105 protein-coding genes (1 of these 105 only partly in view) are annotated in these 114,261 nt (G+C 74.3%); 92 read left to right on the forward strand and 13 right to left on the reverse strand.

What is annotated here, in order from left to right; genetic code table 11:
• Positions 1 to 620 precede the first annotated feature (620 nt).
• Together ACGF5C_RS15150 and ACGF5C_RS15155 are read left to right on the forward strand one after the other, a co-directional pair.
• A complete protein-coding gene (locus ACGF5C_RS15150) occupies positions 621 to 2,189 on the forward strand; it encodes an MFS transporter (protein ID WP_393301705.1) in 1,569 nt (522 codons plus the stop codon).
• 11 nt (positions 2,190 to 2,200) lie between these two features.
• Positions 2,201 to 2,809 (forward strand): TetR/AcrR family transcriptional regulator, encoded by a 609-nt coding sequence (locus tag ACGF5C_RS15155; protein WP_393301708.1) that lies wholly within the window; start codon positions 2,201 to 2,203, stop codon positions 2,807 to 2,809.
• 73 nt (positions 2,810 to 2,882) lie between these two features.
• Here the strand turns inward: ACGF5C_RS15155 and ACGF5C_RS15160 are convergent, their stop codons facing one another.
• A complete protein-coding gene (locus ACGF5C_RS15160) occupies positions 2,883 to 4,802 on the reverse strand; it encodes a helix-turn-helix domain-containing protein (protein WP_393301711.1) in 1,920 nt (639 codons plus the stop codon).
• Between the two features lie 14 nt (positions 4,803 to 4,816).
• On the reverse strand, positions 4,817 to 5,599 hold the full coding sequence (locus tag ACGF5C_RS15165) for a 3-hydroxybutyrate dehydrogenase (protein ID WP_393301714.1): 783 nt from the start codon (positions 5,597 to 5,599) through the stop codon (positions 4,817 to 4,819).
• Positions 5,600 to 5,792: 193 nt separating this feature from the next.
• On the opposite strand from ACGF5C_RS15165, the gene ruvC reads away from it, so the two are divergent.
• The 8 genes from ruvC (at position 5,793) to ACGF5C_RS15205 (ending at position 15,198) form a co-directional block, all read left to right on the forward strand.
• Entirely contained in the window at positions 5,793 to 6,320 is a 528-nt protein-coding gene (gene ruvC, locus ACGF5C_RS15170; RefSeq protein ID WP_350686934.1) for a crossover junction endodeoxyribonuclease RuvC, read from the forward strand.
• Entirely contained in the window at positions 6,317 to 6,919 is a 603-nt protein-coding gene (ruvA, locus tag ACGF5C_RS15175) for a Holliday junction branch migration protein RuvA (RefSeq protein ID WP_350709043.1), read from the forward strand. Before ruvC ends, ruvA begins: the two co-directional genes overlap by 4 nt.
• Positions 6,916 to 7,986, forward strand: coding sequence for a Holliday junction branch migration DNA helicase RuvB (gene ruvB, locus ACGF5C_RS15180; RefSeq protein ID WP_393301717.1), 1,071 nt, complete (start codon positions 6,916 to 6,918; stop codon positions 7,984 to 7,986). The genes ruvA and ruvB overlap by 4 nt, the downstream gene beginning before the upstream one ends.
• A gap of 139 nt (positions 7,987 to 8,125) precedes the next feature.
• Complete coding sequence (gene yajC, locus ACGF5C_RS15185; protein ID WP_357704261.1) at positions 8,126 to 8,467, forward strand: preprotein translocase subunit YajC; 342 nt, start codon at positions 8,126 to 8,128, stop codon at positions 8,465 to 8,467.
• A gap of 259 nt (positions 8,468 to 8,726) precedes the next feature.
• A complete protein-coding gene (gene secD, locus ACGF5C_RS15190) occupies positions 8,727 to 10,652 on the forward strand; it encodes a protein translocase subunit SecD (RefSeq protein ID WP_393301720.1) in 1,926 nt (641 codons plus the stop codon).
• A 1-nt stretch (position 10,653) separates the two neighbouring features.
• Positions 10,654 to 11,841 carry a protein translocase subunit SecF gene (secF, locus tag ACGF5C_RS15195; protein ID WP_393301723.1) on the forward strand — a complete coding sequence of 396 codons (1,188 nt, stop codon included), beginning with the start codon at positions 10,654 to 10,656 and terminating at the stop codon, positions 11,839 to 11,841.
• 101 nt (positions 11,842 to 11,942) lie between these two features.
• Positions 11,943 to 12,509 carry an adenine phosphoribosyltransferase gene (locus ACGF5C_RS15200; protein WP_357704267.1) on the forward strand — a complete coding sequence of 189 codons (567 nt, stop codon included), beginning with the start codon at positions 11,943 to 11,945 and terminating at the stop codon, positions 12,507 to 12,509.
• A 169-nt stretch (positions 12,510 to 12,678) separates the two neighbouring features.
• A complete protein-coding gene (locus tag ACGF5C_RS15205; protein WP_393301726.1) occupies positions 12,679 to 15,198 on the forward strand; it encodes a RelA/SpoT family protein in 2,520 nt (839 codons plus the stop codon).
• A gap of 252 nt (positions 15,199 to 15,450) precedes the next feature.
• Here ACGF5C_RS15205 and ACGF5C_RS15210 read toward each other — a convergent pair whose 3' ends face one another.
• Positions 15,451 to 16,290, reverse strand: a complete 840-nt coding sequence (locus ACGF5C_RS15210) for a peptidylprolyl isomerase (protein ID WP_393301729.1) — start codon at positions 16,288 to 16,290, stop codon at positions 15,451 to 15,453.
• 64 nt (positions 16,291 to 16,354) lie between these two features.
• Positions 16,355 to 17,245: a peptidylprolyl isomerase gene (locus ACGF5C_RS15215; protein ID WP_393301732.1), complete on the reverse strand. Its 891-nt coding sequence runs from the start codon at positions 17,243 to 17,245 to the stop codon at positions 16,355 to 16,357.
• A gap of 257 nt (positions 17,246 to 17,502) precedes the next feature.
• On the opposite strand from ACGF5C_RS15215, the gene ACGF5C_RS15220 reads away from it, so the two are divergent.
• The 3 genes from ACGF5C_RS15220 to ACGF5C_RS15230 all read left to right on the forward strand — a co-directional run bounded on the left by ACGF5C_RS15220 (position 17,503) and on the right by ACGF5C_RS15230 (position 20,643).
• Positions 17,503 to 18,222, forward strand: coding sequence for an MBL fold metallo-hydrolase (locus ACGF5C_RS15220; protein ID WP_393301735.1), 720 nt, complete (start codon positions 17,503 to 17,505; stop codon positions 18,220 to 18,222).
• Positions 18,223 to 18,312: 90 nt separating this feature from the next.
• Entirely contained in the window at positions 18,313 to 19,641 is a 1,329-nt protein-coding gene (gene hisS, locus ACGF5C_RS15225) for a histidine--tRNA ligase (protein ID WP_393301738.1), read from the forward strand.
• A gap of 69 nt (positions 19,642 to 19,710) precedes the next feature.
• Entirely contained in the window at positions 19,711 to 20,643 is a 933-nt protein-coding gene (locus tag ACGF5C_RS15230) for an acyl-ACP desaturase (protein ID WP_393301741.1), read from the forward strand.
• 201 nt (positions 20,644 to 20,844) lie between these two features.
• Here ACGF5C_RS15230 and ACGF5C_RS15235 read toward each other — a convergent pair whose 3' ends face one another.
• Positions 20,845 to 21,360 (reverse strand): PaaI family thioesterase, encoded by a 516-nt coding sequence (locus tag ACGF5C_RS15235; RefSeq protein WP_393301744.1) that lies wholly within the window; start codon positions 21,358 to 21,360, stop codon positions 20,845 to 20,847.
• Between the two features lie 56 nt (positions 21,361 to 21,416).
• Here ACGF5C_RS15235 and ACGF5C_RS15240 point away from each other — a divergent pair, with 56 nt between their 5' ends.
• A complete protein-coding gene (locus tag ACGF5C_RS15240; protein WP_393301747.1) occupies positions 21,417 to 21,893 on the forward strand; it encodes a winged helix-turn-helix transcriptional regulator in 477 nt (158 codons plus the stop codon).
• A 52-nt stretch (positions 21,894 to 21,945) separates the two neighbouring features.
• On the opposite strand, the gene ACGF5C_RS15245 is transcribed toward ACGF5C_RS15240, so the two are convergent.
• Positions 21,946 to 22,776 carry an SGNH/GDSL hydrolase family protein gene (locus ACGF5C_RS15245; protein WP_393301750.1) on the reverse strand — a complete coding sequence of 277 codons (831 nt, stop codon included), beginning with the start codon at positions 22,774 to 22,776 and terminating at the stop codon, positions 21,946 to 21,948.
• 255 nt (positions 22,777 to 23,031) lie between these two features.
• On the opposite strand from ACGF5C_RS15245, the gene ACGF5C_RS15250 reads away from it, so the two are divergent.
• Positions 23,032 to 24,081, forward strand: coding sequence for a S1 family peptidase (locus ACGF5C_RS15250; protein WP_393301753.1), 1,050 nt, complete (start codon positions 23,032 to 23,034; stop codon positions 24,079 to 24,081).
• Between the two features lie 301 nt (positions 24,082 to 24,382).
• On the opposite strand, the gene ACGF5C_RS15255 is transcribed toward ACGF5C_RS15250, so the two are convergent.
• Positions 24,383 to 25,057 (reverse strand): hypothetical protein, encoded by a 675-nt coding sequence (locus ACGF5C_RS15255; RefSeq protein WP_393301756.1) that lies wholly within the window; start codon positions 25,055 to 25,057, stop codon positions 24,383 to 24,385.
• 167 nt (positions 25,058 to 25,224) lie between these two features.
• Between ACGF5C_RS15255 and ACGF5C_RS15260 the strand changes: the two genes are divergently transcribed.
• The 5 genes from ACGF5C_RS15260 to ACGF5C_RS15280 all read left to right on the forward strand — a co-directional run bounded on the left by ACGF5C_RS15260 (position 25,225) and on the right by ACGF5C_RS15280 (position 30,924).
• Entirely contained in the window at positions 25,225 to 25,995 is a 771-nt protein-coding gene (locus tag ACGF5C_RS15260; protein ID WP_393301759.1) for a hypothetical protein, read from the forward strand.
• Between the two features lie 122 nt (positions 25,996 to 26,117).
• Positions 26,118 to 27,923: an aspartate--tRNA ligase gene (gene aspS / locus ACGF5C_RS15265; protein ID WP_393301762.1), complete on the forward strand. Its 1,806-nt coding sequence runs from the start codon at positions 26,118 to 26,120 to the stop codon at positions 27,921 to 27,923.
• Between the two features lie 81 nt (positions 27,924 to 28,004).
• Complete coding sequence (locus ACGF5C_RS15270) at positions 28,005 to 28,820, forward strand: SDR family oxidoreductase (RefSeq protein ID WP_393301765.1); 816 nt, start codon at positions 28,005 to 28,007, stop codon at positions 28,818 to 28,820.
• Between the two features lie 86 nt (positions 28,821 to 28,906).
• A complete protein-coding gene (locus tag ACGF5C_RS15275; RefSeq protein WP_393301768.1) occupies positions 28,907 to 29,497 on the forward strand; it encodes an ArsR/SmtB family transcription factor in 591 nt (196 codons plus the stop codon).
• Positions 29,494 to 30,924 (forward strand): MFS transporter, encoded by a 1,431-nt coding sequence (locus ACGF5C_RS15280; RefSeq protein WP_393301771.1) that lies wholly within the window; start codon positions 29,494 to 29,496, stop codon positions 30,922 to 30,924. Before ACGF5C_RS15275 ends, ACGF5C_RS15280 begins: the two co-directional genes overlap by 4 nt.
• A gap of 47 nt (positions 30,925 to 30,971) precedes the next feature.
• On the opposite strand, the gene ACGF5C_RS15285 is transcribed toward ACGF5C_RS15280, so the two are convergent.
• Positions 30,972 to 31,712 (reverse strand): GNAT family N-acetyltransferase, encoded by a 741-nt coding sequence (locus ACGF5C_RS15285; protein ID WP_393301774.1) that lies wholly within the window; start codon positions 31,710 to 31,712, stop codon positions 30,972 to 30,974.
• 147 nt (positions 31,713 to 31,859) lie between these two features.
• Here ACGF5C_RS15285 and ACGF5C_RS15290 point away from each other — a divergent pair, with 147 nt between their 5' ends.
• The 22 genes from ACGF5C_RS15290 to ACGF5C_RS15395 all read left to right on the forward strand — a co-directional run bounded on the left by ACGF5C_RS15290 (position 31,860) and on the right by ACGF5C_RS15395 (position 58,499).
• Entirely contained in the window at positions 31,860 to 32,072 is a 213-nt protein-coding gene (locus ACGF5C_RS15290; RefSeq protein WP_350708997.1) for a hypothetical protein, read from the forward strand.
• 74 nt (positions 32,073 to 32,146) lie between these two features.
• Positions 32,147 to 33,661, forward strand: coding sequence for a replication-associated recombination protein A (locus ACGF5C_RS15295; RefSeq protein ID WP_393301777.1), 1,515 nt, complete (start codon positions 32,147 to 32,149; stop codon positions 33,659 to 33,661).
• 2,591 nt (positions 33,662 to 36,252) lie between these two features.
• Positions 36,253 to 36,876: a hypothetical protein gene (locus ACGF5C_RS15300; RefSeq protein ID WP_393302210.1), complete on the forward strand. Its 624-nt coding sequence runs from the start codon at positions 36,253 to 36,255 to the stop codon at positions 36,874 to 36,876.
• 151 nt (positions 36,877 to 37,027) lie between these two features.
• The gene (locus ACGF5C_RS15305) at positions 37,028 to 37,489 is read left to right on the forward strand and encodes a DUF948 domain-containing protein (protein WP_393301780.1); all 462 of its coding nucleotides are present in this window, start codon (positions 37,028 to 37,030) and stop codon (positions 37,487 to 37,489) included.
• A 24-nt stretch (positions 37,490 to 37,513) separates the two neighbouring features.
• Positions 37,514 to 37,819, forward strand: coding sequence for a hypothetical protein (locus ACGF5C_RS15310; RefSeq protein WP_357457616.1), 306 nt, complete (start codon positions 37,514 to 37,516; stop codon positions 37,817 to 37,819).
• Complete coding sequence (alaS, locus tag ACGF5C_RS15315; protein WP_393301783.1) at positions 37,816 to 40,494, forward strand: alanine--tRNA ligase; 2,679 nt, start codon at positions 37,816 to 37,818, stop codon at positions 40,492 to 40,494. Before ACGF5C_RS15310 ends, alaS begins: the two co-directional genes overlap by 4 nt.
• Before the next feature lie 73 nt (positions 40,495 to 40,567).
• A complete protein-coding gene (gene ruvX, locus ACGF5C_RS15320; protein WP_350708988.1) occupies positions 40,568 to 41,029 on the forward strand; it encodes a Holliday junction resolvase RuvX in 462 nt (153 codons plus the stop codon).
• Entirely contained in the window at positions 41,026 to 42,225 is a 1,200-nt protein-coding gene (mltG, locus tag ACGF5C_RS15325; protein WP_393301786.1) for an endolytic transglycosylase MltG, read from the forward strand. The genes ruvX and mltG overlap by 4 nt, the downstream gene beginning before the upstream one ends.
• Positions 42,225 to 43,049, forward strand: coding sequence for a shikimate dehydrogenase (locus tag ACGF5C_RS15330; RefSeq protein WP_393301789.1), 825 nt, complete (start codon positions 42,225 to 42,227; stop codon positions 43,047 to 43,049). Before mltG ends, ACGF5C_RS15330 begins: the two co-directional genes overlap by 1 nt.
• A gap of 153 nt (positions 43,050 to 43,202) precedes the next feature.
• Positions 43,203 to 44,903, forward strand: a complete 1,701-nt coding sequence (locus ACGF5C_RS15335; RefSeq protein ID WP_393301792.1) for a glycosyl hydrolase — start codon at positions 43,203 to 43,205, stop codon at positions 44,901 to 44,903.
• 212 nt (positions 44,904 to 45,115) lie between these two features.
• Positions 45,116 to 47,047 (forward strand): hypothetical protein, encoded by a 1,932-nt coding sequence (locus ACGF5C_RS15340; RefSeq protein ID WP_393302213.1) that lies wholly within the window; start codon positions 45,116 to 45,118, stop codon positions 47,045 to 47,047.
• Positions 47,048 to 47,138: 91 nt separating this feature from the next.
• The gene (locus ACGF5C_RS15345) at positions 47,139 to 47,690 is read left to right on the forward strand and encodes an acyltransferase (RefSeq protein WP_393301795.1); all 552 of its coding nucleotides are present in this window, start codon (positions 47,139 to 47,141) and stop codon (positions 47,688 to 47,690) included.
• Positions 47,683 to 49,293 (forward strand): lipopolysaccharide biosynthesis protein, encoded by a 1,611-nt coding sequence (locus ACGF5C_RS15350; protein ID WP_393301798.1) that lies wholly within the window; start codon positions 47,683 to 47,685, stop codon positions 49,291 to 49,293. The genes ACGF5C_RS15345 and ACGF5C_RS15350 overlap by 8 nt, the downstream gene beginning before the upstream one ends.
• Before the next feature lie 3 nt (positions 49,294 to 49,296).
• Positions 49,297 to 50,649 carry an O-antigen ligase family protein gene (locus ACGF5C_RS15355; protein ID WP_393301801.1) on the forward strand — a complete coding sequence of 451 codons (1,353 nt, stop codon included), beginning with the start codon at positions 49,297 to 49,299 and terminating at the stop codon, positions 50,647 to 50,649.
• On the forward strand, positions 50,646 to 52,244 hold the full coding sequence (locus ACGF5C_RS15360) for a lipopolysaccharide biosynthesis protein (protein ID WP_393301804.1): 1,599 nt from the start codon (positions 50,646 to 50,648) through the stop codon (positions 52,242 to 52,244). The genes ACGF5C_RS15355 and ACGF5C_RS15360 overlap by 4 nt, the downstream gene beginning before the upstream one ends.
• An 8-nt stretch (positions 52,245 to 52,252) precedes the next feature.
• Complete coding sequence (locus tag ACGF5C_RS15365) at positions 52,253 to 53,155, forward strand: sulfotransferase domain-containing protein (RefSeq protein WP_393302216.1); 903 nt, start codon at positions 52,253 to 52,255, stop codon at positions 53,153 to 53,155.
• Positions 53,152 to 54,426 carry a hypothetical protein gene (locus ACGF5C_RS15370; RefSeq protein WP_393301807.1) on the forward strand — a complete coding sequence of 425 codons (1,275 nt, stop codon included), beginning with the start codon at positions 53,152 to 53,154 and terminating at the stop codon, positions 54,424 to 54,426. Before ACGF5C_RS15365 ends, ACGF5C_RS15370 begins: the two co-directional genes overlap by 4 nt.
• Positions 54,427 to 54,498: 72 nt before the next feature.
• Positions 54,499 to 54,981 (forward strand): UDP-N-acetylglucosamine--LPS N-acetylglucosamine transferase, encoded by a 483-nt coding sequence (locus ACGF5C_RS15375; RefSeq protein ID WP_393301810.1) that lies wholly within the window; start codon positions 54,499 to 54,501, stop codon positions 54,979 to 54,981.
• Between the two features lie 74 nt (positions 54,982 to 55,055).
• On the forward strand, positions 55,056 to 55,670 hold the full coding sequence (locus ACGF5C_RS15380) for a glycosyltransferase (protein WP_393302220.1): 615 nt from the start codon (positions 55,056 to 55,058) through the stop codon (positions 55,668 to 55,670).
• On the forward strand, positions 55,667 to 56,587 hold the full coding sequence (locus tag ACGF5C_RS15385) for a glycosyltransferase family 2 protein (protein ID WP_393301813.1): 921 nt from the start codon (positions 55,667 to 55,669) through the stop codon (positions 56,585 to 56,587). The genes ACGF5C_RS15380 and ACGF5C_RS15385 overlap by 4 nt, the downstream gene beginning before the upstream one ends.
• A gap of 183 nt (positions 56,588 to 56,770) precedes the next feature.
• Entirely contained in the window at positions 56,771 to 57,949 is a 1,179-nt protein-coding gene (aroC, locus tag ACGF5C_RS15390; protein WP_393301816.1) for a chorismate synthase, read from the forward strand.
• 46 nt (positions 57,950 to 57,995) lie between these two features.
• Positions 57,996 to 58,499: a shikimate kinase gene (locus ACGF5C_RS15395; protein ID WP_393301820.1), complete on the forward strand. Its 504-nt coding sequence runs from the start codon at positions 57,996 to 57,998 to the stop codon at positions 58,497 to 58,499.
• A gap of 125 nt (positions 58,500 to 58,624) precedes the next feature.
• Here the strand turns inward: ACGF5C_RS15395 and ACGF5C_RS15400 are convergent, their stop codons facing one another.
• Complete coding sequence (locus tag ACGF5C_RS15400) at positions 58,625 to 59,353, reverse strand: alpha/beta fold hydrolase (protein WP_393301823.1); 729 nt, start codon at positions 59,351 to 59,353, stop codon at positions 58,625 to 58,627.
• 81 nt (positions 59,354 to 59,434) lie between these two features.
• Here ACGF5C_RS15400 and ACGF5C_RS15405 point away from each other — a divergent pair, with 81 nt between their 5' ends.
• From ACGF5C_RS15405 to nusB, 5 genes are all read left to right on the forward strand, one after another.
• On the forward strand, positions 59,435 to 60,400 hold the full coding sequence (locus tag ACGF5C_RS15405; RefSeq protein WP_393301826.1) for a helix-turn-helix transcriptional regulator: 966 nt from the start codon (positions 59,435 to 59,437) through the stop codon (positions 60,398 to 60,400).
• 111 nt (positions 60,401 to 60,511) lie between these two features.
• Positions 60,512 to 61,588 (forward strand): 3-dehydroquinate synthase, encoded by a 1,077-nt coding sequence (aroB, locus tag ACGF5C_RS15410; protein ID WP_393301829.1) that lies wholly within the window; start codon positions 60,512 to 60,514, stop codon positions 61,586 to 61,588.
• Positions 61,585 to 62,016, forward strand: a complete 432-nt coding sequence (aroQ, locus tag ACGF5C_RS15415; RefSeq protein ID WP_393301832.1) for a type II 3-dehydroquinate dehydratase — start codon at positions 61,585 to 61,587, stop codon at positions 62,014 to 62,016. The genes aroB and aroQ overlap by 4 nt, the downstream gene beginning before the upstream one ends.
• A gap of 517 nt (positions 62,017 to 62,533) precedes the next feature.
• Positions 62,534 to 63,091, forward strand: coding sequence for an elongation factor P (efp, locus tag ACGF5C_RS15420; RefSeq protein WP_013285503.1), 558 nt, complete (start codon positions 62,534 to 62,536; stop codon positions 63,089 to 63,091).
• Between the two features lie 23 nt (positions 63,092 to 63,114).
• Positions 63,115 to 63,525: a transcription antitermination factor NusB gene (gene nusB / locus ACGF5C_RS15425; RefSeq protein ID WP_176737511.1), complete on the forward strand. Its 411-nt coding sequence runs from the start codon at positions 63,115 to 63,117 to the stop codon at positions 63,523 to 63,525.
• Between the two features lie 111 nt (positions 63,526 to 63,636).
• On the opposite strand, the gene ACGF5C_RS15430 is transcribed toward nusB, so the two are convergent.
• Positions 63,637 to 64,125 carry a transcriptional regulator gene (locus tag ACGF5C_RS15430; RefSeq protein ID WP_091436620.1) on the reverse strand — a complete coding sequence of 163 codons (489 nt, stop codon included), beginning with the start codon at positions 64,123 to 64,125 and terminating at the stop codon, positions 63,637 to 63,639.
• A 285-nt stretch (positions 64,126 to 64,410) separates the two neighbouring features.
• On the opposite strand from ACGF5C_RS15430, the gene pyrR reads away from it, so the two are divergent.
• The 18 genes from pyrR (at position 64,411) to ACGF5C_RS15520 (ending at position 85,963) form a co-directional block, all read left to right on the forward strand.
• Positions 64,411 to 64,995, forward strand: a complete 585-nt coding sequence (gene pyrR / locus ACGF5C_RS15435; RefSeq protein WP_393301836.1) for a bifunctional pyr operon transcriptional regulator/uracil phosphoribosyltransferase PyrR — start codon at positions 64,411 to 64,413, stop codon at positions 64,993 to 64,995.
• On the forward strand, positions 64,992 to 65,918 hold the full coding sequence (locus tag ACGF5C_RS15440; RefSeq protein WP_091095578.1) for an aspartate carbamoyltransferase catalytic subunit: 927 nt from the start codon (positions 64,992 to 64,994) through the stop codon (positions 65,916 to 65,918). Before pyrR ends, ACGF5C_RS15440 begins: the two co-directional genes overlap by 4 nt.
• Entirely contained in the window at positions 65,915 to 67,192 is a 1,278-nt protein-coding gene (locus ACGF5C_RS15445) for a dihydroorotase (RefSeq protein WP_363705921.1), read from the forward strand. Before ACGF5C_RS15440 ends, ACGF5C_RS15445 begins: the two co-directional genes overlap by 4 nt.
• On the forward strand, positions 67,189 to 68,355 hold the full coding sequence (gene carA / locus ACGF5C_RS15450) for a glutamine-hydrolyzing carbamoyl-phosphate synthase small subunit (protein WP_357701402.1): 1,167 nt from the start codon (positions 67,189 to 67,191) through the stop codon (positions 68,353 to 68,355). The genes ACGF5C_RS15445 and carA overlap by 4 nt, the downstream gene beginning before the upstream one ends.
• Positions 68,348 to 71,782: a carbamoyl-phosphate synthase large subunit gene (gene carB, locus ACGF5C_RS15455; RefSeq protein WP_393301841.1), complete on the forward strand. Its 3,435-nt coding sequence runs from the start codon at positions 68,348 to 68,350 to the stop codon at positions 71,780 to 71,782. Before carA ends, carB begins: the two co-directional genes overlap by 8 nt.
• Positions 71,783 to 71,876: 94 nt before the next feature.
• Positions 71,877 to 72,908 carry a quinone-dependent dihydroorotate dehydrogenase gene (locus ACGF5C_RS15460; protein WP_393301844.1) on the forward strand — a complete coding sequence of 344 codons (1,032 nt, stop codon included), beginning with the start codon at positions 71,877 to 71,879 and terminating at the stop codon, positions 72,906 to 72,908.
• Positions 72,909 to 73,029: 121 nt separating this feature from the next.
• On the forward strand, positions 73,030 to 74,304 hold the full coding sequence (locus ACGF5C_RS15465) for an adenosylmethionine--8-amino-7-oxononanoate transaminase (protein ID WP_393301847.1): 1,275 nt from the start codon (positions 73,030 to 73,032) through the stop codon (positions 74,302 to 74,304).
• A 104-nt stretch (positions 74,305 to 74,408) separates the two neighbouring features.
• A complete protein-coding gene (gene pyrF, locus ACGF5C_RS15470) occupies positions 74,409 to 75,245 on the forward strand; it encodes an orotidine-5'-phosphate decarboxylase (RefSeq protein WP_393301850.1) in 837 nt (278 codons plus the stop codon).
• 178 nt (positions 75,246 to 75,423) lie between these two features.
• Positions 75,424 to 75,741 (forward strand): integration host factor, actinobacterial type, encoded by a 318-nt coding sequence (gene mihF / locus ACGF5C_RS15475; protein ID WP_393301853.1) that lies wholly within the window; start codon positions 75,424 to 75,426, stop codon positions 75,739 to 75,741.
• Between the two features lie 25 nt (positions 75,742 to 75,766).
• Positions 75,767 to 76,300: a guanylate kinase gene (locus tag ACGF5C_RS15480; protein ID WP_393301856.1), complete on the forward strand. Its 534-nt coding sequence runs from the start codon at positions 75,767 to 75,769 to the stop codon at positions 76,298 to 76,300.
• A gap of 46 nt (positions 76,301 to 76,346) precedes the next feature.
• On the forward strand, positions 76,347 to 76,610 hold the full coding sequence (gene rpoZ / locus ACGF5C_RS15485) for a DNA-directed RNA polymerase subunit omega (RefSeq protein ID WP_007075826.1): 264 nt from the start codon (positions 76,347 to 76,349) through the stop codon (positions 76,608 to 76,610).
• Positions 76,611 to 76,624: 14 nt separating this feature from the next.
• Entirely contained in the window at positions 76,625 to 77,833 is a 1,209-nt protein-coding gene (coaBC, locus tag ACGF5C_RS15490; RefSeq protein ID WP_393301859.1) for a bifunctional phosphopantothenoylcysteine decarboxylase/phosphopantothenate--cysteine ligase CoaBC, read from the forward strand.
• A gap of 90 nt (positions 77,834 to 77,923) precedes the next feature.
• Positions 77,924 to 79,117: a methionine adenosyltransferase gene (gene metK / locus ACGF5C_RS15495; protein WP_350708937.1), complete on the forward strand. Its 1,194-nt coding sequence runs from the start codon at positions 77,924 to 77,926 to the stop codon at positions 79,115 to 79,117.
• 65 nt (positions 79,118 to 79,182) lie between these two features.
• Positions 79,183 to 81,324, forward strand: coding sequence for a primosomal protein N' (locus ACGF5C_RS15500; protein WP_393302223.1), 2,142 nt, complete (start codon positions 79,183 to 79,185; stop codon positions 81,322 to 81,324).
• 424 nt (positions 81,325 to 81,748) lie between these two features.
• Positions 81,749 to 82,732, forward strand: coding sequence for an AAA family ATPase (locus tag ACGF5C_RS15505; RefSeq protein WP_393301863.1), 984 nt, complete (start codon positions 81,749 to 81,751; stop codon positions 82,730 to 82,732).
• Positions 82,733 to 82,927: 195 nt separating this feature from the next.
• A complete protein-coding gene (gene def, locus ACGF5C_RS15510) occupies positions 82,928 to 83,488 on the forward strand; it encodes a peptide deformylase (protein WP_393301866.1) in 561 nt (186 codons plus the stop codon).
• A gap of 7 nt (positions 83,489 to 83,495) precedes the next feature.
• On the forward strand, positions 83,496 to 84,422 hold the full coding sequence (gene fmt, locus ACGF5C_RS15515) for a methionyl-tRNA formyltransferase (RefSeq protein ID WP_393301869.1): 927 nt from the start codon (positions 83,496 to 83,498) through the stop codon (positions 84,420 to 84,422).
• On the forward strand, positions 84,419 to 85,963 hold the full coding sequence (locus ACGF5C_RS15520; RefSeq protein WP_393301872.1) for an RsmB/NOP family class I SAM-dependent RNA methyltransferase: 1,545 nt from the start codon (positions 84,419 to 84,421) through the stop codon (positions 85,961 to 85,963). Before fmt ends, ACGF5C_RS15520 begins: the two co-directional genes overlap by 4 nt.
• 75 nt (positions 85,964 to 86,038) lie before the next feature.
• Here ACGF5C_RS15520 and ACGF5C_RS15525 read toward each other — a convergent pair whose 3' ends face one another.
• Positions 86,039 to 86,929, reverse strand: coding sequence for a septum formation family protein (locus ACGF5C_RS15525; RefSeq protein WP_393301875.1), 891 nt, complete (start codon positions 86,927 to 86,929; stop codon positions 86,039 to 86,041).
• A gap of 316 nt (positions 86,930 to 87,245) precedes the next feature.
• Between ACGF5C_RS15525 and rpe the strand changes: the two genes are divergently transcribed.
• The 25 genes from rpe to argH all read left to right on the forward strand — a co-directional run bounded on the left by rpe (position 87,246) and on the right by argH (position 111,609).
• Positions 87,246 to 87,926: a ribulose-phosphate 3-epimerase gene (gene rpe, locus ACGF5C_RS15530; protein ID WP_350708927.1), complete on the forward strand. Its 681-nt coding sequence runs from the start codon at positions 87,246 to 87,248 to the stop codon at positions 87,924 to 87,926.
• A gap of 1 nt (position 87,927) precedes the next feature.
• Positions 87,928 to 88,884: a response regulator gene (locus ACGF5C_RS15535; protein ID WP_393301878.1), complete on the forward strand. Its 957-nt coding sequence runs from the start codon at positions 87,928 to 87,930 to the stop codon at positions 88,882 to 88,884.
• A 412-nt stretch (positions 88,885 to 89,296) separates the two neighbouring features.
• Positions 89,297 to 90,358 carry a bifunctional diaminohydroxyphosphoribosylaminopyrimidine deaminase/5-amino-6-(5-phosphoribosylamino)uracil reductase RibD gene (ribD, locus tag ACGF5C_RS15540; protein WP_393301881.1) on the forward strand — a complete coding sequence of 354 codons (1,062 nt, stop codon included), beginning with the start codon at positions 89,297 to 89,299 and terminating at the stop codon, positions 90,356 to 90,358.
• Position 90,359: 1 nt separating this feature from the next.
• Positions 90,360 to 91,058 carry a riboflavin synthase gene (locus tag ACGF5C_RS15545; protein WP_393301883.1) on the forward strand — a complete coding sequence of 233 codons (699 nt, stop codon included), beginning with the start codon at positions 90,360 to 90,362 and terminating at the stop codon, positions 91,056 to 91,058.
• Complete coding sequence (gene pnuC, locus ACGF5C_RS15550; protein WP_357700607.1) at positions 91,058 to 91,753, forward strand: nicotinamide riboside transporter PnuC; 696 nt, start codon at positions 91,058 to 91,060, stop codon at positions 91,751 to 91,753. The genes ACGF5C_RS15545 and pnuC overlap by 1 nt, the downstream gene beginning before the upstream one ends.
• Positions 91,750 to 93,015, forward strand: coding sequence for a bifunctional 3,4-dihydroxy-2-butanone-4-phosphate synthase/GTP cyclohydrolase II (locus ACGF5C_RS15555; RefSeq protein ID WP_393263752.1), 1,266 nt, complete (start codon positions 91,750 to 91,752; stop codon positions 93,013 to 93,015). The genes pnuC and ACGF5C_RS15555 overlap by 4 nt, the downstream gene beginning before the upstream one ends.
• Positions 93,016 to 93,017: 2 nt before the next feature.
• Complete coding sequence (gene ribH / locus ACGF5C_RS15560) at positions 93,018 to 93,515, forward strand: 6,7-dimethyl-8-ribityllumazine synthase (protein WP_393301887.1); 498 nt, start codon at positions 93,018 to 93,020, stop codon at positions 93,513 to 93,515.
• A 138-nt stretch (positions 93,516 to 93,653) separates the two neighbouring features.
• Positions 93,654 to 93,917: a phosphoribosyl-ATP diphosphatase gene (locus ACGF5C_RS15565; RefSeq protein ID WP_088947482.1), complete on the forward strand. Its 264-nt coding sequence runs from the start codon at positions 93,654 to 93,656 to the stop codon at positions 93,915 to 93,917.
• 45 nt (positions 93,918 to 93,962) lie between these two features.
• A complete protein-coding gene (gene hisG, locus ACGF5C_RS15570) occupies positions 93,963 to 94,808 on the forward strand; it encodes an ATP phosphoribosyltransferase (protein ID WP_393301890.1) in 846 nt (281 codons plus the stop codon).
• On the forward strand, positions 94,805 to 95,836 hold the full coding sequence (locus ACGF5C_RS15575; RefSeq protein ID WP_393301893.1) for a DMT family transporter: 1,032 nt from the start codon (positions 94,805 to 94,807) through the stop codon (positions 95,834 to 95,836). Before hisG ends, ACGF5C_RS15575 begins: the two co-directional genes overlap by 4 nt.
• Positions 95,833 to 96,306 carry a PH domain-containing protein gene (locus ACGF5C_RS15580; protein ID WP_393301896.1) on the forward strand — a complete coding sequence of 158 codons (474 nt, stop codon included), beginning with the start codon at positions 95,833 to 95,835 and terminating at the stop codon, positions 96,304 to 96,306. The genes ACGF5C_RS15575 and ACGF5C_RS15580 overlap by 4 nt, the downstream gene beginning before the upstream one ends.
• A 439-nt stretch (positions 96,307 to 96,745) precedes the next feature.
• On the forward strand, positions 96,746 to 97,372 hold the full coding sequence (gene infC, locus ACGF5C_RS15585; RefSeq protein ID WP_357457708.1) for a translation initiation factor IF-3: 627 nt from the start codon (positions 96,746 to 96,748) through the stop codon (positions 97,370 to 97,372).
• Between the two features lie 19 nt (positions 97,373 to 97,391).
• Positions 97,392 to 97,586, forward strand: a complete 195-nt coding sequence (rpmI, locus tag ACGF5C_RS15590) for a 50S ribosomal protein L35 (protein ID WP_007458415.1) — start codon at positions 97,392 to 97,394, stop codon at positions 97,584 to 97,586.
• Between the two features lie 31 nt (positions 97,587 to 97,617).
• A complete protein-coding gene (gene rplT / locus ACGF5C_RS15595; protein WP_184184750.1) occupies positions 97,618 to 98,010 on the forward strand; it encodes a 50S ribosomal protein L20 in 393 nt (130 codons plus the stop codon).
• A 32-nt stretch (positions 98,011 to 98,042) separates the two neighbouring features.
• Positions 98,043 to 98,882, forward strand: a complete 840-nt coding sequence (locus ACGF5C_RS15600) for a TrmH family RNA methyltransferase (RefSeq protein ID WP_393301899.1) — start codon at positions 98,043 to 98,045, stop codon at positions 98,880 to 98,882.
• 219 nt (positions 98,883 to 99,101) lie between these two features.
• Positions 99,102 to 100,202 (forward strand): phenylalanine--tRNA ligase subunit alpha, encoded by a 1,101-nt coding sequence (gene pheS, locus ACGF5C_RS15605; RefSeq protein WP_393301902.1) that lies wholly within the window; start codon positions 99,102 to 99,104, stop codon positions 100,200 to 100,202.
• Between the two features lie 39 nt (positions 100,203 to 100,241).
• Positions 100,242 to 102,821, forward strand: coding sequence for a phenylalanine--tRNA ligase subunit beta (gene pheT / locus ACGF5C_RS15610; protein WP_393301905.1), 2,580 nt, complete (start codon positions 100,242 to 100,244; stop codon positions 102,819 to 102,821).
• Positions 102,822 to 103,003: 182 nt separating this feature from the next.
• Positions 103,004 to 104,005 (forward strand): N-acetyl-gamma-glutamyl-phosphate reductase, encoded by a 1,002-nt coding sequence (argC, locus tag ACGF5C_RS15615; protein ID WP_393301908.1) that lies wholly within the window; start codon positions 103,004 to 103,006, stop codon positions 104,003 to 104,005.
• A complete protein-coding gene (gene argJ / locus ACGF5C_RS15620) occupies positions 104,002 to 105,174 on the forward strand; it encodes a bifunctional glutamate N-acetyltransferase/amino-acid acetyltransferase ArgJ (protein ID WP_393301911.1) in 1,173 nt (390 codons plus the stop codon). The genes argC and argJ overlap by 4 nt, the downstream gene beginning before the upstream one ends.
• Positions 105,171 to 106,175: an acetylglutamate kinase gene (gene argB / locus ACGF5C_RS15625; RefSeq protein ID WP_393301914.1), complete on the forward strand. Its 1,005-nt coding sequence runs from the start codon at positions 105,171 to 105,173 to the stop codon at positions 106,173 to 106,175. Before argJ ends, argB begins: the two co-directional genes overlap by 4 nt.
• Positions 106,172 to 107,443 carry an acetylornithine transaminase gene (locus ACGF5C_RS15630; RefSeq protein ID WP_393301917.1) on the forward strand — a complete coding sequence of 424 codons (1,272 nt, stop codon included), beginning with the start codon at positions 106,172 to 106,174 and terminating at the stop codon, positions 107,441 to 107,443. Before argB ends, ACGF5C_RS15630 begins: the two co-directional genes overlap by 4 nt.
• Positions 107,440 to 108,417 carry an ornithine carbamoyltransferase gene (gene argF / locus ACGF5C_RS15635; RefSeq protein ID WP_393301920.1) on the forward strand — a complete coding sequence of 326 codons (978 nt, stop codon included), beginning with the start codon at positions 107,440 to 107,442 and terminating at the stop codon, positions 108,415 to 108,417. Before ACGF5C_RS15630 ends, argF begins: the two co-directional genes overlap by 4 nt.
• Positions 108,414 to 108,929, forward strand: coding sequence for an arginine repressor (locus ACGF5C_RS15640; RefSeq protein ID WP_357700636.1), 516 nt, complete (start codon positions 108,414 to 108,416; stop codon positions 108,927 to 108,929). Before argF ends, ACGF5C_RS15640 begins: the two co-directional genes overlap by 4 nt.
• Positions 108,926 to 110,128, forward strand: coding sequence for an argininosuccinate synthase (locus tag ACGF5C_RS15645; RefSeq protein WP_393301924.1), 1,203 nt, complete (start codon positions 108,926 to 108,928; stop codon positions 110,126 to 110,128). Before ACGF5C_RS15640 ends, ACGF5C_RS15645 begins: the two co-directional genes overlap by 4 nt.
• Before the next feature lie 17 nt (positions 110,129 to 110,145).
• Positions 110,146 to 111,609 (forward strand): argininosuccinate lyase, encoded by a 1,464-nt coding sequence (argH, locus tag ACGF5C_RS15650; RefSeq protein ID WP_393302226.1) that lies wholly within the window; start codon positions 110,146 to 110,148, stop codon positions 111,607 to 111,609.
• 40 nt (positions 111,610 to 111,649) lie between these two features.
• On the opposite strand, the gene ACGF5C_RS15655 is transcribed toward argH, so the two are convergent.
• Together ACGF5C_RS15655 and ACGF5C_RS15660 are read right to left on the reverse strand one after the other, a co-directional pair.
• On the reverse strand, positions 111,650 to 112,006 hold the full coding sequence (locus ACGF5C_RS15655) for an MmcQ/YjbR family DNA-binding protein (protein ID WP_393301927.1): 357 nt from the start codon (positions 112,004 to 112,006) through the stop codon (positions 111,650 to 111,652).
• 50 nt (positions 112,007 to 112,056) lie between these two features.
• Positions 112,057 to 112,473: a DNA-binding protein gene (locus ACGF5C_RS15660; protein WP_393263732.1), complete on the reverse strand. Its 417-nt coding sequence runs from the start codon at positions 112,471 to 112,473 to the stop codon at positions 112,057 to 112,059.
• A gap of 109 nt (positions 112,474 to 112,582) precedes the next feature.
• Here ACGF5C_RS15660 and ACGF5C_RS15665 point away from each other — a divergent pair, with 109 nt between their 5' ends.
• The gene (locus ACGF5C_RS15665) at positions 112,583 to 113,212 is read left to right on the forward strand and encodes a DNA-3-methyladenine glycosylase (protein WP_393302229.1); all 630 of its coding nucleotides are present in this window, start codon (positions 112,583 to 112,585) and stop codon (positions 113,210 to 113,212) included.
• A 141-nt stretch (positions 113,213 to 113,353) separates the two neighbouring features.
• Positions 113,354 to 114,261 carry the 5' portion of an LLM class flavin-dependent oxidoreductase gene (locus tag ACGF5C_RS15670; protein WP_393301930.1) on the forward strand. The gene runs 193 nt beyond the window's last position, so the window shows 908 of its 1,101 coding nt (coding positions 1-908); it begins with the start codon at positions 113,354 to 113,356; its stop codon lies beyond the right edge, outside the window.

Here is a 114,261-nt window from a genome sequence, read left to right on the forward strand (position 1 = left end):
CACCCCCCGGATCATCCGTACGACAGGGGCAGTAAGTCATACCGGGCCGGGCGACCGAGCAGTCCCCGGCTGGGGACGATCAAAAAGGTAACGGGGGGGGGTCAGCGGCGTGCGTGCACCGTCCGGCGCTCAGAGAATTCAGGGGAGGATCCGGCGTCACGGGCCGGGAAGAATCAGACCGGCCAGGTTCGAGGGGCGGGGGACGCCCTCACGTCGGCCGGACCATGTGTAACGACCGGCGGCCCGCCATCATTCCGGGCCCAGCCGCACCGACCCGGTGGGGCGGCGCTCGGCCGTACGCAGGGTGTAACCATCCCCGGCCGGCCCCGATTCCGCCGCCAGGATGCCCCAGGTCACACCCACGGAGCCGCATCCACGGGTGCACTGCCCGCCCCGTGTCGAGTTGCCCACATACCGGACACGCCCCGTCGCCAGCGATGCCGCAAACGCCGCGAATCCGACACAGAGGCACGGACGCCGTTGGCGGCCGCACACCAGAAGCCCAGTGACCGCCGCCACATCAGATACGAACCGGTTCCGTATCGAAACTCCAACCCCTACGCTGACGTCAAATACGAGTCTGACCCGTATCGAAAGCGGGGCCGGGGGGAGAACCAGAGATGCAACCGCACGAGAACACCGGACATCCGAGGAGGTGGGCGATCCTCGGGGTGCTGGTGATCAGCCTGCTCGTGGTCGTCCTGGACAACACGATCCTCAACGTCGCGCTGCGTACGCTCGCCGACCCGGTGCATGGCCTCGGCGCGAGCCAGGGCGAGCTGGAGTGGTCGATCAACTCCTACACCCTGGTTTTCGCCGGCCTGCTGTTCACCTTCGGCGTGCTCGGCGACCGCGCCGGGCGCAAGCGTTTCCTGCTGGTCGGCCTGGTGCTCTTCGGGCTGGCGTCGCTGCTGTCGGCGTACGCGCAGAGCCCGGCGCAACTCGTCGCGGCCCGCGCGCTGATGGGCGTGGGCGGCGCGGCCATCATGCCGGTCACGCTCTCGATCATCTCCAACGTCTTCGACCCCCGGGAGCGGGGCCGGGCGATCGGCGTCTGGGCCGGCGCGGTCGGCCTGGCGGTGGCGATCGGCCCGATCCTCGGCGGCGCGCTGCTGGAGCACTACTGGTGGGGCTCCGTCTTCCTGATCAACGTGCCGGTGGTCGCGCTCGGGGTGGTGCTGGTGGCGATCCTGGTGCCCGAGTCGCGGGACCCGAACCCGGGACGCGTCGACGTCGTCGGCGTGCTGCTGTCGGTGGTCGGCCTGGTCGCCCTGACGTACGGCATCATCGACGGCGGCGAGCACGGCTTCGACCGCCCGGTGGTCTGGGCCGCGACCCTCGGCGGCCTGGCGGTGCTGGCCTGGTTCGTCGCGTACGAGCGGCGCAGCGACCACCCGTCGCTGGACGTGCGGCTGTTCCGGGTGCCCCGCTTCGCCGCCCCGGTGGCGATCGTCGGGCTGATCTTCTTCGCCGCGATGGGCGTGATGTTCTTCAGCTCGTTCTACCTGCAACTGGTGCGCGGCTACAGCCCGCTGGAGACCGGCCTGCTCTTCCTGCCCTTCGCGGTGGCCCAGCTCGTCTTCGCCCCGCGCAGCGCGGCGATGGTCCGCCGGTACGGCGGCAAGGCGGTCGCCGTGGTCGGGCTGGCGCTGACCGTGGTGGCGCTCGGCGCGTTCGCCTTCGTCGGCGAGAGCACCCCGATCTGGGTGGTGCTCGTCTTCTTCTTCCTCCAGGGCGCCGGGATGGCCAACATCATGCCCCCGGCCACGGAGTCGATCATGTCGGCGCTGCCCCGGGAGAAGGCCGGGGTCGGCTCGGCGGTCAGCAACACCGTCCGGCAGGTGGCCGGCGCGCTCGGCGTGGCGGTGCTCGGGTCGGTGCTCTCCGCGGTCTACCGTGCCGACGTCGACTCCGCGCTGCGGGACCTGCCCGCCGGGGCGCGCGAGGCGGCCGGCGAGTCGATCTCCGGCGCGTACGCCGCGGCGGGTCAGCTCGGGCCGGCGGCGCCGCAGCTGATCGCGGTGGCCGACGACGCCTTCGTGGCCGCGATGCACTGGGCGGCGGGCCTCGCCGCGGCGGTCGCCGCCGTCGGCATCCTCGTGGTGCTGCGCTGGATGCCCGGCCGCGCCGCGGCCCCGGTGGCAGCGCCGGTGCCGGCGGGTGAACCCGAGTTGGCCGGGACCGCCTAGGTTCGGGGACAATGTCCGACATGACTTCCGCCGCCGATGCTCCGCGGTCGCCCGGGCGACCGCGGAGCGTCCGCGCGGACGAGGCGATCCTCGAGGCCACCCTCGACCTGCTCGCCCAGGGCAGCACGATCGAGGCCATCTCGATCGAGTCGATCGCCGCCCGGGCCGGCGTGGGCAAGGCCACCATCTACCGCCGCTGGCCCGGCAAGGACGCGTTGCTGACCGACGCGCTGCGCCGGCTCAAGGGCAGCCCTCCGGCGCCGCCCGGCCGGTCGGTCCGCGACGACCTGGTGGTGCTGGTCGGCGCGGTCGGGCACAACATCGACCCGCGGGCGGCGCGGATCATGCCCTGCCTGGTGCCGCGGGTGAACCGCAGCCCGGACGAGTACCAGCTCTACCAGAGCATCATCGAGCCGCGCCGGGCGCTGATGCGGGAGGTGCTGCGCCGGGGGATCCGCACCGGCGAGCTGCGTGCCGACATCGACGTCGAGGTCACCATGGCGATGCTGACCGGCCCGATGCTGATCCAGCGGGTGCTGCGCTGGCACCCCGACCTCGACGAGGCGTCCCTGCCGGAGAAGATCGTCGACGGCGTCCTGGACGGCATCCGCGCCCGCTGACCCCGGCCACCGCCCCGGTCCCGCCCGCCGGTACGGCCACCCGGGCCCGCGCGCGGCACGGCCGGCGGGACCGTCAGCCGGCCGGCGTACGCAGGCGGTGCAGGCGCAGGGCGAGCTGGACCTCCAGCGCCCGCTCCGGCTTCTGCCAGTCCGCGCCGAGTAGCTGCCCGACCCGCTCCAGCCGCTGGGTCACCGTGTTGACGTGCACGTGGAGCAGCTCGGCGGCCCGGGCCAGGCTGCCGCCCACCCCGAAGTACGCCTCCAGCGTCTTCACCAGCGCGGTGCCCCGGCGGGCGTCGTAGTCGACCACCGGCCCGACGGTGGCCTTCAGGAACCGCTCCACGTCCTTGTCGCCGCCGTCACCGACCGCGCCCAGCAGCAGCCCGACGAAACCCAGCTCGGCGGTGCTCGCGCCCTGCCCCGACCGGCCCAGCGCGCCCAGCGCGGTGAGGCAGCGGTCCGCCTCGGCGAACGTGGTGGCCAGCGACGCCGGCCCCGTCGACGGGCCGCTCGCCCCGGCGGTCACCGGCCGGCCGGTCACCCGGGACAGGTCCCGGGCCACCGCCCGGGCGCTGCCGCCCGCGTCCCGGCCCGGCAGCATCAGCACCACCCGCCCGTCGCGGGCCGCCGCCAGCCCACCCCGCGTCGAGGCGTACGTGGTGGCCCACGACAGCACCCGCTGCCGGGCCGAGCCCGTCGCGGCGATCGCGTCGTCGCCGACCGCCACCAGCACGTGCGGCGCGTCCAGGTCCACCCCGAGCCGGCGGGCCCGGCTGCGCAGCGCGTCGGTGTCCCGCAGCGGCCGGGCGATCAGGTCGTCGAGCAGCTCGCCCCGGACCCGCCCCTCCGCCTCGGCGACGGTGCGCCGGAACAGCAGCAGCAGCGCGGTCACCAGCGACGCCCGCTCCAGGATCCGCTGGTCGGCGTCGACCAGTTCGTCGTCGGGGCGCAGCACCAGCGCGCCCATGTTCTCCGCGCCGGCCACCACCGCGGCGTACCAGAGCGGCTCCCGGCGCACGCTGCGGCCCTCCGTACGCGACGCGGCCACCGCCTCCACCATGTCCGCCCGGTCCGGCTCGTCGATCTCGCCGACCCGGGCCAGCAGCCGGCCCTCCGCGTCCAGCGCCAGCAGCGCCCCGCCGAGCACGTCGGTGACCGCCGCGGCCACGTCCTCCACGCCGCCGCCGCGCAACACCAGCGCGGTCATCCGGTCGTGCGCCGCCGCGGCCCGCTCCACCGAGCTGCTGTGGGCCCGGATGGTGGTGTTCGCCGCCGACAGCTCCTCCAGCGCCGCCCTGGTCTCGGCGAGCAGCCGCGCGGTGTCGATCGCCACCGCCGCGTGCGCGGCGAGAGACACCAGCAGCGCCACCTCCTCCCGGACGAACGGCCGGGCCGACCGGTTGGCCGCGTAGAGCACGCCGATCGAGGTCGAGCCGAGCCGCAGCGGCACGCCCAGGATGGCCACCAGCCCCTCCTCGCCCACCCCGGCGTCGATCTCGCCGGTGTGGTGGAAGCGGTCGTCCTCCGGGTAGTTCGCGGTGACGTACGGGGCGCCGGACTGGGCCACCAGGCCGCCGAGACCGGCGCCCATCGGCAGCCGCAGCCGCTGGAAGCGGGCGGAGACCGAGCCGTCGGTGACCCGCATGTAGGTGTCGCCGCGCTCGTCGTCGTTGAGCGTCATGTAGGCGACGTCCGCGCCGAGCAGGTTGCGCGCCCGGTGCACGATCGCGCGCAGCACGTCGTCGAGGTCGCGCAGCCCGGCCAGGTCGCTGACCGTGTCGTACAGGCCGGAGAGCTCGACCTCCCGGCGGCGGCGGCGTTCCAGCAGCGCGCGGACCCGCAGCGCCACCGTCTTGGCCTGCTCCAGCTCGGCGAGCCGGTCGGGCGGCAGCCCGGCGGCGCGCGCGGCGACGAGCGGCCCCTCGAACTCCACCGCGGCGGCCTCGCGGGCGAGCAGTTCCAGGAACTCCACCGGTGACGACATGACCGACATTGTGCGGCTTGCCACTAGTTCGCCGTCCAGCCCCCGTCGAGCGCGATGGACGCGCCCGTGATGAACGCCGCCGGCGGGGAGCAGAGGTATGCCACCAGCTCCGACACCTCCTCCGGCTCGATCAGCCGCTTGATCGCCGCCCGGGCCAGCATGATCTTCTCGACCACCTCCGCCTCCGGGATGCCGTGGCTGGCCGCCTGGTCGGCGATCTGGCTCTCCACCAGTGCGGTCCGCACGTACGCCGGATTGATGCAGTTGGCGGTCACGCCGTGCGCGGCGCCCTCCAGCGCCACCACCTTCGACAGCCCCTCCAGGGCGTGCTTCGCCGAGACGTACGCCGACTTGTACGGCGAGGCGCGCAGCCCGTGCACCGAGGAGATGTTGACGATCCGCCCCCAGCCCTTGGCGTACATGTGCGGCAACGCCCGGCGGATGATCAGGAACGGCGCCTCCACCATCACCCGGTGCAGGTAGGCGAAGCGCTCCGCGGAGAACTCCTGCACCGGCGCCACGTGCTGGAGGCCCGCGTTGTTCACCACGATGTCCACGTCCGCGTCGAGCCGGTCCACCGCCTCGGCGTCCGTGAGGTCCACGCCCTCGGCCCGGCCGCCGGCCTCCGCCGCCACCGCCTTGGCCGCCTCGATGTTGCGGTCCACCACCAGGACCTTGGCGCCGGCGGCCCCGAGCCGCAGGGCACAGGCGCGGCCGATGCCGCTGCCGCCCCCGGTCACCAGGGCGGTACGACCAGCGAGGTCGACGTGTACGACGTGGGGCACCGCCACGGGTTCTGCCGTCATGGCGCATGAAGTTACGAGCTGTGTGTCCGGGCGCACATGGGGCGGCGGCACATACTCGACGGCCGGAGTGTGTGGTCCACACGGCACGTCGGCGGCGTGTCGGCGTGCCCGGCGTGTCCCCGACACCGGGCCGTCGTCCGGCTCGGTAGGGTGTCGAACACACGTACTGCTGGCGGTTGGGGGAGGAGGCGGCGTGCGGGTGCTCGGCGTCGACCCGGGGCTGACCCGGTGCGGGGTCGGCGTGGTCGAGGGCGTGCCGGGGCGGCCCTGCACGTTGGTCGCCTACTACGTCGTCTACACCGACCCCGGCGACGAGCTGCCGCTGCGTCTGCTGCACCTGGACCGCTCGCTCACCGACCTGGTCGCCGAGCACCGGCCGGACAGCGTCGCCGTCGAGCGGGTGTTCAGCCAGCACAACGTCCGCACGGTGATGGGCACCGCCCAGGCCAGCGGGATCGCCGTGCTCGCCGGCGCCCGCGCCGGGCTGCCCGTGCAGACCTACACGCCCAGCGAGGTGAAGGCGGCCGTGACCGGTTCCGGTCAGGCCGACAAGGCCCAGATGACGGCCATGGTCACCCGGCTGCTGCGGCTGCCCGAGCCGCCGAAGCCGGCGGACGCCGCCGACGCCCTCGCCCTGGCCATCTGTCACGTGTGGCGCGGCGGGACGCGCTCCAAGCTGGCCGCCGCGGCCGACCGGGTACGACGAGGAGGAGCCAGATGATCGCCAGCGTGCGCGGGGTGGTGACCGCGACCGGTCCGGACCACGCGGTCGTGGAGGTCGGCGGGGTGGGCCTGGCGGTGCAGTGCGCCCCCGGCACCCTCGCCGAGCTGCGGGTCGGCCAGCCCGCCCGGCTGGCCACCAGCCTGGTCGTCCGGGAGGATTCGCTCACCCTCTACGGCTTCGCCGACGACGACGCCAAGCAGCTCTTCGAGCTGCTGCAGACCGCCAGCGGGGTCGGCCCCCGGCTGGCCCAGGCCGTGCTCGCCGTGCACACCCCCGACGCGGTACGCAAGGCGATCGCCAACGCCGACACCGCCGCGCTGACCCGGGTGCCCGGCATCGGCAAGAAGGGCGCCGAGCGCCTGGTCCTGGAGCTGCGCGACCGGGTCGGCCCGGTCCCGGTCGGCGCCGACGGAGCGGCCGGGGTGACCGGCGGGGCGTGGCCCGAGCAGGTGCGGCAGGCGCTGGTCGGGCTTGGCTGGACGGCCGGGCAGGCCGACCAGGCGGTCGCCGCGGTGGCGGAGACCGTCGACGGTGACGTGCCGCCCGTGCCGGTGCTGCTCAAGCAGGCCATCCGACTGCTGGGCCGCACCCGGTGACCGGTCCCGACGGCAACCTGGTCTCCGCCTACGTCAACGACGCGGAACGGGACGCGGAGGCCAGCGTCCGGCCGAAGCGGCTGGAGGAGTTCATCGCCCAGCACCGCGTACGCGACCAGCTCGACCTGCTGCTCCAGGGCGCGATGCGGCGCGGCTCCCCGCCCGACCACATCCTCCTCTCGGGCCCGCCTGGCCTCGGGAAGACGACGTTGGCCAACATCGTCGCCGCCGAGCTGGGTTCGGGCATCCGGGTGACCAGCGGCCCGGTGATCGAGCGTTCGGGCGACCTGGCGGCCATCCTGACCAGTCTCGCCGAGGGCGACGTGCTCTTCATCGACGAGATCCACCGGATCGCCAAGCCGGCCGAGGAGCTGCTCTACAGCGCGATGGAGGACTTCCGGGTCGACGTGGTGGTCGGCAAGGGGCCGGGCGCGACCGCCATCCCGCTGGATGTCGAGCCGTTCACCCTGGTCGGCGCGACCACCCGCTCGGGCCTGCTGACCGGGCCGATGCGGGACCGCTTCGGCTTCGTCGCGCATCTCGACTTCTACTCCCCGGCCGACCTGGAGGTGCTGCTGCGCCGTTCGGCCCGGATCCTCGGCGTGCCGATCACCGACGACGGCGCCGCGGAGGTCGCCGGCCGCTCCCGGGGCACCCCCCGGATCGCGAACCGCCTGCTGCGCCGGGTCCGCGACTTCGCCGAGGTCCGCGCCGACGGCGTGGTCACCCTGGAGACCGCCCGGGCGGCTCTAAAGGTGTACGACGTTGACGCGCTCGGCCTGGACCGGCTGGACCGGGCGGTGCTGACCGCGCTGGTCGACTCGTTCCGGGGCGGCCCCGTGGGCCTGTCCACCCTGGCCGTGGCGGTGGGGGAGCAGCCGGACACGGTCGAGGAGGTGTGCGAGCCGTTCCTGGTGCGCGCCGGCCTGCTGGCCCGTACGCCGCGCGGCCGGGTCGCCACCGAGGCCGCCTGGCGGCACCTGGGGCGTACGCCACCGAATGGTACATTTGGTGCGGATGCCCCTCGCGCGCCCGATCTGTTCTCCCTGGACGTCGATCAGCCGTGATGCGAACGTGATCTGTGCCGCATTCGGCGTTCCCAGGTGCAGGGATTAGACTCGCGCCGGTCTGTACAGGACGTGAGAATCCGCCTCCGCTCCGGCACACCCGTGCCGGGTCGGCGGCCAATGGGAAGGTCTTTTCACCGTGCTTTACGCAGCAGAGGGCGGCGGGGGTGCCGGCAGCCTGACGCCGATCCTCATGATCGCTCTGCTCTTCGGCGTCATGTACTTCATGATGATCCGCCCCCAGCAGAAGCGCCGCCGCGAGGCGGCGGACATGCAGTCCGCCCTCGCCCCCGGCGACGAGGTGGTCACGATCGGCGGGCTCTACGGCACGGTCACCGGGGTGGACGACGACACCGTCCTGCTGGAGGTCGCGCCCGGTGTGCAGACCCGGTACGCCCGCCCGGCGATCGCCCGCGTGGTCAGCCAGGCGGAGCGTCCCGCCGAGCCGGCCGCCGAGGACGCGGACGCCGTCAAGGAGTGAGGCGTCGCTCCCGCCCCGGGGCGGCGGTCGCCGGCTCGCGGTGACCGCCGTGCCGGAAGGGGCAGCGGAGACGACGTGAAAACTGGATAGTTGGGCCCGACGGCGGGAGCCGACACGTCCACGCTCCGCTCGGCGCCCCCGCGCCGCGACGTCGGGGCCCGCGTGCCGGCCCCGACGCCGGCCCGTCAGGACCGCCGGCCGCACCGGCGCCGACACCCGCCGCACCAGCGGCGCGACCGTACAGGGAGACAGGACAGCCGTGGCACCACCTCAGGGACAGATGCGCCCCGGACGGCAACTGGCCGTGCTCGGGTTCATCTTCGTCGTCCTCTATCTTTTGGTGTTCTTCGCGGGCGGCGCCAGCGGCAGCCTGAAGGACCGGCTGGAGCCCAAGCTCGGCCTGGACCTCGTCGGCGGCACCCGGCTGACGCTGGAGGCGACCAACACCGTCGACGGCCGGGCCCCGACGGCGGAGAACCTCGAGGAGGCCCGCCAGATCATCGAGAGCCGCGTCAACGCCTTCGGCGTCGCCGAGGCCGAGGTGGTCACCGAGGGCAACCGCAACATCGTGATCTCCCTGCCCGGTGAGAACCGCGACATCACCGAGGTCGGCAGCGCCGCCGAGCTGCGCTTCCGCAAGCTGCTCAAGGCCGCCGACGGCAGCGGCGCGGCCGCCGCCCCGGCGCCGCCCGCCACCCCGGCGCCGTCCGGCAGCGCGACCCCGGCCCCGTCGGGCAGCGCGAAGCCCTCGGGCAGCGCCTCCCCGTCCGGCACCGCCGGGCCGAAGGTGACCCCGTCGGCGAGCGGCGGCCAGGGTGGCATGGCGCCAGCGCCGAGCGCCAGCCCGTCGGCGTCGGCCCCGGCCTCGCCGAGTGCCGCGGCGCCCTCGCCCAGTGCGAGCGGCGAGCCGGTGCCGCAGAGCGTCGAGGAGCAGCGCAAGGCCGTCGAGCAGAAGGTCGGCGCCGCCGCCTGGGCCGCCGCGAGCGGCCTCCAGGCACCGGCCGACCTGACCGCCGACCCGTCGCTGGCGGAGAAGCTCAAGCCGTTCGCGGCCCTCGACCCGCGCGAGGTCGCGGTGCTGCCGGCGCAGATGCAGTTCAACGTGCCGCAGATCAGCTGCGCCCAGCTCGACAAGCGGCCGCCGGCGTCGATCTCCGCCCCCGACCAGCAGGTGGTCGCCTGCGAGGACGGTGCCGCGAAGTACCTGCTCGACCAGGCGAAGGTGCTGGGCACCGACGTCGACGACGCCAACGCGGTGCTCGACCAGACCAGCCAGTGGGTGGTCAGCCTGGACTTCTCCGGCCCGGGCCAGGACAAGTGGACCAACCTGACCCGCGAGGCCTTCAACAACGAGGGCCAGGCCTGCGACACCACCGCGCTCGGCCAGGACGGCAAGTGCCGTGTCGCCGTCGTGCTGGACAACGAGATCGTCTCCTCGCCCGAGATCCAGGGCGTGCTGACCGGCAACTCGCAGATCACCGGCAACTTCACCCAGAAGGACGCCAGCACCCTCGCCGGCCAGCTCCGCTACGGCGCGCTGCCGGTGACCTTCGAGGAGCAGGAGCAGCAGAACGTCACCGCCACCCTGGGCGCCAGCCACCTGCGGGCCGGCCTCCTCGCGGCGGGCATCGGCATGGCGCTGGTCATCATCTACTCGTTCTTCTACTACCGCCTGCTCGGCTCGGTGATCTTCCTGAGCCTGATCCTCTCGGCGCTGCTGGTCTTCGGCGCGCTGGTGGTGCTCGGCCGGCAGATCGGCTTCACCCTCACCCTCGCCGGCATCGCCGGCATGATCGTCTCGCTCGGTGTGGCGGCGGACTCGTTCGTCATCTACTTCGAGCGGCTCAAGGACGAGATCCGGGAGGGGCGCAGCCCACGCAGCGCCGTGCCGCGCGCCTGGATCCGGGCCCGCCGGACGATCATCTCGGCCAACGCGATCACGCTGATGTCGGCGGTGGTGCTCTACGTCGTCTCGGTCGGCGCGGTGAAGGGCTTCGCCTTCGCCCTCGGCCTGGCGACCGTGCTGGACCTGGTCGTGGTCTTCCTCTTCCGGCACCCGATCATGACGATGTTCGCCCGCACCCGGGCGTTCCTGTCCCCGCGGGTCAGTGGTCTCGGGCGGGCGCTTCCGGCCCGGACGGCCGACGAGGCCAAGCCCCGCAACCCGCGCGTGAAGGAGGCCTGAGATGGCAAAGAGTGGTCTCGCGAGCCGCCTCTACCGCGGCGAGGCCGGCCTCGACATCATCGGCCGGCGCAAGCTCTGGTTCGCCGTCGCCGGCACGCTGATCCTGCTGGCGCTGCTCAGCTTCGGGCTGCGCGGATTCCACCTCGGCATCGAGTTCGCCGGCGGCAACTCGTTCCAGATCCCGGCCAGCGTCGGGACGATGGAGCAGACCGAGGAGAAGGTCGGGGAGGCCCTCGCCGCGGCCGGTGACGGCGCCAAGGTGGTCACCACGCAGAAGGTCGGCGGCACCGGCGGCGACTTCTACGAGGTGCGCACCACGCAGCTCGACGCCGAGCAGGCCAACGCCGTCAAGGTCGAGATCGCCGAGGAGTTCGGCATCGACCCCACCACCATCAGCGGCAACCAGGTCAGCGAGGCGTGGGGCAGCCAGGTCACGTCCCGGGCGGTGCTCGGTCTGGTCATCTTCATCGCGCTGGTGATGGTGTACCTGATCCTGCGGTTCGAGTGGCGGATGGCGGTCGCCGCCGTCTCCTCGCTGATCATGAACCTGATCCTCACCGCCGGCGTCTACTCGCTCGTCGGCTTCGAGGTCACCCCGTCGACGGTCATCGGCTTCCTCACGATCCTGGGCTTCGCGCTCTACGACGTGGTGGTGGTCTTCGACAAGGTGCAGGAGAACACCCGCGGCATCACCGCGAACAACAACCAGACGTACGGCGAGGCGGCCAACCTGGCGATCAACCAGAGCCTCATGCGGTCGCTGAACACCTCGGTGGTGGCGCTGCTGCCGGTCGGTGGTCTGCTCTTCATCGGTGCCGGCCTGCTCGGCGCGGGCACCCTGAAGGACCTCGGCCTGGTGCTCTTCGTCGGTATGGCGGTGGCGTTCCTGACCTCGATCCTGCTGGCCACGCCGCTGCTGGTGCTGCTCAAGAACTACGAGCCGCGGATCCAGGCGCACAACAAGCGGGTGCTGGCCCGCCGGGGCGCCCTGCCGCGCGGCGAGGTCACCCCGAAGGGTGCACCCGGCTCCGTGGAGGCCGCGGATGAGCCGGTCGACCCGGAGTCGGCGGCGCTGGCCGGCGCCGCGCCGAAGGTGGGCGCGCGGCCGGCCGGGAAGCGGTCGACGGGCGCGCGCGGCAACCGACCGGCCGGCGGCGGCAACCGGCCGGGCGGCGCCAAGCGGCGCTGACCTGGGCCGGCGACACCCGGTAGGAATCGAACCGACGGCGTCCTTCATGCTGTGCGAGCAGCAGGGAGGACGCCGTCGTCGTGAAAGGGGAGCGGACTGCCGTGACGGAGACCCACAGCACCGGGGTACGGGGAGACAGCGGCCCGGAGGCCGCGAAGCTGGTGGCCAGCCGGGTGCTCGACGTGCCCGACTTCCCCAAGCCCGGTGTCATGTTCAAGGACCTGATGCCGCTGTTCGCCGACGGTGAGGCGTTCCGCCAGGTGGTCGACGCGATCGTCGCGTACCACGGGCGGGACTCGTTCGACGCCGTCGTCGGCATGGAGGCGCGCGGGTTCGTGGTCGCGGCGGCCGTCGCGTACGCGACCGGGGTCGGCGTGGTGCCGGTGCGCAAGGCCGGGAAGCTGCCCCGCCCGGCGTACTCGGCCTCCTACGACCTGGAGTACGGCCAGGCCACCCTGGAGGTGCACCAGGACGCTTTCACGGCCGGGCACCGGGTGCTGGTGGTCGACGACGTGCTGGCCACCGGCGGCACCGCCGAGGCGACGCTGGACCTGGTGGAGCGGGCCGGGGGCACCGTGGCCGGCTTCACCGTGCTGCTGGAACTCGGCTTCCTCGGCGCGCGGGAGCGGTTGTCGCCGCGCCCGGTGCATGCCCTGCTGACCGTTTGAGCGCCCCGCCCGTCGGGCGGACCCGGTGCGGTCCGTCCGGCGGAGCGGCGGGGCACCGTGCGTGCGGGTAGCATTGCCCTTTGCTGACCGGGCGGGGCCGTCCGGGCGGCGCGAGACCAGGCCGACCGGCGCACGGTCGGTGTATTCCCGGCGAGCGGTGAGGAGGCCGGTGTCCCACGATGTCGCCCCTCCGGTGGAGGGCACGGTGCACCCGACAGGCGACGCGGACGGCTCGGTGACCGCACGGAACGGTGACGCGCCGACCCGGGGCGCGGGCTCCGGCAACGGCTCCGGCGTGACCGGTCCGGCCGAGACCGCGCGGTCCGGCGCGACGGCCGGCCCGGCCGGTGGCGCGGGCGCGGCGACCGAGGGGGTCGTGCTCCCGTTCCCCGCCGACGGTGATCCCCTGCCCAGCGCCGGCTTCGCGCTGTCCACCGCGCCCACCGGCCGCCGCGTCCGGGCCAGGCTGGCGCGGTTCAACGCGCCGTGGCAGTCCTCGCAGGTCAGCGAGGTGCTCGAGCCGCTGATCTCGACCCATCGGGACGCCCACCCCAAAGCCGACGCGCGGCTGCTCCAGCGTGCCTTCGACACCGCGGCCCGCTGGCACTCGGGGCAGTACCGCAAGTCCGGCGACCCCTACATCACCCACCCGCTCGCGGTGGCCACCATCCTGGCCAACCTCGGGATGGACACCACCACCCTGGTCGCCGCGCTGCTGCACGACACCATCGAGGACACGGAATACACGCTCGACCAGATGCGCGCCGACTTCGGCGGCGAGGTCGCGCTGCTCGTCGACGGGGTCACCAAGCTCGACAAGGTCAAGCTGGGCGACGCGGCCAAGGCCGAGACGATCCGCAAGATGGTCGTCGCGATGGCCAAGGACCCGCGGGTGCTGGTGATCAAGCTGGCCGACCGGCTGCACAACATGCGTACCCTCACCTTCCTGCCCCGTCCGAAGCAGGAGCAGAAGGCGAAGGAGACGCTGGAGATCCTGGCCCCGCTGGCTCACCGGCTGGGTATGAACACCATCAAGTGGGAGCTGGAGGACCTCGCCTTCGGGACGCTCTTCCCGAAGCGCTACGAGGAGATCAACCGGCTGATCGGGGAGCACCAGCCGCAGCGCGAGGCGCTGCTGCGCCAGGTGACCCAGAAGGTGCAGACCGACCTGAAGGCCGCCAAGATCAAGGCGGAGACCACCGGGCGGCCGAAGCACCTCTACTCGATCTACCAGAAGATGATCGTGCGGGGTCGCGACTTCAACGACATCTACGACCTGGTCGGGGTGCGGATCCTGGTCGACACGGTGCGGGACTGCTACGCGGCGCTGGGCGTGATCCACGCCAACTGGCAGCCGGTGCCGGGCCGGTTCAAGGACTACATCGCGATGCCCAAGTTCAACATGTACCAGTCGTTGCACACGACGGTCATCGGGCCCACCGGCAAGCCGGTGGAGATGCAGATCCGCACGTACGCGATGCACCGCACCGCCGAGTTCGGCATCGCCGCGCACTGGAAGTACAAGGAGCACAAGGGCACCCAGATCGTCGGCCCGCCGGCGCACATCGACGAGATGACCTGGCTGCGCCAGCTGCTGGACTGGCAGCGGGAGGCGGCGGACCCGAGCGAGTTCCTCGACGCGCTGCGCTTCGACCTGTCCAGCCAGGAGGTGTACGTCTTCACCCCGAAGGGTGACGTCATCCCGCTGCCGACCGGGTCGACGCCGGTGGACTTCGCGTACGCGGTGCACACCGAGGTCGGGCACAAGTGCATCGGGGCGCGGGTCAACGGCAAGCTGGTGCCGTTGGAGTCGACGCTGTCCAACGGCGACGTGATCGAGATCTTCACGTCGAAGTCCGACACGGCCGGGCCGACGCAGGACTGGCTGGGCTTCGTCAAGAGCCCGCGCGCCCGCACCAAGATCCGCCAGTACTTCAACAAGGAGCGGCGCGAGGAGGCGATCGAGGCCGGCAAGGACGCGATCGTCAAGGCGATGCGCAAGCAGGGCATGCCCCTGCAGCGGATGCTCACCTCCGACGCGCTGATGGCGATCGCCCGGGACCTGCACCTGGCCGACGTGGCCTCGCTCTACGCCGCCGTGGGCGACAGCCAGGTCTCCGCCCAGTCGGTGGTGCAGAAGCTGATGGCCGCGTACGGCGGCGAGGAGGGCGCGGCGGAGGACATCGCCGAGACCGCCGTCGCCACCCGGCCGCCGCGCAGCCGGCAGAGCAGCGCGGACCCGGGCGTCGTGGTCCGCGGGGTCAGCGACGTGTGGATCAAGCTGGCGCGCTGCTGCACCCCCGTCCCGCCGGACTCGGTCTTCGGCTTCGTGACCCGCTCCGGCGGGGTGAGCGTGCACCGCGACGACTGCGCCAACGCCGAGGACCTGCGGGCGCAGAGCGAGCGGGTGGTCGAGGTGAGCTGGAAGCTCACGTCCGCGTCGACGTTCCTGGTCGCCATCCAGGTCGAGGCGCTGGACCGGCACAAGTTGCTCGCAGACGTCACCCGGGTGCTCTCCGACGAGCGGGTCAACATCCTGTCCGCGACGGTCACCACGACGCGCGACCGGGTGGCGGTGAGCCGGTTCAGCTTCGAGATGGCCGACCCGAAGCACCTGGGCCACCTGCTGGCCGCGGTCCGCAAGGTCGACGGCGTCTTCGACGCCTACCGCGTAACCTCCGGCGCCTGACCCACCCACCCCACTCCCCTGCCCCGCTACACACCGCGCGCCCCTCGCTGCGGCGATCTTGCCCTTTCGGCCCTCGATAGGTGCAGGTCGCCCCTTTTGCCGGGGCGTAAAGTGCAAGATCGCTGGGGCTGGGGCTGGGGCTGGGGCTGGGGCTGGGGCTGGGGCTGGGGCTGGGGCGGGAGCGGGGGATGGGGCGGGATAGCGAAGCGCCCGCCGGCGGGGCCGGCGGGCGCTCGTCGTACGGGTGGGCGGTCAGCCCTGGGGGGCGCTCATGGTGAGCTTCTTGATGGTGATCTCCTTCTTCGGGTGACCACCGCCGGCCTGCTGCGCGAACGCCTTGTCGTCGCCCGCCGCCGCGACCTGCTTGACGATGTCCATGCCACCGGTGATGGTGCCCAGGACGGTGTAGTTCGGGTCCAGCGGCGAGTCGCCGTAGACGATGAAGAACTGGCTGCCCGTGCTGCCCGGCTGGCCGGAGTTGGCCATCGCGATCACGCCCTCCGGGTACGGCGGGCGCTTGTCGGTGGGCAGGTTCTCCTCGGCGAGCCGGTAGCTCGGGCCGCCGGTGCCGTCGGTCTCCCGCCAGCCCTTGCCGGTCGCGCTCGGGTCGCCGCACTGGAGCACCTTGATGCCCTCGGTCACCAGGCGGTGGCACTTGCTGTTGTCGAAGAAGTTCTTCTCCGCCAGGTGGGTGAAGCTGCCCGCGGTGCAGGGCACCGCCGCCCGGTCGACCTTGGCGGTGATCGGACCGAGGTTGGTGTCGATCGTCATCGTCTGGGTGCCGGTGTTCGACTGCTGCGCGGCCGGCAGCCCGACGTCCTTGATCTGCTTGGTCCGCTGGTCGGCGGGCAGCTCGGTCCACGCGCACTGAACGTTGCCGGCCGCCGGCCCGGCGGTGTCGGTCTTGTCGTCGTCGCCGCCGAGCGTGGTGGCGAGCCACACGGTGCCGGCGATGACGAGCACCAGGACCGACGCGGCTCCCACGATCGCCTGGGTCTGCCGGCGCTTGCGGGCCTTGGCCGCGCGCTCGGCCATCTCCTTCTCGAGCCGGGCGCGGGCCGCCGCGCGCTGCCGCTCTCTGGTGGACGTCACGCCTGGATCCTCCTGGGCTGTCTCGGGCGCGGTCGGTGCCGCTGAGGTTGATGGGGCGGCCGGGTCAGCCGGCGCTGGGGCTGGCCGCCGGGGCGCCGGACGGCGTCGCCGCCGGGGCCGACGCCCCCTGCGCCACGGGCTCACCGACGGTCAGGCTCTGGACGACCACGTCGTCGTCCTTGGGCTTGACCTTGGCCCCCGTCCCATTGTCCACGGTCGGCTTGGCACCGATCTTCTCCACCACGTCGATCCCGCCGGTGACCCGGCCGATGACCGGGTACTTCGGGTCGGCCGTGGTGAAGTCCTTGAAGAAGATCAGGAACTGGCTCGCGTTGGCGCCCGGCGGGTTCGCGATCATCGCGACCGTGCCCTTCGGGTACGTCGCGGGCTGGCCGGGCGCGGGGCTCGCCGACGGCGACGGCGCGGGGGCGGGGACGTTCTCGTCGTAGAACGAGTACGTCGGGCCGCCCAGCCCGGTGCCGCTCGGGTCGCCGCAGCGCACCGCGCCCTCGGTGGTGATCTCGTGGCACTTGGTGTTGTCGTAGAACGACCGGCTGGCCAGATGGGCGATGCTCGCCGCGGCGCACGGGGCGGCGGCGAGGTCCAGCTCGACGGTGACCGGGGCACCCTGGTTGGTGGTGACCGTCATCGGGCGCACGCCGGACGTGGGCAGCCCCTGGGTCGCCGGGGTGCCGACGTCCTTGAGGTTGGTGTTCGCGGTGGCGTCCTGCGGGGTCCAGAGGCACACGTCTTCGGCGGCCGTGTTCTCCTTCGGGTCGTCGTCGAAGGCGCCCAGCCCCCAGGCCGAGCCGACCACGATCAGCGCGAGGACGACGGTGACGCCGACACCGGCCTGGATCTGCCGGCGACGCTTGGCGGCGGCGGCCCGGCGGGCGAGCTGCCGGTCGAGCTTGGCACGCGCCAGTTTGCGCTGCCGGTCCCTGCTGGAAGCCACCCGTGCTCCCCTTCCTCTACCCTGGTCGTCACCGGTGGTCGGGCGTCCTGCGCCCGTCCGCGGTAGGTGCGCCACGCCACACGCCCGCCAGAGTGTACGGCTACCGGCTGGGAAAGTGGTGTACGAGGTCCGGGGCTGCGTCTATCGGGACGCGTCACTGTGGCCAACGGGGCCTCCGGGGCGGATGCGGCGAACCCGGTCGCGTCGCCGGTTAGGCTGCTGGCAGGACCCGACAGCTCGACGGAAGGGGAGCGGACGTGCTCGTGGCCGGCTTTCCCGCGGACGCCTTCGGCACCAACTGCTACGTGGTCGCCGCCGCGCCGGGGGAGCAGTGCGTGGTGGTCGACCCCGGCATCGGGGTGCTCGACCGGCTCGACGCGCTGCTGGCCGAGCATCGGCTGCACCCGGCCGCGGTGCTGCTCACCCACGGCCACCTCGACCACACGTTCTCGGTCGCGCCGGTCTGCGGCGCCCGTGGGATCACCGCGTACGTGCACCCGGGCGACCGGGAGATGCTCGCCGACCCGGCCAAGGGGCTCTCCGCGGACCTCACCTCGCTCTTCGGCGGGCGGCTGCCGTACACGGAGCCGGAGGACGTCGCGGAGCTGACCGACGGCGCCACGCTCGCCCTCGCCGGGCTGGAGATCACCGTCGACCACGCCCCGGGCCATACCGGCGGGTCGGTGCTCTTCCGGCTGCCGGCCGCGGGCTCGCCCTGGGAGGCGGAGCAGCTCTGCCTCTCCGGCGACGTCCTGTTCGCCGGCTCCATCGGCCGCACCGACCTGCCGGGCGGCAGCATGCCGACGATGATCAGCAGCCTGCGGGACAAGATCCTCCCGCTGGCGGACGACACCGTCGTGCTGCCCGGCCACGGCCCCGCGACCACCATCGGCCGCGAACGCGCGACCAACCCGTACCTCATCGAGGTGGCGGGTGGCGACGGCGCGCGACCGGCCGCCCCCGCTTGCGGCCTGTAGCCGGCCGCACCGAGCCTTCGTCCCGCGGCCGCCGACGGCCGCACCGAGCCTTCGCCCGCGCGGACCGCGCGGGTCTGCGAACGGAGCATCATGAGCAAGCCCACGCCCATCTCCGGCTTCCCGGAGTGGACGCCCGCCCAGCGGATGATCGAGCAGTACGTCCTCGACCGGATCCGGGACACCTTCGAGCTGTACGGCTTCGCGCCGCTGGAGACCCGCGCGGTGGAGCCGCTGGACCAGTTGCTGCGCAAGGGGGAGACCTCGAAGGAGGTCTACCTGATCCGGCGGTTGCAGGCCGACGCCGACGGCCCGACCGGGGACGACGCGCTCGGCCTGCACTTCGACCTGACCGTGCCGTTCGCCCGGTACGTGCTGGAGAACGCCGGCAAGCTGCAGTTCCCGTTCCGCCGCTACCAGATCCAGAAGGTGTGGCGGGGTGAGCGGCCGCAGGAGGGGCGCTACCGCGAGTTCCTCCAGGCGGACATCGACATCGTCGACCGGGACACGCTCGCGTCGCACCACGAGGCGGAGATGCCGCTGGTGATCGGCGACGCGCTGCGCTCACTGCCGATCCCGCCGGTCCGGATCCAGGTCAACAACCGCAAGATCTGCGAGGGCTTCTACCGGGGCATCGGCCTGACCGACCCGGAGGCGGCGCTGCGCGCGGTGGACAAGCTCGACAAGATCGGCCCGGCGAAGGTGGCCGAGCTGCTCGCCGAGACCGCCGGGGCGAGCGAGTCGCAGGCCAAGGCGTGCCTGGCGCTGGCGGAGATCTCCGCTCCGGACGCCTCCTTCGCCGACGCCGTCCGTGCCCTCGGCGTCACCGACCCGCTGCTGGACGAGGGGATCGAGGAGCTGGTCCGGGTGGTGGAGACCGCCGCCGAGCACTCCCCGGGGCTGTGCGTGGCCGACCTGCGCATCGCGCGCGGCCTGGACTACTACACCGGCACCGTCTACGAGACGCAGCTGGTCGGCTACGAGCGGTTCGGCTCGATCTGCTCCGGCGGCCGTTACGACAACCTGGCCAGCTCCGGCGCCGCCCGGTTCCCGGGGGTGGGCATCTCGATCGGGGTGACCCGGCTGCTCGGGCTGCTCTTCGGCGCCGGCGCGCTGTCGGTGTCGCGGGACGTGCCGACCTGCGTCCTGGTCGCGGTGACCAGCGAGGAACAGCGGCCGGTCAGCAACCGGGTGGCCGAGGCGCTGCGTCGGCGGGGCGTGGCGACGGAGGTGTCGCCGAGCGCGGCGAAGTTCGGCAAGCAGATCCGCTACGCCGAGCGGCGGGGCATCCCGTACGTCTGGTTCCCGGGGGCGGACGGGGCCGCCGACGAGGTGAAGGACATCCGCTCGGGCGAGCAGGTCGCGGCGGTGGCGGGGGAGTGGACGCCGCCCCGGGCGGACCTCAAGCCGCTGGTCAGCTGAGACGCTACTGGCGCGTACGGACGATCGGACCTACGGTAGCGTAAGTTACGCCACCGTAGGGAGATCGTCGTGACCGTGCTCAGCCAGACCGCTCTGCTCCTCGAACTGGAGCCCGTCGTCGAGACGAACCTCGACCGGCACCTGTCCATGGCGAAGGAGTGGTTCCCGCACGAGTACGTCCCGTGGAGCGAGGGGCGCACCTTCGACGGGCCGCTCGGCGGCGAGGCGTGGTCGGAGACCGACTCGACCATCCCCGACATCGCCCGCACCGCGCTCATCGTCAACCTGCTCACCGAGGACAACCTGCCCTCGTACCACCACCAGATCGCCACCCTGTTCGGCCAGGACGGCGCCTGGGGCACCTGGGTGCACCGGTGGACCGCCGAGGAGGCCCGGCACGGCACCGCCATCCGCGACTACCTGACCGTCACCCGGGCGGTCGACCCGGTGGCCCTGGAGCGGGCCCGGATGGTGCACATGTCCACCGGCTACCGCAACGCGCACGACGAGGAGATGCTGCACTCGCTGGCGTACGTCTCGTTCCAGGAGTTGGCGACCCGGATCTCGCACCGCAACACCGGCAAGGCCACCGGCGACCCGACCTGCGACGCGCTGCTCGCGCGGGTCGCGGCCGACGAGAACCTGCACATGGTCTTCTACCGCAACCTGCTGGCGGCGGCCTTCGAGCTGGCGCCCGGCCAGGCGATGCGGGCGGTCGCCGACGTCTTGGCCGACTTCCAGATGCCGGGCAACGGGATCGAGGGCTTCGCCCGCAAGTCCGTGGCGATCGCCCTCGCCGGCATCTACGATCTGCGCCAGCACCGCGACGAGGTGGTCGTCCCGGTGCTGCGCCAGTGGGACGTCTTCAACGTGGCCGGCCTGGACGCCGACGGCGAGGCCGCCCGCGACCAGATCGCCGCCCACCTCGACGACCTGGAGCGCGCCGCGTCCCGCTTCGAGGAGAAGCGCGCGGCCCGCGCCGCCCGCCTCGCCGCCCGCTGACCCGCTGACCGTCCCGGCCGCCGGGGCTCCGGACGTGGCCGTCGCTGGCTCTCTCGACGACGACCACGCCCGGAGTGTCTCTCCCGCCCGCCCCCTGCTCCTGCTCCCGCTCCGCCGATCTTGCACTCGGTGTCCGGGCGAAGGCCGCAATTGCGGCGTATCGCGGGCCGAAAGTGCAAGATCGGCGGGTCGAGGGGGTGGTCAGGCGGGTTGGTCCAGCGGAAAGAGGAGGCAGGTGGAGGTGGCGTGGGCGACGAGGCGGGACTGGGCGTCGAGCAGTTTCGCCTCGGCCAGCGCCGTGCGGCGGCCACGCTGTAGCACGGTGCCCTCGCAGCGCAGGGTGCCGCTCGCGACGGTGACAGGACGCAGGAACTTCACGTTCAGGTCCAGCGAGGTGTAGCCGACCCCGGCCGGCAGCGTGGTGTGCACCGCGCAGGCCGCCGCCGTGTCGAGCAGGGTGGAGATGACCCCGCCGTGCACGGTGCCGAGCGGGTTGTAGTGGAACTCCTGGGGGACCAGCTCGACGGCAACCCGGCCCTCGTCGGCCTCCATCCGGGACATGTCGACCAGGTGCATGATCGGCGGCGCCGCGAGCTCCCCGGCGATCATGGCGCGGAGCAGCTCCAGGCCGCTGCGCCGGCCGAGGTGCGCGGCGTTGATGCCCGGGTCGGACCAGGAGAAGGTTCGGCTGCGCGCCGGGTCCTGCGTCTGTGTCATGGACTCAGCCTGGCAGTGCGTTGCTGAGTCTGTCAATCAGACCTAGCCTGGAGCGCATGAGGCCCGCGGCACTGGACTGGTCGATCGACAACTGCACGATCGCCCGCGCGATGGAGGTCCTCGGCGAGCGGTGGACGTTGGTCGTCCTGCGCGAGGTCTTCAACGGCATCCGCCGCTTCGACGACATGCGCGTCCGCACCGGCATCCCCCGGCAGGTGCTCACCAACCGGCTGGCGATGCTGGTGGAGCGGGGCGTGCTGCGGCGCGAGCCCTACCGCGAGCCGGGCAGCCGGGTGCGTCACGAGTACCGGCTGACTGACATGGGGCTCGACCTGTGGCCGGTGCTGGTCGCCGTCCTCGGCTGGGGCGACCGCTACCTGGCCGACCCGGCCGGCTCGCCGTTGACCGTCGCGCACCGCGACTGCGGCGCCGAGGTGCGCGTCGAGCTGCGCTGCGAGCGCGGCCACGAGGTGGCCCGGCCCCGCGACGTGGTGCCGCGCCCGGGGCCCGGGGCGCGCCGCCGCGTGGGGTGAGCGCGCGGCGACGCGCGGACGGTGGTCGCCGCCCGCGCGTCGGCTCGGCGCGCTACCAGCCGAATCCGGCGGCGTACGAGACGCTCGCGAGGACCTGCTGCCCGCTGGTGTTCGGGTGGAAGTAGTCCCAGCTGGAGAGCTGGCCGAGGGTGAACGGGTAGCCGAACACGGCGTTGTCGTCGAAGTCGCAGTTCGGGCCGTACGCCGCGCAGGCCTGGGCGAGCTGGGTGTTGTAGTCGACCACCCGCTGGCGTACCCGGTTGCGCCGGTCGACGTCCGCCTGGGCGGTGGAGGTCGGGTTGGCGAGCATCGACTGGCAGATGCCGAACAGGGACCAGGCGCTGCGGGCGCTGCCGCTGTCCTTGCCGACGGACCAGAGCCGGTGGATGTCGGGCACGCTGATCACCTGCACCCGGGCGTTGGGCAGTCCCGTCTTGAGGCGGTTGAGCGCGGCGTCGATGTTGGCCCGGTAGGTGGCCACCGAGGTCATCCCCGCCTCCGTGCTCGTGCAGGCGTCGTTGGCGCCGATCAGCATGGTGACGTAGTCGACGCCCTGGCTGACGGCGGTGCCGGCCTGGCCGTACATGTCGGCGGACTTCGCGCCGCTGCGGGCGTCGTTGTGGTTGCGACCGTTGATGGCCGCGTTGGTCGCGCGGATGCGCAGGTAGTGACTGTTCACCGTCGAGTAGTCGCCGGTGCTGAAGGACCGGGAGGTGCAGTCGCTGTACCAGCCGCAGGCGTTGAAGCCGCGGGTGATCGAGTCGCCGAGGCTGGCCATCGAGTTCGGGGGCGGGCCGGGGTCGGCGGCGGCCGGGGTGCCGGCCAGCAGGACGAGGGTGGTGAGCGCGGCGAGGGGGACGAGCAACCGTCGGATGGGGTTCACGGTGGCCTCCGGGGGTAGCGGGTGCCGAGGGTGGTGGAGCGGTGAACAGAGCGTATAGATGTGCGTCAGTGTCCACAATGTTTCGGATCGGTGACAGCCGTAGCCGGGGCGAAAAGGACAAAGCTGGGTCTTGCTTACGATCTTAAATATGTGAATACTTCAGTCAGTCCGGCCGATTGCCCCAGATTGACCGGCATGGTCCCGGCCCCCTCACCCCGACGGGGGCCAGTCATCCCCTCCCTGGAGGTTGTTGCAATGCGACCCACGAGGTCCTCGCTCCGTCGCACCGCCACCCTCGCCGCAGCCGGAGCCCTGGTCGCCGGCTCGCTGATCGGCGCACCCGCCCAGGCCGCACCCGCGTTCGCCTCTCCGGACGCCGCCGCCGGCCTGGCCGAGCGCCTCGGCGACCGGTCCGCCGGCACGTACGCCGACGCCAGCGGCAAGATGGTCGTCACCGTGACCGACGCGCTCGCCGCCCGGCAGGTCGCCGCCGCCGGCGCGACCCCGAAGATCGTCAAGCGCGGCACCGGCGAGCTGGCCCGGGCCACCGCGGAGCTGGACCGCTCCGCGAAGATCCCCGGCACCGCCTGGTGGACCGACCCGGCCACCAACCAGGTCGTCGTCTCCGTCGACAGCACCGTGACCGGCGCCAAGCTGGAGCGCGTCAAGGCCGCCGCCGCGCGGATGAACGGCGCGATCCGGATCGAGGCCGAGTCCGGCGTGCTGAGCACCCGGATCTCCGGCGGTCAGGCCATCTACGCCGGTGGCGGCGGTCGCTGCTCGCTGGGCTTCAACGTCCGCAGCGGCAGCACCTACTACTTCCTGACCGCCGGGCACTGCACCAACATCGCCTCCAGCTGGTACAGCAACTCCGCCCAGACCAGCCTGCTGGGCACCCGCACCGGCACCAGCTTCCCGGGCAACGACTACGGCATCGTGCGGCACAGCAACTCCGCCAACGCGGCCGGCAACGTCTACCTCTACAACGGCAGCTACCGCGACATCACCGCCGCCGGCAACGCGTACGTCGGCCAGTCGGTGCAGCGCTCCGGCAGCACCACCGGCCTGCGCGGCGGCTCGGTGACCGCGCTCAACGCCACGGTGAACTACGCCGAGGGCTCGGTCTACGGCCTGATCCGCACCAACGTCTGCGCCGAGCCGGGCGACAGCGGCGGCTCGCTGTTCAGCGGCTCCACCGCCCTGGGCCTGACCTCCGGCGGCAGCGGCAACTGCAGCTGGGGCGGCACGACCTACTTCCAGCCGGTCACCGAGGCGCTGAGCCGCTACGGCGTCAGCATCTTCTGACCGATCGCACACCAGCGGGCCGCCGGGTGACCCGGCGGCCCGCCGGCGTGCCCGGGCCCGGTTCGCCGGACTGGACCGGGCCGGCCGGGGTACGTTCGGGAGCACGGCTTCGTCGAGGTCTACCAGGTGCCGTCCTGGGAGGAGCACCTGCGCCAGCACGGCGGGCGGCTCACCGGCGCCGACCGGGGGGGCGGAGGAACGCGCCCGGGCGCTCACCGTCGGGGAGATCGTGGTGAACCACCTGCTCCCCGCCGACCCGCACGACTGACCGGTCGCGGGACCAGCCGGCCCGCCGCTCCCGTCAGCGGCTGAGGCCGGCGTCGGCGAGGACGGCGACGCCCCCGCCGAAGTCGCACTCCACGGTCAGCGTCAGCAGGTCGCCCCCCTCCACGGAGAAGGACAGCGGTTGCGCCGTTCGGGACATCGTCGTCGTCCGGCCCGGCCGGGGCTGTCTGGTCAGGGTGTCGTCGGGCTCCCGGACGGTCACCACGGCGCTGATCCGCACGGCCGACTCCGGGTCCTCGTCCGGCGGGTACCAGGCTTGGAAGCTGGCGGAGAAGTCCAGGTAGCGACGCTTGAGCGGGTAGCTGACCGACCGGCTCCGGTCCTCGCCGTCGTTGGTCGGGCAGGAGAGCGCGACCGGATGCGGCAGGTCGGAGCGACCGGCCAGCGCGCGCGGCAACGGTTGCAGGTACGGCCCGCCGGTCTCGGGCATCAGCGTGTCGAGGTACGTCCGGCCGGCGGCACCGGTGGGGGCCGCGGAGGTGGTGGCGACGGGTGGCGCGGCAGTGGCACCGGTCGTGGCCCGGGTGGGGGTGGGCGGTGGCGTGGCCGCCGGTCCTTGGTCCTGCCGGGGCCACTGCCAGGCGAGCACGGCGACGAGCAGGCTGGCCAGACCGATCGCGGCGCCGGTCTTCTCGCCGGGGGTCAACCCCCGGCGGCGGGCGGAATCCGTGCCGGTCACCGGCTCGGTCATGGGGGTCTCACCTGCACAAGATCGATGGGGGTGGTTCATTATCCCGGCTGGTCCGTGACGAGGTGGTCCCGTTGGGTGACGGGTTGCCGACAGCGATCTTGACAACTTTCTGCGATAAATGCGCCCCGTGTCCGGCCGACGGCCGTCCCGACGTGAGGAGCCACGACATGACCTCCGACCAGCAGGGCGCCCCGGTGCCGCCGTCCTCCGGCCCGGGCGGTCCGGGAGCGCCGAAGTCGAGCGGCGGCAGCCGCTGGCCCCTGGTCGCGGCCGGCGCGGCCGCGCTGGCCCTCGTCCTGGGGCTGCTGGCCACGGCGCTGTCGCTCCGGGCACTCGACCAGGCCAACGACGCCCGGGACATCGCCCGGGCGGCCGGCGCGGGGCGGCCGCTCGACCCGCCGCCGGGCCCGGGCGAGCCGACCAACGAGCCGACCACGCCGGCTCCGGAACAGACGGGGGCGGAGTCGCCGTCCGGGCCGACGCCCGGCGGGAGCGGCGAACCGTCACTCGACCAGCGGACCCGCTACACCGACAAGTACGTCGGGGAGGAACTCACCCTGCGGGCGGGCTGCGACAGCTACGTGGACATCGACCTCGACAAGCCCGAGGTGCGGGTCAGCGACGGCGAGGAGATCCGGTTCACCGCCCGCTGCGGGGGCAACTCGTCGTACTTCAACCTGACCAGGGGTACGAAGGGCAGCCAGGTCGACAGCGCCTCGCTCGGCGCCGCCGACTGCAACGACCGGATCGACAAGGGCCCCATCGGCCCGGACATCAACGTCCCCGCCCGCAAGGGCGTGGCGATCTGCATCAAGACCTCCCTGGGAGACGCGCAGGAGCGCGGCGACACCTGGAAGATGGCACTGTTGCGGGTCACCGACGTCGGCGACGACGGCACGGTGGTGGTGACCGTGCGGGCCTGGGACATCCCGCTGTAGGGCGGGAAGGGGTCCGCGTCGGCGGTGGCCGTCCCCGCCTTCCTCACCCCGCAACGGGGCTCCGGGGAAGGCTGACAGAATGCCAGGGGTAACGGTGTACCGCAGATGAGGAGACGCGAGTCGTGATCCGTACCCATGACGCCGGCAGCCTGCGCGCGACGGACGCCGGCACCACGGTGACGCTCGCCGGCTGGGTCGCCCGCCGGCGCGACCACGGCGGCGTGATCTTCGTGGACCTGCGCGACGGCTCCGGCGTGGTCCAGGTGGTGTTCCGCGAGGAGGACGCGCACGCGCTGCGTAACGAGTTCTGCGTCCGGGTCACCGGCGAGGTGACCCGCCGGCCCGAGGGCAACGAGAACCCGGAGCTGCCGACCGGCGAGATCGAGGTGACCGCCGCCGAGCTGGAGGTGCTCTCCGAGGCGGCGCCGCTGCCGCTGCCGGTGGACGACCAGGTCGAGGCCGGCGACGACATTCGGCTGCGTTACCGCTACCTCGACCTGCGCCGCAGCGGCCCGGCGAAGGCGATGCGGCTGCGCTCGCGGGCCAACCAGCTCGCCCGCGCGGTGCTGCACGAGCGGGACTTCCTGGAGATCGAGACGCCGACGCTGACCCGGTCCACCCCGGAGGGTGCTCGCGACTTCCTGGTGCCGGTGCGCCTGCAGCCGGGCAGCTGGTACGCGCTGCCGCAGTCGCCGCAGCTGTTCAAGCAGCTGCTGATGGTCGGCGGCATGGAGCGGTACTACCAGATCGCCCGCTGCTACCGCGACGAGGACTTCCGCGCCGACCGGCAGCCGGAGTTCACCCAGCTCGACATCGAGATGTCGTTCGTCACCGAGGACGACGTGATCGACCTCGGTGAGGCGATCGTCTCGGCGCTCTGGAAGGACCTGGCCGGCCACGAGATCTCCCGGCCGATCCCGCGCATCACCTGGCACGACGCGATGGCCCGGTACGGCTCCGACAAGCCGGATCTGCGCTACGGCGTCGAGCTGACCGAGCTGACCGACTACCTGCGTGGCACCGAGTTCCGGGTCTTCGCCGGCGCGATCGACGCGGGCGGCTACGTCGGCGCGGTCGTCATGCCGGGCGGCGCGTCGCAGAGCCGCAAGGAGCTGGACGGCTGGCAGGACTGGGCCAAGGCGCGCGGCGCGCGCGGCCTCGCGTACGTGGTGCTCGACGCGGAGACCGGCGAGGCACGTGGGCCGGTGGCGAAGAACCTCTCCGCCGAGCACCTGGGCGGGCTGGCCGACGCCGTCGGCGCGAAGCCGGGCGACGCGGTGTTCTTCGCGGCCAGCGCCAACACCCGCGAGGCGCAGGAGCTGCTCGGCGCGGCCCGGATCGAGATCGCCAAGCGGGCCGGCCTGGTCGACGAGAGCGCCTGGGCGTTCTGCTGGGTGGTCGACGCACCGATGTTCGAGCGTACGGACGAGGGTGGCTGGACGGCCGTGCACCACCCGTTCACCTCGCCGAACGCGGAGTGGGTCGACCGGTTCGAGGAGGCGCCGGACCGGGCGCTGGCCTACGCGTACGACATCGTCTGCAACGGCAACGAGATCGGTGGCGGCTCGATCCGTATCCACCGGGGCGACGTGCAGCAGCGCGTCTTCGACCTGCTCGGCATCACCCCCGAGGAGGCGCAGGACAAGTTCGGCTTCCTGCTGGAGGCGTTCAAGTACGGCGCCCCGCCGCACGGCGGCATCGCGTTCGGCTGGGACCGGGTCTGCATGCTCCTCGCTGGCGCGGACTCGATCCGCGAGGTGATCGCCTTCCCGAAGACCCGGGGCGGCTTCGACCCGCTGACCGGCGCGCCGACGCCGATCACCACGCAGCAGCGCACCGAGGCCGGCATCGACGCCAAGCCGAAGCCCCCGGCGGCGGCGCACACCGGCACGGCCGGCCCGGCCGCCCCGGTCGCCGACCCGACCTGATCGCGGACACCTGTCGATCGCGGGGTTCGCGTCGTCCCGTGACGGGCGCGAACCCGCGATCGCCGGCTGAAGGGGGGCGGCGTGACGCTGCTCGTGGTGGGGGCCAGCGGGTACCTCGGCGGTGAGGTCTGCCGGCAGGCGGTCGCGGCGGGGGAACGGGTGGTCGGGACGTACCACTCGGGCGGGGTCGAGGTGCCCGGCGTCGAGGCGCACCGCCTGGACGTGACGGACCGGTCCGCCGTGCGCGACCTGGTCGCCCGGGTCCGCCCCGACGCCGTGGTCAGCACCCCCTACCGGTACGCCGAGTGGACGGTGACCGCCGACGGGGCGGCGCACGTCGCGTACGCGGCCGCCGAGGCGGGGGCGCGGTTGGTGCACCTGTCCAGCGACGCGCTGCACGCCGGCCGTCCCGAGCCGTACGCCGACGACGAGCCGCCCAGCCCGGTCTTCCCGTACGGGGCGGCGAAGGCGGCGGCCGAGACCGCCGTGCGGGCGATCGACCCGGGCGCGGCGCTGGTGCGTACCTCCCTGATCGTCGGCGACGAGCGGAGCAAGCAGATCCGGCTCTGCCTCGACGCCCTCGCGGGGCGGGCCGCCCTGTTCACCGACGAGATCCGCTGCCCGGTCGACGTCACCGACCTCGCCGCCGCCGTGCTCGACCTGGTCGACAGCCGGTACGCGGGCCCGCTCAACGTGGCCGGCCCGGACGCGGTCAGCCGGGCGGAGATGGGCCTGCTGGTGGCGGCGCGGTTCGGCCTCGACCCGGCCGGGCTGAAGACCACCACCAGCGCCTCCTCGGGCCTCGTCCGCCCCGCCGAGGTGCGCCTCGACTCGTCCCGCGCCGCCGCCCTGCTGCCGACCCGGCTGCGCGGCATCCGCGAGCTGCTCGCTCCCTGACGTCTCCACGTCCGCGTCACCCCTCAAGCACACTTCCTATGCACAACTATTGTGCATAGGAAGTGTGCACAAGTATTGTGCAAGTCATGGAGAACGCATCACCGGACGCGCTGCGCAACGTCCGGCTCGACCACCGGCAGGTCCGCGTAATGGCCCACCCGCTGCGGATGCGGCTGCTCGGCGCGCTGCGCGTGGACGGCCCGGCCACCGCCACCGCGTTGGCCGAGAAGCTCGACACCAACACCGGGGCGACCAGCTACCACCTGCGCCAGCTCGCCGAGGCGGGGCTGGTCGCCGAGGACCCCGACCGGGGCACCGGCCGTCAGCGGTGGTGGCGGGCGGCGCACGACATCAGCAACTTCGACCCGACCGACTACGACGACGATCCGGACGCCCGGGCGGCGGTGCAGTGGATCCAGGGCGAGCAGGTGCGGCAGATGGCCGAGCTGGCCGAGCGCTGGATGGCCGCCGCGCCGCGCCAGTCCCCGCAGTGGCGGGACGCCGCCGGCATGGGCGACATGGTGCTGACGATCGGGCCGGACCGCCTGCAGGCGCTCGGCGACGAGCTGTGGCAGGTGCTGGTGCGCTACCACGAGGAGACGGTCCCCGACGAGGGCGACGCTCGCTCCGTGCACGTCTTCCTGGCCGCGTTCCCCAGGGCGGAGGGGAAGCGGTGAGCGCGCTGTCCGTACGCCAGGTCCGGCGGCGCTTCCTGGTGCTGCACGGGCTGCGCTGGCTGCCCATGGGCCTGATGGTCCCCGTGATGATCCTGCTGATGCAGGAGCGTGGCCTGTCGTTGTCCCAGATCGGCCTCGTCTTCACCGCCCAGGGCCTGGTCGTCCTCGCGCTGGAGTTGCCCACCGGCGGCTTCGCCGACGCCATCGGGCGCCGTCCGGTCCTGATCGTGGCCTGGCTGGTCAACCTCGTCTCGCTCGCGCTGTTCGCCGTCGCCGACTCGTTCGCGCTGTTCTTCCTGATCTGGGCGTTGCAGGGCGTGTTCCGGGCGCTGGACAGCGGCCCTCTGGAGTCCTGGTACGTCGACGCCACCCTGGCCGCCGACCCGAAGGCCGACTACGAGCCGGGCCTCGGCTACGCCGGCACCGTCATCGGCGTCTCGATCAGCGCCGGCGCGCTGGTCGGCGGCGGCCTGGTCGCGCTCGGCCCGATCGGGCCGGTCAGCGCGCTCACCGTGCCGGTGCTTGTCGCGTTCGCCCTCCAGGCGGCGGCCCTGGTCGCCCTGCTGGTGCTGCTGGTGGAGCCCCGCCCCGCGAGGGGCGCCGGCGCGCTGCGGGCGTCGGTCGTCGAGGTGCCGCGCATGGTCGGGCGGGCGGTCGGGCTGCTGCGCCGCTCCCGGGTGCTGCTCGCCCTGGTCGCCGTCGAGCTGTTCTGGGGCTTCGGCATGATCACCTTTGAGTCCCTGCTGCCCCTGCGCCTCGCGGAGGTGGTCGGCGACCCGGACCGGGCCGCCGCGCTGCTCGGACCGGCGAGTTCGGCCGCCTGGCTCGCCTCGGCCGCCGGGGCCGCGCTCACCCCGCTGCTGCTGCGCTGGCCCGGGGCGGCGCCCGGGGCCGCGCTGCTGCGGATCCTCCAGGGCGTCACGGTCGTCGGCATGGGGCTGTTCGCCGGCCCGGTCGGCGTGCTGGTCGCCTACCTCGCCTGCTACACCGTGCACGGCGCGTCGAACCCCCTGCACATGGGGCTGCTGCACCGCCAGGTCGACGGCCCGTACCGGACCAGCGTGATCTCGCTGAACTCGATGATGGCCCAGCCGGCGGGGGCGCTCGGCGGGGTGGTGCTCACGATGGTGGCCGAGGCGACCAGCATCAGCACCGCCATGGTCGTCGGCGCCGTGGTGCTGGCCGTCGCCGCCCCGCTCTACCTGCCCGCCTGGCGCGCCGGCCGCCGCACCCCGGCCGGCCCCGACCCCGTGCCCGCGTCGGAGGCCGTGCCCGCGTCCGGCCCGCTCCCGGATCCGGAGGCCGTTGCCGCCCTCGGCCCGGTCCCCGCTCCGGGTGCCGGACCCGCGTCGGGGACGGGTCCCACCGAGCGTGTGAGCGGGTGGTCGGAGGTGGACGCAGCGTCCGCTCCGGCGCAGGGCGGCTGAGCGACCGGCGTGCCGGCGGGCCCCGAGAGAGGGGCCCGCCGGCACGCTCAGGCCAGGTGCACCGAGCTGCGGGTCAGGGTGCCGGTGAAGCCGAGCCGCCGGTAGAGCCGGATCGCGCCGGCGTTGACGGTGTAGACGCCGAGCGCCACGGTGTCGTGGCGGGCGAACAGCGCCCGGGTCATCCCGGCGGTCAGTGCCGCGCCCAGCCCCCGGCCGCGCCGGTCGGTGGCGACGGTCAGGCCGGCGAGGAAGCCGACGTCGCCCCGGCTGCGGTCCGCCCCGCAGGCGACGATCCGGTCGCCGTCGCGGATGCCGTACCAGGCGACGACCCGGGGGTCGCCCGGGCGTGAGGTGGTGGTCGGGAACGCCTCGTCGATCAGCGCGGTCAGCGCCGGGTGGTCGGCCTCGGTGAGGCGGACCACCCCCTCCTCCCCGGGTTGGCGCGGGGGCGCGGCGACGGTCCAGAGGAAGTCCCACTCGTCGTGCCGCGCCACCGCCAGCCGGCCGGCCAGCGCCGCCGGGTCGAGCCGCGGCAGGTGCAGCCACTGGCCGGGCCGGAGCACGCCCCGCGCGACGAGGTCGGCGAAGACGTCGACCGCCGGCCCGGGCGCGCCGATCGCGCCGCCGGCCGGGCCGTGCTCCGCCGGGAGCAGCCAACCCACCGCATCGTCGCGCCGCCAGCCGCGCGGCTGCTCGCCGGGCCAGAGCGAGTGCCGGGCGTACGGGTGGTGGTCGGCGGCCGCCAGGATGGCGTCCCGCCCCTCCAGGACCTGGTCGGCGATGATCATGTCGCCAGCCTAGAACGCCCGCCGTGCTCCCGTCGGCGGACCTCGGACGGCACCCAGCACCGGGGCGCTCCACCGTGGAGATTGGCGAGCGGACCGATTGGGTACATCCCGCGCCGACCCACTGGGAACCCCCACCGGAGGAACGACATGCTCGCCATTCTCGCGGCGATCGTTTTCGGCTTCGCCCTGCTGCTCGACCTCTTCGACACCAACCTCGGCGCGCCGGACCTGCTGAACCCGTCCACCCTGCTGATGCTGGGCCTGCTGCTGCTCTCCCTCTACCTCGCCGGGGTCGGCAGCGCCCCGCGCGGCGGGGGCGGCGGCCGGTGGTACCGGGGCCGGCGTCCGGGCCGGGGCTGACCGTAAACGATCACAGTGTCCCGCCCGGCGGCGCGCTTTCGGCGTCGTCGGACGGGACCGGTACTGTTCTCGTGATGGAGTCCGACGCACTCTTCTCCTTCGGTGAGCCCGCCGGAGCGCCCCCTGCGCCCGCGGGTTCCGTCGGTGTGGACGGCTTCACGGCGGTGGGGGAGGATTCGCCCCTGCCGGTCCGGATGCGCCCGCGCAGCATCGACGAGCTCGTCGGGCAGGACCACCTGCTCGCGCCGGGCGCCCCGCTGCGCCAGCTGGTCTCCGCCAGCGCGCCGATGTCGGTCATCCTGTGGGGGCCGCCGGGCAGCGGCAAGACGACCATCGCGCACCTGGTGGCCCGGGCCACCGACCGCCGCTTCGTCGCCATGTCGGCGCTCACCGCGGGGGTGAAGGACGTGCGCGCGGTGATCGAGACCGCCCGCCGGCAGCGCCGCTCCGGCGGCCCGCAGACCGTGCTCTTCATCGACGAGGTGCACCGGTTCAGCAAGACCCAGCAGGATTCGTTGCTCGCCGCCGTCGAGGACCGCACCGTCACCCTGCTGGCGGCGACCACCGAGAACCCGTACTTCTCCGTGATCTCACCCCTGCTGTCGCGGTGCGTGCTGCTCACTCTCCAGCCGTTGGACGATGCGGCGGTGCGCGGCCTGCTGCGCCGCGCGGTCGCCGACGAGCGTGGGCTCGGCGGCGCGCTGACCCTGGAGACCGAGGCCGAGGACCACCTCGTCCGCCTCGCGGCCGGCGACGTGCGCAAGGCGCTCACGGCGCTGGAGGCGGCGGCGGCCTCCGCGACGGCGCTCGGCGCCGGGCGGATCGACCTGGCCACCGCCGAGCAGGCGGTCGACGTGGCGGCGGTGCGCTACGACCGCGCCGGCGACGCCCACTACGACGTGACCAGCGCCTTCATCAAAAGCATGCGCGGCTCGGACGTGGACGCCGCGCTGCACTGGCTGGCCCGGATGCTGGTCGCCGGCGAGGACGCCCGGTTCATCGCCCGCCGCCTGGTCATCTTCGCCAGCGAGGACGTCGGCATGGCCGACCCGACCGCGCTGAGCGTCGCCACCGCCACCGCCCACGCGGTGGAGTACGTCGGGCTGCCCGAGGCGCAGCTCAACCTCGCCCAGGCGGTGATCCACCTGGCCACCGCCCCGAAGTCGAACTCGGCCACCGCCGCGATCGGCGCGGCGATCGCCGACGTGCGGGCCGGCCGAGGCGGGCCGGTGCCCCGCGGGCTGCGCGACGCGCACTACGCCGGCGCCAAGGGGCTGGGCCACGGCACCGGCTACCGCTACCCGCACGACGACCAGCGCGGCGTGGTCACCCAGCAGTACGTCCCCGACGACCTCGTCGGTGCCGACTACTACCGGCCGAGCCAGCACGGCGCCGAGCGGGCCGTGGCCACCCGGCTGCCGCTGCTGCGCCGCATCGTGCGGGGGCTGCCGGCCCCGGCCACGCCGCCGGAGGCGCCGGTGGGGGTGGCGAGCGGATCGGCGGGCAACGGCCGCCGATCGGCGGACACGGGCGGCGCCGGCGCGGTGCTAGAGGGCGGCAGTGACGCCGCCGGAGAGGGTCAGCAGTGAGATCGCGTGGTTCGGAGCGACCGGAGGACGGCCCGGACGAGCGGCGCGACTCCCGCGCCAAGGGTCGCCGCTGGGGGCGGGGCAAGGCCGAGGCCGAGCCCGAGGAGCCCATCAGCGGCGAGGAGTTCGGCTGGATCGACGACCTGCGCTCGGCCAAGCAGCAGCGCACCGAGCTGGGGCCGGGCGGGGCGGAGCAGCCCCCACCCCCGGGCGCCCCGACGCCTCCCGACCCCTCCGGGCCGCCCCACCGAGGCCCCGGCCCGGCTGCCGCGCCTCCGGCATGGAGCGCCGGCGCGGAGCCCCCGCGTCCCCGGCCGGCGGACGGTCCCTGGCCCGGCACGGCGGAGCCCCGGCCGGCCGGCCCGGCGGCCCCCGCCTCCGCACCGGAGTCCGCGCACCGGGCCCCGGCGGCCGGGCGGCCGCAGCCCGGGCCGGACGGGCCCGACCGGCGCCCCCGACCCGACTCCGGCCCCCCGACCGGCCAGCAGGGCGGCCCGGCCACGGGCCGTCAGGGCGGTGCGCCGGGCGGCCCGCGTCCGCCCGTCGGCCCGTCGGCCGATGTGCCCACCGGCCCGCGTCCGCCCGTCGGCCCGCCGGCCGGTGCGCCCCTCGGCCCGTCGGCCGTGCCCGCCGGTCCGTCGGCGCACTCGCCCGCCGGTCCGCAGGTCCGTCCGCACCCGGGGCCGGCCGGGGCCTCGCGATCCGGGCCGCCCGCGGGTGCGCCGGTGGGCGCTCCGGGCGCTCCGCCTGCCGTGGCGCCGGTGGATCCGGCACCGCCGGGCAGGCGTTCCGGTCGGGCCCCCGCGCCGGGCGCCTCCGGCCGCCCGGGAGGTCCCGTCGGTGCCGCCCGGGTCGCCGTCCCGCCACCCGGTGCCGCCCAGCCGCCCCTCGATCCGCCGACCGGCGAGCTGCGCGGCGCCCCGGCCGACGAGCGTGACCCCCGTGCCGGTCGGCTGCGGCGCGGCCCGGTCGACGCCGGCGGCCCCGCGTCGACCGAGGCGACCGGGCACGTGCCGATGGCCGCCCCGCCGACCGCCGCCACCGGCGCCGCGCCGGGCGTGGACGCGACCGACCGCCGCCGTCCCGGCCCGGCCGGTCGACGCCGCGCCCCCGAGCCGGACGAGCCGGTGGTGCCCCGTTCCGGAAATGCCCCACCGGTGCCCGGCGCGCCCTCCACGCCGCCCGGCGTCGGGTCGGTGCCCGCGCAGGGCGGTCCCGCCAACGCGCCCACCCGCCGTGCGGACGGCGGCCCCGCGGCACCGCCCACCCGCCGTGCGGACGGCGGCCCCGCGGCACCGCCCACCGGTCGTGCGGACGGCGGCCCCGCAGCCACGCCCACCGGCCGTGCGGAGGCCGCGGCCGGCCGTGTCCGGGGGCACCGGGCGAGCCCGGACGAGGGGGAGAACGCCGCGCCGGGGCGCCGCGTGGCACCCGGCGAGGGGGAACCGGGCCGGCGGCGGCCCGCCCCCGGCGAGCCCCCGGGCGGCCGGCCGGAGCGCCCGGCCGACTGGCTCCGGCAGGCCGGCCGCACCCACCACACCGACCCCGCCCTGCCGACCGTCAAGCCACCGGCGGCGCCACCCGTCCCGGGCGGCCCGCCGGTGGCACCCGATTCGGAGCAGCGCGGCGCCGGTACCGGCCGCGCCCCCGCGGGCCGGGCCCGCCCCGGCGCGCGGCCGCCGGTCTCCGGCGACGACACCGGACAGGTGACGGGCCGGGCCCGGCCCGGTTCCGAACCGCCCCGGCCGGCCGACGGCGCACCCTCCGGTCCGCCCCCGGCGCGGGGCGCCGCGCGACCGGCGCCGGCCGGACCGCCCGAAGGCGAGGCGCGTCCGGATGGCCGGGCCCGTCCCGACGTGACCCAGGGCGGGCCGGTCCGGGGCGCCGCGCGACCCGACGCCGCGCCGGGCCGGGCCGCCGTGCCGCCGCCCGGGGTCCCCGACGCCGGCGGGATGCCGCCCGGGGCCACCCACGCCGGCGGAACGCCGGCCCCCACGACTCCGCCCGGCACCGCCGGCCCGGGCACCGCGGGACCTGTCACCGCCGGTCCGGGCATCGCCGGACCTGGCGCGCCGGCCGGTCCGCGCCGGTCGGGGCACACGCCACCCGGCCCGGGCCGCCCGGGTGCGGGTGCGCCGGGACCCGACGTGGCCCCGCCCGGTCCCGCCCGGCCCGGCAATCCGCCCGGCCCCGCCCGGCCGCCCGCCGACGGGCGGGACCGGCCCGAGCCGACCTCCGGCGCGGGTTCCCGCCCCGGACCGGCCGGGCCGACCGGCGTGGCCCGCGCCGCCGCCCCGGCACCCCGGCCCGGAGCGGAGGACCGCGCCGCCGGGCGCGCCCTGCCGCCGCCCCGTGACCCTGGGCGACCGGAGCCGGCGGGCGTCCCGCCGGTGCCGCCGCCGGGACCCGCCGGCGGGCCGCCGGTGGCCCGGGCCGCCGTCGCGGTCGTACCGTCCGCCGATCCTTCCGCCGTCGGGCCGGGGCCGGCGGACGGGCCGGCGCTGCGGCAGGCCGCGGAGCCGGAGTCGCCCGACGACGGCGCCCCCGCCCCCGGCGGGCTGCGCGGCGCGCGGTCCGAACTGCGGCGGCAGATGCGCGAGCGGCGGCGGCTGCGGATGGGCGTCCTGGCCCTGGTCAGTGTGGTGCTCCTCGGCGCGATCCCGCTCTTCTTCGGCATCCGCACGCTCAGCCGCGACCCGGTCTTCGACACCCTCGACGAGCTGGACGTGCCGGGCTGGGCGGCGGCGAAGACGGTCGACGACGTCAGCGGCAGCCGGTGGTGCCTGCTCGACTGCCGGCTGCGCGAACGCACCATCACCTCGGAACGGTCACCGGTGGAGACCGCGCAGGCCTACGAGCGGGCGCTGACCGAGGACGGCTGGCGGCCGTGGCAGGTGACCCGCTGCCCCGAGCAGTCGCCGAAGGGGAGCTACACCTGCTGGCGCCGGGACGAGCTGACCCTCGACCTCTGGGTGCGCGAGCCGACCTGCGCGCCGCCACCGGTGGACGGGGCACCGGCCGTGGAACCGTCGCCCGATCCGTCGGCCGCTGCGCAGCAATGCGCCGGATCGTTGGTGTCGGTGAAGGTCCGCAACGCGATCGACGACGAGCGGACCCGGCCGCAGCCGAGCATCGACCCGTCGCTCACGGGCGAGGATCCCTTCCCGACGTTCAGCGAGGATCCGCTCGGCGAACCGACACCCTCACCGTCCTGAGCCGGTTTCCCTCACGGACGGTAGGGTCTGGGGCTGGCGGATCCGCCAGCCCCCGCTGGCCCCTGCGGGCCGCCGGGCGGCGGTGTGGGCACAACGGTCGCGCGTTCCGGGGACGTCCGGTCCCCGGGACCCCTGCTTGAGGAGGACAGGCGTGGACTTTGGAGAGGTCGCGGCGCTGATCGCGGCGATCGCGTTCGCGATGCTGGTGTTGATCCTGACGCTGCCCATCCTGCGGCTGCGGCACACCGTGGACGCGACCACCCGCATGATCAACGACCTCAACGACCGCACCGCGCCGCTGCTGGGCGACGTCAACACCACGGTGAAGAACGTGAACACGGCCCTGGAGCAGGTGCAGACCTCCCTGGACGGGGTGAACCTGCAGCTCGCCAAGGTCGACACCATGACCAGCCACGCGCAGAACGTCACCGCCAACGTCGCGAACCTGGCCACCGTCGTCTCCGCCGCCGCCGCCAACCCGTTGGTCAAGGTGGCCGCCTTCGGCTACGGCGTGCGCAAGGCCGCCGCCGCCCGCCGGCACGCCGAGACCGAGCGCGAGGTACGCGAGACCATCAAGCAGCAGCGGCGGGCCGCCAAGCGCGGCAACCGCTGACGGCACGACCAGGAGGGCTGGGGAATGAGGCGCTTGTTCTGGCTCGGCATCGGGCTGGCCGTCGGCGTGGTCGTGGTCCGCAAGGCGACCCGCACCGCGCAGTCGTACACCCCGGCCGGCATCGCCAGCACGTTGTCCGAATCCGCTGGCGGGCTGGCGGAGTCGCTGCGTAGCTTCGTGGAGGACGTCCGGATCGGGATGGCCGAACGCGAGCAGGAGATCCACGAGGCGTTCGCCCAGGGCGAGGCGTTCGACGACCAGTTCGCCGAGTTGCGGGAGGACCCGCGCATCGGCGACCGAGAAATCTTTCCGGAGGAACACCAGCGATGAAGACGGCGGAGATCAAGCGGCGGTACCTCGCCCACTTCGAGGCGAACGGCCATGCCGTGGTGCCGTCCGCTCCGCTGCCCGCCATCAGCGACCCGAACCTGCTGTTCGTCAACGCCGGCATGGTGCAGTTCGTCCCCTACTTCCTGGGGCAGCAGACCCCGCCGTACCGGCGGGCCGTCAGCGTGCAGAAGTGCATCCGCACGCCCGACATCGACGAGGTCGGCAAGACCAGCCGGCACGGCACGTTCTTCCAGATGAACGGCAACTTCTCCTTCGGTGACTACTTCAAGGACGGGGCGATCCCGCTCGCCTGGGACCTGGTCACCAAGTCGCAGGAGCAGGGCGGGTTCGGCCTCGACCCGGAGCGGATCTGGCCGACGGTCTACCTGGACGACGACGAGGCGTTCGACATCTGGCGCTCCGTGGGCGTGCCCGCCCAGCGAATCGTGCGCCGGGGCAAGGCGGACAACTTCTGGTCGATGGGCATCCCCGGCCCGTGCGGCCCGTGCTCCGAGCTGTTCTACGACCGCGGCCCGGAGTACGGCCGCGAGGGCGGCCCGGCGGTCGACGAGGACCGCTACATGGAGTTCTGGAACCTCGTCTTCATGCAGTTCGAGCGGGGCCCGGGCACCGGCAAGGAGGACTACCCGATCCTCGGCGACCTGCCGGCGAAGAACATCGACACGGGCATGGGCCTGGAGCGGATGGCGTCCATCCTCCAGGGCGTCGACAACCTCTACGAGATCGACGAGGTCCGGCCGATCCTCGACAAGGCCGCCGAGCTGACCGGCAAGCGTTACGGCGCCCGCTCCGGCCACGTCGCCAGCGAGTCCCACCCGGACGACGTCCGGCTGCGGGTGATCGCCGACCACGTGCGTACCGCGCTGATGCTGATCGGCGACGGGGTCACCCCGAGCAACGAGGGACGCGGCTACGTGCTGCGGCGCATCATGCGGCGGGCGATCCGCGCCGTGCGGCTGCTCGGCTGGCAGGAGCGGGCGCTGCCCGAGCTGCTGCCGGTGGCCCGGGACTGCATGTCCCCGTCGTACCCGGAGCTGGCCACCGACTTCGACCGGATCGCCGACTACGCGTACGCGGAGGAGGACGCGTTCCTGTCCACCCTGCGCGCCGGCACGACGATCCTGGACACCGCGATCGCCGAGACCCGGACCGCCGGCAAGAAGGCGCTCTCCGGTGAGAAGGCGTTCCAGCTGCACGACACGTACGGCTTCCCGATCGATCTGACCCTGGAGATCGCGGCCGAGCAGGGGCTCCAGGTCGACGCGGAGGGCTTCCGCCGGCTGATGGCCGACCAGCGGGCCCGGGCCAAGGCGGACGCCCAGGCGCGCAAGACCGGGCACACCGACCTGTCGGCGTACCGGTCGGTGCTCGACTCGGGCGGGCCGGTGACGTTCACCGGCTACAGCGAGGTGTCCCGGGAGTCGACGGTGCGGGCGGTGCTCGGCGTCGACGGCCCCCGCCAGGCGGCGGTCGAGGGCGACACGGTCGAGCTGGTGCTCGACGCCACCCCGTTCTACGCCGAGGGCGGCGGGCAGCAGCCCGACCTGGGCATGATCACGGTCGGCGGCGGCCAGGTCGAGGTGCTCGACGTGCAGCAGCCGGTGCCCGGCCTGATCGTGCACCGCGCCCGGGTGGTCCGGGGCGAGGTGCGGGCGGGGGAGACCGGCTACGCGGAGATCGACACCACCCGCCGGCGGGCCATCTCCCGGTCGCACACCGCGACCCACCTGGTGCACCAGACGATGCGCAACTTCCTCGGCGAGTCCGCGACCCAGGCCGGTTCGCTGAACGCCCCGGGGCGGCTGCGGTTCGACTTCAACACCCCGACGGGCGTGGCGCCGAGCGTGCTGCGCGACGTCGAGCAGCAGGTCAACGAAGTGCTCCTCGCCGACCTGGAGGTGCACGCCTTCGTCACCTCCCTGGAGGAGGCGCGGCGGATCGGCGCGATGGCGCTGTTCGGCGAGAAGTACGGCGAGGAGGTGCGGGTCGTCGAGGTCGGCGACTACGCCCGGGAGCTGTGCGGCGGCACCCACGTCGCCCGCTCCGGCCAGCTCGGCCTGGTCAAGATCCTCTCCGAGTCGTCGATCGGTTCCGGCGTCCGCCGGGTCGAGGCGCTGGTCGGCATGGACGCCTTCAACTTCCTGGCCCGCGAGCACCTGCTGGTGTCCCGCCTCGCCGAGCTGTACCGGGTGCCCAACGACCAGGTCGCCGACCGGGTCGAGCAGACCGTGACGCAGCTGCGCGACGCCGAGAAGGAGCTGGAGAAGCTGCGCGCCCAGCTCGTGCTCGGCGGCGCGGCGGCGCTGGCCGCGCAGGCGAAGGACGTGCGCGGGGTCGCGTACGTGGGCACCGAGGCGCCGGAGGGCGCGGCCGGCAACGACGTGCGGACGCTCGCCCAGGAGATCCGGGGCAAGATCGATCCGGCGCGGCCGGCGGTCGTCGCGGTGGCGGCCCGGGCGAACGGCAAGGCGTCCCTGGTGGTCGCCGTGAACCCGGCCGCCCGCAGCCGGGGCCTGTCCGCCGCCGACCTGGTCAAGGCGGCCTTCTCGGGGCGTGGGGGCGGCAGCCCCGACCTGGCCCAGGGCGGCGGCCTGCCGGCGGCGGAAGCGCCGAACCTGCTGCTCACGGTCGAGAAGGCGATCGCCGAGGCGTGATGCGAGACCGCAGCGACCAGGGCGGACCGGCATGGTCCGCCCTGGTTCGCCGTTTCGGGGGGAGTTACCGATCGTGAGCGAGTTGTCCCACGGCGTCCGGCTCGGGGTGGACGTCGGGCAGGTCCGGGTGGGGGTGTCGCGCTCCGACCCGCACGGGGTGCTGGCCACCCCGCTGGTCACCCTCGCCCGCGACCTCACGGCGGGCCCGGACGCGGTGCCGAGCGACATCGCCGAGCTCGCCGCGCTGGTGGCCGAGCACGAGGCGGTCGAGGTCGTCGTCGGCCTTCCGGTCAATCTCGCCGGCAAGCACGGTCCGGCGGCCGTCCACGCCAAGGCGTACGCTGACCGACTGGCTGATGTAATAGCGCCTGTTCCGGTGGCGCTCACCGACGAGAGGATGTCCACGGTCGTGGCGTCTCGTAGGCTTGCCGAGCGTGGTGTCCGGGGGAAACGGCAACGGGCGGTGGTCGACCAGGCTGCCGCGGTGGAGATTCTGCAGAGCTGGCTGGACGCGCAGCGGAGGCGGACACGATGATCGACGATCTGGACCTCGGGTTCGACGAGCAGGAGCGGGGGGAGAAGGGCAAACACCGGCGCAGCGCCATGCGTAAGCGCGACGGGCGCTCCGGCGGCGGGCGGGGCAAGACCGTCCTGGCCCTGCTGCTCGCTCTGGTCCTGCTGGGCGGGATCGGGGGCGGCGCGTTCTACGGCTTCGACCGGATCCAGGGCTACTTCGTGACGCCCGACTACGACGGCACGGGCACCGGCGAGGTCACCGTCGAGATCAAGAAGGGCGCGCTGATCGCCGACATGGCCGACGCGCTGGTCGCCGCCGACGTGGTGAAGAGCGCCAAGGCGTTCATCGAGGCTGCCGAGGCCAACTCGCGCAGCAAGAACATCCAGCCGGGCACGTACAAGCTGCGCAAGCAGATGAGCGGCGAGAGCGCGGTCACCGCGATGCTCGACCTGAAGAACCGGATCGTCAACGGGGTCACCATCCCGGAGGGTCGGACGGCGAAGAACGTCTACAAGCTTCTCTCCGACGAGACCAAGATCCCGGTGAAGGACTTCGAGGCGGCGGCGAAGGACCCGCTCGCGCTCGGCGTGCCGGACTGGTGGTTCAAGCGCACCGACGGCAAGAAGGTCAAGCCGTCGATCGAGGGCTTCCTCTACCCGGACACCTACGAGATCCCGCCGAAGGCGACCGCGGAGACCATCTTGACGCTGATGGTCGAGAACTTCCTCACCGTCACCGGGGAGATGCAGTTCGCCGACCGGGTGCAGAAGGAGCGCGGCGGCATCAGCCCGTACGAGGCGCTGATCGTCGCGTCGCTGGCCCAGGCCGAGGCGGGGAACAAGGACGACCTGGGCAAGGTCGCCCGGGTGGCGTACAACCGGGTCTTCGGCGAGTTCGACTGCAACTGCCTGGAGATGGACGTCACGGTCAACTACTACCTGGAGCTGACCGGGCAGAAGACCAAGCGGTCCGCGGACATGACCCCGGCAGAACTGGACAACCCGAAGAACCCGTATAACCGCAAGCTGAAGGGCCTGGTGCCCACCCCGATCAACAACCCGGGCAAGCAGGCCATGGAAGGCGCGATGAACCCGCCGGACGGCAAGTGGCTCTTCTTCGTGGCGATCGACGACAAGGGCCACTCGGCCTTCGCCGAGACCTACGAGGAGCACCTGAAGAACGAGGCCAAGGCCAAGGAGGCCGGGATCATCTGATGGCGGCTACACGGCGGGCGGGGGTGCTCGGCAAGCCGATCGCGCACTCCCTCTCCCCGGTGATCCACAACGCCGGCTACGCGGCGGCGGGGCTGGCCGGGTGGTCGTACACCCGGATCGAGTGCGCGGCGGCGGAGCTGCCGGACGTGGTCGCCGGCCTGGGCCCGGAGTGGGCCGGGCTGTCGGTGACGATGCCGGGCAAGGAGGCGGCGCTCGCGGTGGCCGACGAGGTGTCCCCGGTCGCCGCCGCCGTCGGCGCCGCCAACACGCTGGTACGCCGCCCGGGCGGCTCCTGGTACGCCGACAACACGGACGTCGTCGGCATGGTCGAGGTGCTCACCGACGCCGGGGTGCGCCCCGGCGCGACGGTGACGGTGCTCGGCGCGGGCGGCACCGCGCGGGCGGCGGTGGCGGCGGCGGGGCGGCTCGGCGCCCGCGCGGTGACCGTGGTGGCCCGCCGGCCGGAGGCGGTCGAGGAGCTGCGCCCGGTGGCCCGCGCGGTCGGCGTGGAGCTGGCCGGCGCGCCCTGGGCCGACGCGGCAGGGCGGTGCCGGGCCGACGTGGTGGTCTCGACCGTGCCGAAGGGCGTCGCCGACCCGCTCGCGGAGACCGTCGCCTGGCGGCCGGAGACGGTGCTCTTCGACGCGCTCTACGACCCGTGGCCGACGCCGCTGGCCGCCTCGGCCCAGGCGGCCGGCTGCCGGATCGTCTCCGGGCTCGACCTGCTCCTGGCCCAGGCGGTGGGCCAGTTCGAGCACTTCACCGGCGTCACCGCCCCCCGGGCCGCGATGGCCGCCGCGCTGGCCGCCGCCCGCGCCGCCTGACCGTCCCCGCCGGACGGGACCCTCCCCTGTGGTTGTCCAGGGCATCCTTAGGCGACGGTTAAGACGCGCTTACGTCCCGCTGTCCTGCCCACGTCACGTGGTGGTCGTGGATACGCTGCTGAGCGTCACCGCCCGAGACACAGGGAGTGTTCCTTGAGCAGGCACGGACTGCACCGCCGCACCCGACACCACGGCCCACGGCGCAAGGCCGTGCTGCTCGGCGTGGTCGGCACCACCGTGGTCGCCGGCATCGCCGCCACCACGGTGCCGCTGCTGGCCGCCGACGACGTGTCGATCCGGGCGACGGCGGACACCACGGCGACGACGGTGCCGCAGGACGGCGACAACGGCGCGAAGACCACGCTGGCGACCTGCGCGGCCCGCTGCGACGGCAACCCGCGCGGGGCTCGGGAGGCGGTCATCCGGTTCGCGGTGACCAACCTGCCGGCGTCCGCCGTCAACATCAGGGCCACGCTGCGGGTGCACGCCTGGCAGAGGTTCCCCGCGGCGGTGACCGCGTACGCGTCCACGGCCGACGCCGGCGCGGCGCGCCCGGCGCCGACGCCGCCGGGCCCGGCCCTGGACGCCGTGTCCCCGGTGGCGGCGGGCTTCAACGAGTGGGACGTCTCGGCCCTCGTCAGGGGGAACGGCACCTGGACGGTCTCGCTGGCCCAGACCGGCCTGGAAACGCGGATCTACTGGGCGTCGACGGAGAACCGCAACCCCGACCTGCGCCCGCGCCTGGAGATCCGCTACGACGTCGGCACCCCGCCCACGCCGGCGGTGACCAGCGCCGCGCCCTCGCCGAGCCGGACGGTGGCGCCCACGCCCGCGCCACGGCCGACCCCCAGCGCCAGCCCGACCCGTGCCACGCCGCGCCCGTCGGCGAGCCCGTCCGGCGGCACCGGGCGGTGCGGCGAGGTGTCGGGCAAGCTGGTCCCCTCGTGCGGCGCCTGGTGGGGGATGTACTCCCCGGCTGGCGCGGCCGACGGGTGGGACCACGGGGCGGCGGTCGCCGAGGTGGAGGCACAGGCCGGGCGGAAGTTCGACATCGTGCACCGCTACCACGACTTCTCCGGCACCGGCAGCAACGGCGCGTTCCCGGACGCCTACCAGCGGCAGCAGATGCGCGAGGGCCGGCTGATGTTCTTCGCCTGGGAGTCCCGCATCTTCTCCTCCGGCACCGTGCTGACCTGGCGGGACGTCTACAGTGGCCGGTACGACGCCACCATCGACGCGGTCGCCGGGCGGATCCGCGACACCGGCGTGCCGGTCTTCATGGGCTTCGACCACGAGCCGGAGGACGAGCCGGCGAAGGGCAGCGACGCCGACTTCGTCCGCGCCTGGCGGCACGTGCACGACCGGTTCGTCGCGGCGGGCGCCCACAACGCCGTCTGGGTGTGGACGATGATGGGCTGGTCCGGCCACTATGACCGGTACGCCGCCCTCTACCCCGGCGACCGGTACGTCGACTGGGTGGGCTACGACCCGTACAACTTCCACGTCTGCAACGGCAGCACGGTGTGGAAGAGCCCCGCCACCACCGTCGGCGGCTTCTACCGCTGGCTGGACGAGCACCGCCTCGGCGTCGGCAAGCCGCGGATGCTCGCCGAGTTCGGCACCAACTTCAACGCGGCCGACCCGGACGCCAAGCGGCGCTGGTTCGAGGAGTTCCCGGCGGCGCTCAAGGCGCACCCGAAGATCAAGGCCGCCATCTACTTCAACTCCGCAGGGATGACCCGCCGGTCGAGCACATGCGACATGACGATGAACCACGACGCCTCGGCGGTGGCCGGGTTCGCCCGCGCCGGTCGCGACAACTACCTGCGGCAGCCCACGGGAGGGAGTCGCTGACCGTCGGCGCGCGCCGGCGGACGACCGGAAGAGTCGGACATCCGACAGAACACACGGTCTGTCGCTTGCGGAGGCACTGACCGCCCAATCGGCGGATATCGCCGACCGCGGTGGGCGAGGCACGCTACGCGGGTCTTCTTCCACCTTGGAGGCGTAGCGTGCCCGAAATCCCGCGCTTCCGGCGATCCGCCGGATTCCGCACCCGGGCGGGGGTGGTCGCGCTGGTGACCGTCGCCGCCGTGCTGGCCGTCCCCACCGGAACCTCGGCCGCCGTGGTGCCGGCCCCCGAACCGGCGACCCTGGTCTCGGCGAACCCCGCCGACGCCACCCCCCACGCCAGGGACGGCGAGACCCGCGCCTTCGCGCAGGTCGGCTCCATGGTGTACGTCGGCGGCAGCTTCACCCAGATCCGGCAGACCGCCAGCGCGGCGTGGACGACGCAGCGCTACCTCTTCGCGTACGACCGGGCCACCGGGACGATCTCGACCGCCTTCCTGCCGGTGCTCGACGGCGCGGTCAACACGCTCGTCGCCGGGCCCGGCGGCACGCTGATCGTCGGCGGCGCCTTCAAGACCGTCAACGGCGTCTCGCGTAAGAACCTGGTGGCGCTCGACCCGGCCACCGGCGCGATCGTCGACAGCTGGGTCGGCCGCTCCGACGGCGGCACCGTCCGCGACCTGGCCCTGCACGGCAACCACCTCTACGTGGCCGGCGCGTTCAACTGGCTCAACGGCACCGCGCACGCCGGCCTGGGCCGGCTCAACGCCACCACCGGCGCGATCGACCCGACCTTCAACGTCAACGCCACCGTCGGGCGCCACGACACCACCTCGTACGTCTGGACCATCGACGTCGCCCCGGACGGCGCCACCCTGGCCGTCGGCGGCAACTTCATGTACGTCAACGGCCTGCCGCGCAACCAGATGGCGCTGGTCGACCTGTCCGGCACGCCGACGGTGCTGGACTGGAGCACCGAGAAGTTCGTGCCGCCGTGCGCGGCGCCGGCGACCTTCGTGCACTACGTGCAGGACGTCAAGTTCGGCGCCGACAGCAGCTGGTTCGTCGTCGGCACCAACGGCGGCGCGGGCTGGCCGGCCGCGTACTGCGACGCGCTGGTGCGGTTCGAGACCGCCGCCCGGGGCGCCGGCCAGCTCGGCACCTGGGTCGACTACACCGGCAACGACACCATCACCTCCGTCGAGGTCGCCGACAACGTCATCTACCTCGGCGGGCACTTCCGCTGGCTGAACAACCCCAACGCCAGCGACGCGGCCGGCCCTGGCGCGGTCGACCGGCTCGGCATCGCCGCGGTCACCCCCGCCACCGGCATGCCGGTGAACTGGAACCCCCGCCGCAGCGGCAGCGCGTCGATGCCGGCCGGCACCAGCAACTGGGGCTCGTCGGTGCCGGTGCTCTGGCGCGGCAGCGACGGCCTCTACTTCGGCCACAACTCCGACGGCATGGGCAACGAGTACCACGGCCGGCTCGGCATGTTCCCGCTGACCGGCGGGCGCACCATCATCCCGAAGAACGCGCCGACCGCAGCCGCCGGCAACCTCTACGTCGGCACCGGGCCCGGCGAGTTGGCGAAGGTGCCGTTCGACGGCACCGCCGTCGGCGCCCCGACCACGGTCAGCCAGCCGAACTACACGGCGGCCGGCGCCACCTGGCGGGTGGCCGACCGGATCTACTGGTCGCACACGGTCGCCGGCACCCCCACCGGCAGCCGGATCGACATCTCGATGTTCAACGGCGGCGCGATCGGCGTGCCGTGGGAGGCGTCCGGCTACAACGACTGGTTCAACCCGGCGGCGATGACCGGCGCGTTCTATCTCGACGGTCGCCTCTACTACACCCGGGCGGGCGCGAGCGGCCTCTACTACCGCTACTTCGAGATCGACGGCAACTACCTCGGCGCCACCGAGTTCACCCTGCCCACCACCGGGGTCACCTGGTCGGCGGTGCGCGGCATGGCCTGGGTCGCCGGCAGGATCGTGTACGGCGCCACCGACGGGACGCTGCGCAGCGTCCCGTTCGACCCGACGGCCGCCCCGGCGGTCAACGGGACGGCGGCGACGGTGATCTCGCCGGCGGTCGCCGGTGTGACGTGGTCGACCCCGTCGACGTTCTTCTCCGTGCAGTGAGGGTCAACCGTTCGTAACGGACATCGGTAGATTGTTCGCGTTGGGCCGGCGACGGATCAACCGTCGCCGGCCCACCACGTAGGGAGGGCCGTTGGACGGCGCGGGTGCCATCCGCCGGGGGTTCGTGGTGCGGGCCGTCTTCGCGGTCAAGCGCGGCTGGTACCGGCTGCGCTATCCCCGGCTGACGCTCGGGCGGGGCGTGGAGATCCGCGGCCGGATCCGGCTGCGCCGGGGCGTACGGGTGAGCATCGGTGACCGCACCCGGCTGAACAAGCTCGTCCGCTTCGCCGGTCCCGGCGAGGTGCGGGTCGGCGCCGACTGCCTGCTGAACGCCACCTGGATCGGCACCTGGACGTCGGTCACGATCGGCGACCGGTGCCTGCTCTCGGACTGCGAACTGCTGGACAACGACTTCCACAACCTGCCCCCCGAGCAGCGGCACGACCCGCCCGTCCCGGCCACCCGCGCCCCGATCACGATCGAGGACAACGTGTGGATCGGGGCGCACGCCCTGGTGATGAAGGGTGTGCGGATCGGCCGGGACAGTGTCGTGGGCGCCGCCACGGTGGTCCGCACGGACGTGCCGCCGCGAGTCGTGGTCGCCGGAAATCCACAACAGACGGTGAAGAAGTTCCATGACTGATGTTCCTCCCGCTTCCTGGCCCGCCGGCGTCCCCACCGGTGGCGGGGCGGGCCGCACCGTCACGCTGACCGACCTGCTCCGCGTCCCGCTGCACCGGATCCGGCTGGTGGCGGCCGTCGCCGCGGTCGGCCTGGCCGCCGCGCTCGGCTACGTACTCCTCGTCCCCGCCGCGGTGACCGCCAGCGCGGTCGTGGCGGTCCGCCCCGTCGTCACGGACGCGTTCACGCCCAGCGGGGCCAACGCCGAGCGGGCGGTGAACATGAACGTGGAGAGCGGCATCGCCACCGGCACCGAGGTGGTGCAGCGGCTCGCCGACGCGGGCGGGCTGGACCCGCGCGAGGTGCGCGACGCCCTGGAGGTGGAGGTGCCCACCGGCGGGCAGATCCTGCGCTTCGTCTACTCGGCCCCCACGGCCGAGCAGGCGGTGGAGAGTGTCAACCTGGCCGCCCGGGCCTACCTGGACGTGCGCCGGGCGATGTACGAGAAGCAGCGGGCGGAGATGCTGCGCTCGTACGACGAGAGCATCAGCAAGGTGGCCGCCCAGCAGGACGCCCTACAGAAGCGGGTCAACAACGCCCGGGAGGGTGCCGTCGACGCGGCGGTGACCGAGCTGGCCGGCATCAACAACCAGCTCACCCAGCTCAACGCGGCGCGTACGGAGATCGCCGCCGTCGACGTCAACCCCGGCTGGGTTACCCAGACCGCCGAGCGGGCCCTGGCCTCCTCCGCCGGGAACCGCCCGCTCTACCTGCTCGCCGGCCTGCTCGGCGGGACGCTGCTCGGCGTGGTGCTGGCGTACGCCTGGGAGTCCGTCGACCGGCGGATCCGGTCGGTGGACGACGGGCGCGACGCCACCGGCCTGCCGCTGCTCGGCACGGTGCGCAGCCGCGGGTGGCGCGGTCGCAAGGAGGCGGTCGACGCCGACATCCGGTACGTGGCGATGGCCATCGCCGAGCGGGTGCGCCAGCCCGCCCGGGTGTCGCTGCTGACCTCCCGCGAGGAGGACGCGACGGCCATCACCGCCGGGCTGGCGGTGGCCCTGGCGGCGGTCGGCCGGGAGGTCTTCGTCGCCGACGACAGCGGCCGCACCGACCGGCTGCGCGACACGGTGCTCGCCGACCGGGAGCGGCTGCCCGCCGCGGCCGACCCGTCCCGCCCCGCCGTCCCCAAGCCCCGCCCGGCCGGCTCCGCGGACCCGGCAGCCGGCGGCACCTCCCCGCCGGCGGCCCGCCGCCCGTCGCCGCACCCGCCCGGCGCGCGCCCGTCCACCGACCCGGACGCCACGCTCACCCTGCCCCGGGTCGCCTCCTCGGCGAGCGGCGGGGACAGCCGGGTGACGGGCGCCGACCCGGTGACCGTGGGCGCGGGCAGCGTCCGGTTCGGCACCTGGCGGCAGGGCGCCGACCACAGCCTCGTGCTGTTCAACGCCCCGCCGGCCGAGTCCGACGAGCGCGGCGTCGCCGTCGCCCGGCAGGGCACCGCGGTGGTGGTGGTCGAGCGCGACCGCACCCGACAGAACGACCTGCGCCGGCTCGTGGAGCGGCTGCGCGCCGCCGGGGTCAACCCGCTCGGCTTCGTGCTGACCCGCAGCGGCCGGGGCTGACCCATGCCCGTCACCCGCGCGCCGGCCACGAGCGAGCCGGCCGGCGGCCCGGACGGCGCCGCCCCGCCAACGCAGCCGCCGGCCCCGCCCCGGCTGCCGCTGTGGCCGCTGGCGGCGATGTTCGGCCTGGTGCCGCTCTGGTGGCTGACCGGCGCGTTCTATCTCGGCTGGCCGTTGCTCGGCGCGCTGCTGTTCGCGCTGCTGGTGATCCGGGGGCGGGTGCCGCTGCCCCCGGCCGCCGGGATCTGGCTGCTGTTCCTGGCCGTCGTCCTGGTCAGCGCCACCCAGCTCCAGTCGCCGGCCTCGGTGCTGACCTTCGGCCTGCGGCTCGCCTTCTACGTCACCGCGCTCGTGGTCGGCGTCTACGTCTACGCGGTCGCCCGGGAACGCGCCGACCTGGTCGCGGTGCTCGTGCCGCTCTGCGCGTTCTGGTTCGCGCTGGTCGCGCTCGGCTGGCTGGGCGTGCTGGCGCCCCGGTTCGCGCTGACCACCCCGGTGGAGGTGCTGCTCCCGGGCGGGGTGGCCGGCAACCCGTTCATCCGGGACATGGTCCACCTGAGCACCGCCGAGTACAGCGAGCGGTCACTGAACCCGATCTACCGGCCGGCCGCGCCGTTCGCGTACACGAACAACTTCGGCAGCGCGTACGCGATGACCCTGCCCTGCGTGGTCGCCTTCACCATGCTGCGCCGGCGCGGCGCGCTGCGCTGGGCGCTGCTGGCGTCGCTGCCGCTGTCGCTGGTCCCGGCCTTCCTCACGCTCAACCGGGCGATGTTCCTCAGCCTCGGCGCCGGGCTCGCGGTGCTCGGCGTCCGGGCCGCCCTGCGCGGCAACGTCCGGGTGGCCGCGTCGATCGTCGGCGTGGTGGTCATCGGCGGCGTCGCCACCCTGTTCATCCCGATCGCCGAGCTGATCGGCAACCGCGTCGAGTCCAGCGACACGAACACCGACCGGCTCTCGCTCTACGTCGAGGTGATCCGCCGGGTGAAGGAGTCGCCGTGGCTCGGCTACGGCGCGCCGGTCAACGTGGACACCGTCACGGCCCAGGCGCCCATCGGCACCCAGGGGCAGCTGTGGATGGTGCTGTTCAGCCACGGCGTCCCCGCGCTGCTGTGCTTCCTCGCCTGGTTCGTCGTCGCCGCGTTGATCTGTGCCCGCGCCACCTCGGCCGCCGGGCAGTGGCTGTCCGTGGTGCCGGTGATCTGCCTGGTGCAGATCCCGTTCTACGGCATGGCCAACCAGAACCTCGCGGTCGCCTTCTTCGCCGTCGCCTTCGCGATGGTGCTCACCGAGCGGGAGGCGTCGGTCCGGCCGTATCACCTCCGCCCGGTCGGCCCGGAGGCGGTGCCGGCATGACCGCCGCCACCCGCCCGCCGGCCGGCGCCGTCGCCGCCGCCGGCCCGCCGGCCGACGACACGGAGACCCGGCGCAGCGCCCGCAGCGGGGCCGCCGGGCTGGTCGGCGCGGCCACCAGCGGCCTCTTCGGCTTCCTGCTCGCGGTCGTCATCACCCGCGGCTACGGCACGGTCGGCTCCGGCGCGTTCTTCGCCGCGATCGGCGTGGTCACCGTCGCCACCGCCGTCTGCACCCTCGGCGCCGAGACCGGGCTGATGTGGGCGCTGCCCCGACGCCGCTCCGGCGCCGACGGCGACGCCGCCCGGGTGCTGCCGGTGGCGCTGTTGCCGCCGCTGCTGGCCGCGGTCCTCGTCGCCGTGGCGGGGGTGCTCGCCGCGGACGCGCTCGCCCCGCGCCTGCTCGACGGATCCGACGCCGACGGGGCGGCCCTGCTGGCGGTCAGTTTCGCCGCGGTGCCGGTGGTGGTGGCGATGACGCTGCTGCTTGCCGCGTTGCGCTGCGTCCGCTCCATCCGGGCGTACGTCGGGGTGCAGTTCTTCCTGCTGCCGGTGGCGCGGCCGGTGCTGGTCGGCGCGGCGGTGCTCGCCGGCGGCGGCCTGCTCGCCGGCATGACCGGCTGGCTGGTCCCGGCGGCGCTCGCCCTGCTGGCCTGCCTGACGCTGGTCGCGGGCCCGCTCGGCGTCGGCCGGGGCGCGGCGCTGCGGCCGCAGCGCGCCGACTGGTCGGCCTTCTGGCGCTTCGCCCTGCCCCGGGCCGCCTCCGCGGCGATCGACGCCGGCAACATGTGGGTGGGCGTGCTGCTCACCTCGGTGCTGGCCGGCCCGGCCGACGCCGGCGTGTTCGGCGCCGTGGGGCGTTACATCCTCGCCGGCCAACTGGCCATGCAGGGGCTGCGGGTGGCGGTGTCGCCGCAGCTGTCCCGGCTGCTCGGGCGGGGGGAGCGGGGTGCGGCGGCCGCCGTGCACCGGCAGTTGACCACCTGGGGGCTGGTGCTGTCCTGGCCGGTCTACCTGCTGCTCGCCGTCTTCGGCCTGGCGTTCCTCCAGCTCTTCGGGCCGGAGTTCACCGCCGGCGCCCCCGCGATGACCGTGCTCGCGCTGGCCATGCTGGTCAACACCGGGGTCGGCAACGTGCAGAGCCTGCTGCTCATGGGCGGCCGCAGCGGCCTGCACCTGGCCGCCACGCTGGCCGGGCTGGTGGTCACCGTCTCCCTCGGCCTGTGGCTGATCCCGGCGCACGGCGCGACCGGCGCCGCCCTGGCCTGGGCGCTCGGCATCGCCACCGAGAACCTCACCGCGGCATGCTGCGCCCGGGTCGTGGTCGGCCAGCCGCTGGTCGACGCGGCGATGCTGCGGGCCGGGGCGGCCACCGTCGCCGGGGTCGGGCTCGCGGCGACGGTCGGGGTGCTGGCCGGCGGGCGGGGGATCGGCGGGCTGGCGGTGGCGGTGGGCGTGCTGGCCGCCGGCTGCGTCGGCTTGCTGACGTTGCCCCGGGTGCGAGGCGGCATCCGGGCGACCATGGTGCAGATCCGTGGGCGGCGGGAGGCGGCCCCGGCCGCCGCCGGGCCCGCCCCGGAGGAGTCGAAGGGCAGGTGAGGTCCGTCGTGCCGTCCATCCGTGACCGGGTGAAGCAGCTCGTCCCCACCCAGGTGACGAACCGGGTGAAGGAGTCCCTCGTCGACTACGGGGTGCGCACCAGCGACCGGCGGCCCCTGCCGGACTTCCTCATCATCGGCACCAAACGGGGCGGCACGACGTCGCTGTGGAACTACCTCATCCAGCATCCGCTGGTGCCCCGGCTCTTCCCGGCGTGGAACACGAAGTCCGCGCACTACTTCGAGGAGCACTGGCGGCGCGGCGAGGCCTGGTACCGGTCGCACTTCCCGACGCAGCGGCAGCGGGAGGCGCTGGCGAGGCGGTACGGCGGGCCGGTCCGGGTCGGCGAGGCGGCACCGCTGTACATGTTCCACCCCCTCGCCGCCCAGCGGGTCGCCGCGCTGATGCCGTCGGTGCGGCTGATCGTGCTGCTGCGCGACCCGGTGGAGCGGGCGTACTCGCACTGGAAGGAGCGGCGGACGCACGGCATCGAGCCGCTCGACTTCGCCGCCGCGCTCGCCGCCGAGGAGGAGCGCACGGCGGGGGAGCGGGAGCGGCTGATCGCGGAGCCGGAGTACTTCAGCGAGCCGTACGACTGGTACACCTACCGCGCCCGGGGCCGCTACCTGGAGCACCTGGAGCCGTGGCTGGAACGGTTCGACCGGGAGCAGATCCTCTTGCTGCCCAGCGAGGACCTCTACCGCGACGCCCGGTCCACCTACCGCCGGACGCTGGACTTCCTCGGCCTGCCCCCGCACGACCTGCCCGACTTCAAGGTCTACAACGACCGCCGCTCGGCGCCCCTCGAGCCGGTGGTGCGCGCCGAGCTGACCGAGTACTACCGCCCGTACAACGACGCGTTGCGGCAGCGGCTGGGACTGGACCTCGACTGGGCGGACCGGGCCGCGTGACGGCGCGGGTCGCCGCGCCGGCCGATCCCCGGTCCCGGACGGACGGGCTGGGCTGGGTCACCCGGGCGGTGTTCGGCGACGAGCGGCTCGCCCTGACCGTGGGCGGCCCCCCGCCGCCCGGCCATCGCGCCGTCGCCCGGTACGCGGTCGTCCCGTCGGTCGTCCGGGCCCGGTTCCTGCTGCCGCTCGGCGCGCCCCGGGCCACGGCCGCCTCGCTGCTGGCGTACAACGCGTTGCGCCCGCCGAAGGTGCGGGCGGTGCGGGCCGCGCTCGGCGGGCTCGCCCGGGTCGGCGCGGTCGACCTGGCCCCGTTCCCGCGGCTCACCGTGTCGCTGCCCGACGGGCTCGCCGCCGGCGAGGTGCTGCTGGCGGGGCGGCTGGCCGGCGCGCTCGGTGGCCCGTCGGTCTACGCGGCCTGCGGGGTCCGCCCGCCGGACCCGAACCACAAGCCCACCCTGCAACTGTTCGACCCGGCCGGCCGGCCCCTCGGCTACGCCAAGATCGGCTGGAACGGCGCCACCCGGGCGTTGGTGACCGCCGAGGCGGCGGCCCTGCGCGAGCTGCCGGCGGTGGCCGGGACGCCCGACCACCCGGCGGCGCCCCGGCTGCTGGCCGAGGTGACCGCCGCCGGGCAGGTCATCGCGCTGGTCGAGCCGCTGCCGCCCGAGGTGCGGGGGGTGCCGGCCGGCGACCCGCCGCGGCTGGCGGCGCTGCTCGCGGTGGCCCGCCGGGGCCGCCCGCCAGCCTCGCCGCGCCCGTTGGCCGGGTCGGCCTTCCTGGCCCGGCTCGCCGCCGAGGCACAGCGGGCCGCCGCCGGCACGCCCGACGGGCCCCGGGCGGTCGCCGCCGTGGCCGCGCTGGCCCGCCGGCACGGGGACACGGCCGTCGAGTTCGGGCACTGGCACGGCGACTGGGTGCCCTGGAACCTGGGCGTGCACGCCGGCCGCCTGGTCGCCTGGGACTGGGAGCACAGCGGGCCGGACGTGCCGCTGGGGTTCGACCTGGCGCACGACGCGTTCCAGCGCGCCCTGGTGCTGCGGGGTGAGCCGGCGGCGACGGCGGTGCGGGCCGTCGACGCCCACCTCGACCACCACGGCGGCGGGCTGGGGCTCGGGCCGGCGGCGCGCCGGCTGGTGGCCGACGGCTACCTGCTGGAGATGTGGCTGCGCACGTGGCGGCTCGCCGACGCCGGCGCGGGCTGGAACGCCGCGCTGCATCCCGCCCTGCTGGACGCCGTCGAGAAACGACTGTCGCCCGGTCGTCCTATTTGACTGGCGGCAGGCCTGTGATCTGCTGGCGCGTGGCGCCGACCGAAACTCCAAGCGAACGTTGTGGGGAGTCGCGTGGAAACGACAATCGAGGACGCCGACGATCCCGGAGTCCTGCTCCTGGTGGGCTCCAGCGGCGGCCACCTGGCCCAACTGCTCGCACTGCGCCCGTGGTACGAACGCTGGCGCCGCTGCTGGGTCACCTTCGACACGCCCGAGGCGGTCTCGCTGCTCGCCGGTGAGGACCTGGTCCCGGCGCACCACCCGACCACCCGCAACGTGCCGAACCTGCTGCGCAACGCCGTCCTCGCCTGGCGGGTGCTGCGGTCGCGCCGGGTCGCCGCCGTGGTGACCACCGGCGCCGGGGTCGCCGTGCCGTTCGTGGTGCTGGCCCGGCTGCGCCGCATCCCGACCGTCTACATCGAGGTGTACGACCGGATCGACACCCCGACCCTGACCGCCCGACTCTGCCGCCCGTTCCTGTCCGCGATGCTCGTGCAGTGGGACGAGCAGCGCCGCCAGTACCCGGAGGCCACCGTCGTGGGGACCCTGCTGTGACCGCCGAGAGCACCGGAACCACGCCCGCGCACCGGGTCGCCCCCGGATGTCCCCGGCCGCCGCAGGCGGGCCGGGTGCCTCGACCCCGCGACCCCGACGACGTCGCCCGCGCCCGGCTGCTGGTCGCCGTCGGCACCGACAAGCACCCGTTCGGCCGGCTGGTCGGCTGGCTGGAGGAGTGGCATCCCGGCGTCGCCGAGGACGTCGGCCTGACCGTCCAGCACGGACACACCCGGGCGCCCGGCGTGCCCGGGGCGGTGCCGTTCCTCGGCCACGACGAGCTCCAGACCGCCATGGCCGAGGCCGACCTGGTGGTCTGCCACGGCGGGCCGGCCACCATCCTGGAGGCCCGCCGGCACGGTCACCTGCCGATCGTGGTGCCCCGGGACCCGACGCGGGGCGAGCACGTCGACGACCACCAGCAGCTCTTCGCCCGCCGCCTGGGCGCGGCCGGCATGGTGGCGCTGGCCGAGACCCGGGAGGCGCTGGTCGCGGCGCTCACCGCGGGGCTGGCGGACCCGTCCCGGTTCGCCGTCGCGGCCGACCCGGCCGCATCCGAGGCGCGCCGCGCCGCGGTGGAGCAGGTGGGGCGGATCGTGGAGGAACTGGTGGCCGCGTCGACCGGACGACGGCAGCGGGCGAGGTGGCGGCCGTGGGCACGGCCGGACCGGAACGGAGAACGACGATGACCGGACACCCGAGCGTCAGCGTGGTGGTGCCGACCCGGGACCGGCCCGAGCTGCTCCGGGCCGCGGTGCGGGCCGTCCTCGACCAGGACCACCCCGGCCCGGTCGAGGTGGTGGTCGTGTACGACCGGTCCGAGCCCGATTGCTCGCTGGCCGAGCTGTCCCGCCCGGACCGCCTGGTGCGGGTGATCCGCAACGAGCGCACCCCCGGCCTGGCCGGCGCCCGCAACTCGGGCATCCTGGCGGCCACCGGGGAGCTGGTCGCGTTCTGCGACGACGACGACGAGTGGCTGCCCGGCAAGCTGCGGGCCCAGGTCGAGGCGCTCGCCGCCGCCCCTGACGCGGAGTTCGCCAGCTGCGGCATCCGGGTCAGCTACGACGGCCACACCGTCGACCGGGCGCTGCCGAAGGACTCGGTCACCCTGGCCGACCTGCTGCGCGACCGGATGACCGAGCTGCACCCGTCCACCTTCCTGATCCGCGCCGCCGCGCTGCGGAACGGGTTCGGGCTGGTCGACGAGGAGATCCCGGGCAGCTACGCGGAGGACTACGAGTTCCTGCTCCGGGCCGCCCGCAGCGCGCCGCTGGTCAACCTGCGCACGCCGTACGTGCTGGTGCGCTGGCACAAGCGGTCCTACTTCGCGCAGCGCTGGGACACCATCTCCGAGGCGTTGCAGTGGCTGCTGGAGCGCTACCCGGAGTTCGGCACCCAGCCGGCCGGCGAGGCGCGGGTCGCCGGGCAGATCGCCTTCGCCCGGGCCGCCTCCGGCGACCGGCGGGGCGCGATGCGGTGGGCCCGGCACACCATCCGGCGCAACCCGCGCGAGCCGCGGGCGTACCTGGCCCTCGCCGTGGCCGGGCGGGTGGTCCGCGCCGACGCGGTGCTGCGCACCCTGCACAAGCGCGGCCGGGGCATCTGAGCCGGCGGGCCGGCGACGCCGGAACCCGCGGCCCGGGTCATCCAGGGTTCCGGGTCGGTGTCCCCGCCCGAGCGCCCTGTCCCGGCTTCGGGTGCCGGCCGCTCGTCGGACGGCGGCGTCCGCAGGGCGGGACGCGGCGGGCACCGTACGGCGACGGCCACCGGGCGTGACAGACTGACCGCTGTGTTGCGCTGGTTGACTGCAGGGGAATCGCACGGTCCCGCCCTCGTCGCGTTGCTGGAGGGTGTGCCCGCCGGCGTCGAGGTGACCACCGGGGACATCGCCGGTGAGCTGGCCCGGCGCCGGCTCGGCTACGGCCGGGGCGCCCGGATGTCGTTCGAGCAGGACGAGGTCGAGATCATCGGCGGGCTCCGGCACGGGGTGACCCTCGGCAGCCCGGTCGCGATCCGGGTCGGCAACTCCGAGTGGCCCAAGTGGCGCACCGTGATGGCCGCCGATCCGGTCGACCCGGCGGAGCTGGCCAGTCAGGCCCGCAACGCGCCGCTCACCCGCCCCCGGCCGGGCCACGCCGACCTGGCCGGCATGCAGAAGTATGGCCACACCGACGCCCGGCCGATCCTGGAGCGGGCCAGCGCCCGGGAGACCGCCGCCCGGGTCGCCGTCGGCACGGTCGCCAAGGCGCTGGTCCGGCAGGCGCTCGGCATCGAGATCGTCTCCCACGTGGTCGAGCTGGGCCCGGTCGCCGTCAAGCCCGGGCTGCGCCCGACGCCCGAGGACGCCGCCCGCATCGACGCCGACCCGCTGCGTTGCCTCGACCCCGAGGCCAGCGCCCGGATGGTCGCGGAGGTCGACGCCGCGAAGAAGGCCGCCGACACCCTGGGCGGCGTGGTCGAGGTGCTGGCGTACGGGGTGCCGCCGGGCCTGGGCAGCCACGTGCAGTGGGACCGCAAGCTCGACGCCCGGCTCGCCACCGCGCTGATGTCCATCCAGGCGATCAAGGGCGTCGAGATCGGGGACGGCTGGCAGCAGGCGCGCTCCCGCGGCTCCGAGGCGCACGACGAGATCATGCCCACCGCCACCGGCGTACGCCGGGTCACCGACCGGGCCGGCGGGCTGGAGGGCGGCATCACCACCGGCGAGCCGCTGCGGGTGAAGGCCGCGATGAAGCCGATCTCGTCGCTGAACCGGGCCCTGGCGACGGTGGACGTCACCACCGGCGAGCCGGCCACCGCCATCAACCAGCGCTCGGACGTCTGCGCGGTGCCCGCCGCCGCGGTCGTCGCCGAGGCGATGGTGGCGCTGGTGCTGGCCGAGGCGGCCACCGAGAAGTTCGGCGGCGACTCCGTCGCCGAGATCCGCCGCAACCTGGCCGGCTACCTCGACGCGCTGGTGATCCGGTGAGCGCGGGCGGGTCGGCCGGGCGCGGTGGCGCCGGGCGGTGCCGCTGATGGCGCCGGTCTGCGTGCTGGTCGGGGCGCCGGGCTCCGGCAAGACCACCGTCGGGCAGGCGCTCGCGGAGCTGCTCGGGGTCGAGTTCCGCGACACGGACGTGGACATCGCGCGGCTTGCCGGCAAGCCGATCCCGGAGATCTTCATCGACGAGGGGGAGGCCCACTTCCGCGCCCTCGAACGGGCGGCGGTGGCGGCGGCGCTGGCCTCCTGCGAGGGGGTGCTGGCCCTCGGCGGCGGCGCGGTCCTCGCGGAGGAGAACCGCGCCGCCCTGGTCGGGCATCCCGTGGTGCACCTGTCCGTGGAGCTGCCCGACGCCGTCAAGCGGGTCGGGCTGGGGGCGGGCCGGCCGCTGCTGGCGATCAACCCGAGGGCGACGCTGAAGCATCTGCTGGACCAGCGCCGCCCGCTCTACGCCGAGGTGGCCACCGCGACTGTGGTCACCGACGGGCGGGCCCCGGCGGAGATCGCCGCCGAGGTCGCGGCGCTGCTGAAACACTGAGCGACGACCGGTGCGACGCACGCCGCGCGTGCGCCGCGACCGGATCCGGCGGGCGGGACCGCCGCCGCACGGGGGTGCGCCGTCCGCCCGGGTGCCACCGTCACGGTGTGGCCGCTCAGGCTGGGTCAGCTCCCGGCGATCCGGTCGAGCACGTCGGCCAGGCCCTTCGGCTCGCTGAGCATCGGCCAGTGCCCGGTGGGCAGCGCGTGCAACTGGCCACCGGCCAGCCCCGCGAAGAACGGGTGCCCCTGCGCGATCATGCCCTCCACCACCTCCAGCGGGAAGGTGCTGGCCACCAGCGCGGTCGGCACCGCGCGCCCGCCGGTGCGGCGCACCGGGTCGGTGGCGGCGCGCAGCGGATGGGGGGTGGCGCGCCGCCGCAGCAGCGCGAGCGCGGCGGCGTCCAGGCCGGCCAGGTTCTCCGGGTCCTCGGCCGGGTCCCACGCGGGCGGGGGCAGCAGGTGGCCGTCGCCGATCCGGGCGCGCAGCCGCTCCTGCTCCTCCGGCGGGTTGGTGTCGAACTGCGACATGCCGTCCGGCATCGGCCCGCTCTCCACGTAGACCACCCGGGCGATCCGGTCCGGGACGCGCTCCGCCGCCTGGGTCACCGGCAGCCCGCCACCCGAATGGCCCACCAGCACCACGTCGTGCAGGTCCTCCACCTCGATCAGCCGGACGACGTCGGTGGTGTGCGTCTCCAGGCCCACCTCGGGGCCGGCCAGGTGGGCGCGCTCGGCCAACCCGGTCAGCGTCACCGGGTACACCTCGTGGCCCTGCTCGCGCAGCGCCGCGGTCACCTCCCGCCACGCCCAACCACCCAGCCAGAAGCCCGGAACCAGTACGAACGTCGCCATCTGCCTTCTCCCTCTGTCGTCGCTCCGGGACACCGTACGATCAAATCCGGACGCTTTCCGCCCTAATTGAAGGAGTGGTCCGTGTCACATCCCGCCGCCAGGGTGCTCGGCATGCTCGAGCTGCTCCAGAGCCACCACCGGCTCACCGGGGCCGAGCTGGCCCGCCGGCTGTCGGTGGACGAGCGCACCGTGCGGCGCTACGCCGCGACGCTGGCCGAGCTGGGCATCCCGGTGGCCGCCGAGCGGGGTCGCCACGGCGGCTACCGGCTGCGCCCCGGCTACAAGCTGCCGCCGCTGATGCTCACCGACGACGAGGCGGTGGCCGTGCTGCTCGGGCTGGTCGCCGCCGAGCGGCTCGGGCTGGGCACCGAGGAACCGGCGACCGCCACCGCGCTGGCCAAGATCCGCCGGGTGCTCCCGTCCGCGCTGGGCGACCGGCTCGCCGCCGTGCAGGAGCACCTCGGCTTCACGCTGCGGCACCCCACGGCGGAGGCCCGCCCGGCGACCGGGACGTTGCTCACCCTCGGCGCGGCCGCCCGGCACCGGCGCCGGGTGCGGCTGGACTACCGATCCTGGTCCGGCGCAGCCTCCCGGCGGCAGCTCGACCCGTACGGCCTGGTCTTCCACGCCGGCCGGTGGTACGTGACGGGGCACGACCACCTGCGCGGGGAGGTGCGCACGTTCCGCCTGGACCGCATCGGCGAGGTGGAGACGGGGACCGAGACCTTCGTCGTGCCCGACGGCTTCGACCCGGTGGCCCAGGTGACCCGCTCGCTGGCCGGCGTTCCCTACGCCCACGACGTCGAGGTGCTGCTCGAGACCGACCTGGCGACGGCCCGACGACGGGTCCCGCCGAGCGTGGCCGAGCTGACGGAAAGCACCGACGGGGTGCTGTTGCGCGCCCGCGCGGAGAACCTCGACGGGATGGCCCAACTGCTCGCAGGGCTGGGCTGGCCGTTCACCGTGCTGAGCCCGGACGCCCTGCGTACCGCGGTGACCGAGCACGCCCGCCGGCTCGCCGGTTGGGCCGGACGGACGCCGGGTTGACCCGGCCGCCGGCGGCACGGTCGCCTCGGCGCCGGCGGTTTCGGCGGGCCGGGTGGCCACCACGTGGACAGTCCCGGTCCGCGACCGGACGGCTGGACTAGGCTGCCGGCGATGGACGAAATGACCCGGATCCCCGTCGGCGGCGAGCGCCCGTACGACGTGCTGGTGGGACGCGACCTGCTCGACGCGCTGCCCGGCCTGCTGCCGGGCGCGACCCGGGTGGCGGTGCTGCACGCGCCCCCGCTCAAGGAGTTGGCCGACGCGATCGGCGACCGGCTGCGCGCGGCCGGCGTCGCGCCGCTGCCGATCGAGGTGCCGGACGCCGAGGCGGGCAAGCACATCCACGTCGCCGCGGCCTGCTGGGACAAGCTGGGCGAGGCCGGGTTCACCCGCACCGACGCGGTGGTCGGGGTGGGCGGCGGCGCCGTCACCGACCTGGCCGGCTTCGTGGCGGCGTCCTGGCTGCGCGGCGTGCGCTGGGTGCCGGTGGCGACCTCACTGCTGGGCATGGTCGACGCCGCGGTGGGCGGCAAGACCGGGATCAACACCTCGGCCGGGAAGAACCTGGTCGGCGCGTTCCACCCGCCGGTCGGGGTCCTCGCCGACCTGGCGACCCTGGACAGCCTGCCCCCGGCCGACCTCGCCGCCGGCCTCGCCGAGGTGGTCAAGTGCGGGTTCATCGCCGACCCGGTGATCCTCGACCTGGTGGAACGGGACCCGGCGGCGGCCACCGACCCGACCGGCCCCGTGACGCGGGAGCTGATCGAGCGGGCGATCCGGGTCAAGGCCGACGTGGTCTCCGGCGACCTGCGCGAGTCGGGGGTGCGGGAGGTACTCAACTACGGTCACACCCTCGCCCACGCCATCGAGAAGGAGGAGGGCTACCGCTGGCGGCACGGGCACGCGGTGGCCGTCGGCATGGTCTACGCCGGTGAGCTGGCGCGGCTCGCCGGCCGCCTGGACGCCGCCACGGCGGAGCGGCACCGCACGGCGATGGCGGCGTTGGGCCTGCCCACCAGCTACCCGGCCGACGCCTGGCCCCGGCTGCTGGGCACGATGCGGGTGGACAAGAAGGCCCGGGGCAGCCAACTGCGCTTCGTGGTGCTGGACGGGCTGGCCCGCCCCGCCATCCTGGAGGGCCCGGCGGACGACCTGCTGGAGGCGGCCTACCGCGAGGTCGCGGCGTGAGGGTCTACGTGCTCAACGGTCCCAACCTCGGCCGGCTCGGCACCCGCCAGCCGGACGTCTACGGCGCGACCAGCTACGCAGACCTCGTAGCGCTCTGTGAGGCGACCGGGCGCGAGCTCGGCCTGGACGTGACCGTCCGGCAGACCGATGCCGAGCACGAGCTGCTGGGCTGGCTGCACGCCGCCGCCGACGAGGGCGCCGCGGTGGTGCTCAACCCGGCGGCCTGGTCGCACTACTCGTACGCGGTCCGGGACGCCTGCGCGATGCTGCGCGGGCCGCTGGTCGAGGTGCACATCTCCAACATCCACGCCCGGGAGGAGTTCCGGCACCGTTCCGTGGTCTCGGCGGTCGCGACCGGGGTGATCTGCGGGCTCGGCGTCGACGGCTACCGCCTGGCCCTGCACCACCTCGCCCACCGAAACCGCTGACGGCGCGACCGCCGAACAGGCGAGAGATCCGCCGGCCGGAGCCGGACTCCCGGGTTCACCGGAGCCGGGCTCCCGGGTTTACTCGTCGCGCTGAGTGACGCTAGACACTCGTCACCCCGCGTCACTGCTTTCTTCGCGTCCGTGGGGCGCCTCGCGGACGCTTTGCTCTGCACCCACATGCGCACCGGCGGCCTGAGCTGGGAGTCTTCGGCCAGCCGTAAGAGGCCGCTGTGCGACGAGTGTCACACAGGGTGAGCGGTGCGTCCGTGGGTGCAGAGCAAAGGGCGCGCGAGGTGGGTGTCCGAGGGGCGAGCGCCATGTGCGGAGGGTCACGGGTGTGGAGCGGTGGAGACGGTCGGTGGTGCGGGCGGGGCAGGGGCAGACGCGGCGGGCGCCGGTAAACGGCGGGCAGCGGCGCGTAGACGGCGCGTAGACGGCGGGCAGCGGCGGGCAGCGGCGCGCGGCGCAACTAGTAGACTTGCCAGGTCTGTCCGCCAATTGATGATCAAGGCAGGAAATGGCCACCACCAACGACCTGAAGAACGGCCTGGTACTCAACCTCGACGGAGAGCTCTGGGCCGTCGTCGAGTTCCAGCACGTCAAGCCCGGTAAGGGTGGTGCGTTCGTGCGTACCACGCTGAAGAACGTGCTGTCCGGCAAGGTGGTCGACAAGACCTTCAACGCGGGCACCAAGGTCGAGACCGCGACCGTGGACAAGCGCACGATGCAGTATCTGTACGCCGACGGCGAGGACTACGTCTTCATGGATCTGGAGACGTTCGACCAGATCACCGTCCCCGGCGGCACCGTCGGCGAGGCGGCGAACTACCTGCTGCCCGAGGCCGAGGCGACCGTCGCCACCCACGAGAGCGTCCCGCTCTACATCGAGCTGCCGACCAGCGTCGTGCTGGAGGTCACCTACACCGAGCCGGGTCTGCAGGGCGACCGGTCGACCGGCGGCAACAAGCCGGCCACCGTCGAGACCGGCGCGACCGTGCAGGTCCCGCTCTTCATCACCACCGGCGAGAAGATCAAGGTCGACACCCGCGACGGCCGTTACCTCGGCCGCGCCTGATGGCCGAGGGTCCCAAGCAGCAGATGCCGGCGCGCCGCAAGGCGCGCAAGCGGGCGCTGGACGTGCTCTTCGAGGCCGACCTGCGGGACCGCCCGCCGGTCGAGGTGCTCGCCGGCTACATCGAGCGGATCGAGAAGCCCCGGCCCGAGCACCTGGGATACGCGGTGAGCCTGGTCGAGGGGGTGGCCGCGCACCTCGACCGGATCGACGAGGTGATCGCCAGCTACGCCGAGGGCTGGACGCTCGACCGGATGCCCGTGGTCGACCGCAACCTGGCCCGCATCGCGGTCTACGAGCTGCTCTACGTCGACGAGATCGACGACGCGGTGGCGATCAGCGAGGCCGTCGAGCTGGCCCGGCAGATGTCGACCGACGACTCCCCGCGCTTCCTCAACGGGATCCTCGGCCGGATCGCCGAGTACGCCACCCGTTGAGGCGGCCCGCAGCATTCCCGGCATTCGCGGCGCCCCCGCCGCCGGCGGCCGTGTGACACGTACGACAGAAGGGCCCGTGCCGTCCGGCACGGGCCCTTCTCGTGGTCGGGCTCAGGAGGCGAAGAACGCCCGCGGGTCGGCGACCAGCACACCGTGCTCGGTGAGCCGCTCGATCAGGCCGGACGGCGAGGCGTCGTAGACGATCGCGAGCGCGCGCAGGTCGTCGGCGCGGATCGAGAGCACGCGCCCGTTGTAGTCACCGCGCTGCTGCTGGATGGCGCGCGCGTAGCGGGCGACGTAGGCCAGCTCCTCGGAGGCCTCGTCGTACAGCCGCTCCAGGTCCAGGACGATCTTGCTGGTGGGCTCGTGGCGCACCCCGCTGCCGTCGGGCAGCAGCTCCGAGACGGGAACGCGGTAGAAGTCGGCCAGCTCGGCCAGGCGCGACACCGTGACGGCGCGGTCGCCGCGCTCGTACGAACCGACCACCACCGCCTTCCACCGCCCGTTCGACTTCTCCTCCACGCCCTGCAGGGACAGGCCCTGCTGCTGGCGGATGGAGCGCAGGCGGGCGCCCAGAGACTTGGCGTATTCAGAGGGCATTCGGACACTCCCAGTGCTGCTCGGGGTTCTCCCAGCGGTTCGCTACGGAGCGTGACGGTACGGGGGTTGCGACACGTGGTCAAGTGGTCGTGACCCTACCGTTGGGGACCGTCGGGAGAGTTGTCCCGTTTCGTCGGCTGATTAGAGGGTCAGTGGCCGGCGGCGGTTGGCGCGGTGACCACTGGTAACGTGGCGTGAAGCCCCGGTCCGGGCCGCTCGCGGTTCGGTGCCGGCATCCGACGTCCTTTAACGACCCGTCCCGTGAGGCGGGGAAGGAGGTCCGCCGTGGCCTACCCACCGGCTGCCCAGTCGTCGCCGCCGCGACAACCCTCGGTGAAGGTGATCCTCGCCAGCGCCGACGTCCAGCGCGTGGTCGACCGCATCGCCCACCAGATCCTGGAGAAGACCCAGGGCGCCGAGAACACCGTCCTGCTCGGCATCCCCACCCGGGGTGCCCCGCTCGCGAGGCGGCTCGCCGCCCGGATCAGCACCTTCGAGGACGTGACCATCCCGGTCGGCGTGCTCGACATCACCCTCTACCGCGACGACCTGCGCCGGCACGCCACCCGCGCGGTCGGGCCGACCCAGGTGCCGCCCGGCGGCATCGACGGCAAGCGGGTCATCCTCGTCGACGACGTGCTCTTCTCCGGCCGTACGGTGCGGGCGGCGCTCGACGCGCTCAACGACGTGGGGCGCCCGGCGTCCGTCCAGCTCGCCGTCCTGGTCGACCGCGGGCACCGCGAGCTGCCGATCCGCGCCGACTACGTCGGCAAGAACATCCCGACCTCCCTCGCGGAGAGCGTGAAGGTCACCCTCGCGGAGACCGACGGCGCCGACGAGGTCAAGCTGTACGGGGGGACCCCCTCATGATCAGGCACCTGCTCTCCGGCGCCGACCTCGACGCCGCCACGGCCACCCAGATCCTGGACACCGCCGCCGAGATGGCCACCGTCGCCGGCCGGGAGGTCAAGAAGCTGCCCGCCCTGCGGGGTCGCACCGTGGTGAACCTCTTCTACGAGGACTCCACCCGGACCCGGATCTCGTTCGAGGCGGCGGCGAAGCGGCTCAGCGCCGACGTGATCAACTTCTCGGCCAAGGGCTCCAGCGTGGCCAAGGGCGAGAGCCTGAAGGACACCGCGCTGACCCTCCAGGCGATGGGCGCCGACGCGGTGGTCGTCCGGCACCCCGCCTCCGGCGCCCCGCACCGGCTCGCCGACTGGGTCGACGGCTCGGTGGTCAACGCCGGCGACGGCACCCACGAGCACCCCACCCAGGCGCTGCTCGACGCGTACACGATGCGCTCCCGGCTCGGGCGGCTGGCCGGCCTGTCGGTCGCGGTGGTCGGGGACGTGCTGCACAGCCGGGTGGCCCGCTCCAACGTGCTGCTGCTGTCCACCCTCGGCGCCAAGGTGACCCTGGTCGGGCCGCCGACGCTGATCCCCGTCCACATCGCGCAGGCGCTCGCGCCCGGCACCGACGTCTCCTACGACCTCGACGCGGTGCTGCCGCAGTCGGACGTGGTGATGATGCTGCGGGTGCAGCGGGAGCGGATGAACGACTCCTACTTCCCGTCCGCCCGCGAGTACGCCCGCCGCTACGGCCTGGACGGCCCGCGGATGCGCCGGCTGCCCGAGCACGCGATCGTCATGCACCCCGGCCCGATGAACCGGGGCATGGAGATCACGCCCGAGGTCGCCGACTCGCCCCGCTCCACCATCGTTGAACAGGTCGCCAACGGCGTCTCCGTCCGGATGGCCGTCCTCTACCTGCTGCTCGGGGGGAACAACCGGTGAGCTCGTACCTCATCTCCAACGTGAGCGTCGTCGGCGCCGCGCCGACCGACCTGCTGATCCGCGACGGCGTCGTCGCGGCCGTCGGCGCCGGGCTGGACGCGCCGGACGCCACCGTCGTCGACGGCACCGGGCTGGTCGCCCTGCCCGGCCTGGTCGACCTGCACACCCACCTGCGCGAGCCCGGCCGGGAGGACGCCGAGACCGTCGAGTCCGGGTCCCGGGCGGCGGCGCTCGGCGGCTACACCGCGGTCTGCGCGATGGCCAACACCTCGCCCGTCGCCGACACCGCGGGCGTGGTCGAGCAGGTCTGGCGGCTCGGCCGGGAGGCCGGGCTGGTCGACGTGCAGCCCATCGGCGCGGTCACCGTCGGTCTGGCCGGCGAGCAGCTCGCCGAGCTGGGCGCGATGGCCGACTCGGCGGCCCGGGTGCGGATCTTCTCCGACGACGGGCACTGCGTCGCCGACCCGAAGCTGATGCGCCGCGCCCTGGAGTACGTCAAGGCGTTCGACGGGATCATCGCCCAGCACGCCGAGGAGCCCCGGCTCACCGAGGGCGCGCAGATGCACGAGGGCGAGGTGTCGACGCGGCTCGGCCTGACCGGCTGGCCGGCGGTCGCCGAGGAGGCGATCATCGCCCGGGACGTGCTGCTCGCCGAGCACGTCGGCAGCCGACTGCACGTCTGCCACGTCTCCACCGCCGGCAGCGTCGAGGTGCTGCGCCAGGCCAAGGCCCGGGGCATCCGGGTCACCGCCGAGGTGACCCCGCACCACCTGCTGCTCACCGACGAGCGGGCGGAGACCTACGACCCGGTCTACAAGGTCAACCCGCCGCTGCGCACCGCGACCGACATCGCCGCGCTGCGGGCCGCCCTGGTCGAGGGCGTGATCGACATCGTCGCCACCGACCACGCCCCGCACGCCGTGGAGGACAAGGAGTGCGAGTGGGCGTACGCCCGGCCGGGCATGCTCGGCCTGGAGACGGCGCTGTCCATCGCCCTCGACGTGCTCGGCCCCGAGTGGGACCTGATCGCCGAGCGGATGTCGCGCACCCCGGCCCGGATCGCCGGCCTGGAGGGGCACGGCCTCGACCCGGCGCCCGGCGTGCCCGCCAACCTGACCCTGGTCGACCCGGCCGCCCGCCGCACCATCGAGCCGGCGGAGCTGGCCAGTCGCAGCCGCAACACCCCGTACGCCCGCATGACGCTGCCGGGTCGCATCGTGGCGACCTTCCTGCGCGGCGAGCCGACGGTCCTGGACGGAAAGGCTGTCAAGTGAGCACCAAGCGCAGGCCCGCGATCCTCGTGTTGGAGGACGGGCGCACGTTCCACGGCGAGGCGTACGGCAGCGTCGGGGAGACCTTCGGCGAGGCGGTCTTCAACACCGGCATGACCGGCTACCAGGAGACCCTGACCGACCCCTCCTACCACCGGCAGGTGGTCGTGCAGACCGCCCCGCACATCGGCAACACCGGCGTCAACGGCGAGGACGACGAGTCCGGCCGGATCTGGGTCGCCGGCTACGTGGTCCGCGACCCGGCCCGGATCGGCTCGAACTGGCGGGCCACCGGCGGGCTGGAGGACCGGCTGGCCGCCGAGGGCGTGGTCGGCATCAGCGGCGTGGACACCCGGGCGCTGACCCGGCACCTGCGCGAGCGCGGCGCGATGCGGGTCGGCATCTCCAGCGTCGAGACCGACCCGCGGGCCCTGCTGGCCCGGGTGCGGCAGGCCCCGGAGATGGTCGGCGCGGACCTCTCCGCCGAGGTGACCACCGCGAAGCCGTACGTGGTGGCGGCCGAGGGCGAGCACCGGTTCACGGTGGCCGCGCTGGACCTGGGCATCAAGCGCAACGTGCCGCGCCGGCTGGCCGCGCGCGGCGTCACCACCCACGTGCTGCCCGCCACGTCCACCATCGACGACCTGCTCGCCACCGGCGCGGACGCCGTCTTCTTCTCGCCCGGCCCCGGCGACCCGGCCACCGCGGACGCGCCGGTGGCGCTGGCCCGCGAGGTGCTGCGCCGGAAGGTGCCGCTGTTCGGCATCTGCTTCGGCAGCCAGATCCTCGGCCGGGCGCTCGGCTTCGGCACGTACAAGCTGGGCTACGGCCACCGGGGGATCAACCAGCCGGTGCTCGACCGGGTCACCGGCAAGGTCGAGGTGACCAGCCACAACCACGGCTTCGCGGTCGAGGTCCCGGGCGCGCGGCAGGGCGCGGTCGTACCCGATCAGGTGATCGAGACCGAGTTCGGTGGCGTCCAGGTCAGTCACGTCTGCCTCAATGACAACGTCGTCGAGGGGCTGCGGGCCAAGGACGTGCCCGCCTTCACCGTCCAGTACCACCCGGAGGCGGCAGCCGGTCCGCACGACGCGGACTACCTCTTCGACCGCTTCGCCGAGCTGATCGAGGGCCGGACCCAGAACGAGGGGCGCACACATGCCTAAGCGGACCGATCTCAAGCACATCCTGGTGATCGGCTCCGGGCCGATCGTGATCGGGCAGGCCTGCGAGTTCGACTACTCCGGCACCCAGGCCTGCCGGGTGCTGCGCAGCGAGGGAATCCGGGTCAGCCTGGTCAACTCGAACCCGGCGACGATCATGACGGACCCGGAGTTCGCCGACGCCACCTACGTCGAGCCGATCACCCCGGAGTTCGTCGAGCTGGTCATCGCCAAGGAACGCCCGGACGCGATCCTGCCCACCCTGGGCGGGCAGACCGCGCTGAACACCGCGGTCGCCCTGCACGAGGCGGGCGTGCTGGAGAAGTACGGCGTCGAGCTGATCGGCGCCAACATCGAGGCGATCAACCGGGGCGAGGACCGCCAGCTGTTCAAGGACATCGTCGCCAAGGCCGGCGTACGCCTGGGCCTGGACGACCCGTCCGGCCTGGTGCCCCGGTCCCGGGTCTGCCACTCGATGGCCGAGGTCGAGGCCACGGTCGCCGAGCTGGGCCTGCCGGTGGTGATCCGGCCGTCGTTCACGATGGGCGGCCTCGGCTCCGGCATGGCGCACACCCCGGAGGAGTTGGCCCGCATCGCGGGTGACGGGCTCACCGCGAGCCCGGTGCACGAGGTGCTCATCGAGGAGAGCGTGCTCGGCTGGAAGGAGTACGAGCTCGAACTCATGCGCGACCGGCACGACAACGTGGTGGTCGTCTGCTCGATCGAGAACGTCGACCCGATGGGCGTGCACACCGGCGACAGCGTCACCGTGGCCCCGGCCATGACGCTCACCGACCGGGAGTACCAGCGCCTGCGCGACCTGGGCATCGCGGTGCTGCGCGAGGTCGGCGTGGACACCGGCGGGTGCAACATCCAGTTCGCGGTGAACCCGGCCGACGGCCGGATCGTGGTGATCGAGATGAACCCGCGGGTGTCCCGGTCGTCGGCGCTGGCGTCCAAGGCGACCGGCTTCCCGATCGCCAAGATCGCCGCGAAGCTGGCCATCGGCTACACCCTGGACGAGATCCCCAACGACATCACGCTGAAGACCCCGGCGGCGTTCGAGCCGACCCTGGACTACGTGGTGGTGAAGATCCCGCGGTTCGCGTTCGAGAAGTTCCCCGGCGCGGACCCGGAGCTGACGACCACGATGAAGTCCGTCGGCGAGGCGATGAGCCTGGGCCGCAACTTCAGCGAGGCGCTGAACAAGGCGATGCGCTCGCTGGAGACGAAGGCGGGCGGCTTCTGGACGCTGCCCGACCCGGCCGGCGCGACGAAGGAGAACACCCTCGCCGCGCTGCGGATGCCGCACGACGGCCGGCTCTACACGGTGGAGCGGGCGCTGCGGCTGGGCGCCTCGATCGCCGAGGTGGCCGCCGCGTCCGGCGGGATCGACCCGTGGTTCCTGGACCAGATCGCCGCCCTGGTCGAGCTGCGCGCGGAGATCGTCGCCGCGCCGGTGCTCGACGCCGACCTGTTGCGCCTGGCCAAGCGGGCCGGCCTGTCGGACCGGCAGCTGGCCGCGCTGCGCCCGGAGCTGGCCGCCGAGGACGGCGTACGCACGCTGCGGCACCGCCTGGGCGTCCGCCCGGTCTACAAGACCGTGGACACCTGCGCCGCCGAGTTCGAGGCGACCACGCCCTACCACTACTCCTCCTACGACTCCGAGACGGAGGTCGTCGGCTCGGACCGGCCGAAGGTGCTGATCCTCGGCTCCGGGCCGAACCGGATCGGGCAGGGCATCGAGTTCGACTACTCCTGCGTGCACGCGGTTCAGGCGCTGCGCAGCGCGCCGGTCGGCACCGCCGCTGCGTCCGCCGCGGGCGCCGCTGGGTCCGCTTCCGGCGCCGCGGGCGCCGCTGGGTCCGCTTCCAGCGCCGGGTTCGAGACCGTGATGGTCAACTGCAACCCGGAGACGGTCTCCACCGACTACGACACGGCCGACCGGCTCTACTTCGAGCCGCTCACCTTCGAGGACGTGCTCGAGGTCTGGCACGCGGAGGACTCCTCCGGCAGGGCGGCCGGCGGGCCGGGCGTGGTCGGGGTGATCGTGCAGCTCGGCGGGCAGACCCCGCTGGGCCTGGCGCAGCGGCTCAAGGACGCGGGCGTGCCGGTCGTCGGCACCTCCCCGGAGTCGATCCACCTGGCCGAGGAGCGGGGCGCGTTCGGGGCGGTGCTGGCCCGGGCCGGGCTGCGCGCCCCGGCGCACGGCATGGCCACCTCGTACGACGAGGCGAAGGCGATCGCCGACGAGATCGGCTACCCGGTGCTGGTGCGGCCGTCGTACGTGCTGGGCGGGCGCGGCATGGAGATCGTCTACGACGACGCGACGCTGCGCGACTACATCGGGCGGGCCACCGACATCTCCCCGGACCACCCGGTGCTCGTGGACCGGTTCCTCGACGACGCCATCGAGATCGACGTGGACGCGCTCTGCGACGCCGACGGCGAGGTCTACCTCGGCGGGGTGATGGAGCACATCGAGGAGGCCGGCATCCACTCCGGCGACTCGTCCTGCTCGCTGCCGCCGATCACCCTGGCCGGCTCGCACGTCGCGCAGGTCCGCCGCTACACGGAGGCGATCGCCCGGGGCATCGGCGTGCGCGGCCTGCTCAACGTGCAGTACGCGCTGAAGGACGACGTGCTCTACGTGCTGGAGGCGAACCCCCGCGCGTCCCGGACGGTCCCGTTCGTCTCCAAGGCCACGGCGGTGCCGCTGGCGAAGGCGGCGGCCCGGATCGCGCTCGGCGCCACCATCGCCGAGCTGCGGGCCGAGGGGCTGCTCCCGGCCACCGGGGACGGCGGCTCGCTGCCGGCCGGCGCCCCGATCGCGGTCAAGGAGGCGGTGCTGCCGTTCAAGCGGTTCCGCACCCCGACGGGCAAGGGCATGGATTCGCTGCTCGGGCCGGAGATGAAGTCGACCGGCGAGGTGATGGGCATCGACACGGCCTTCGGGAACGCCTTCGCCAAGTCGCAGTCGGCCGCGTACGGCTCGCTGCCGACCGCCGGGAAGATCTTCGTCTCGGTCGCCAACCGGGACAAGCGCGGCATGATCTTCCCGGTGAAGCGCCTGGCCGACCTGGGCTTCGAGATCGTCGCCACCACCGGCACCGCCGAGGTGCTGCGCCGGCACGGCATCGCCTGCGAGCAGATCCGCAAGCACTACGAGTCCGGCGCGGGCGAGGACGCGGTGTCGCTGATCCTCGGCGGCGACGTCGCCCTGGTCATCAACACCCCGCAGGGCTCGGGTGCCAGCGCCCGCTCGGACGGCTACGAGATCCGCAGCGCCGCCGTCACGGCGGACATCCCGTGCATCACCACCGTGCCGGGCGCGGCGGCGGCCGTGATGGGCATCGAGGCGCGTATCCGGGGCGACATGCAGGTCCGCCCCCTCCAGGAGCTGCACGCCGCCCTGCGGGCCGCCGAGTGACCCGCCCCCAGCCGGTTGATCATGAGGTTGTTGTCGTGACACGCCGGTGCGACGGGCAACAACCTCATGATCAACGGGGGCCGGGAGGTCGGGCGTGATCTTCGAGCGGGTGGTGCGGCCGGGGCTGTTCCGGATCGGGGCGGGGGACGCGGAGGTGGCGCACGAGTGGACGCTGCGTCGGCTGGCGGGACTGTCCCGCCGGCCGGCGGCGCTGGCCGCCCTGCGCGCCCGGTACGCCGTCCGGGCGCCGCGCACGGTGTTCGGCGTCGAGTTCCCCAATCCGGTGGGGCTCGCCGCCGGCATGGACAAGGACGGCGCGGCGCTGCCGGCCTGGCCGGCGCTCGGCTTCGGCTTCGTCGAGGTCGGCACGGTCACCGCGCACCCGCAGCCGGGCAACCCCCGGCCCCGGCTGTTCCGGCTGCCCGACAGCGAGGCCGTGGTCAACCGGATGGGCTTCAACAACGCCGGTGCCGAGGCCCTCGCGGCCCGGCTGGCGGCGCTGCCCCGCCCGCTCCGGGTGCCGCTGGGCATCTCGCTCGGCAAGTCCAAGGTGACCCCGCTGGACGGGGCCGTGGAGGACTACCTCGCCTCGTACCGGGCGCTGCGCGGGCACGGCGACTACTTCGCGGTCAACGTCTCCTCGCCGAACACCCCGGGCCTGCGCGCGTTGCAGGACCGGGCGCACCTGGACGCCCTGCTCGCCGCGCTGGTGGGGGAGAAGCCGGTGCTGGTGAAGATCGCCCCCGACCTCACCGAGCCGGCGATCGCCGAACTGTTGGAGGTCTGCCTGGCCCGGGGCGCGGCGGGAGTGATCGCCACCAACACGACACTGGCGCGCGACGGCCTCGCCCCGGCCGACCGGGAGCGCGGCGCGCAGGCAGGCGGCCTGTCTGGCCGGCCGCTGGCCGACCGGGCCCGCGAGGTGGTGTCGTTCGTGCACCGGGAGACCGGCGGGCGGCTGCCGGTCGTCGGCGTCGGCGGCATCCTCGACCCCGACGACGCCGCCCGGATGTTCGACGCGGGCGCCGCCCTGGTCCAGCTCTACACGGGCTTCATCTACCGCGGCCCGGCCCTGCCCCGGGCGGTCGCCCGTGCCACGGCCGCCGCCCCGGTACCGGCCCGGTAACCGCAGTACCCGTGATCTTGCACTTTCCGCCCCGGCCAATGCCTCATGCCGGACGAAACGGGGGCCACGAGTGCAAGATCGCGGGGGCGATGACGGCGGGGGCGATGACGAAGGAGCGCGCGTGACACCCGAGGAGATCCTGGCGGCCGACCGCCGGCACGTCTGGCACCCGTACGCGGCCCTGCCGCCGGCCAGCCCGCCCTACGTGGTGGAGGGCGCACAGGGCGTACGTCTGCGGCTGGCCGACGGCCGGGAGCTGGTCGACGGGATGTCGTCGTGGTGGGCGGCGATCCACGGCTACCGGCACCCCGCGCTCGACGCGGCGGTCACCGACCAGCTCGGGCGGATGAGCCACGTGATGTTCGGGGGGCTCACCCACGAGCCCGCGGTCCGCCTGGCGGCCACCCTCGTCGAGCTGGCCCCGGACGGGCTGGAGCACGTCTTCCTGGCCGACTCCGGCTCGGTCGCCGTCGAGGTCGCCGTCAAGATGTGCCTGCAGTACCAACGCGCCACCGGCCGGCCGGAACGCCGCCGGCTGGGCACCTGGCGGGGCGGCTACCACGGCGACACGTTCCACCCGATGAGCGTCTGCGACCCCGAGGGCGGGATGCACCACCTCTGGGGTGACGTGCTGCCCCGGCAGGTCTTCGCCCCCGTCCCGCCGGGCGGCTTCGACACCCCGCCCGACGCCGCCTACGAGGCGGCCCTGGTCGAGGCGGTCGAGCGGCACGCCCACGAACTGGCGGCGGTCATCGTGGAGCCGGTCGTCCAGGGCGCCGGGGGCATGCGCTTCCACCACCCGCACTACCTGCGGGTGCTGCGCGAGGTCACCCGGGCGCACGGGGTGCTGCTGGTCTTCGACGAGATCGCCACCGGCTTCGGCCGGACGGGCGCGATGTTCGCCGCCGAGCACGCCGGGGTGGTGCCCGACGTGATGTGCGTGGGCAAGGCGCTCACCGGCGGGTACCTGACGTTGGCCGCGGCGCTCTGCACGGCGGAGCTCGCCCGGGGCATCTCCGCCGGCGGGGTGCTGGCGCACGGCCCGACGTTCATGGGCAACCCGCTGGCCTGTGCGGTCGCCAACGCGTCCCTGGGCCTGCTGCGGGCCGGGGACTGGGCGGGACAGGTGTCGAGGGTGCAGGCGGGCCTGCGGGCCGGCCTGGAGCCGTTGCGGGGCGCGCCGGGGGTGCGCGACGTGCGGGTGCTCGGCGCGATCGGCGTGGTGCAGCTCGACCACGAGGTGGACCTCGCCGCCGCCACCGCCGCCGCGGTCGCCGAGGGCGTCTGGCTGCGGCCGTTCCGCGACCTGGTCTACACCATGCCGCCGTACGTCACCGGCGACGCCGACCTGGCCCGGATCGCCGCCGGGGTCGCCGCGGCCGTGCGGGCCGGCTGAGCCGCCGGTCACGGTCCGGCGGGAGTACGCGGGCGGCGCGCGCCGCCCGCCGACGAGCGTGCCCCGGGCGGCGGACGCCCGGGCGAGGAGAGGGAGAGAACCGGATGGAGAGCTTCGGCGCCCGCCTGCACCGGGCCGTCACCGAGCGTGGGCCGCTCTGCGTCGGCATCGACCCGCACCCGGGGCTGCTGGCCCGCTGGGGGCTCGACGACGACGTCCGGGGGCTTGACCGGTTCGCCCGGACGGTCGCGGAAGCCCTCGGTGACCGGGTCGCGGTGGTCAAGCCCCAGTCGGCGTTTTTCGAACGGTTCGGCTCGCGCGGAGTGGCGATCCTAGAGTCAACTATCCGACAGTTACGTGAGGCTGGCTCGCTCGTTCTCCTCGACGTCAAGCGCGGCGACATCGGCTCGACCGTCGCCGCCTACGCCTCGGCGTACCTTGACCCATCCAGTCCGGTCCATGTCGACGCGGTGACGGCGAGCCCGTACCTCGGAGTCGGCTCGCTCGCCCCGATGTTCGAGCTGGCCGCCGAGCACGGCGGCGGGGTCTTCGTGCTGGCGCTCACCAGCAACCCCGAGGGCGCCGCCGTGCAGCGCGCCCGCACCGCCGACGGGCGGACCGTGGCGCAGACCGTCATCGACGAGATCTCCCAGCTCAACGCGGGTGCGGAGCCGCTCGGCAGCTTCGGCCTGGTGGTCGGCGCGACCATCGGCGACACCGGCCACGACCTGTCCCGGGTCAACGGCCCGCTGCTCGCCCCGGGCCTCGGGGCGCAGGGCGCCACCGCGGCGGATCTGCGCGTCGTCTTCGGCTCCAGCCTGCCCGCCGTGCTGCCCTCGTACTCCCGCGAGGTGCTGAACGCGGGCCCGGACGCGGTCGCGCTGCGGGCCGCCGCGGACCGGGCCCTGGCCGACTGCCGGGCTGCCCTGACTGCCGGCTGACTGACTGACGGCTCGGTCACTTTGCGATGATCATCGCGCGTCCACGTTGCCGAAAGCGTCGTTGGCCGCTAGTTTTCCCGGCGCTGGGAACCACGGACCCCTTGGTTCACAGCGACACCACGTTTCACAGATGCGGCGTGGCGTCCCGCCCGTCGCGATAGGGACCTGAGGAGAACTGGTGCCGCTCCCGTCACTGACCCCGGAACAGCGCGCTGCCGCGCTGGAGAAGGCCGCGGAGATCCGCAAGGCCCGTGCTGAGCTGAAGGAGCAGCTCAAGCAGGGCAAGACCACCCTCGGAGCCGTCCTCGAGCGCGCCGAGTCCGACGACGTCGTCGGCAAGCCCAAGGTCTCCGCCGTGCTGCAGGCGATGCCGGGTATCGGCAAGATCCGGGCCACCCAGATCATGGAGAAGCTCAAGATCGCCGACAGCCGTCGCCTGCGTGGCCTCGGCGAGCAGCAGCGCAAGGCACTGCTTGGGGAGTTCGCCGCCAACTGAGGCTGGCAGCGTGTAGAAACAAGCAGTGAGCACGGATGACGAGGCGCGCCCGGCGGCTCGGCTCACTGTCCTGGCCGGACCCGAGGGTTCGGGCACGGAGAGTGTCGTCGAGTGCGTCCGGGCGCGTTCTCCGTCCGTGTGGGTCCCGGTGCCGGCCACCACGCGCCCCCGTCGTGAGGGCGAGCTGGACGGGGTGGACCGCCTCTTCCTGACCCCGCCGGAGTTCGACCGCATGGTCGCGGCGGGGGAGCTGCTGGAGTGGAGCCGGGCCGGGCCCCACCGGCGCGGCACGCCGGGCGGGCCGGTGCGGGCCCGGCTGGTCGCCGGGCAGCCGGTGCTGCTCGGCCTCGACCTCGCCGGCGCGCTGCTGGTCCGGGCGGCGCTGCCCGACGCCCGGCTGGTGCTGCTGCACCCGCCCGGCATCCTCCCCCCGGCGGACACCCTGGCGGCGTTCGACCACACCGTCGCGCACGACCTCACCGATCGGGTCGTCGAGGAGCTGGTAGGCTTGTCCGGTTCTTCCTTTCTGGCTCCGGCGCGACCGCATCTGCGCGGTTGACCGCCAGCACCGCTGTCCGCGGTGCGATAGACGCAGAGGTTAATTCGTGGGATCCATCGCAAACCCCGAAGGCATCACCAACCCGCCGATCGACGAGCTCCTCGAGAAGACGACGTCGAAGTACGCGCTGGTCATCTTCGCCGCCAAGCGCGCGCGCCAGGTCAACGCCTACTACAGCCAGCTCGGTGAGGGCCTGCTGGAGTACGTCGGCCCGCTGGTCGAGACCACCCCGCAGGAGAAGCCGCTCTCCATCGCCATGCGCGAGATCAACGCGGGCCTGCTCACCGCCGAGCCGACCGACCAGCCGTAACCCGCCCCGCCCCGATGTCCCCCCGGATCGTCCTCGGGGTCGGCGGCGGCATCGCCGCCTACAAGGCGTGCGAGCTGCTGCGACTCTTCACCGAGTCGGGTCACCGGGTCCGGGTCGTGCCGACCGCGTCGGCGCTCCGCTTCGTCGGGGCGCCGACCTGGGCGGCGCTCTCCGGCCAGCCGGTCGCCGACGACGTCTGGTCCGACGTGCACGAGGTGCCGCACGTCCGGCTCGGCCAGCAGGCCGACCTCGTCGTGGTCGCGCCGGCCACCGCCGACCTGCTCGCCAAAGCCGCCCACGGTCTCGCCGACGACTTGCTGACCAACACGCTGCTCACCGCCCGCTGCCCGGTCGTGCTGGCCCCGGCCATGCACACCGAGATGTGGGAGCACCCCGCCACCGTCGCCAACGTCGCGACGCTGCGCTCCCGGGGCGTCCGGGTGGTCGAGCCCGCCGTCGGCCGGCTCACCGGGGCCGACACCGGCAAGGGTCGACTGCCCGACCCGGCGGAGATCTTCGCGGTCGCCCGCCGGGCCCTGGCCCGGGGCGTCGCCGCCCCCGCCGACCTGGCCGGGCGGCACGTCGTGGTGACCGCCGGCGGCACCCGCGAGCCCCTCGACCCGGTCCGTTTCCTGGGCAACCGCTCCTCCGGCAAGCAGGGCTACGCCTTCGCCCGCTGCGCCGTCGCCCGCGGCGCCCGGGTCACCCTGATCTCGGCCAACGTCTCGCTGCCCGACCCGGCGGGCGTCGACCTGGTCCGGGTCGGCACCACCGCCGAGCTGCGGGAGGCCACGCTCGCGGCGGCCGCCGGGGCCGACGCGGTGGTGATGGCGGCGGCTCCCGCCGATTTCCGCCCGGCGACCTACGCGCCTGGCAAAATCAAGAAGTCGGACGACGGCGACGCGCCCACCATCGCGCTCGTCACCAACCCGGACATCGCCGCCGAGCTGGGCCAGCGCCGTCGCCCGGAGCAGGTGCTGGTGGTGTTCGCCGCGGAGACCGGCGACGCCGAGGCCAACGGCCGGGCCAAGCTCGCCCGCAAGCGGGCGGACCTCATCGTGATCAACGAGGTCGGCACCGACAAGGTCTTCGGCGCCGACACCAACGCGGCGACCGTCATCGGCGCGGACGGGTCGGTCAGCCGGCTGCCCGAACAGTCCAAGGAGGACCTCGCCGACGCCGTCTGGGACCTCGTGACGGCCCGGTTGCCCGACCGTTCCTGACGGCTGGAACCGAGCATGACCGAAGGCCCCCGGCGCGCGCGCGGATGACTAGACTTCCGCGGAACGACTTATCCACAAGCTAGGAGTGCCGTGACACGCCGCCTCTTCACTTCCGAATCGGTCACGGAAGGCCACCCGGACAAGATCGCCGACCAGATCAGCGACGGCATTCTCGACGCACTGCTCGCCGAGGACCCGCGCAGCCGGGTCGCGGTCGAGACCTTGATCACCACCGGCCAGGTGCACATCGCCGGCGAGGTGACCACCAAGGCGTACGCCGACATCCCGACCATCGTCCGTCGGACCATCCTCGACATCGGCTACGACTCGTCGAAGAAGGGCTTCGACGGCGCTTCCTGTGGCGTCAACGTCTCCATCGGCGCCCAGTCGGCGGACATCGCCCAGGGCGTCGACAACGCCTTCGAGCTGCGTACCGGGGCCTCGGAGAGCGCGCTGGACGCCCAGGGCGCCGGCGACCAGGGCATGATGTTCGGGTTCGCCTGCTCGGAGACGCCCGAGCTGATGCCGCTGCCGATCGCGTTGGCGCACCGGCTGGCCCGCCGGCTGTCGCAGGTGCGCAAGGACGGCACCATCCCCTACCTGCGCCCGGACGGCAAGACCCAGGTCACCATCGAGTACGAGGGGCTGCGCCCGGTCCGGCTCAACACGGTGGTCGTCTCCAGCCAGCACGCCGCGGACATCTCGCTGGACTCGCTGCTCACCCCCGACGTGCGCGAGCACGTCATCGCCCCGGAGCTGGAGAGCCTCGGCCTGGACACCGAGGGCTACCGGCTGCTGGTCAACCCGACCGGCCGGTTCGAGATCGGCGGGCCGATGGGCGACGCCGGCCTGACCGGACGCAAGATCATCGTCGACACCTACGGCGGTTACGCCCGGCACGGCGGCGGCGCGTTCTCCGGCAAGGACCCGTCGAAGGTCGACCGCTCGGCGGCGTACGCGACCCGCTGGGTGGCCAAGAACGTGGTCGCCGCCGGCCTGGCCGAGCGGTGCGAGGTGCAGGTCGCCTACGCGATCGGCAAGGCCCACCCGGTCAGCCTCTTCGTCGAGACGTTCGGCACCGAGACCGTGCCGGTCGCCTCGATCGAGCAGGCCGTCACCGAGGTCTTCGACCTGCGCCCGGCCGCCATCATCCGCGACCTCAACCTGCTCCGCCCGATCTACCAGCAGACCGCCGCGTACGGCCACTTCGGCCGTGAGCTGCCGGACCTGACCTGGGAGAGCACCGACCGGGCCGCCGACCTCAAGTCGGCCGCGGGAGCCTGACCGGCACCAGGCGCAGCGACCGGCGACCCGCTGCGGGGTCGCCGGTCGCTCGCGTCTGCGTCGACCTGCCTTTGGCCCACCTGGACCGTCCGTTCGACTACCTCGTCCCCGCCGAGCTGGACGCCGACGCCGTTCCGGGCACGCGGGTGAAGGTCCGCTTCGCGGGGCAGCTCGTCGACGGCTGGCTGCTGGAGCGGGCCGACGACTCGGGGCACACCGGCCGCCTGGCGTACCTGGAGAAGGTCGTATCGCCGGAACCGGTGCTCGCCCCGGAGGTCGCCCGGCTGGCCCGGGCGGTCGCCGACCGCTACGCCGGCAGCCTCGCCGACGTGCTCCGCCTCGCCGTACCGCCCCGGCACGCCCGGGTGGAGAAGGACGTCCGCGCCCGCGACGCGGCCGTGCCGGCCGGGGACGGTCCCGTGCCGGCCGGGGACGCGCCTGTGCCGGGCGGGGACGCGTTCGTGCCGGCCGGGGACGCGGCCGTGCCCGCCAGCGGCACCGCCGTGTCCGGCGGAGACGCCGCGGCGGCGGAGGGCGGCCCCACGGCGTCCGGCGGAGGCTCCAGCGTGCCGGACGACGGTCCCGCCGAGGTCGCCGTGCCCGAGGTCGCGGTGCCGGTGGACGCCCCGGCGGGCGCCGGGCCGGTGGTCGGGCCCGGTCCGGACGCCTGGCGGGACTACCCGGCCGGGCCGGCCCTGCTCCGGGCGCTGGCCGACGGGCGGGCACCCCGCGCGGTCTGGTCGGCGCTGCCCGGGGAGGACTGGCCCGCCCGGTACGCCGAGGCCGTCGCCGCGACCGTCGCCGGCGGCCGGGGCGCGGTGGTGGTGGTCGCCGACAACCGCGACCTGGATCGCCTCGACGCCGCCCTGCACGCCGCCCTGGGTCCGGGGCGGCACGTCTGCCTTTCCGCCGCACTCGGCCCCGCCCGGCGCTACCGGGCGTTCCTCGCCGCCCGGCGCGGCGACGTGCCCGTGGTGGTCGGCACCCGCGCCGCGATGTTCGCCCCGGTCGCCCGCCTCGGCCTGGTGGCGATCTGGGACGACGGCGACGACCTGCACGCCGAGCCCCGGGCCCCCTACCCGCACGCCCGGGAGGTGCTGCTCACCCGCGCCCAGCTCGGCGACGCCGCCGCCCTGGTCGGCGGGTTCACCCGCACGGCCGAGGCACAGCTGCTGGTGGAGACCGGGTGGGCCCGCGAGGTGGTGGCCGACCGGGCCACCCTGCGGGCCCGGATGCCGGCGATCGCGCCCACCGGCGACGACCCGCAGCTGGCCCGGGACCCCGGGGCGGTCACCGCCCGGCTGCCCAGCCTGGCCTGGACCACCGCCCGCGAGGCGATCCGGGCCGACCTGCCGGTGCTGGTCCAGGTGCCCCGCCGCGGCTACCTGCCCTCGGTGGCCTGCGCCGAGTGCCGGACCCCGGCCCGGTGCCCGCACTGCGCCGGGCCGCTCGCGCTGCCCTCGGCCGAGGGCAGCCCGGCCTGCCGGTGGTGCGGGCGGGTCGCCGCCGCGTACGCCTGCCCGGAGTGCGGCGGGCGGCGGCTGCGCGCCTCCGTCACCGGCGCCCGGCGTACCGCCGAGGAGCTGGGGCGGGCCTTCCCCGGCGTGCCGGTGCGCACCTCCGGCCGTGAGGAGGTGCTCGCCACCGTGCCCGGCGGCGCCGGCCTGGTCATCGCCACCCCCGGCGCCGAGCCGGTCGCCGAGGGCGGCTTCGGCGCGGTGCTGCTGCTCGACTCCTGGGCCCTGCTCACCCGGGCCGACCTGCGGGCGGGGGAGGAGGCACTGCGCCGCTGGCTGGCCGCCGCCGCGCTGGCCCGCCCCGCGGCCGGCGGCGGCCGGGTGGTGGTGGTCGCCGACGGCGCCCTCGCCCCGGTGCAGGCGCTGCTGCGCTGGGACGCCGCCTGGTTCGCCGCCCGGGAGCTGGCCGAGCGGCGGGAGCTGGGCTTCCCGCCGGCGGTGCGGATGGCCAGCGTGACCGGACCGCCGGCGGCGGTGGCCGACCTGCTGGCCGAGGCCCGGCTCCCGGCAGAGGCCGAGCTGCTCGGGCCGGTGCCGGCCGACGGGGAGCGGGAGCGGATGCTGGTCCGGGTGCCCCGGGCCCGGGCGGCCGCGCTGGCCGGTGCGCTGCACTCGGCGGCCGGGGTGCGCACGGCGCGCAAGGCCGTCGACCCGGTCCGTCTCCAGGTGGACCCGCTCAGCCTCTTCTGACCCGGCCGACACCCATGCCGCCCGTGACCACGGCCTGCGCCGCCGGTGGTCCCTCGCCACGGCCGGGCCGCCGGTGATCCGTCGCCACGGCCGTGCCGCCCGCGATTCCTCCCCACGGCCGGGTCGAGCGCGATCCCTCGCCACGGCCGGGCCGCCCGCGATGGGCCGCCCGTGATCCGCCGCACGGTCCCGCCGTTCCGGGCGCCCGACCGGCCCGCCGTCGCACGCCAGGTGCGGCGGGCGGCCCGTGAGCGGGTGATAGCATCGCCCGTCATGCCCGGGCGTACGACGGCTCCAGGTCGCGGCGCGGCGTCAGACGCGCCGAGCTGGAGTTGTCGCAGGATCGCGCGACGATGGCGGGAGCGCGTCGGTTCGGCGCGATGTCGATGATGTCAATCAGCCGGTGATCAGGGGTGGGCCAGTCGTGACCGTTCGTCAGTCGATCGTCTTCAATGGTGACCTCGGCAGCGGCAAGAGCACCGTCTCGGTGGAGATCGCCAAGCGGCTCGGCCTGCGCCGGGTCAGCGTCGGTGACCTCTACCGGCAGATGGCGCAGGAGCGGCAGATGACCGCGCTGCAGCTCAACCTGCACGCCGAGCTGGACCAGGCCGTCGACGGCTACGTCGACCAGCTCCAGCGGGACATCGCCGCCTCGGGCGAGCGGCTGGTCATGGACTCCCGGCTGGCCTGGCACTTCTTCACGGATGCGCTCAAGGTGCACATGATCACCGAGCCGGGCGAGGCGGCCCGCCGGGTGCTCGCCCGCCCCTCCGGCCCCGCCGAGAGCTACACGTCGCTGGAGGAAGCCACCGCCAAGCTACGGGAGCGCAGCGAGAGCGAGCGGGGCCGGTTCATCGTCCGCTACGGGGTGGACAAGGCACGGCTGCGCAACTACGACCTGATCTGCGACACCACCCGCGCCTCCGCGGACGAGGTCATCGAGCACATCGTCGACGCGTACGAGGGCCGGCTGTGCGCGGACGTGCTGCGCGACGCCCCGCCGCTGCTGCTGCTCGACCCGGCCCGGGTCTACCCGACCGAGGACATCGCCGCCCTGCGCGACCTGTGGGACTCGGAGTTCGTCGGCGACGTCGCCGCGGCCGGCGACGAGGCGCTGGAGCCGCTGCGGATCGGCTACACGGGGGAGTACTTCTTCGTCGTCGACGGGCACCGCCGGCTCAGCGCCGCCCTGCAGAACGGCTTCCGCCTGGTGCCGGCCCAACTCGTCGCCGAGGTCGACGAGCCGGTGGTCGGCGGGATGAGCGCGGTGGACTACTTCGCCGCCCAGGCCCGGCCGACCCTGATCCACGACTGGGAGGCCGCCCACAAGATCGAGCTGCCGCTGCCCGAGCACGCCCTGCTCGGCGGGGGCACGGTGCTGGCCGGGGAGCCGGGCGCCGGCGCCTGATCCGCCCGGTCGGCCGCACCTCAGCACCGGCGGGACAGCCGGCTGTTCCGCGAGCGTCCGGACGTATGAGCGGCAGCGTGGTGATCATCGACACGGAACCGGCGGCGGCGCAACGCGGTACGCCGCCCGGGCCGGCTCCCGGCACTCCGTAGACTGGTACGGCACCACGTCGTCCAGCCGAAGGAGCCACGCCGAGTGACCGTCCAGCCCATCCGTCTGTTCGGGGATCCGGTGCTGCGCACGCCGGCCGATCCGGTGGTCGACTTCGACGTCGAGCTGCGCAAGCTCATCGCGGACCTGACCGACACGATGCGTGAGCAGAACGGCGCCGGCCTCGCCGCGCCGCAGCTCGGTGTGGGCCTGCGGGTGTTCACCTTCGACGTCGACGACGTGCTGGGCCACCTGGTCAACCCGGTGCTGGAGTTTCCCGACGCCGAGGAGCAGGACGGGCCGGAGGGCTGCCTGTCCATTCCGGGCCTCTACTTCGACACCAAGCGCCGGCAGAACGTGATCGCCAAGGGCTTCAACGGCTACGGCGACCCGCTGCAGATCGTCGGCACCGGCCTGATGGCGCGCTGCGTGCAGCACGAGACGGACCACCTCGACGGGGTGCTCTTCGTGGACCGGCTGGACCCGGCCGGCCGCAAGGAGGCGATGAAGGCGATCCGCCAGGCGGAGTGGTACGACCCGGCCGCCCCGCCGACGGTGAAGCTCAACCCGCATGCCTCCAGCAGCCCCTTCGGCCTGGGTCGGTGAGCCGCCCGTGCGCGTGATCTTCGCCGGCACACCGGCCGTCGCCGTACCCGCCCTGGCCGCCGTGGCGGCCTCCCGCCACGAGCTGGTCGCCGTGGTCACCCGCCCCGACGCGCCCGCCGGGCGGGGGCGCGGGCTGTCCCGGTCCCCCGTCGGGGCATGGGCCGACGAGCACGGGATCGAGGTGCTCACCCCGGCCCGCCCGCGCGAGCCGGAGTTCCTGGACCGGCTGCGCGAGCTGGCCCCGGACTGCGTCCCCGTGGTGGCGTACGGCGCGCTGGTGCCGCCGGCCGCCCTGGAGATCCCCCGGCACGGGTGGATCAACCTGCACTTCTCCCTGCTGCCCGCGTGGCGCGGGGCCGCGCCCGTCCAGCACGCCGTGCTGCACGGCGACGAGCTGACCGGGGCCAGCGTCTTCCAGCTGGAGGAGGGCCTCGACACGGGGCCGGTCTACGGCACGCTCACCGACGAGATCCGCCCGGCCGACACCTCCGGCGACCTGCTGGAGCGGCTCGCCCACTCCGGCGCGGGCCTGCTGGTGGCCGTCCTCGACGCGATCGCCGACGGCACCGCCCGGGCCGAGCCGCAGCCCGCCGACGGCGTGTCGCTGGCGCCGAAGCTGACCGTGGAGGACGCCCGGGTGCGCTGGTCCGACCCGGCGTTCGCGGTGGACCGGCGGATCCGGGCCTGCACGCCGGCGCCCGGGCCGTGGACGACCTTCCGGGGTGAGCGGGTCAAGCTCGGCACGGTCGCTCCGGTGGCCGACGGCCCGGAGCTGAAGCCGGGTGAGCTGCTGGTGGAGAAGTCCCGGGTGCTGGCCGGCACGGCCACCGTCCCGGTGCGGCTCGGCGAGGTGCGGGCCGCGGGCAAGCGGGCGATGGCGGCGACCGACTGGGCGCGCGGCGCCCGGGTGGCGGCGGGGGAGGAGCTCGCGTGACGGGCCCCGAGCGGCCATCCGGCGACCGTTTCCCGGCGGAGCGACGCGGTGAGCGGCCCGGCGGCCCCGGGCGCGGCGACCGCCCGGCGGGCGATCGGCGCGGCGACCGGTCGGCGGGGGGCGGCCGGTGGGGCGCCCGCCCCGGCGGCGAGCGGCGCGACGGCGGCCGTCGCCCGGCCCGCCCGGCGGTGGACCTGCCGCGGCAGGTCGCGTACGAGGCCGTCGCGGCGGTGCACCGGGACGACGCGTACGCCAACCTGGTGCTCCCGTCGCTGCTGCGTGACACCGGGCTGACCGGCCGGGACGCGGCCTTCGCCACCGAGCTGACCTACGGCACGCTGCGCCACCTCGGCACCCTCGACGCGATCCTCACCGACGCGGCCGGGCGGGACGTGCAGCGCATCGACCCGCCGGTACGCGACGCGCTGCGGCTCGGGGCGTACCAACTCCTGCACACCCGGGTGCCGGCGCACGCCGCGGTCTCCTCGACCGTCGACCTGGTCCGCGCGGTCGGCCCCGGCGCGACGGGCTTCGCCAACGCGGTGCTGCGCGAGGTCGCCGGCCGGGACGCGGACGCCTGGGTGGCCAAGCTCGCCCCGCCGATGGAGACCGACCCGGTCGGGCACCTCGCGCTGGCGTACAGCCATCCGCAGTGGATCGTGCGGGCCTTCGCCGAGGCGCTCGGCGGCGACCTCGGCGAGACCGCCCGGCTGCTCATCGAGGACAACGAGCGCCCGCCGGTGCACCTGTGCGCCCGGCCCGGGCTGGCCGACCCGGTTGCGCTGGCCGACGAGGTCGGCGGGGCCCCGGGGGCCTTCTCCCCGTACGCCGTCTATCTTTCGGGCGGGGCGCCCGGCGACCTGCCGGCGCTGGCCGAGGGGCGGGCCCACGTGCAGGACGAGGGCTCCCAGCTGGTGGCCAACGCCCTGGCGGTGGCCCCGCTCGACGGCCCGGACGGGCGCTGGCTCGACCTGTGCGCCGGCCCGGGCGGCAAGTCCGGCCTGCTCGGCGCCCTCGCCGCGCAGCGGGACGCGCGGCTGACCGCCGTCGAGGTCTCCGAGCACCGGGCGCGGCTGGTCGCCCAGGCCACCCGGGGCCTGCCGGTGAACGTGCTGAACACCGACGGCCGCACGGTCGGCGCCGACCCGAAACTGCCGGAGGCGCACTTCGACCGGGTGCTGGTCGACGCTCCCTGCACCGGGCTGGGGTCGCTGCGCCGCCGGCCGGAGTCCCGCTGGCGGCGCGAGCCGTCGGACCTGCCGCCGCTGACCCGGTTGCAGCGGGAGCTGCTCGCCGCGGCGCTGCGGGCCGTCCGTCCGGGTGGCCTGGTCGCCTACGTGACGTGCTCCCCGCACACCGTGGAGACGCACGTGACGGTGACCGAGGCGGCCCGCCGCTCCGGGGTGCCGGTCGACTTCGTCGACGCCCGGCCGCTGCTGCCGGCGGGGATGCCCGGCCTCGGCGACGGGCCGACGGTGCAGCTGTGGCCGCACCGGCACGGCACCGACGCGATGTTCCTCGCGGTGCTGCGCCGCACCTGACAACGGACGCCCGACGGGGCGGTCACCCTCGGGTGGCCGCCCCGTGCCGGGTCGGTCCGGTGCCGGTCCGGGCGCTCAGGTGACCGGCAGGCCCTTCGCGCCGGCGCCCTTCACCGATCGAGTCAGGTTGCGGTCGCTGACCCAGAGGAAGCACTGCACGCCCCGGTTGCCGTTGCGCCACTCCGCTTCGAGGGGGTGGTAGAAGATCGAGCCCGCCCGGTACTTCAGGTCGCCGTTGTTCGGCACCTTGACGTACGTCGCGATCAGCGCGCGGCAGGCCCGGTGCACCTTCTGGCTGTCCCGCGTGAAGGCGTCGTAGCTGGTGTCCGGGGCCCGCCAGACGCCGACGAACTCGGCGTGGTGCTTGCTGGTGCAGGCCACCTCCACCATCTCCCGCACCTCGTCGTCGCTCAGCTTGGGGTTGAAGCAGCGGTGGGCGAGCGGGGCGGCGCCGGCCAGGGCGCCCTTCAGGCTTCCCGTCCGGAACTTCGCGCTCGCCTCGTCGAGGCTGGCCTGCTCGCTCAGGTCGCAGCGGAACCAGCGGGCGCCGCCGCCCCACGCCTGCGGCGACGGCAGCACCACGCTCAGCCCGAGCCGGCCGGAGCGCCAGTCCCCGCCGACCACCTCGTTGACCTTCGTGTCGCACTCGGTCCGGGCGGCGCGGATGCCGGCCGAGCCGGCCGGCGGAGGCGTGGTGCGCTCGGCCGCCGCCCCGGTGAACGTGCCGACGTGCACGGTCTCCGCGCGGTGCGACTCGGCGCAGTCGACCGGGTTGTAGGCGGTGAGGTAGCCGACGTCCTGAATCTCGCGGTGGCAGGCCCCGGTGGCGGGGACGAACGCCTGCGGCGCGGCGGGCGCCGGCCAGTCGTCGGTCAGGTCCCGGTCGGTGCCGGCCGGGGCGCCGCAGCCGGCCAGCGCCAGGGCCGCCACCGCGCCGGCCGCGGCCGCCGTCCACCACCGTCGCATCGCCCCGACCTCCCGCCGATCGTGGTCCGGCCGGCGTGAGGCGGCCGGACATGTCACGGTGCGGCAGCATACGGCACCGCGCCCGGATCGCGGGGGAGTCCTCCCTGCGGGCCGGCGCCCCGCCTCGAGCGGGTCAGCTTCGGGTCGTCGCTCCACAGGAGACACCGCACCCCGTGGTCGCCGTCCTCCCACTCCCGCTGGGACGGGGACAGAAATCGAGCCGCCAGTTCCGCACGACCGGTCACCGCCGGGTCACCGGGTGTCCCGGTGGTGGCGCGCTGCGGGCGGCCGGTCACCGCGTTCGTACACTGGCCCCGTGACCGTACCGCCGCCGATCGTCGCGCCCAGCATCCTCGCCGCCGATTTCGCCCGCCTCGCCGAAGAGGTCCGTGCCGTCGAGAACGCCGCGGACTGGTTGCACGTGGACGTCATGGACAACCACTTCGTGCCCAACCTGACCATCGGGCTGCCCGTGGTGCAGAGCCTGCGGGCCGCCACCGAGCTGCCCTTCGACGTGCACCTGATGATCGAGGACCCGCGCCGGTGGGCCCCCGGCTACGCCGACGCCGGGGCGTACAACGTCACGTTCCACGCCGAGGCGTGCGACGACCCGGTGGCGCTGGCCAAGGACCTCCGCTCGGCCGGCGCGAAGGCCGGGCTGGCGATCGACCGGGACACGCCGATCGAGCCGTACCTGGAGCTGCTGCCGAGCTTCGACACGCTGCTGATCATGACGATCAAGGCCGGCTTCGGCGGGCAGCGCTTCATTCCGCAACTGCTGGACAAGGTGCGCGCCGCCCGCCGGCACGTCGACAGCGGCCACCTCGAACTGCGCATCGAGGTCGACGGGGGGATCGCCGCCGACACCATCGCGCAGGCGGCCGAGGCCGGCGCGGACGCCTTCGTCGCCGGCACCGCCGTCTACGGCGCCGACGACCCCGCCGAGGCCGTCCGGAAGCTGCGGGCACTCGCGGAACGCGCCGCCCCCGGGGCCTGAGGTGGAGCCCGGCGGCGACCGCAAGGACATCATCCTCGTCGTCGACGACGACGAGGACATCGCGCGCTTCGTCGAGTTCAACCTGCGGCTGCACGGCTTCGAGGTGATCCACGCCGGCGACGGGCAGGAGGCGCTCGAGGTGATCGAGCGCCAGCGTCCCGACCTGGCCGTGGTCGACCTGATGATGCCGCGCATCGACGGGCTGGAGCTGACCCGGCGGCTGCGGGCCGACCCGATGACCTCGGCGCTGCCGGTGATCATGCTGACCGCCAAGGGCATGACGGTGGACAAGGTGCACGGGCTCAGCGCCGGCGCCGACGACTACCTGGTCAAGCCCTTCGACACGGCGGAACTGGTGGCCCGGGTCAGCTCGACGCTGCGGCGCAACAAGGAGTTCCGCGAGGTCTCCCCGCTGACCGGGCTGCCCGGCAACAGCCGGATCCGCCGGGAGATCTCCGACCGGGTCCGCAGCGGCGTCGACTACGCCGTCGGCTACATCGACATCGACCGGTTCAAGAGCGTCAACGACCGGTACGGCTTCGTGCGCGGCGACGACTTCATCTCGGCCCTGGCGCGCAGCCTGCACCGGGCGGTGGTCTCGGTGGGGCTGCCGCCGGCCTTCCTCGGCCACGTCGGCGGCGACGACTTCGTCATCGTCTGCACGCCGGAGCAGGTGCGTCCGCTCACCTCGCGGGTGTCCGCCGACTTCGAGAAGGCCGCCGACTCGCTCTACGACCCCGCCGACGCCGCCCGCGGCTACGTGGAGCTGAAGGACCGGCGGGGCAACATCCGGCGCGCCGCCCTGGTCACCCTCTCCATCGGCGTCTCCATCTCCGACGCCAACAAGCGGTTCACCAACCCCCTCGAGGCGATCGCGGTCGCCTCCGAGATGAAGACGGTGGCCAAGAGCCAGCCCGGCTCGTACGTGGCGGTGGACCGGCGACGCGGGGTGACGTGACCGCGTATTCCCGCTGTGAAGTAGCTCGCCTCGGTGGCGCCACCCCCCGTCGGGCGTGTAAGACTGCCGGTGTACCCACCACGCGCTGGCGGGACTCGGTGTAATTCCGAACCGGCGGTGATCCACGGCGTGACCGTGGTAAGCCCGCGACCCGGTCGGCCTCGTGCCGCCCGGTGGACCTGGTGAGAATCCGGGGCCGACGGTTGGGGGCGGGAGACCGCGCCCAGACAGTCCGGATGGGAGACAGCGCGCGGGACGGACGGGCCCTGCCCGGCAGCTGACCTCAGCGTGCCGTGCGCGCCCCCCGGGTCGGCTCCGCCGTACCCGGACCTCCGCCGCCGCACGCCCGCGGCCCGTGCCGTTGCCTCCCGTGACCCGCCCGCGCGCCGACCGGCGAGTGAGAGGCAGGGCAATGGGGGGCGTCTCCGTCGACGAGGCGATGCGTCGCGCGGTCGAACTCGCCGCGCGCGGTCTCGGCACGACCAGCCCCAACCCCGTGGTCGGCTGCGTGCTGCTGGACGTCGACGGCCAGGTCGTCGGCGAGGGGTTCCACGCCTACGCCGGCGGGCCGCACGCCGAAATCGTCGCGCTCGCCCAGGCGGGGGAGCGCGCCCGCGGCGGCACCGCCGTGGTCACCCTCGAGCCCTGCGACCACACCGGCCGCACCGGTCCCTGTAGCACCGCGCTGGTCCAGGCCGGCGTCGCCCGGGTGGTCATCGCCGTGCCCGACCCCAACCCGGTCGCCTCCGGCGGGGCCGCCACGCTGCGCGCCGCCGGGGTCCAGGTGGACCTGGGGGTACGCGAGGCCGAGGCCGAGGCCGGCAACATCGCCTGGCTCACCTCGATGCGCCGCGGCTGGCCGTACGTGATCTGGAAGTTCGCCGCCACGCTGGACGGCCGGTCGGCGGCGGCCGACGGCACCAGCATGTGGATCACGTCCGAGGCGGCCCGGATGGACGTGCACGCGCTGCGCGGCACCGTCGACGCGGTGATCGCCGGGGTGGGCACGGTGCTCACCGACGATCCCCGGCTCACCGCCCGCAACCTGCGCGACGGCACCCTCAGCATCCGGCAGCCGCTGCGGGTGGTGGTGGACTCGGCGGGGCGTACGCCGGTCGAGGCCCGGGTCCGCGACGGCGCGGCCCGGACGTGGGTCGCCACCGCCGCGGAGGTCGGCGTCGGGCCCGACGGCCGGGTCGACCTGCCGGCGCTGCTCGCCGCGCTGCACGGGCGCGGGGTCCGGGCGGCGCTGCTGGAGGGGGGCCCCACGCTGGCCGGCGCCTTCCTCGCCGCCGGCCTGGTCGACAAGATCGTCGGCTACGTCGCGCCCCGGCTGCTCGGCGCCGGCCCGACCGCCCTGGTGGACGCCGGTGTGACCACCATCGCCGAGGCCATCGACCTGGAGTACGTCGACGTCACGCAGGTCGGACCGGACCTGCGGATCACCGCGCTGCCCCGGAAGAGGGAGGGCTGACATGTTCACCGGCATCGTCGAGGAGTTGGGTGAGGTCGTCCGGGTCACGCCGACGGCGGGTGACTCGGCGCTGGTCGCGGTCCGCGGCCCGCTGGTCACCTCCGACGCCCGGCACGGCGACTCGATCGCGGTCAACGGCGTCTGCCTGACCGTCGTGGAAGCCGCCGACGGGGTCTTCACGGCGGACGTGATGGGGGAGACGCTGCGCCGCTCCGCGCTGGGCGCGCTGCGGGCCGGCGACCCGGTCAACCTGGAGCGGGCCGCCGCACTCGGCAGCCGTCTCGGCGGGCACCTGGTGCAGGGCCACGTCGACGGCGTCGGCGAGGTGCTCGCCCGGGAGCCGGCCGCGCAGTGGGAGACCGTCCGGTTCCGCCTGCCCGCCGCCCTGGCCCGGTACGTGGTGGAGAAGGGCTCGATCACCGTCGACGGCGTCTCGCTGACCGTGGCCGACGTCGGCCCGGACTGGTTCGTCGTCGGGCTGATCCCGACCACGCTGAAGCTGACCACCCTCGGCGCGCGGGGCGTCGGCGACCCGGTCAACCTCGAGGTGGACGTCCTCGCCAAGTACGTCGAGCGGCTGCTCGGCGCCCGGCTGGCCGACCCCGGACGCCCCGAGGCCGGCCCGACCGGCGGGCACCCGGGCACGGACGCCCCGGTCGCCGGCCTGCCGGGCGCCGCCACGACGGGAGGGACGGCCTGATGGGCCCGCTCGGGTGGCTGCTCGACGCGCAGCTGAGCATCGGCGGCTCGCCGGTGCTGGTCCGGGAGATCGTCGGCAACGGCTTCGGGCTGGCCTCGGCCCTGTTCGGCCTGCGCCGGGTGGTCTGGGCCTGGCCCGTCGGCATGATCGGCAATGCGCTGCTGTTCACCGTGTTCCTGGGCGGGGTCTTCGCCACGCCGCAGGCGCACGACCTCTACGGGCAGGCCGGCCGGCAGGTCTTCTTCTTCGCGGTCAGCCTCTACGGCTGGTGGCGCTGGTCGCGCAACCGTCGCCACGGTGACGACGACCAGGCCGCCGTGGCGCCCCGCTGGGCCACCGGCCGGGAGCGGCTGGGCCTGCTGGCCGCCGCCGTCCTCGGCACCGCCGCGTTCTACCCGGTGCTCGCCGCGCTGGGCTCCTGGGGCCCGCTGCCGGACGCCTGGATCCTCACCGGCAGCCTGCTGGCCACCTACGGCATGGCCCGCGGCTGGGTTGACTTCTGGCTGGTCTGGATCGCCGTCGACGCCGTCGGCGTGCCGCTGCTGCTGCGCGGCGGGTTCTACCCCTCGGCTGCCATGTACCTCGTCTACGGCGCCTTCTGTGCCTGGGGCGTCGTCGCCTGGTGGCGCACCTCGCGGGTCGCCCGTCCGGCGCCCGCCCCGATCCCGCAGACCTACTCGGAGGCCGTGGCATGACCACCTTTGGGAGCATCGAGCAGGCGGTGGCGGACATCGCCGCCGGCCGGCCCGTCGTCGTGGTCGACGACGCCGACCGGGAGAACGAGGGCGACCTGATCTTCGCCGCCGAGCTGGCGACGCCGGAGCTGCTCGCGTTCATGGTGCGGTGGACGTCCGGCTACATCTGCGTGCCGCTGACCGAGAGCGAGTGCGACCGGCTGGACCTTCCGCCGATGCACCACACCAACCAGGACCGGCGGGGCACCGCCTACACGGTGACCGTGGACGCCCGGGAGGGGGTCAGCACCGGCATCTCCGCCGCCGACCGGTCGCACACCATCCGGCTGCTCGCCGACCCCGGCACCGGCCCGACCGACCTGGCCCGCCCCGGGCACGTGGTGCCGCTGCGCGCCCGGGAGGGCGGCGTGCTGCGCCGGCCCGGGCACACCGAGGCCGCCGTCGACCTGACCCGGCTGGCCGGGCTGCGCCCCGCCGGCGTGCTCTGCGAGCTGGTCAACGACGACGGCACCATGATGCGGCTGCCGGACCTGGAGAAGTTCTGCGCCGAGCACGCGCTGACCCTGGTCACCATCGCCGACCTGGTCGCGTACCGGCGGCGCACCGAGAAGCAGGTCGAGCTGGTCGCCGAGGCCCGCATGCCGACCCGGCACGGGGTGTTCCGGGCGCTGGGCTACCGCAGCGAGCACGACTCGGCCGAGCACGTCGCCCTGGTCATGGGCGAGATCGGCGACGGGCGGGACGTGCTGGTGCGGGTGCACTCCGAGTGCCTCACCGGCGACGTCTTCGGCTCGGTGCGCTGCGACTGCGGCCCCCAGCTCGACGCGGCCCTGGACCGGGTCGCCGAGGAGGGGCGCGGCGTGGTGCTCTACGTACGCGGCCACGAGGGGCGCGGCATTGGCCTGCTGCACAAGCTCCAGGCGTACCAGCTCCAGGACCAGGGCCGGGACACCGTGGACGCCAACCTCGACCTGGGCCTGCCGGCCGACGCCCGGGACTACGGCACCGGCGCGCAGGTCCTCTACGACATCGGGGTGCGCTCGATGCGGTTGCTCACCAACAACCCGGCCAAGCGGGCCGGCCTGGAGGGCTACGGACTGACCGTCACCGGCCGCGAGGGGCTGCCGGTGCGGCCGCACCCGGAGAACGTGCGCTACCTGCGCACCAAGCGGGACCGGATGGGGCACCTGCTGGACGAGCTGGACGAGGTCACCGAGGCCCCGATGGGCCGGCCTGTCCCCGGCGACGAGATCGGAGCGTAGACATGGCGGGTTTCGGGGAGCCGGGCGTGACGGCGGTGGACGCCGCCGGGATGACGGTCGGCGTGGTGGCCGCGCGGTGGCACGGCGAGCTGACCGACCACATGCTCGACCGGGCGGTCGCCGCCGCCCAGGCGTGCGGGGCCCGCGCGGTCACCGCCCGGGTGGCCGGCTCGGTCGAGCTGCCCGTGGTGGCCCAGGCCCTCGCGCGCCGCTGCGACGTGGTGGTCGCGCTCGGCGTGGTGGTCCGGGGCGCCACCGCCCACTTCGACTACGTCTGCCGCTCCGTGACCGACGGGCTGACCCGGGTCGCGCTGGACGAGGGCAAGCCGGTGGCGCACGGCGTTCTCACCGTGGACACGATCGAGCAGGCCCGGGACCGGGCCGGGCTGCCCGGCTCGGCGGAGGACAAGGGCTGGGCGGCCACGGTAGCCGCCCTCGACGCCGCCCTCGCCATCCGCAACCTCACCAACAGCGGCTACCGGGTCGGCTTCGGCGGCTGAGCGCCGGGGCCGGCGGTGGGGCGGCCGGGTCGATCGACCGGCGTGGGCCGTCCCACCCCTCGGGAGGGTGCGGTGGGGAAGACGACGCGGCCGGACCCGGAGCACGCGACCTCGGCGGGTGGCTGGAAGAATCGCGGCGTGAAGACGTTCGAGGAGTTGTTCGCCGAGCTGCAGGCCAAGGCCGCCGCCGGCACCCCTGGCTCGGGCACGGTCGCCGCGCTCGAGAAGGGCGTGCACTTCATCGGCAAGAAGGTCGTCGAGGAGGCGGCCGAGTCGTGGATGGCCGCCGAGCACGAGGGGCCGGAGCGGACCGCCGAGGAGATCTCCCAGCTGCTCTACCAGGTCCAGGTGCTGATGCTCGCCAGCGGCCTCGACCTGAAGGACGTCTACCGACATCTGTGAGTGCGCCCCGTCGTTGATCAGACCCGATCGAAGGAGCACTCCCTCATGCTGCGTGTCGCCGTACCCAACAAGGGCGCCCTGGCCGAGAAGGCCGCCCAAATGCTGCGTGAGGCGGGGTACCGCCAGCGCACCGACCCCAAGGACCTCGTCTGCCGGGACGAGCCCAACGACATCGAGTTCTTCTACCTGCGGCCCAAGGACATCGCCACCTACGTCGGCTCCGGGGACCTCGACGTCGGGATCACCGGCCGCGACCTGCTGATCGACTCCGGAGCGCCGGCCGAGGAGGTGGTGGACCTCGACTTCGGCCGGGCCACCTTCCGCTTCGCCGCCCGCCCCGAGGACGTCGACGACGTGCGGGAGCTGGGCGGGCACCGGATCGCCACCGCGTACCCGGGGCTGGTCGAGCGGCACCTGGCCGAGCTGGGCGTGAAGGCCGACGTGATCCGCCTGGACGGGGCTGTGGAGAACGCCATCCGGCTCGGCGTCGCCGACGTGGTCGCCGACGTGGTGGAGACCGGCACCACGCTGCGCCAGGCCGGCCTGGTGGTCTTCGGCGAGCCGCTGCTGCGCTCCTCGGCGGTGCTCGTCCGCCGCGCCGGCGCGCCGGCGCACCCGCAGTCGGAGCAGCTGCTGCGCCGCCTGCACGGCGTCCTGGTGGCCCGCCGCTACGTGATGCTCGCGTACGACGTGCCGGCCGGCCTGCTGGACCGGGCCAGCTCGCTGACCCCGGGCATCGAGTCGCCGACCGTCTCCCCGCTGCACCGCGAGGGCTGGGTGGCGGTGCAGGCGATGGTGCTCAGCGACGACGTGCACCGGATCATGGACGAGCTCTACGAGCTCGGCGCCCGCGCGATCCTCGTCACCAACATCCACGCCTGCCGGCTGTGAGCGGCCCGTCTGCGGCGGCGGGCATCCCGGCCCGGCCGGTGCCGCGCCTCCTGCCGCCGTGGGCGGCCATGGTGGTGGTCACCCTCGCCGGGTTCGCGTCGGCGGCGCAGGGCGTGGTCAACGCCGAGCTGGGCGAGCGGGCCGGCAACGCCACCCTGGGCGCGGTGGTCAACAACCTCGGCGGGACGCTGCTGATCGGCGTCGGGGTGCTGGCCCTGCCCTCGGCACGCGCCGGCCTGGTCGCGCTGCGCCGGGCCCGGCTGCCCTGGTGGGCGTACCTGGGCGGGCTCGGCGGGGCGGCCATCGTGCTGCTCGGCGCGTACATCGTCCCGGTGCTCGGGGTGGCGGTCTTCACCATCGCGCAGGTGGCTGGCGGCAGCCTCGGCGGGCTGGCCGTGGACCGGGTGGGGCTGGCGCCGGTCGGGCGGCTGGCGCTCACCCCGGCGCGGGTGGCCGGCGCCCTGCTGGGCGTGACCGCCGTGGCGCTGGCCCAGCTCGGCCGGCCCATCGGCGACCTCGCCCTCGGGCTGGTGCTGCTGGCCGTGGCCGGCGGGGTGGCCGTCGCGCTCCAGTCCGCGCTGAACGCGCGGGTCTCCGCCGCCGGCTCGGCCGCCGCCGGGGTCGCGGTCAACTTCGCCACCGCCACGCCGGTGGTGCTGCTCGTCGCGGCGCTGGCCGGAGCCCTGGCCGGCCCGGCCCCGACCTGGCCGGACGCCTGGTACCTCTACACCGGCGGCCTGCTCGGCGTGGTCATCGTGGCGAGCCTGGTGGTCGGGGTGCCCGCGATCGGGGTGCTGCGTACCGGCCTGGCGTTGGTCGCCGGGCAACTGGGCGGCGCCCTGCTGCTGGACGCGCTGGTGCCGGGCGGGCCGGGCGTCCGGCTGCCGGTGCTCGCCGGCGCGCTGCTGACCCTGCTGGCCGCGCTGATCGCCGGTCGGGGCTCCGCCCGGCGTACCCGCGCCGCGGTGCCGTCCGCCCGTGTGGCGGCGGACGAGCGGCCCGGTGCGGGTGGCAGACTGGTGGGGTGAGCGAAACCGAGACGATCCGCCTCCGCCCGCGCCGCCTCCGGGTAGTCTGCTGGACCTCGGCGGCCGTGCTCCTCGTGGTGTTCAGCCTGGTGGCCACCTCGCTGACCGGTGCAACCGGCAACGGCTACGGCAGCTTCCAGCGGGGCGACCAGATTGCGATGGTCGGTCTCGGCGTGTTCGGCGCCCTCGGCTTCCTGCTCTTCACCCGGCCCCGGGTGGAGGCGGACGGGCGCGGTGTGCGCGTGCGTAACGTCCTCGGCTCGTACGAGCTGCCGTGGGAGGTCGTCCGCGGGGTCCGCTTCGACCGGGGCGCGCCCTGGGCGAGCCTGGAGCTGCACGACGACGACCTGCTGCCGATGGTCGCCCTGCAGGCCGCCGACAAGGAGCTGGCCGTCGAGGGGGTCCGCGCGCTGCGCCGGCTGCACCAGGCGCACCAGGCACGTCTCGTCGAGGGTGCGACCGGCCGCTGAGCCGCCGCGCCGAGGGTGCGACCGGCCGCTGAGCCGCCGCGCCGAGGGCGCGCCCGGCCACTGAGCCGCTGCGCCGGCGAGGCCGGCGGCCCGGCCCGGCCGCCCGGGGTGCCCGGTTGGGGGCGCTCGGGCGAGGGTGTAGTGTTGTCGAGTCGACCAGGCTGTCTCCGCGTGCGAGCAAGTCGCCCGTGACCGGACAGCCATGAAAGAGGAGCGCCTGCTCCCACCCGAGTCGCCGCCACGGTGGCCGGGTCCGGTCACCGGTTCCGGGCACGTCCCGGCGCCGGATGCGCGATCATGTGATTGTGCCGACCGGTCGAGCGGGCCCTGGCATGCGCCGGGGCCTTCTGCTTTCCGAGTCGGCTCCCACCCGGGAGCCGCGGGGTCGGCCACGCAGGAGACTTTGACTCGAGGAGGCCCCATCAGCGTCGAACCACGCGTGAACGAGCAGATCCGGGCACGTGAGGTCCGACTGGTCGGCCCCGAGGGTGAGCAGGTGGGCATCGTCCCGCTGGAGCGCGCCCTTCAGCTGGCCGCGGACGTAGACCTGGACCTGGTCGAGGTTGCGCCGATGGCGCGCCCTCCGGTGTGCAAGCTCATGGACTTTGGCAAGTTCAAGTACGAGAGCGCACTGAAGGCGCGCGAAGCGCGGCGTAACCAGCAGCAGACCGTCATCAAGGAGATGAAGCTCCGGCCGAAGATCGACCCGCACGACTACGAGACCAAGAAGGGTCACGTGGTGCGGTTCCTCAAGGCCGGCGACAAGGTCAAGGTGACGATCATGTTCCGCGGTCGCGAGCAGAGCCGCCCGGAGCTGGGTTACCGGCTCCTGCGCCGGCTCGAGTCGGAGATCTCGGAGCTGGGGTACGTCGAGGCCGCGCCGAAGCAGGACGGCCGAAACATGATCATGGTGCTTGCGCCGCACCGCGCCACGAAGGCCGCCGCGGTCGCCGCGACGGCCGCCCGGGGCGGGCCGCGGGAGCGGGAAGCCGAGGGCGCCGCCCCGGCCGGCGAGACCGCAGCGGCCGGTGACACCGGCACAGTCGCCGAAACCAGCGGCGAGTAACAGGGGAGAGACGTTCCACATGCCGAAGATGAAGAGCCACACGGGGATGGGCAAGCGGGTCAAGGTGACCGGCAAGGGCAAGATCGTTGCCCAGCAGGCCGGCCTCCGGCACAACCTGGAGAAGAAGCCCTCCACCCAGACCCGTCGGCTGACCGGCACCGTCGTGCTGGCCAAGGCCGATGTCAAGCGCATCAAGAAGCTGCTCGGCCGCTGACGCGCGCCACCTGACGTAAGAAGGAGTTGAGATGGCACGCGTCAAGCGGGCTGTGAACGCCCAGAAGAAGCGCCGTACCCTGCTGGAGACCGCGAGCGGCTACCGCGGTCAGCGCTCCCGCCTCTACCGCAAGGCCAAGGAGCAGGTGCTGCACTCGATGCAGTACGCCTACCGGGACCGCCGCGACCGCAAGGGCGACTTCCGGCAGCTGTGGATCCAGCGGATCAACGCGGGCGCCCGCGCCAACGGGATGACCTACAACCGCCTGATCCAGGGCCTGCGCCTGGCCGGCATCGAGGTCGACCGCAAGATCCTGGCCGACCTGGCCGTCAACGACGCCGCCGCGTTCGCGGCGATCGTCGAGCTGGCCCGGGCCGCGGTCACGGCCGAGGGCACCGGCGGCGCGGCGGCCCAGGCCGCCTGATCCCCGCGCACCAGCAGATCGAGGCGTCTCCCATGCAGTCACCATCGCGCGGGAGACGCCTCGACGCTGTCTCCGGCCCCTTCACCCCGCGTACCCCCAGGGTGGTCGCCGCCCGCCGGCTCCAGCGCCGCCGGGACCGCGAGGCCACCGGCCGGTTCCTCGCCGAGGGGCCGCAGGCGGTCCGCGAGGCACTGGCCCGCCCCGGGGTGGTCACCGAACTCTTCGGTACGCCCGCCGCCCTGGACCGGCACGCCGACCTGGCCGCCGACGCCGCCCGCGCCGACGTGCCGGTCTCCGAGGTGACCGACGAGGCCCTCGCCGCCCTCGCCGAGACCGTCGCCCCGCAGGGCCTGGTCGCCGTCTGCCGGCACCTCGACGTGCCCCTGGAGCGGGCCCTGGCCGGCGGGCCCCGCCTCGTCGCGGTGCTCGCCGAGATCCGCGACCCGGGCAACGCCGGCACCGTGCTGCGCACCGCCGACGCCGCCGGGGCCGGCGCGGTCGTCTTCGCCGGCGACGCCGTCGACCCGTACAACGGCAAGTGCGTCCGGGCCTCGGCCGGCAGCCTCTTCCACGTCGACGTGGTCCGCGCGCCCGACCCGCTGGACGTGGTCGCCGCGCTGCGCGCCGCCGGCCTCACCGTGCTCGCCACCACCGGCTACGGCGAGGACGACCTCGACGACCTCGCCGACGCCGGCCGGCTCGCCGCCCCCACCGCCTGGCTGTTCGGCTCCGAGGCGCACGGGCTGCCGGAGGCGCTCACCGCCGCCGCCGCCGCCCGCGTCCGGGTGCCGCTGCACGGGCGCGCCGAGAGCCTGAACCTGGCTGCGGCCGCCGCCGTCTGCCTGTACGCTTCAGCGAGAGCGCAGCGGTGACCGGTCGTCGATCCCGCGAGCCGTCCAGCAGAGGAGAGCGTCCGCCCATGAACGCGCCACGGCGTTCGTTTAGCCAGCCCGCCGGTGTCGGCGGGCGGCGGGCCTGACCTGCTTTCCGCGCAACTCCCACCGGCGGGCTGCGGCACAGCCGCGCGTCCGTAGACTCGCTTCGCCGCCCCCGTGAGGGCTGGCGCCGCCGTGAGGGAGTGCCCGTACGCCATGAGCTACCGCAACGATCCGTACGACCCGAAGCAGGTCGCCCTGCTCGACCCGGCCGCCCTGGCCGAGGCCGTCGCCGCCGCCGAGAAGGCGTTCGCCGAGGCCGGTGACCCGGACGCGCTGACCGCGCTGCGTCCGGCGCACCTCGGCGACCGGTCCCCGGTGTCGCTGGCCCGCCGGGAGATCGGCGCGCTGCCGCCGGCCGCGAAGTCCGACGCCGGCAAGCGGGTCAACGAGGCCCGCCGCGCCGTCGAGGCCGCCTACGCCGCCCGCCAGGAGGTCCTGGAGCGGGAGCAGGCGGAACGGGTGCTGGTGGAGGAGCGCGTCGACGTGACGCTGCCCCACGACCGGCGGCCCCGGGGTGCCCGGCACCCGATCAGCACCCTGATGGAGCAGATCAGCGACCTGTTCGTCGGGATGGGCTACGAGGTGGCCGAGGGGCCCGAGGTCGAGCTGGAGTGGACCAACTTCGACGCGCTCAACATCCCCGCCGACCACCCGGCCCGCGGCCTGATGGACACCTTCCACATCGCACCCGCCGACGGCTCCGCCGGGACGGCCGGCGAGCCGGCGGGTTCCGGCCTCGTCCTGCGCACCCACACCTCGCCGGTGCAGGCGCGCACCATGCTGACCCGCCGGCCGCCGATCTACGTGATCGTGCCGGGGCGGGTCTACCGCACCGACGAGCTGGACGCCACCCACGCCCCGGTCTTCCACCAGGTGGAGGGCCTGGTGGTGGACAAGGGCATCACCATGGCGCACCTGCGCGGCACCCTGGACCACTTCGCCCGGGCGATGTTCGGCGAGGGCGCGAAGACCCGCTTCCGGCCGCACTACTTCCCGTTCACCGAGCCGTCGGCGGAGTTCGACGTCTGGTTCCCGGAGCACCGCGACGGCCCGCGCTGGGTCGAGTGGGGCGGCTGCGGCATGGTCAACCCGCGGGTGCTGCGCGCCTGCGGCATCGACCCCGAGGTCTACTCGGGATTCGCGTTCGGCATGGGCATCGACCGGACCGTGATGTTCCGGCACGGGGTCAGCGACATGCGGGACATGGCCGAGGGAGACGTGCGGTTCACCCGCGCGTTCGGGGCCGGGGCGTAGGCGATGCGGGTACGAGTTACGGAGACGGTGGTCTGAGTCATGCGAGTTTCTGTCAGTTGGCTGCGGGAGTACGTCGACCTCCCCGCCGACCTGCCCGCCGGCGACCTGGAGCAGGCCCTGGTCGACCTCGGCATCGAGGTCGAGTCCGTCGTGGACCTGCGGCAGACCGTCACCGGTCAGCTGGTGGTCGGTGAGGTCCGGGAGATCGAGGAGCTGACCGGCTTCAAGAAGCCGATCCGGTTCTGCCGGGTCGACGTCGGCGACGCCAACGGCACCGGCGAGCCGCAGGAGATCGTCTGCGGGGCGCGCAACTTCGCCCCGGGCGACCGGGTCGTGGTCATCCTGCCCGGCGGCGTGCTGCCCGGCGGCTTCGCCATCGGCGCGCGCAAGACCTACGGGCGCAACTCCAACGGCATGATCTGCTCCGCCAAGGAGCTGGGCCTCGGCGACGACCACTCGGGCATCATCGTGCTGCCCGAGGACACCCCGGCCAAGCCGGGCGACGACGCGCGGCCGGTCGTCGGGCTCGACGACGTCGTGGTCGAGCTGGAGATCACCCCCGACCGGGGGTACGCGATGAGCCTGCGCGGCCTCGCCCGCGAGCTGTCGCACACCCTCGGCGTGCCGTTCCGCGACCCGGGCCTGGTGCCCGCTCCCGGCGGCACGGAGGCCCCGGCGTACCCGGTCGAGGTGCGGGACACGGTCGGTTGCGACCGGTTCGCCGCCCGCCTCGTGCGCGGCGTCGACCCGACGGCGGCCACCCCCGGCTGGATGCAGCGGCGGCTCACCGTCGCCGGCATCCGCAGCATCTCGCTGCCGGTCGACATCACCAACTACGTGATGCTGGAACTGGGCCAGCCGATGCACGCCTTCGACGCCGACCGGATCGCCGGGCCGCTGGTGGTCCGCCGCGCCGAGGCGGGGGAGAAGCTGACCACGCTGGACGGGGTGACCCGCTCGCTCGCGCCCGAGGACATGGTGATCTGCGACACCGGGCTTCCGAACCCCGTCGTGGGCGAGGGTGCCGGCGTCCCGATCTCGCTCGCCGCCGTGATGGGCGGCGAGACCAGCGAGGTCGTCGCGGGGACCACGAACGTGCTCTTCGAGGCCGCCCACTGGGACCCGGTGATGGTGGGGCGCACCGCCCGCCGGCACCGGCTGTTCAGCGAGGCGGCGAAGCGGTGGGAGCGGGGCGTCGACCCGGCCCTGCCGCTGGTCGCCATCGCGCGGGCGGTCCGGCTGCTCACCGAGCACGCCGGCGGCACGGCCGGGGACGAGATTCTCGACATCGACCACGTCCGGCCGCGTACCCCGGTGGTCCTGCCGGCCGACCTGCCGACCCGGCGGACCGGCGTGACCTACCCGCCGGCGCGGGTGGTGGCCCTGCTGGAGCAGGTCGGCTGCACGGTCGCCCACGGCGCCGACCGGCTCGGCGAGGACCCTGGCGAGGTCGGCGTCGCCGCCGGCGACGGCGCGGCGCTCACCGTCACCCCGCCGACCTGGCGGCCGGACCTGACCGACCCGGCGGACCTGGTCGAGGAGGTGGTCCGCCTCGACGGGTACGACCGGGTGCCGTCGGTGCTGCCGCCGGCGCAGCCCGGCCGCGGCCTTACCTGGCAGCAGCGTCGCCGCCGGGCCGTGGCCCGGTCGCTCGCCGAGCGCGGGTACGTGGAGGTGCTCGCGCACCCGTTCGTCGCCCCGGAGCTGGCCGACCAGCTCGGCCTGCCCGAGGGCGACCCGCGCCGGCAGGCGGTACGGCTGGCCAACCCGCTGTCGGAGGAGGAGCCGCTGCTGCGCACCACGCTGCTCGGCCCGCTGCTCGGCATCATGAAGCGCAATCTCGGCCGGGGCCAGCGCGACCTCGCCCTCTACGAGATCGGCGCGGTCTTCCACCCGCGTCCCGGCGCCGGCCGCCCGCCGGCGATGGGCGTGGACCGGCGACCCAGCGACGAGGAGTTCGCCGCCGCCGACGCCGTGGTGCCCGACCAGCCCCGGCACGTCGCCGTCGTGCTGACCGGCGACATCGAGCCGGCCGGCTGGTGGGGCGCGGGCCGCCCGGCCGGCTGGGCGGACGCCGTGGAGGCCGGCCGGGACGTGCTCGCCGCCGCCGATATTCCCGCGCACCGGATCGAGGTCCGGGCCGCCGAGTACGCCCCCTGGCACCCCGGCCGCTGCGCCGAGCTGCTGGTCGACGGCACGGTGGTCGGGCACGCCGGCGAGCTGCACCCGGCGGTCGTGGCGGCGCTGGAGCTGCCCCGGCGGACCAGCGCCATGGAGCTGGACCTGGACGTGCTGCCGGCCGCCCCGGTGGCGTCCGGGCCGGTCGTCTCGGGCTTCCCGCCGGCGCTGATCGACGTGGCGCTGGTGGTCGACGAGTCGGTCCCGGCGGCGCAGGTGCAGCGCGCCCTGGTCGAGGGCGCCGGCGAGTTGCTGGAGGGGGTGCGCCTGTTCGACGTGTACGCCTCCGAGCAGCTCGGGGCGGGCCGGAAGTCGCTGGCGTACAAGCTCACCTTCCGGGCCCCCGACCGGACGCTGACCGTGGAGGAGGCGGTGGCCGCGCGGGACGCGGCGGTCGCCCGGGCCGCGGAACGCTGCGGCGCCACCCTGCGCGGCGCCTGACGCCTGGACGTCGACGGCCCCCGTCCGGTTTCGCCGGGCGGGGGCCGTCCCCGTGTCCGGCTCCGTCCCGCCCTCCCCGCGCCCGGATGCGGCACTCATCATGGGCATGCAGAAGTCTGTATGAACTTGCAGCGGCCGATCATCGCTGCTAACCTTCGCTGCATAGTCATGCGGAGGTGAGTATGGGTATCCGAGTCGCGGTAGCGGGGGCGAGCGGCTACGCCGGGGGTGAGTTGATCCGCCTGGTCGCCGGGCACCCGGAGTTCGACCTGGTCGCCGCCACCGCGCACAGCCAGGCCGGGCACCGGCTCGACGTCGTACACCCGCAGCTCGCCGGCCTGGACCTGGTCCTCGGCGAGACGGACGCGACGGCGCTGGCCGACGCGGACCTGGTCTTCCTGGCCCTGCCGCACGGCCAGTCGGCGGCCCTGGCGGCCCAGCTCCCGCCCGAGGTCCGCGTCGTCGACCTCGGCGCCGACCACCGGCTCGCCGACCCCTACGCCTGGGCCAACTACTACGGGGGCCCGCACGCCGGGCAGTGGACATACGGCCTGCCCGAGCTGCCCGGCCAGCGGGAGCTGATCGCCGGCGCCACCCGGGTCGCCAACACCGGCTGCTACGCCGCCGCCATCATCCTCGCGCTCGCCCCGCTGATCGCCGCCGGCGCCGCCGCCCCGGCCGACGTGGTGGTCGTCGCGGCCTCCGGCACCTCCGGCGCGGGCAAGGCGACCAAGCCGCACCTGCTCGGCAGCGAGGTGATGGGGGACCTGTCGCCCTACCGCGTCGGCACCCACCAGCACGTCCCGGAGATCAAGCAGGCCACCGGGGCGACCGGCCTGTCGCTCACCCCGGTGCTCGCGCCGATGCCCCGGGGCATCCTGGCCACCGTGACCGCCGTGCCGGCCCGGGGCGTGGACCCCCGGGCGGTGCTCGCCGAGGCGTACGCGGACGCGCCCTTCGTGCACGTGCTGCCCGAGGGGGCCTGGCCGCACACCGCCGCCACCCTCGGCTCCAACTCCTGCCACCTGCAGGCCACCGTCGACGTCGACACCCGCCGGACCATCGTGCTCAGCGCGCTGGACAACCTCGGCAAGGGCGCCGCCGGCCAGGCCGTGCAGAACGCCAACCTCATGTTCGGCCTGCCGGAGACGACGGGCCTGTCCGTCTGGGGGATCGCACCATGAGTGTCACGACTCCGCGGGGGTTCCGGGCGGCCGGGGTGGCCGCCGGGCTCAAGGCCAGCGGGGCGAGCGACGTCGCGCTGGTCGTCAACGACGGCCCGGACGCCGGGGTCGCCGCCGTGTTCACCGCCAACCGGGTCAAGGCCGCGCCGGTGCTCTGGACCCAGCAGGTGGTCCGCGGCGGCGTCGTCCGCGCCGTGGTGCTCAACTCGGGCGGAGCCAACGCGTGCACCGGCCCGGCCGGCTTCCAGGACACCCACGCCACCGCCGAGCACGCCGCCGCCGCGCTGACCTCGGCCAGCCCCCGGCTGATGCTCGGGGCCGGCGACGTGGCGGTCTGCTCGACCGGCCTGATCGGCGAGCGGCTGCCGATGCAGAAGCTGCTCCCCGGCGTACGCGCCGCGATCCGTGGCCTGTCCCGCGACGGCGGCCCGGCGGCGGCCGAGGCCATCATGACCACGGACACCCGCCCCAAGACCACGGTGGCGCGGGGCAGCGGCTGGACCGTCGGCGGCATGGCCAAGGGCGCCGGCATGCTCGCCCCGGCGATGGCCACCATGCTCTGCGTGCTGACCACCGACGCGGTGGCCGGGCCGGAGGCCCTCGACGCCGCGCTGCGCGAGGCGTGCCGGGTCACCTTCGACCGGATCGACTCCGACGGCTGCATGTCGACCAACGACACGGTGCTGCTGCTGGCCAGCGGCGCGAGCGGCATCGCGCCGACGCCGGCCGAGCTGACCGCCGCGGTCACCGCCGCCGCGCACGACCTGGCCCAGCAGCTCGTCGCCGACGCCGAGGGCGCCACCAAGCAGATCGCCGTCGACGTGGTCGGCGCGGCGAGCGAGGACGACGCGGTCGAGGTGGGGCGGTCGGTGGCCCGCAACAACCTGGTCAAGACCGCGCTGTTCGGCAACGACCCGAACTGGGGCCGGATCCTCGCCGCCGTCGGCACCACCACCGCCGCCTTCGAGCCGGACGCGGTCGACGTCGCGGTCAACGGCGTCTGGGTGTGCCGCTCCGGCGCCGCCGCCGAGGACCGGTCGAAGGTCGACCTGACCGGGCGGGACGTCACCATCCGGATCGACCTGCACGCCGGCGACGCCGAGGCCACGATCTGGACCAACGACCTCTCCCACGCGTACGTGCACGAGAACTCGGCCTACTCGACATGAGCCTCACCACCGACCTCACCCGCGCCCAGGCCAAGGCCGCCACGCTGATCGAGGCCCTGCCCTGGCTGGCCCGCTTCTCCGGCTCGACCGTCGTGGTCAAGTACGGCGGCAACGCCATGGTCGACCCCGAGCTGCAGCGGGCCTTCGCCGCCGACATGGTCTTCCTGCGCTACGCCGGCCTGAAGCCGGTCGTGGTGCACGGCGGCGGCCCGCAGATCTCCGCCATGCTCGGCCGGCTCGGCATCGCCAGCGAGTTCCGGGGCGGCCTGCGGGTCACCACCCCGGAGGCGATGGACGTGGTCCGGATGGTGCTCGTCGGCCAGGTGGGCCGGGAGCTGGTCGGGCTGATCAACGCGCACGGTCCGTTCGCGGTCGGCCTCTCCGGCGAGGACGCGGGCCTGTTCACCGCCGTGCGGCGGCCCGCGTACGTGGACGGGGAGCCGGTCGACGTCGGGCAGGTCGGCGACGTCGAGTCGGTCGACGTCTCGGCGGTCACCGACCTGATCGCGGCCGGGCGGATCCCGGTGATCTCCACCGTCGCGCCGGACGCCGACGGCGTGCTGCACAACCTGAACGCCGACACCGCCGCCGCCGCGCTCGCGGTCGCCCTCGACGCCCGCAAGCTGGTCGTCCTCACCGACGTGCCCGGCCTCTACGCCGACTGGCCGGACACCGGCAGCCTGATCAGCGAGATCACCACCGACGAGTTGGCGAAGCTGCTGCCGTCGTTGTCCAGCGGCATGGTGCCCAAGATGGAGGCCTGCCTGCGGGCCGTGCGGCAGGGGGTGCCCGCCGCGCACGTGGTCGACGGCCGGGTCGCCCACTCCACGTTGCTGGAGGTCTTCACCTCGGAAGGGTTCGGAACCATGGTCGTGAGCGCGAGGAGTGAGCTTGCGAGCCCCGCAGTCGCGAACAAGGAGGGCACCGTGAGCGCGAGGAGTGCGGGAGCGCAGCGACCAAGCCCCGCAGTCGCGAACAAGGAAGGCACGGTCCCGTCATGAGCACGCTCGTCGAGCGCTGGTCGCAGTCGATGATGGACAACTACGGAACGCCGCCGCTGGCCCTCGTCTCCGGCTCCGGCGCCGTCGTGGTCGACGAGGCCGGCCGGGAATACGTCGACCTGGTCGGCGGGATCGCGGTCAACGCCCTCGGCCACGCCCACCCGGCCGTGGTGGCCGCCGTGTCGAAGCAGGTCGCCACCCTCGGGCACGTCTCCAACCTCTACGTCGCCGAGCCGCCGGTGGCCCTGGCCGAGCTGTTGCTGGCCCTGGCCGGCCGGTCCGGCCGGGTCTTCTTCGCCAACTCCGGCGCGGAGGCCAACGAGGCGGCGTTCAAGCTGTCCCGGCTCACCGGCCGCACCCACGTGGTCGCCACCCGGGGCGGCTTCCACGGGCGGACGATGGGCGCGCTGGCGCTGACCGGCCAGCCGGCCAAGGCCGACCCGTTCCGCCCGCTGCCCGGCGACGTCAGCCACGTCGACTACGGCGACGTCGCCGCGCTGGAGGCGGCCGTCACCGACGCCACGGCCATGGTGATCCTGGAGCCGGTGCAGGGCGAGAACGGTGTCGTGGTCCCGCCGGCCGGCTACCTGGCCGCCGCCCGGCGGATCACCGCCCGGCACGGCGCGCTGCTGGTGCTCGACGAGGTGCAGACCGGCATCGGCCGCACCGGGCACTGGTTCGCCCACCAGGCCGAGGGCGTCGAGCCCGACGTGGTGACCCTGGCCAAGGGGCTCGGCGGCGGTCTGCCCCTCGGCGCCTGCCTGGCCTTCGGCCGGGCCGCCGACCTGCTCGGCCCCGGCATGCATGGCACCACGTTCGGCGGCAACCCGGTCAGCTGCGCCGCCGCCCTGGCGGTGGTGGGCACCATCGCGCACGAGGGACTGCTCGACCACGTCAAGCGGATCGGCGAGCGGCTGCGTCGGGGCATCGAGGCGCTCGGCCACCCGCTGGTCGACGGCGTACGCGGCGCGGGCCTGCTGCTCGGCGTGGTGCTCGCCGCGCCCGTGGCGAAGGTGCTCGCCGAGGCACTGCGGGAGACCGGCTTCCTGGTCAACCCGGTGCAGCCCGGCGTGGTACGGCTCGCCCCGCCGCTGATCCTGACCGCCGCCCAGGCCGACGCCTTCCTGGCCGCTCTTCCTGCGGCCCTCGACGCGGCCTCCCCGGCCGCCGCCGGCACCACCCCGGCCGCCGCCGGCACCTCCCCGGCCGTCGCCGGCGAGAGCCCGGCCGCCGCGACCACCGCGACCACGACGGAGACGAGCGCATGATCCGGCACTTCCTGCGGGACGACGACCTGACCCCCGCCGAGCAGTCGGCCGTGCTCGAGCTCGCGGCGCGGATGAAGGCCGACCGGTTCGGCCACCGGCCGCTGGCCGGCCCCCGGTCCGTGGCGGTGCTGTTCGACAAGCAGAGCCTGCGCACCCGGTTCTCGTTCGACGTCGGCATCGCCGAACTCGGCGGGCACCCCCTGGTGGTGGACACCCAGGTCACCCACTTCGGGCGTGGCGAGACCCTCGGCGACGCGGGGCGGGTCCTCTCCCGCTACGTCGCGGCGATCGTGCTGCGCACGCACGGCGACGACCGGATCGCCGAGGTTGCCGACGCCGCGACCGTGCCGGTCGTCAACGCGCTCACCGACGGGTTCCACCCCTGCCAGCTCCTGGCCGACCTGCTCACGGTCCGCGAGCACTGCGGCGGCACCGCCGGCCGGACGCTGGCCTACGTCGGCGACGCCGCCAACAACCTGTCCCACTCGTACCTGCTGGCCGGGGCGACCGCCGGGATGCACGTGCGGGTCGCCGGGCCGGCCACCTTCGGCCCCGACCCGGAGGTGCTCGCCCGGGCCGAGAAGATCGCCGCCGGCACCGGCGGCTCCGTGCAGGCGCTGACCGACCCCGTCGCGGCGGTGGCCGGGGCCGACGTGGTCGCCACCGACACCTGGACCTCGATGGGTCAGGAGTCCGACGGCCTGGACCGGATCACCCCGTTCCTGCCGTACCAGGTCAACGCCGCGCTGCTGGGCCACGCCGCGCCCGACGTGATCGTGCTGCACTGCCTGCCCGCGCACCGGGGCGAGGAGATCACCGACGAGGTGCTCGACGGCCCGCACAGCGCCGTGTTCGACCAGGCGGAGAATCGGCTGCACGCCCAGAAGGCGCTGCTGACGTTCCTCCTCGGGGCCGCGCCCGCCGCCCCGGACGCGGCGGCGCCGGGCGCCGCCGCGACCAGGGAGACTTCATGACCGCCCCGCTGACCCGCGCCGCCCGCCACGCCCGCCTCGTCGAGCTGATCCGCGACAAGGCGATCCACTCGCAGACCGAGCTGGCCGACCTGCTCGCCGGCGACGGCATCCAGGTCACCCAGGCCACCCTGTCCCGCGACCTCAAGGAGTTGGGCGCGGTGACCGTACGCGGCGGCGACGGGCGGGCCGTCTACCTGATCCCCGAGGACGGCCACCGGCCGCTGCGCGACGCCGAGGCGGCGCCGGCCCGGCTGGTCCGGCTGCTGCGGGAGCTGCTCAACGGGGTCGACTCCAGCGGCAACATCGCCGTGCTGCGCACCCCGCCGGGCGCAGCCCACTACCTGGCCAGTGCGTTGGACCGAGCGGGCCTGCCCGAGGTCGTCGGCACCATCGCCGGCGACGACACCATCCTCGTCGTGGCCCGCGAGGCCGTCGGCGGGGCCGCGCTCGGCGACAAGCTCGCCGGCTGGGCCCGCGGGGAAGAGAACGTTGAAGGGAGCACCACACCATGACCGAGCGGGTCGTTCTTGCCTACTCCGGGGGGCTCGACACCTCCGTCGCCATCCCGTACCTCGCCGAGCAGACCGGCGCCGAGGTGGTCGCGGTCGCGGTCGACGTCGGGCAGGGCGGCGAGGACCTCGACGCCATCCGGCAGCGCGCCCTGGACTGCGGCGCGGTCGAGTCGGAGGTGGTCGACGCGCGCGACGAGTTCGCCGCCGAGTACTGCCTGCCGGCCATCCGTGCCAACGCGCTCTACATGGACCGCTACCCGCTGGTCTCCGCGCTGTCCCGGCCGCTGATCGTCAAGCACCTGGTGGCCGCGGCCCGCAAGCACGGCGGCACCATCGTGTCGCACGGCTGCACCGGCAAGGGCAACGACCAGGTCCGCTTCGAGGTCGGCCTGGGCGCGCTCGCGCCCGACCTGAAGATCATCGCGCCGGCCCGGGACTTCGCCTGGACGCGGGACAAGGCGATCGCCTTCGCCGAGGAGAAGGGGCTGCCGATCGACGTGTCGGCGAAGTCGCCGTACTCCATCGACCAGAACCTGTTCGGGCGCGCCGTCGAGACGGGCTTCCTGGAGGACATCTGGAACAGCCCGATCGAGGACCTGTACTCGTACACCGCCGACCCGGCGCAGGAGCGCGACGCCGACGAGGTCGTGATCACCTTCGACGCCGGCGTCCCGGTGGCGATCGACGGCGAGACCGTCACCCCGTACCAGGCGATCCTGGAGCTCAACCGGCGCGCCGGCGCCCAGGGCGTCGGCCGGCTCGACATGGTCGAGGACCGCCTCGTCGGCATCAAGAGCCGCGAGGTGTACGAGGCGCCCGGCGCGATCGCGCTGATCACCGCCCACCAGGAGCTGGAGGCGGTGACCGTGGAGCGGGACCTGGCCCGGTTCAAGCGCGGCGTCGACCAGCGCTGGGGCGAGCTGGTCTACGACGGCCTCTGGTTCTCCCCGCTGAAGAACAGCCTGGACGCGTTCATCGACGACGCGCAGCGGCACGTCAGCGGCGAGGTGCGGCTCGTCCTGCACGGTGGCCGGGCCACCGTCACCGGCCGGCGCTCCGAGGCCAGCCTCTACGACTTCGGCATGGCCACCTACGACACCGGCGACACGTTCGACCAGTCCCTGGCCAAGGGTTTCGTCCAGCTCTGGGGCCTGCCGAGCAAGATGGCCGCCGCGCGGGACGCCCGGCTGGGCGGCTGAAGATCGTGGGCATCACAATGGGCGGCGTGGACGACAAGAGCCTGACCGAGAACAGCGCCGCCGCCAACCGCACCAGCCTCTGGGGCGGCCGGTTCGCCGGCGGTCCAGCAGAGGCCCTGGCCCGGCTGTCGGTGAGCGTGCAGTTCGACTGGCGCCTCGCTCCGTACGACATCGCGGGTTCCCGGGCGCACGCCCGGGTCCTCGCGGGCGCGGGCCTGCTCGACCCGGAGGAGCTGGGCCGCATCCTCGCCGCCCTGGACGACCTGGAGGCCGCCTGCGCCTCCGGGCAGTTCCGCCCCACCGTCGACGACGAGGACGTGCACACCGCGCTGGAGCGCGGGCTGCTGGAGCGCCTCGGCAGCCTCGGCGGCAAGCTGCGCGCCGGCCGGTCCCGCAACGACCAGGTCGCCACCGACCTGCGGCTCTACCTGCGCGACCACGCCCGGGGCGTGGCGTCGCGGCTGGTCGAGCTGGCCGAGGCGTTGGTCGAGCAGGCCGGGCGGCACGTGGACACCGCCGCGCCGGGGATGACCCACCTCCAGCACGCCCAGCCGGTCACCTTCGGGCACTGGCTGCTCGCCCACGTGCAGCCGCTGCTGCGCGACCTGGAACGGCTGCGCGACTGGGACCACCGCACGGCGATCAGCCCGCTCGGCGCGGGCGCGCTGGCCGGTTCCGGCCTGCCGCTGGACCCGGTGGCCGTCTCCAAGGAGCTGGGCTTCCGCACGTCCTTCGCCAACTCCATGGACGCCGTGGCCGACCGGGACTTCGTCGCCGAGTTCCTCTTCGTCACCGCGATGGTCGGGGTGCACCTGTCCCGCCTCGGTGAGGAGGTGGTGCTCTGGACGTCGCAGGAGTTCGGTTGGGTGGAGCTGGACGACGCCTTCGCCACCGGCTCGTCGATCATGCCGCAGAAGAAGAACGCGGACATCGCCGAGCTGGCCCGGGGCAAGTCCGGCCGCCTCGTCGGCGGGCTGATGAGCGTGCTCACCATGCTCAAGGGCCTGCCGATGACCTACGACCGGGACATGCAGGAGGACAAGGAGCCGGCCTTCGACGCGGTCGACACCCTGGAGCTGCTGCTGCCGGCCCTGGCCGGGATGATCTCCACGATGACCGTCCGGGTGGACCGCCTCGTCGCCGCCGCGCCGGTGGGCTTCTCGCTGGCCACCGAGGTGGCCGACTGGCTCGTCCGCCGGGGCGTGCCGTTCCGCGACGCGCACGAGATCACCGGGAAGCTGGTCGCGCTCTGCGTGGCCCGGGACTGCGCCCTCGACGAGGTCTCCGACGCCGACCTCGCGGCGGTCAGCGAGCACCTCGACCCGTCCGTGCGGGACGTGCTCTCGGTCCGGTCGGCGCTCGCCGCCCGGACCACCCCCGGCTCGACCGGCCCCGGCCCGGTCGCCGACCAGCTCGCCACCGCCGCGGACAAGCTGGCCGGCTGGCGGGAGTGGGCCGCCGAGCGGGTCGTGCCGCGCTGAGTGCGTGACCCCGCGCGGCGCGACCGGCGCCGCGCGGGGCTCAGGCCGTCGGCCGCTCCCGCTTCGGCAGCTTCGCCACCACCGCGTCGTACGACGCGTCGACCGCCTCGGTCAGCTCCTCGTCGTCGATCCCGCCGGCCAGGCGCAGCGTGTTCCAGCCGGAGCGCCCGATGTACGGCGAGGCTCGCGCGTCGCCCGGGTGCCGGTGCAGCCACTCGTCGGCGATCTCCCGGCTCGGGCCGCACTTCACCCCGACCGTCGGGTCGTCGGCGCCGGCGGAGCCGAGGAAGGCGAAGATCCGGCTGCCGACCTTCACCACCTCGTCGCCCTCCCACGGCTGGTCCAGCCAGGCGCCCGGCTTGCCCAGGCAGTACGCCAGCATCTCCTCGCGCGTCATCGCGTCCTCCTCGACACCGATCCCGCGCCCAGTCTGGCCCATCGGGGGCGTCAGTCGGTGGCGGCGGTGCGGGCGGAGAGCCGCTCGAAGCGCTGCTTGGCGGCCTGCGCGCTGCCCAGCCCGAGCCCGTACGCGATCTGCTGCCAGGTCAGCCCGCGGCCGCGGGCCAGCGTCAGCAGCCCCGCCTCCATGGCGTCGACCTCGGCGCGCAGGTGCGGCACGAGGGTGAGGGCCGCGACGAGGTCCGCGTCGTCGACCCGCTCCTCCCCGGGCTCCACCTCGGCCCCGCCGGCAGCGAGTGCCGTGACCAGCGCGACTGCCTCGTAGGTGTCCGGGACGTAGGGGTTGGTGTGGCGGCGGCGGCGCGTCTCGGTGCCGGCGTGCCGCTCGGTGATCCGGTGCAGCGCGTCGTACGTGCGGTGCGCCCGGGCCCGGCCGGCGTCGGGCGTGGTGAAGGAGTCGGTCATGACCCGACCCCATCATGTCAACGTATAGTTGTCAACGATCCGTTGATATGCCGGAGCCGTCGAGCGCCGGAACACGGCGGTGTCGGGGCCGGATAGGGTCGGGCCCGTGGTGGCGTCCTCCGACCGCCGTCCCGCCGACCTCGCGGGGCTGGCCGACCTGCTCTCCGGGCCCGTGGTGCCGGCCGCGCGCGGCCTGCTCGGCTGCCGGCTCGCCGCCGGCGGCGTCACCGTCCGGATCACCGAGGTCGAGGCGTACGCCGGTACGGCCGGCGACCCCGCGTCGCACGCCCACCGGGGCCGCACCCCGCGCAACGCGGTGATGTTCGGTCCGGCCGGGCACGCCTACGTCTACTTCACCTACGGCATGCACTGGTGCATGAACGTGGTCACGGGGCCGGACGGGGAGGCGTCGGCCGTGCTGCTGCGCGCCGGCGAGGTGGTCGACGGGCTCGACGTCGCCCGGGCCCGGCGCGCCGCCGTACGCCGGGACGTCGACCTCGCGCGGGGGCCCGCCCGGCTCTGCGCGGCGCTGGGCATCGACAAGGGCGTCTACGGCCGCTACCTGCTCGGCGACGGCCCCGTCCGGCTGCGTCCGGCTGACCGGCCGGTGCCGGCGGACGCGGTGGCCGCCGGCCCGAGGGTGGGCGTGACGGGGGCGCACGACGTCCCCTGGCGGTTCTGGATCGCCGGCGACCCCACGGTGAGCGCCTACCGCCGGCACGTCCCGCGCAGCCGCTGAGCCTCCGGTCGCCCCGCTTGTCGGCGTGACGGCGCCCACCACGGTCGCCTCCGCGCGTGGAATAGTTGACTCGTCAAATATGTTGTGCGGTGCGATACGGGAACCGCACCGGCCCCGGCCGGACAACGCGAGGAGCTGGTCATGCAGTTCGGAGTCTTCACCGTCGGCGACGTCACGGTCGACCCGACCAACGGTCGCGAGCCGACCGAGCATGAGCGGATCAAGGCGATGGTCACCATCGCGCTGAAGGCCGAGGAGGTCGGCCTGGACGTCTTCGCCACCGGCGAGCACCACAACCCGCCGTTCGTGCCGTCGTCGCCCACCACCATGCTGGGATACGTCGCGGCCCGCACCGAGCGCCTGCTGCTGTCCACCTCGACCACGCTGATCACCACCAACGACCCGGTGAAGATCGCCGAGGACTACGCGATGCTCCAGCACCTCGCCGACGGCCGGGTGGACCTGATGATGGGGCGCGGCAACACCGGGCCCGTCTACCCGTGGTTCGGCCAGGACATCCGCAACGGCATCCCGCTCGCCATCGAGAACTACGACCTGCTGCGCCGGCTCTGGCGCGAGGACGTGGTCGACTGGAAGGGCCGCTTCCGCACCCCGCTGCAGTCGTTCACCTCGACGCCGCGCCCGCTCGACGGCGTGCCGCCGTTCGTCTGGCACGGCTCGATCCGCAGCCCGGAGATCGCCGAGCAGGCGGCCTACTACGGCGACGGCTTCTTCGCCAACCACATCTTCTGGCCGAAGGAGCACACCCAGCGGATGGTCGGGCTCTACCGGGAGCGGTACGCGCACTACGGCCACGGCTCGGCCGACCAGGCCATCGTCGGGCTGGGCGGGCAGGTGTTCATGCGGCGCAACTCGCAGGACGCCGTGCGGGAGTTCCGGCCGTACTTCGACAACGCCCCCGTCTACGGGCACGGCCCGTCGCTCGAGGAGTTCAGCGCGCAGACCCCGCTGACCGTGGGCAGCCCGCAGCAGGTCATCGACCGTACGCTGGGCTTCCGCGACTACGTCGGCGACTACCAGCGCCAGCT

Source organism: Micromonospora sp. NPDC047620 (genome assembly GCF_043205005.1).
In the GTDB taxonomy this organism is placed as follows: Bacteria; Actinomycetota; Actinomycetes; order Mycobacteriales; family Micromonosporaceae; genus Micromonospora.

Excerpts from the sequence above, each read along its gene's own strand:
- ACGF5C_RS15150 (WP_393301705.1), top strand. The coding sequence starts at position 621 with ATGCAACCGCACGAGAACACCGGACATCCGAGGAGGTGGGCGATCCTC.
- ACGF5C_RS15155 (WP_393301708.1), top strand. The coding sequence starts at position 2,201 with ATGTCCGACATGACTTCCGCCGCCGATGCTCCGCGGTCGCCCGGGCGA.
- ACGF5C_RS15160 (WP_393301711.1), bottom strand. The coding sequence starts at position 4,802 with ATGTCGGTCATGTCGTCACCGGTGGAGTTCCTGGAACTGCTCGCCCGC.
- ACGF5C_RS15165 (WP_393301714.1), bottom strand. The coding sequence starts at position 5,599 with ATGACGGCAGAACCCGTGGCGGTGCCCCACGTCGTACACGTCGACCTC.
- ruvA (WP_350709043.1), top strand. The coding sequence starts at position 6,317 with ATGATCGCCAGCGTGCGCGGGGTGGTGACCGCGACCGGTCCGGACCAC.
- secF (WP_393301723.1), top strand. The coding sequence starts at position 10,654 with ATGGCAAAGAGTGGTCTCGCGAGCCGCCTCTACCGCGGCGAGGCCGGC.
- hisS (WP_393301738.1), top strand. The coding sequence starts at position 18,313 with ATGAGCAAGCCCACGCCCATCTCCGGCTTCCCGGAGTGGACGCCCGCC.
- ACGF5C_RS15235 (WP_393301744.1), bottom strand. The coding sequence starts at position 21,360 with ATGACACAGACGCAGGACCCGGCGCGCAGCCGAACCTTCTCCTGGTCC.
- ACGF5C_RS15240 (WP_393301747.1), top strand. The coding sequence starts at position 21,417 with ATGAGGCCCGCGGCACTGGACTGGTCGATCGACAACTGCACGATCGCC.
- ACGF5C_RS15250 (WP_393301753.1), top strand. The coding sequence starts at position 23,032 with ATGCGACCCACGAGGTCCTCGCTCCGTCGCACCGCCACCCTCGCCGCA.
- ACGF5C_RS15255 (WP_393301756.1), bottom strand. The coding sequence starts at position 25,057 with ATGACCGAGCCGGTGACCGGCACGGATTCCGCCCGCCGCCGGGGGTTG.
- ACGF5C_RS15260 (WP_393301759.1), top strand. The coding sequence starts at position 25,225 with ATGACCTCCGACCAGCAGGGCGCCCCGGTGCCGCCGTCCTCCGGCCCG.
- ACGF5C_RS15275 (WP_393301768.1), top strand. The coding sequence starts at position 28,907 with ATGGAGAACGCATCACCGGACGCGCTGCGCAACGTCCGGCTCGACCAC.
- ACGF5C_RS15285 (WP_393301774.1), bottom strand. The coding sequence starts at position 31,712 with ATGATCATCGCCGACCAGGTCCTGGAGGGGCGGGACGCCATCCTGGCG.
- ACGF5C_RS15290 (WP_350708997.1), top strand. The coding sequence starts at position 31,860 with ATGCTCGCCATTCTCGCGGCGATCGTTTTCGGCTTCGCCCTGCTGCTC.
- ACGF5C_RS15295 (WP_393301777.1), top strand. The coding sequence starts at position 32,147 with ATGGAGTCCGACGCACTCTTCTCCTTCGGTGAGCCCGCCGGAGCGCCC.
- ACGF5C_RS15300 (WP_393302210.1), top strand. The coding sequence starts at position 36,253 with ATGCGCGAGCGGCGGCGGCTGCGGATGGGCGTCCTGGCCCTGGTCAGT.
- ACGF5C_RS15310 (WP_357457616.1), top strand. The coding sequence starts at position 37,514 with ATGAGGCGCTTGTTCTGGCTCGGCATCGGGCTGGCCGTCGGCGTGGTC.
- alaS (WP_393301783.1), top strand. The coding sequence starts at position 37,816 with ATGAAGACGGCGGAGATCAAGCGGCGGTACCTCGCCCACTTCGAGGCG.
- mltG (WP_393301786.1), top strand. The coding sequence starts at position 41,026 with ATGATCGACGATCTGGACCTCGGGTTCGACGAGCAGGAGCGGGGGGAG.
- ACGF5C_RS15330 (WP_393301789.1), top strand. The coding sequence starts at position 42,225 with ATGGCGGCTACACGGCGGGCGGGGGTGCTCGGCAAGCCGATCGCGCAC.
- ACGF5C_RS15350 (WP_393301798.1), top strand. The coding sequence starts at position 47,683 with ATGACTGATGTTCCTCCCGCTTCCTGGCCCGCCGGCGTCCCCACCGGT.
- ACGF5C_RS15355 (WP_393301801.1), top strand. The coding sequence starts at position 49,297 with ATGCCCGTCACCCGCGCGCCGGCCACGAGCGAGCCGGCCGGCGGCCCG.
- ACGF5C_RS15360 (WP_393301804.1), top strand. The coding sequence starts at position 50,646 with ATGACCGCCGCCACCCGCCCGCCGGCCGGCGCCGTCGCCGCCGCCGGC.
- ACGF5C_RS15385 (WP_393301813.1), top strand. The coding sequence starts at position 55,667 with ATGACCGGACACCCGAGCGTCAGCGTGGTGGTGCCGACCCGGGACCGG.
- ACGF5C_RS15395 (WP_393301820.1), top strand. The coding sequence starts at position 57,996 with ATGGCGCCGGTCTGCGTGCTGGTCGGGGCGCCGGGCTCCGGCAAGACC.
- ACGF5C_RS15400 (WP_393301823.1), bottom strand. The coding sequence starts at position 59,353 with ATGGCGACGTTCGTACTGGTTCCGGGCTTCTGGCTGGGTGGTTGGGCG.
- aroB (WP_393301829.1), top strand. The coding sequence starts at position 60,512 with ATGGACGAAATGACCCGGATCCCCGTCGGCGGCGAGCGCCCGTACGAC.
- efp (WP_013285503.1), top strand. The coding sequence starts at position 62,534 with ATGGCCACCACCAACGACCTGAAGAACGGCCTGGTACTCAACCTCGAC.
- nusB (WP_176737511.1), top strand. The coding sequence starts at position 63,115 with ATGCCGGCGCGCCGCAAGGCGCGCAAGCGGGCGCTGGACGTGCTCTTC.
- ACGF5C_RS15430 (WP_091436620.1), bottom strand. The coding sequence starts at position 64,125 with ATGCCCTCTGAATACGCCAAGTCTCTGGGCGCCCGCCTGCGCTCCATC.
- ACGF5C_RS15440 (WP_091095578.1), top strand. The coding sequence starts at position 64,992 with ATGATCAGGCACCTGCTCTCCGGCGCCGACCTCGACGCCGCCACGGCC.
- carB (WP_393301841.1), top strand. The coding sequence starts at position 68,348 with ATGCCTAAGCGGACCGATCTCAAGCACATCCTGGTGATCGGCTCCGGG.
- pyrF (WP_393301850.1), top strand. The coding sequence starts at position 74,409 with ATGGAGAGCTTCGGCGCCCGCCTGCACCGGGCCGTCACCGAGCGTGGG.
- coaBC (WP_393301859.1), top strand. The coding sequence starts at position 76,625 with ATGTCCCCCCGGATCGTCCTCGGGGTCGGCGGCGGCATCGCCGCCTAC.
- ACGF5C_RS15525 (WP_393301875.1), bottom strand. The coding sequence starts at position 86,929 with ATGCGACGGTGGTGGACGGCGGCCGCGGCCGGCGCGGTGGCGGCCCTG.
- ribD (WP_393301881.1), top strand. The coding sequence starts at position 89,297 with ATGGGGGGCGTCTCCGTCGACGAGGCGATGCGTCGCGCGGTCGAACTC.
- ACGF5C_RS15545 (WP_393301883.1), top strand. The coding sequence starts at position 90,360 with ATGTTCACCGGCATCGTCGAGGAGTTGGGTGAGGTCGTCCGGGTCACG.
- pnuC (WP_357700607.1), top strand. The coding sequence starts at position 91,058 with ATGGGCCCGCTCGGGTGGCTGCTCGACGCGCAGCTGAGCATCGGCGGC.
- ACGF5C_RS15555 (WP_393263752.1), top strand. The coding sequence starts at position 91,750 with ATGACCACCTTTGGGAGCATCGAGCAGGCGGTGGCGGACATCGCCGCC.
- ribH (WP_393301887.1), top strand. The coding sequence starts at position 93,018 with ATGGCGGGTTTCGGGGAGCCGGGCGTGACGGCGGTGGACGCCGCCGGG.
- hisG (WP_393301890.1), top strand. The coding sequence starts at position 93,963 with ATGCTGCGTGTCGCCGTACCCAACAAGGGCGCCCTGGCCGAGAAGGCC.
- rpmI (WP_007458415.1), top strand. The coding sequence starts at position 97,392 with ATGCCGAAGATGAAGAGCCACACGGGGATGGGCAAGCGGGTCAAGGTG.
- rplT (WP_184184750.1), top strand. The coding sequence starts at position 97,618 with ATGGCACGCGTCAAGCGGGCTGTGAACGCCCAGAAGAAGCGCCGTACC.
- ACGF5C_RS15600 (WP_393301899.1), top strand. The coding sequence starts at position 98,043 with ATGCAGTCACCATCGCGCGGGAGACGCCTCGACGCTGTCTCCGGCCCC.
- pheS (WP_393301902.1), top strand. The coding sequence starts at position 99,102 with ATGAGCTACCGCAACGATCCGTACGACCCGAAGCAGGTCGCCCTGCTC.
- pheT (WP_393301905.1), top strand. The coding sequence starts at position 100,242 with ATGCGAGTTTCTGTCAGTTGGCTGCGGGAGTACGTCGACCTCCCCGCC.
- argC (WP_393301908.1), top strand. The coding sequence starts at position 103,004 with ATGGGTATCCGAGTCGCGGTAGCGGGGGCGAGCGGCTACGCCGGGGGT.
- argJ (WP_393301911.1), top strand. The coding sequence starts at position 104,002 with ATGAGTGTCACGACTCCGCGGGGGTTCCGGGCGGCCGGGGTGGCCGCC.
- argB (WP_393301914.1), top strand. The coding sequence starts at position 105,171 with ATGAGCCTCACCACCGACCTCACCCGCGCCCAGGCCAAGGCCGCCACG.
- ACGF5C_RS15630 (WP_393301917.1), top strand. The coding sequence starts at position 106,172 with ATGAGCACGCTCGTCGAGCGCTGGTCGCAGTCGATGATGGACAACTAC.
- argF (WP_393301920.1), top strand. The coding sequence starts at position 107,440 with ATGATCCGGCACTTCCTGCGGGACGACGACCTGACCCCCGCCGAGCAG.
- ACGF5C_RS15640 (WP_357700636.1), top strand. The coding sequence starts at position 108,414 with ATGACCGCCCCGCTGACCCGCGCCGCCCGCCACGCCCGCCTCGTCGAG.
- ACGF5C_RS15645 (WP_393301924.1), top strand. The coding sequence starts at position 108,926 with ATGACCGAGCGGGTCGTTCTTGCCTACTCCGGGGGGCTCGACACCTCC.
- argH (WP_393302226.1), top strand. The coding sequence starts at position 110,146 with ATGGGCGGCGTGGACGACAAGAGCCTGACCGAGAACAGCGCCGCCGCC.
- ACGF5C_RS15655 (WP_393301927.1), bottom strand. The coding sequence starts at position 112,006 with ATGACGCGCGAGGAGATGCTGGCGTACTGCCTGGGCAAGCCGGGCGCC.
- ACGF5C_RS15660 (WP_393263732.1), bottom strand. The coding sequence starts at position 112,473 with ATGACCGACTCCTTCACCACGCCCGACGCCGGCCGGGCCCGGGCGCAC.